At 45.9% G+C, this 115,343-nt stretch carries 113 protein-coding genes (2 of these 113 running past the window's edge); 1 reads left to right on the top strand and 112 read right to left on the bottom strand.

The features are described 5' to 3' along the window. The 92 genes from rny to ACYCSE_RS19850 form a co-directional block, all read right to left on the bottom strand. Nucleotides 1–544, bottom strand: the beginning of a protein-coding gene (rny, locus tag ACYCSE_RS20305) for a ribonuclease Y (RefSeq protein ID WP_013309958.1). It extends 1,001 nt beyond the left edge of the window; only the first 544 of its 1,545 coding nucleotides appear in the window; it begins with the start codon at nt 542–544; its stop codon lies beyond the left edge, outside the window. A gap of 374 nt (nt 545–918) precedes the next feature. Then, on the bottom strand, nt 919–1,668 hold the full coding sequence (locus tag ACYCSE_RS20300) for a regulatory protein RecX (RefSeq protein WP_459699578.1): 750 nt from the start codon (nt 1,666–1,668) through the stop codon (nt 919–921). 196 nt (nt 1,669–1,864) lie between these two features. Then, nucleotides 1,865–2,926 carry a recombinase RecA gene (gene recA / locus ACYCSE_RS20295; protein WP_023988239.1) on the bottom strand — a complete coding sequence of 354 codons (1,062 nt, stop codon included), beginning with the start codon at nt 2,924–2,926 and terminating at the stop codon, nt 1,865–1,867. A 242-nt stretch (nt 2,927–3,168) separates the two neighbouring features. Continuing rightward, nucleotides 3,169–4,437, bottom strand: coding sequence for a competence/damage-inducible protein A (locus ACYCSE_RS20290; protein WP_254349514.1), 1,269 nt, complete (start codon nt 4,435–4,437; stop codon nt 3,169–3,171). Between the two features lie 95 nt (nt 4,438–4,532). Next, nucleotides 4,533–5,120, bottom strand: a complete 588-nt coding sequence (gene pgsA, locus ACYCSE_RS20285) for a CDP-diacylglycerol--glycerol-3-phosphate 3-phosphatidyltransferase (RefSeq protein ID WP_013309954.1) — start codon at nt 5,118–5,120, stop codon at nt 4,533–4,535. A 210-nt stretch (nt 5,121–5,330) separates the two neighbouring features. Further along, nucleotides 5,331–5,822, bottom strand: a complete 492-nt coding sequence (locus tag ACYCSE_RS20280; protein WP_013309953.1) for a YajQ family cyclic di-GMP-binding protein — start codon at nt 5,820–5,822, stop codon at nt 5,331–5,333. Between the two features lie 144 nt (nt 5,823–5,966). Further along, the gene (locus tag ACYCSE_RS20275; protein ID WP_023988236.1) at nt 5,967–6,131 is read right to left on the bottom strand and encodes a hypothetical protein; all 165 of its coding nucleotides are present in this window, start codon (nt 6,129–6,131) and stop codon (nt 5,967–5,969) included. 84 nt (nt 6,132–6,215) lie between these two features. Next, nucleotides 6,216–7,280, bottom strand: coding sequence for a helix-turn-helix domain-containing protein (locus ACYCSE_RS20270; RefSeq protein ID WP_250261588.1), 1,065 nt, complete (start codon nt 7,278–7,280; stop codon nt 6,216–6,218). 30 nt (nt 7,281–7,310) lie between these two features. Further along, nucleotides 7,311–8,084: a DUF3388 domain-containing protein gene (locus ACYCSE_RS20265; protein WP_013370747.1), complete on the bottom strand. Its 774-nt coding sequence runs from the start codon at nt 8,082–8,084 to the stop codon at nt 7,311–7,313. Between the two features lie 227 nt (nt 8,085–8,311). After that, entirely contained in the window at nt 8,312–8,566 is a 255-nt protein-coding gene (locus ACYCSE_RS20260) for a DUF3243 domain-containing protein (protein ID WP_013309950.1), read from the bottom strand. Nucleotides 8,567–8,666: 100 nt separating this feature from the next. After that, nucleotides 8,667–9,434: an elongation factor P 5-aminopentanone reductase gene (gene ymfI, locus ACYCSE_RS20255; protein WP_061829423.1), complete on the bottom strand. Its 768-nt coding sequence runs from the start codon at nt 9,432–9,434 to the stop codon at nt 8,667–8,669. Nucleotides 9,435–9,454: 20 nt separating this feature from the next. Further along, a complete protein-coding gene (gene yfmH / locus ACYCSE_RS20250) occupies nt 9,455–10,735 on the bottom strand; it encodes an EF-P 5-aminopentanol modification-associated protein YfmH (protein ID WP_250261589.1) in 1,281 nt (426 codons plus the stop codon). Between the two features lie 2 nt (nt 10,736–10,737). Continuing rightward, nucleotides 10,738–12,018: an EF-P 5-aminopentanol modification-associated protein YfmF gene (gene yfmF / locus ACYCSE_RS20245; RefSeq protein ID WP_459699571.1), complete on the bottom strand. Its 1,281-nt coding sequence runs from the start codon at nt 12,016–12,018 to the stop codon at nt 10,738–10,740. Between the two features lie 160 nt (nt 12,019–12,178). Continuing rightward, nucleotides 12,179–13,030, bottom strand: coding sequence for a spore cortex-lytic enzyme (gene sleB, locus ACYCSE_RS20240; protein WP_103047848.1), 852 nt, complete (start codon nt 13,028–13,030; stop codon nt 12,179–12,181). Nucleotides 13,031–13,255: 225 nt separating this feature from the next. Beyond that, nucleotides 13,256–15,934, bottom strand: coding sequence for an FtsK/SpoIIIE family DNA translocase (locus ACYCSE_RS20235; RefSeq protein ID WP_459699568.1), 2,679 nt, complete (start codon nt 15,932–15,934; stop codon nt 13,256–13,258). A gap of 103 nt (nt 15,935–16,037) precedes the next feature. Further along, on the bottom strand, nt 16,038–16,250 hold the full coding sequence (locus ACYCSE_RS20230) for a YlzJ-like family protein (protein WP_061829428.1): 213 nt from the start codon (nt 16,248–16,250) through the stop codon (nt 16,038–16,040). After that, entirely contained in the window at nt 16,247–17,095 is an 849-nt protein-coding gene (locus ACYCSE_RS20225) for a ClpP family protease (protein ID WP_459699566.1), read from the bottom strand. The genes ACYCSE_RS20230 and ACYCSE_RS20225 overlap by 4 nt, the downstream gene beginning before the upstream one ends. A gap of 229 nt (nt 17,096–17,324) precedes the next feature. Next, nucleotides 17,325–19,004 carry a ribonuclease J gene (locus ACYCSE_RS20220; RefSeq protein ID WP_013309942.1) on the bottom strand — a complete coding sequence of 560 codons (1,680 nt, stop codon included), beginning with the start codon at nt 19,002–19,004 and terminating at the stop codon, nt 17,325–17,327. Between the two features lie 349 nt (nt 19,005–19,353). After that, a complete protein-coding gene (gene dapA / locus ACYCSE_RS20215; protein ID WP_061829430.1) occupies nt 19,354–20,235 on the bottom strand; it encodes a 4-hydroxy-tetrahydrodipicolinate synthase in 882 nt (293 codons plus the stop codon). 39 nt (nt 20,236–20,274) lie between these two features. Further along, entirely contained in the window at nt 20,275–21,492 is a 1,218-nt protein-coding gene (gene dapG, locus ACYCSE_RS20210; protein WP_013309940.1) for an aspartate kinase, read from the bottom strand. A 23-nt stretch (nt 21,493–21,515) separates the two neighbouring features. Continuing rightward, nucleotides 21,516–22,553, bottom strand: a complete 1,038-nt coding sequence (locus ACYCSE_RS20205) for an aspartate-semialdehyde dehydrogenase (RefSeq protein WP_165175626.1) — start codon at nt 22,551–22,553, stop codon at nt 21,516–21,518. Nucleotides 22,554–22,687: 134 nt separating this feature from the next. Further along, on the bottom strand, nt 22,688–23,281 hold the full coding sequence (locus tag ACYCSE_RS20200; RefSeq protein ID WP_029517031.1) for a dipicolinate synthase subunit B: 594 nt from the start codon (nt 23,279–23,281) through the stop codon (nt 22,688–22,690). After that, nucleotides 23,278–24,177, bottom strand: coding sequence for a dipicolinate synthase subunit DpsA (gene dpsA, locus ACYCSE_RS20195; protein ID WP_061829433.1), 900 nt, complete (start codon nt 24,175–24,177; stop codon nt 23,278–23,280). The genes ACYCSE_RS20200 and dpsA overlap by 4 nt, the downstream gene beginning before the upstream one ends. 184 nt (nt 24,178–24,361) lie before the next feature. Beyond that, complete coding sequence (gene dut / locus ACYCSE_RS20190) at nt 24,362–24,808, bottom strand: dUTP diphosphatase (protein ID WP_013309936.1); 447 nt, start codon at nt 24,806–24,808, stop codon at nt 24,362–24,364. Then, a complete protein-coding gene (locus ACYCSE_RS20185) occupies nt 24,786–26,051 on the bottom strand; it encodes a M16 family metallopeptidase (RefSeq protein ID WP_061829434.1) in 1,266 nt (421 codons plus the stop codon). Before ACYCSE_RS20185 ends, dut begins: the two co-directional genes overlap by 23 nt. A 66-nt stretch (nt 26,052–26,117) precedes the next feature. Then, complete coding sequence (locus ACYCSE_RS20180; protein ID WP_459699562.1) at nt 26,118–27,122, bottom strand: polysaccharide deacetylase family protein; 1,005 nt, start codon at nt 27,120–27,122, stop codon at nt 26,118–26,120. Between the two features lie 230 nt (nt 27,123–27,352). Then, a complete protein-coding gene (pnp, locus tag ACYCSE_RS20175; RefSeq protein ID WP_459699560.1) occupies nt 27,353–29,455 on the bottom strand; it encodes a polyribonucleotide nucleotidyltransferase in 2,103 nt (700 codons plus the stop codon). Nucleotides 29,456–29,669: 214 nt separating this feature from the next. Next, a complete protein-coding gene (gene rpsO, locus ACYCSE_RS20170) occupies nt 29,670–29,939 on the bottom strand; it encodes a 30S ribosomal protein S15 (RefSeq protein WP_007430074.1) in 270 nt (89 codons plus the stop codon). 132 nt (nt 29,940–30,071) lie between these two features. Further along, the gene (locus tag ACYCSE_RS20165; protein ID WP_459699557.1) at nt 30,072–31,010 is read right to left on the bottom strand and encodes a bifunctional riboflavin kinase/FAD synthetase; all 939 of its coding nucleotides are present in this window, start codon (nt 31,008–31,010) and stop codon (nt 30,072–30,074) included. A 58-nt stretch (nt 31,011–31,068) separates the two neighbouring features. Continuing rightward, complete coding sequence (gene truB, locus ACYCSE_RS20160; RefSeq protein WP_322159326.1) at nt 31,069–32,004, bottom strand: tRNA pseudouridine(55) synthase TruB; 936 nt, start codon at nt 32,002–32,004, stop codon at nt 31,069–31,071. Then, on the bottom strand, nt 32,001–32,978 hold the full coding sequence (locus ACYCSE_RS20155) for a DHH family phosphoesterase (RefSeq protein ID WP_061829438.1): 978 nt from the start codon (nt 32,976–32,978) through the stop codon (nt 32,001–32,003). Before ACYCSE_RS20155 ends, truB begins: the two co-directional genes overlap by 4 nt. Nucleotides 32,979–33,029: 51 nt before the next feature. Then, nucleotides 33,030–33,380, bottom strand: a complete 351-nt coding sequence (gene rbfA, locus ACYCSE_RS20150) for a 30S ribosome-binding factor RbfA (protein WP_010346342.1) — start codon at nt 33,378–33,380, stop codon at nt 33,030–33,032. 20 nt (nt 33,381–33,400) lie between these two features. Next, a complete protein-coding gene (infB, locus tag ACYCSE_RS20145; RefSeq protein WP_061829439.1) occupies nt 33,401–35,956 on the bottom strand; it encodes a translation initiation factor IF-2 in 2,556 nt (851 codons plus the stop codon). After that, nucleotides 35,949–36,272, bottom strand: coding sequence for a L7Ae/L30e/S12e/Gadd45 family ribosomal protein (locus ACYCSE_RS20140; protein WP_459699553.1), 324 nt, complete (start codon nt 36,270–36,272; stop codon nt 35,949–35,951). Before ACYCSE_RS20140 ends, infB begins: the two co-directional genes overlap by 8 nt. Next, nucleotides 36,265–36,573, bottom strand: a complete 309-nt coding sequence (gene rnpM, locus ACYCSE_RS20135) for an RNase P modulator RnpM (protein WP_007430067.1) — start codon at nt 36,571–36,573, stop codon at nt 36,265–36,267. The genes ACYCSE_RS20140 and rnpM overlap by 8 nt, the downstream gene beginning before the upstream one ends. Before the next feature lie 23 nt (nt 36,574–36,596). Further along, entirely contained in the window at nt 36,597–37,694 is a 1,098-nt protein-coding gene (gene nusA / locus ACYCSE_RS20130) for a transcription termination factor NusA (RefSeq protein WP_013309927.1), read from the bottom strand. A gap of 101 nt (nt 37,695–37,795) precedes the next feature. Then, entirely contained in the window at nt 37,796–38,257 is a 462-nt protein-coding gene (gene rimP / locus ACYCSE_RS20125; protein ID WP_061829440.1) for a ribosome maturation factor RimP, read from the bottom strand. A 312-nt stretch (nt 38,258–38,569) separates the two neighbouring features. Beyond that, complete coding sequence (locus tag ACYCSE_RS20120; protein ID WP_250268108.1) at nt 38,570–42,886, bottom strand: PolC-type DNA polymerase III; 4,317 nt, start codon at nt 42,884–42,886, stop codon at nt 38,570–38,572. A gap of 202 nt (nt 42,887–43,088) precedes the next feature. Continuing rightward, nucleotides 43,089–44,537 carry a proline--tRNA ligase gene (gene proS, locus ACYCSE_RS20115; RefSeq protein ID WP_069291738.1) on the bottom strand — a complete coding sequence of 483 codons (1,449 nt, stop codon included), beginning with the start codon at nt 44,535–44,537 and terminating at the stop codon, nt 43,089–43,091. Between the two features lie 51 nt (nt 44,538–44,588). Beyond that, the gene (gene rseP, locus ACYCSE_RS20110; RefSeq protein WP_061829443.1) at nt 44,589–45,860 is read right to left on the bottom strand and encodes an RIP metalloprotease RseP; all 1,272 of its coding nucleotides are present in this window, start codon (nt 45,858–45,860) and stop codon (nt 44,589–44,591) included. A gap of 106 nt (nt 45,861–45,966) precedes the next feature. Beyond that, the gene (locus ACYCSE_RS20105; RefSeq protein WP_250261622.1) at nt 45,967–47,106 is read right to left on the bottom strand and encodes a 1-deoxy-D-xylulose-5-phosphate reductoisomerase; all 1,140 of its coding nucleotides are present in this window, start codon (nt 47,104–47,106) and stop codon (nt 45,967–45,969) included. Nucleotides 47,107–47,251: 145 nt separating this feature from the next. Next, complete coding sequence (locus tag ACYCSE_RS20100) at nt 47,252–48,043, bottom strand: phosphatidate cytidylyltransferase (protein WP_029517015.1); 792 nt, start codon at nt 48,041–48,043, stop codon at nt 47,252–47,254. A gap of 17 nt (nt 48,044–48,060) precedes the next feature. Further along, on the bottom strand, nt 48,061–48,828 hold the full coding sequence (locus ACYCSE_RS20095) for an isoprenyl transferase (RefSeq protein WP_023988210.1): 768 nt from the start codon (nt 48,826–48,828) through the stop codon (nt 48,061–48,063). Nucleotides 48,829–48,912: 84 nt separating this feature from the next. Continuing rightward, entirely contained in the window at nt 48,913–49,467 is a 555-nt protein-coding gene (frr, locus tag ACYCSE_RS20090; protein WP_440723077.1) for a ribosome recycling factor, read from the bottom strand. Continuing rightward, nucleotides 49,467–50,195, bottom strand: coding sequence for a UMP kinase (gene pyrH, locus ACYCSE_RS20085; RefSeq protein ID WP_013309918.1), 729 nt, complete (start codon nt 50,193–50,195; stop codon nt 49,467–49,469). Before pyrH ends, frr begins: the two co-directional genes overlap by 1 nt. Nucleotides 50,196–50,316: 121 nt before the next feature. Continuing rightward, entirely contained in the window at nt 50,317–50,967 is a 651-nt protein-coding gene (gene tsf / locus ACYCSE_RS20080; RefSeq protein ID WP_013309917.1) for a translation elongation factor Ts, read from the bottom strand. Nucleotides 50,968–51,098: 131 nt separating this feature from the next. Continuing rightward, a complete protein-coding gene (rpsB, locus tag ACYCSE_RS20075; protein WP_013309916.1) occupies nt 51,099–51,797 on the bottom strand; it encodes a 30S ribosomal protein S2 in 699 nt (232 codons plus the stop codon). Between the two features lie 253 nt (nt 51,798–52,050). Then, on the bottom strand, nt 52,051–52,698 hold the full coding sequence (locus tag ACYCSE_RS20070; RefSeq protein ID WP_061829445.1) for an endolytic transglycosylase MltG: 648 nt from the start codon (nt 52,696–52,698) through the stop codon (nt 52,051–52,053). After that, nucleotides 52,695–53,327, bottom strand: a complete 633-nt coding sequence (locus ACYCSE_RS20065; RefSeq protein WP_459699546.1) for a hypothetical protein — start codon at nt 53,325–53,327, stop codon at nt 52,695–52,697. Before ACYCSE_RS20065 ends, ACYCSE_RS20070 begins: the two co-directional genes overlap by 4 nt. A 41-nt stretch (nt 53,328–53,368) precedes the next feature. Beyond that, the gene (locus ACYCSE_RS20060) at nt 53,369–53,689 is read right to left on the bottom strand and encodes a hypothetical protein (protein WP_459699544.1); all 321 of its coding nucleotides are present in this window, start codon (nt 53,687–53,689) and stop codon (nt 53,369–53,371) included. Nucleotides 53,690–53,768: 79 nt separating this feature from the next. Further along, nucleotides 53,769–55,178 (bottom strand): DUF342 domain-containing protein, encoded by a 1,410-nt coding sequence (locus ACYCSE_RS20055; RefSeq protein ID WP_459699542.1) that lies wholly within the window; start codon nt 55,176–55,178, stop codon nt 53,769–53,771. Nucleotides 55,179–55,222: 44 nt separating this feature from the next. Then, a complete protein-coding gene (locus tag ACYCSE_RS20050) occupies nt 55,223–56,011 on the bottom strand; it encodes a FliA/WhiG family RNA polymerase sigma factor (RefSeq protein ID WP_016820968.1) in 789 nt (262 codons plus the stop codon). Nucleotides 56,012–56,025: 14 nt separating this feature from the next. Continuing rightward, nucleotides 56,026–56,439 carry a hypothetical protein gene (locus tag ACYCSE_RS20045; RefSeq protein ID WP_025722357.1) on the bottom strand — a complete coding sequence of 138 codons (414 nt, stop codon included), beginning with the start codon at nt 56,437–56,439 and terminating at the stop codon, nt 56,026–56,028. A gap of 2 nt (nt 56,440–56,441) precedes the next feature. Continuing rightward, a complete protein-coding gene (locus tag ACYCSE_RS20040; protein ID WP_010346358.1) occupies nt 56,442–56,939 on the bottom strand; it encodes a chemotaxis protein CheD in 498 nt (165 codons plus the stop codon). Beyond that, nucleotides 56,932–57,558: a chemotaxis protein CheC gene (locus tag ACYCSE_RS20035; RefSeq protein ID WP_023988204.1), complete on the bottom strand. Its 627-nt coding sequence runs from the start codon at nt 57,556–57,558 to the stop codon at nt 56,932–56,934. Before ACYCSE_RS20035 ends, ACYCSE_RS20040 begins: the two co-directional genes overlap by 8 nt. A 3-nt stretch (nt 57,559–57,561) precedes the next feature. Next, complete coding sequence (locus tag ACYCSE_RS20030) at nt 57,562–58,023, bottom strand: chemotaxis protein CheW (RefSeq protein WP_235308130.1); 462 nt, start codon at nt 58,021–58,023, stop codon at nt 57,562–57,564. Nucleotides 58,024–58,085: 62 nt separating this feature from the next. After that, a complete protein-coding gene (locus tag ACYCSE_RS20025) occupies nt 58,086–60,182 on the bottom strand; it encodes a chemotaxis protein CheW (protein WP_459699538.1) in 2,097 nt (698 codons plus the stop codon). A 33-nt stretch (nt 60,183–60,215) separates the two neighbouring features. Continuing rightward, nucleotides 60,216–61,760, bottom strand: coding sequence for a chemotaxis protein CheB (locus ACYCSE_RS20020; RefSeq protein WP_459702549.1), 1,545 nt, complete (start codon nt 61,758–61,760; stop codon nt 60,216–60,218). 30 nt (nt 61,761–61,790) lie between these two features. Beyond that, a complete protein-coding gene (locus ACYCSE_RS20015; RefSeq protein ID WP_459699535.1) occupies nt 61,791–62,678 on the bottom strand; it encodes a MinD/ParA family protein in 888 nt (295 codons plus the stop codon). Beyond that, the gene (flhF, locus tag ACYCSE_RS20010) at nt 62,675–64,117 is read right to left on the bottom strand and encodes a flagellar biosynthesis protein FlhF (protein ID WP_459699533.1); all 1,443 of its coding nucleotides are present in this window, start codon (nt 64,115–64,117) and stop codon (nt 62,675–62,677) included. The genes ACYCSE_RS20015 and flhF overlap by 4 nt, the downstream gene beginning before the upstream one ends. After that, nucleotides 64,114–66,147 (bottom strand): flagellar biosynthesis protein FlhA, encoded by a 2,034-nt coding sequence (gene flhA / locus ACYCSE_RS20005; RefSeq protein WP_016820963.1) that lies wholly within the window; start codon nt 66,145–66,147, stop codon nt 64,114–64,116. Before flhA ends, flhF begins: the two co-directional genes overlap by 4 nt. A gap of 23 nt (nt 66,148–66,170) precedes the next feature. Then, nucleotides 66,171–67,283 carry a flagellar biosynthesis protein FlhB gene (gene flhB / locus ACYCSE_RS20000; RefSeq protein WP_039274693.1) on the bottom strand — a complete coding sequence of 371 codons (1,113 nt, stop codon included), beginning with the start codon at nt 67,281–67,283 and terminating at the stop codon, nt 66,171–66,173. Further along, nucleotides 67,283–68,068, bottom strand: a complete 786-nt coding sequence (fliR, locus tag ACYCSE_RS19995; protein WP_254325826.1) for a flagellar biosynthetic protein FliR — start codon at nt 68,066–68,068, stop codon at nt 67,283–67,285. Before fliR ends, flhB begins: the two co-directional genes overlap by 1 nt. Nucleotides 68,069–68,078: 10 nt before the next feature. Beyond that, the gene (gene fliQ / locus ACYCSE_RS19990; protein ID WP_007430038.1) at nt 68,079–68,348 is read right to left on the bottom strand and encodes a flagellar biosynthesis protein FliQ; all 270 of its coding nucleotides are present in this window, start codon (nt 68,346–68,348) and stop codon (nt 68,079–68,081) included. Between the two features lie 37 nt (nt 68,349–68,385). Next, nucleotides 68,386–69,141, bottom strand: coding sequence for a flagellar type III secretion system pore protein FliP (fliP, locus tag ACYCSE_RS19985; RefSeq protein ID WP_061829456.1), 756 nt, complete (start codon nt 69,139–69,141; stop codon nt 68,386–68,388). Next, complete coding sequence (locus tag ACYCSE_RS19980; RefSeq protein WP_023988197.1) at nt 69,138–69,671, bottom strand: flagellar biosynthetic protein FliO; 534 nt, start codon at nt 69,669–69,671, stop codon at nt 69,138–69,140. Before ACYCSE_RS19980 ends, fliP begins: the two co-directional genes overlap by 4 nt. Nucleotides 69,672–69,683: 12 nt before the next feature. Next, nucleotides 69,684–70,049: a response regulator gene (locus tag ACYCSE_RS19975; protein WP_010346372.1), complete on the bottom strand. Its 366-nt coding sequence runs from the start codon at nt 70,047–70,049 to the stop codon at nt 69,684–69,686. Nucleotides 70,050–70,078: 29 nt separating this feature from the next. Then, the gene (fliY, locus tag ACYCSE_RS19970; RefSeq protein ID WP_165147592.1) at nt 70,079–71,389 is read right to left on the bottom strand and encodes a flagellar motor switch phosphatase FliY; all 1,311 of its coding nucleotides are present in this window, start codon (nt 71,387–71,389) and stop codon (nt 70,079–70,081) included. Beyond that, on the bottom strand, nt 71,379–72,377 hold the full coding sequence (gene fliM / locus ACYCSE_RS19965) for a flagellar motor switch protein FliM (protein WP_235308125.1): 999 nt from the start codon (nt 72,375–72,377) through the stop codon (nt 71,379–71,381). Before fliM ends, fliY begins: the two co-directional genes overlap by 11 nt. Nucleotides 72,378–72,420: 43 nt before the next feature. Further along, nucleotides 72,421–72,894 (bottom strand): flagellar basal body-associated FliL family protein, encoded by a 474-nt coding sequence (locus tag ACYCSE_RS19960; RefSeq protein ID WP_023988194.1) that lies wholly within the window; start codon nt 72,892–72,894, stop codon nt 72,421–72,423. Further along, a complete protein-coding gene (locus ACYCSE_RS19955) occupies nt 72,891–73,115 on the bottom strand; it encodes a flagellar FlbD family protein (protein WP_013309896.1) in 225 nt (74 codons plus the stop codon). Before ACYCSE_RS19955 ends, ACYCSE_RS19960 begins: the two co-directional genes overlap by 4 nt. A 60-nt stretch (nt 73,116–73,175) precedes the next feature. Beyond that, entirely contained in the window at nt 73,176–73,985 is an 810-nt protein-coding gene (gene flgF / locus ACYCSE_RS19950; RefSeq protein WP_061831869.1) for a flagellar basal-body rod protein FlgF, read from the bottom strand. A 103-nt stretch (nt 73,986–74,088) separates the two neighbouring features. Then, nucleotides 74,089–74,469: a TIGR02530 family flagellar biosynthesis protein gene (locus tag ACYCSE_RS19945; protein WP_061831868.1), complete on the bottom strand. Its 381-nt coding sequence runs from the start codon at nt 74,467–74,469 to the stop codon at nt 74,089–74,091. Beyond that, complete coding sequence (locus tag ACYCSE_RS19940) at nt 74,466–74,999, bottom strand: flagellar hook capping FlgD N-terminal domain-containing protein (RefSeq protein WP_254325828.1); 534 nt, start codon at nt 74,997–74,999, stop codon at nt 74,466–74,468. The genes ACYCSE_RS19945 and ACYCSE_RS19940 overlap by 4 nt, the downstream gene beginning before the upstream one ends. 19 nt (nt 75,000–75,018) lie before the next feature. After that, nucleotides 75,019–76,479 carry a flagellar hook-length control protein FliK gene (locus tag ACYCSE_RS19935; RefSeq protein ID WP_459699526.1) on the bottom strand — a complete coding sequence of 487 codons (1,461 nt, stop codon included), beginning with the start codon at nt 76,477–76,479 and terminating at the stop codon, nt 75,019–75,021. 26 nt (nt 76,480–76,505) lie between these two features. Continuing rightward, nucleotides 76,506–77,489, bottom strand: coding sequence for a MotE family protein (locus tag ACYCSE_RS19930; protein WP_459699524.1), 984 nt, complete (start codon nt 77,487–77,489; stop codon nt 76,506–76,508). A gap of 47 nt (nt 77,490–77,536) precedes the next feature. After that, nucleotides 77,537–77,980: a flagellar export protein FliJ gene (gene fliJ, locus ACYCSE_RS19925; protein WP_029516992.1), complete on the bottom strand. Its 444-nt coding sequence runs from the start codon at nt 77,978–77,980 to the stop codon at nt 77,537–77,539. Nucleotides 77,981–77,990: 10 nt separating this feature from the next. Then, the gene (gene fliI, locus ACYCSE_RS19920) at nt 77,991–79,310 is read right to left on the bottom strand and encodes a flagellar protein export ATPase FliI (RefSeq protein WP_069291725.1); all 1,320 of its coding nucleotides are present in this window, start codon (nt 79,308–79,310) and stop codon (nt 77,991–77,993) included. Beyond that, on the bottom strand, nt 79,297–80,133 hold the full coding sequence (locus ACYCSE_RS19915; RefSeq protein ID WP_459699521.1) for a FliH/SctL family protein: 837 nt from the start codon (nt 80,131–80,133) through the stop codon (nt 79,297–79,299). Before ACYCSE_RS19915 ends, fliI begins: the two co-directional genes overlap by 14 nt. Next, nucleotides 80,126–81,079, bottom strand: a complete 954-nt coding sequence (fliG, locus tag ACYCSE_RS19910; protein WP_459702548.1) for a flagellar motor switch protein FliG — start codon at nt 81,077–81,079, stop codon at nt 80,126–80,128. Before fliG ends, ACYCSE_RS19915 begins: the two co-directional genes overlap by 8 nt. Nucleotides 81,080–81,153: 74 nt before the next feature. After that, the gene (gene fliF / locus ACYCSE_RS19905) at nt 81,154–82,737 is read right to left on the bottom strand and encodes a flagellar basal-body MS-ring/collar protein FliF (RefSeq protein WP_013309886.1); all 1,584 of its coding nucleotides are present in this window, start codon (nt 82,735–82,737) and stop codon (nt 81,154–81,156) included. Between the two features lie 35 nt (nt 82,738–82,772). After that, nucleotides 82,773–83,087 (bottom strand): flagellar hook-basal body complex protein FliE, encoded by a 315-nt coding sequence (gene fliE / locus ACYCSE_RS19900; RefSeq protein ID WP_061831861.1) that lies wholly within the window; start codon nt 83,085–83,087, stop codon nt 82,773–82,775. A 39-nt stretch (nt 83,088–83,126) separates the two neighbouring features. Next, nucleotides 83,127–83,579, bottom strand: coding sequence for a flagellar basal body rod protein FlgC (gene flgC / locus ACYCSE_RS19895; protein ID WP_013309884.1), 453 nt, complete (start codon nt 83,577–83,579; stop codon nt 83,127–83,129). Between the two features lie 6 nt (nt 83,580–83,585). Beyond that, nucleotides 83,586–83,993 (bottom strand): flagellar basal body rod protein FlgB, encoded by a 408-nt coding sequence (gene flgB / locus ACYCSE_RS19890; RefSeq protein ID WP_013309883.1) that lies wholly within the window; start codon nt 83,991–83,993, stop codon nt 83,586–83,588. A gap of 408 nt (nt 83,994–84,401) precedes the next feature. Next, nucleotides 84,402–85,802, bottom strand: coding sequence for an ATP-dependent protease ATPase subunit HslU (gene hslU, locus ACYCSE_RS19885; protein ID WP_023988186.1), 1,401 nt, complete (start codon nt 85,800–85,802; stop codon nt 84,402–84,404). 36 nt (nt 85,803–85,838) lie between these two features. Continuing rightward, the gene (gene hslV, locus ACYCSE_RS19880) at nt 85,839–86,381 is read right to left on the bottom strand and encodes an ATP-dependent protease subunit HslV (protein WP_013309881.1); all 543 of its coding nucleotides are present in this window, start codon (nt 86,379–86,381) and stop codon (nt 85,839–85,841) included. Nucleotides 86,382–86,407: 26 nt separating this feature from the next. Further along, complete coding sequence (gene trmFO / locus ACYCSE_RS19875) at nt 86,408–87,748, bottom strand: FADH(2)-oxidizing methylenetetrahydrofolate--tRNA-(uracil(54)-C(5))-methyltransferase TrmFO (protein WP_348622140.1); 1,341 nt, start codon at nt 87,746–87,748, stop codon at nt 86,408–86,410. Nucleotides 87,749–87,775: 27 nt separating this feature from the next. After that, on the bottom strand, nt 87,776–89,878 hold the full coding sequence (gene topA, locus ACYCSE_RS19870) for a type I DNA topoisomerase (protein ID WP_452566667.1): 2,103 nt from the start codon (nt 89,876–89,878) through the stop codon (nt 87,776–87,778). Between the two features lie 285 nt (nt 89,879–90,163). Then, nucleotides 90,164–91,282, bottom strand: a complete 1,119-nt coding sequence (dprA, locus tag ACYCSE_RS19865) for a DNA-processing protein DprA (protein WP_452566666.1) — start codon at nt 91,280–91,282, stop codon at nt 90,164–90,166. A 227-nt stretch (nt 91,283–91,509) separates the two neighbouring features. Further along, nucleotides 91,510–92,439 carry a succinate--CoA ligase subunit alpha gene (sucD, locus tag ACYCSE_RS19860; protein ID WP_025723280.1) on the bottom strand — a complete coding sequence of 310 codons (930 nt, stop codon included), beginning with the start codon at nt 92,437–92,439 and terminating at the stop codon, nt 91,510–91,512. 49 nt (nt 92,440–92,488) lie between these two features. Then, nucleotides 92,489–93,649: an ADP-forming succinate--CoA ligase subunit beta gene (sucC, locus tag ACYCSE_RS19855; protein WP_053325253.1), complete on the bottom strand. Its 1,161-nt coding sequence runs from the start codon at nt 93,647–93,649 to the stop codon at nt 92,489–92,491. Between the two features lie 337 nt (nt 93,650–93,986). After that, the gene (locus ACYCSE_RS19850) at nt 93,987–94,457 is read right to left on the bottom strand and encodes a MarR family winged helix-turn-helix transcriptional regulator (protein ID WP_061831856.1); all 471 of its coding nucleotides are present in this window, start codon (nt 94,455–94,457) and stop codon (nt 93,987–93,989) included. 147 nt (nt 94,458–94,604) lie between these two features. On the opposite strand from ACYCSE_RS19850, the gene ACYCSE_RS19845 reads away from it, so the two are divergent. Next, nucleotides 94,605–95,033, top strand: coding sequence for an organic hydroperoxide resistance protein (locus tag ACYCSE_RS19845; protein WP_061831855.1), 429 nt, complete (start codon nt 94,605–94,607; stop codon nt 95,031–95,033). A 373-nt stretch (nt 95,034–95,406) separates the two neighbouring features. Here ACYCSE_RS19845 and ACYCSE_RS19840 read toward each other — a convergent pair whose 3' ends face one another. From ACYCSE_RS19840 to fabF, 20 genes are all read right to left on the bottom strand, one after another. After that, a complete protein-coding gene (locus ACYCSE_RS19840) occupies nt 95,407–97,026 on the bottom strand; it encodes a YifB family Mg chelatase-like AAA ATPase (RefSeq protein WP_322159312.1) in 1,620 nt (539 codons plus the stop codon). Between the two features lie 163 nt (nt 97,027–97,189). Further along, nucleotides 97,190–97,741 carry a nitroreductase family protein gene (locus ACYCSE_RS19835; protein ID WP_250268091.1) on the bottom strand — a complete coding sequence of 184 codons (552 nt, stop codon included), beginning with the start codon at nt 97,739–97,741 and terminating at the stop codon, nt 97,190–97,192. A gap of 155 nt (nt 97,742–97,896) precedes the next feature. Beyond that, nucleotides 97,897–98,280 (bottom strand): YraN family protein, encoded by a 384-nt coding sequence (locus ACYCSE_RS19830; protein WP_061831853.1) that lies wholly within the window; start codon nt 98,278–98,280, stop codon nt 97,897–97,899. After that, nucleotides 98,280–98,579, bottom strand: coding sequence for an EscU/YscU/HrcU family type III secretion system export apparatus switch protein (locus tag ACYCSE_RS19825; RefSeq protein WP_023988176.1), 300 nt, complete (start codon nt 98,577–98,579; stop codon nt 98,280–98,282). Before ACYCSE_RS19825 ends, ACYCSE_RS19830 begins: the two co-directional genes overlap by 1 nt. Next, complete coding sequence (locus ACYCSE_RS19820; protein ID WP_459699512.1) at nt 98,576–100,696, bottom strand: DNA ligase; 2,121 nt, start codon at nt 100,694–100,696, stop codon at nt 98,576–98,578. The genes ACYCSE_RS19825 and ACYCSE_RS19820 overlap by 4 nt, the downstream gene beginning before the upstream one ends. Nucleotides 100,697–100,786: 90 nt before the next feature. Then, the gene (locus ACYCSE_RS19815; protein WP_081112524.1) at nt 100,787–101,434 is read right to left on the bottom strand and encodes a ribonuclease HII; all 648 of its coding nucleotides are present in this window, start codon (nt 101,432–101,434) and stop codon (nt 100,787–100,789) included. A gap of 209 nt (nt 101,435–101,643) precedes the next feature. Continuing rightward, a complete protein-coding gene (gene ylqF, locus ACYCSE_RS19810) occupies nt 101,644–102,504 on the bottom strand; it encodes a ribosome biogenesis GTPase YlqF (RefSeq protein WP_023988173.1) in 861 nt (286 codons plus the stop codon). Nucleotides 102,505–102,590: 86 nt separating this feature from the next. Then, nucleotides 102,591–103,217 (bottom strand): signal peptidase I, encoded by a 627-nt coding sequence (gene lepB, locus ACYCSE_RS19805; RefSeq protein WP_061832000.1) that lies wholly within the window; start codon nt 103,215–103,217, stop codon nt 102,591–102,593. 101 nt (nt 103,218–103,318) lie between these two features. After that, nucleotides 103,319–103,663, bottom strand: coding sequence for a 50S ribosomal protein L19 (gene rplS / locus ACYCSE_RS19800; RefSeq protein ID WP_010346403.1), 345 nt, complete (start codon nt 103,661–103,663; stop codon nt 103,319–103,321). A gap of 224 nt (nt 103,664–103,887) precedes the next feature. After that, the gene (gene trmD / locus ACYCSE_RS19795) at nt 103,888–104,706 is read right to left on the bottom strand and encodes a tRNA (guanosine(37)-N1)-methyltransferase TrmD (protein ID WP_061832001.1); all 819 of its coding nucleotides are present in this window, start codon (nt 104,704–104,706) and stop codon (nt 103,888–103,890) included. Further along, nucleotides 104,706–105,221: a ribosome maturation factor RimM gene (rimM, locus tag ACYCSE_RS19790; protein ID WP_069291714.1), complete on the bottom strand. Its 516-nt coding sequence runs from the start codon at nt 105,219–105,221 to the stop codon at nt 104,706–104,708. The genes trmD and rimM overlap by 1 nt, the downstream gene beginning before the upstream one ends. A gap of 97 nt (nt 105,222–105,318) precedes the next feature. Beyond that, nucleotides 105,319–105,549, bottom strand: coding sequence for a KH domain-containing protein (locus ACYCSE_RS19785; protein ID WP_013309863.1), 231 nt, complete (start codon nt 105,547–105,549; stop codon nt 105,319–105,321). Between the two features lie 23 nt (nt 105,550–105,572). After that, nucleotides 105,573–105,845 carry a 30S ribosomal protein S16 gene (gene rpsP / locus ACYCSE_RS19780; RefSeq protein WP_013309862.1) on the bottom strand — a complete coding sequence of 91 codons (273 nt, stop codon included), beginning with the start codon at nt 105,843–105,845 and terminating at the stop codon, nt 105,573–105,575. A 67-nt stretch (nt 105,846–105,912) separates the two neighbouring features. Next, complete coding sequence (gene ffh / locus ACYCSE_RS19775) at nt 105,913–107,289, bottom strand: signal recognition particle protein (protein ID WP_061832003.1); 1,377 nt, start codon at nt 107,287–107,289, stop codon at nt 105,913–105,915. Nucleotides 107,290–107,340: 51 nt separating this feature from the next. Further along, entirely contained in the window at nt 107,341–107,709 is a 369-nt protein-coding gene (locus ACYCSE_RS19770) for a putative DNA-binding protein (protein WP_459699506.1), read from the bottom strand. A 166-nt stretch (nt 107,710–107,875) separates the two neighbouring features. After that, a complete protein-coding gene (trhA, locus tag ACYCSE_RS19765; RefSeq protein WP_013309859.1) occupies nt 107,876–108,526 on the bottom strand; it encodes a PAQR family membrane homeostasis protein TrhA in 651 nt (216 codons plus the stop codon). A gap of 162 nt (nt 108,527–108,688) precedes the next feature. Then, nucleotides 108,689–109,705 (bottom strand): signal recognition particle-docking protein FtsY, encoded by a 1,017-nt coding sequence (gene ftsY / locus ACYCSE_RS19760; RefSeq protein WP_254349488.1) that lies wholly within the window; start codon nt 109,703–109,705, stop codon nt 108,689–108,691. A gap of 38 nt (nt 109,706–109,743) precedes the next feature. Further along, complete coding sequence (gene smc / locus ACYCSE_RS19755; protein WP_061832007.1) at nt 109,744–113,313, bottom strand: chromosome segregation protein SMC; 3,570 nt, start codon at nt 113,311–113,313, stop codon at nt 109,744–109,746. Nucleotides 113,314–113,569: 256 nt separating this feature from the next. Beyond that, a complete protein-coding gene (rnc, locus tag ACYCSE_RS19750; RefSeq protein WP_013309856.1) occupies nt 113,570–114,268 on the bottom strand; it encodes a ribonuclease III in 699 nt (232 codons plus the stop codon). Nucleotides 114,269–114,280: 12 nt separating this feature from the next. Next, nucleotides 114,281–115,343 carry the 3' portion of a beta-ketoacyl-ACP synthase II gene (gene fabF, locus ACYCSE_RS19745; RefSeq protein WP_061832008.1) on the bottom strand. Its footprint extends 176 nt past the window's final position, so the window shows 1,063 of its 1,239 coding nt (coding positions 177–1,239); its start codon lies beyond the right edge, outside the window; its stop codon occupies nt 114,281–114,283.

Below are 115,343 nucleotides of genomic sequence, written 5' to 3'. Positions count from 1 at the left end.
TGTCCGCTTCTTCTTTGGCCTGCTGTTCAATTTCTTTAATCATCTGAGCTGTTTCATGACGAACTTCCTGCTCTACGTTGGTCAGAATAATACTTCTTGCATCCTCCATCGTCAGATTGGAAATACGTTCCAACTCAGTTACCTGACTCTTGTAAATCAAATCAATTTGCTGCTGGGTTTCATCGATTCGTTTCTCTTTGTTGGCCACTTGTTCTTCTTTGCGTTCCAGCGATTCCAATTTTTTATCCAGCGATTCTTCTTTTTGCAGCAATCTTCGTTCCTGTCGTTGAATTTCATTGCGACGTTCACGAGTTTCTTTTTCAGCTTCGGCACGAATGCGGTGGATTTCATCTTTCGCTTCCAATACCGTTTCCTTCTTCAGCGCTTCTGCCTCTTTTTTCGCGTTCTCCACGATTTGCGCGGCAGCTTCTTCCGCACTGGAGATCTTAGCTTCTGCAATAGATTTGCGAATAAAATAACCAATCCCGAACCCAAAGAATAACGCGGCTACAGCAACGAGAACGAACCAGATCGCAGTCATCATACTGTTCACCTCCCCGTTGGTTCCTCCAAGGCATTCCTTGGGACTTTTTGCAATTGTCACATTTACTTTGATCGTCAAACTAAGACAACGACACAAGGTCGTTTCATTTCATATGCACATGCTTTCACATGTACAATTCCGCCTGGCATAGCGGCATCACTTGTTATTTGGCGATGAGAACTCACCCGTGGATTCCGCTTTTTTGGAAGGAAAAAGGGCGTTCCACAAGTATCGTTTCATATATATTTTATTATTTGACAAATGGCATTGTCAAGGGAATGCAAACATTAGTAGACTACCATGCAGCTTTCCCTGTAATAACTAGCTCATCCTATCCGTTCATACTAGTCAAAGGTTCAGCAGCCGTTTGGCAACTATTCCTCCCACTGCAACAATTCCTCGTCATCTGAAGCAACGTCATGCTCGGCCGCAGTGAGATGATTGACCACTCGGCGTGTCATATCCCCCGAATATCCGCGTCTCATGAGAAAAGGGTAGGTTTTCCTTTTTTTCTCTATTATATCACCACGTATCTGATTCCATTTCTTACGTCCGACCGTCAAAGCGCTCTCCCACTCCTCATTATCGGTGATCTCACCTAACGCTTCGCCAATAGAGGCTTTAGAGATGCCCTTCTGACGAAGTTCTTGCCTAACCCACATCTTCCCCTTACGTTGGCTAGTTATGCGCTGCCTTGCCCATTGGCGGGCGTATAAATCATCATCTACGAGTTGTTCCCTTTGCAGTCGAACCATTACTTCGTCAATAACAGACTGATCCAGTTCTTTTTGTAACAAACGTTGGGCAATTTCCTGACGTGTGCGAGGCTTTCGCCCCAAATAACGAAGCGCAAGTACATAAGCCTGTTGCTTTTCATCTGCCAGAACGATATCTTCCAGTTCTTTTTTATCAAATGACGTTCCTTTGAACATATTGTACTTGATCATTACATCTTCTAATACAGACAGCGAATACGGACCAAAATGAATGATATACCTTCCACGTTTGCGTCCCTGTCCCTGCTCTACCCTAGTAATCATCAATTCCTCATGATCCGGAAAAAGAGAAATCCCTTGTTGCTTATTTGCTTCCGAAGTGTGTTCATCTTCATCGTCCAACTGCAATACATTTCCCTCACTTTGAAATTCACGAAAGCAGCCTTTGAACACCTGCTACGCAAAGTTAGATTCCGCTGACAAAGCAGACTTTAAGTTGATGCAAAAATGCCCTGCACAACTGTGCAGGGCATCAGGATCATGCTATTCAAACGGCCGGTGCCATAACCCCGGCCCCAGTTCACAAACCAGGATTCACCAAGCTTTATTCAAGCTCCAACAATTCCTGTTCTTCCTTCGCTTGCTGTGCCAACTCTTCTTCTGTAGGCGGAGCAACCGTCGTAATCAAATTGCTGGCCACCCGAATTTTTTGTTCGATCGTACTAGCAATATTCGGATTTTCCTTCAAAAATTGTTTAGCATTCTCACGTCCCTGACCAAGGCGCTCACCTTCGTAGGAATACCAGGCTCCGCTCTTGTCGACAATGTCATGCTCCGTACCGATATCGATCAAGCTACCTTCTTTGGAAATACCCTCACCGTACATAATATCCACCTCAGCCTGACGGAAAGGAGGGGCAACTTTGTTCTTCACGACTTTAATACGTGTGCGGTTACCCACAATGTCGTTACCCATTTTCAAACTTTCAATACGACGAACATCCAAACGTACCGTAGAGTAAAACTTCAAGGCACGTCCACCTGGTGTTGTTTCAGGGTTACCGAACATAACACCTACTTTTTCACGTAGCTGGTTAATAAAAATAGCAATGGTTTTCGACTTATTAATAGCTCCAGAAAGCTTACGCAATGCCTGAGACATCAAACGTGCTTGAAGACCAACGTGGGAATCTCCCATTTCGCCTTCAATCTCTGCCTTGGGCACAAGTGCCGCTACGGAGTCAACAACTACAATGTCTACTGCTCCACTACGTACAAGGGCTTCGGCAATCTCAAGCGCCTGCTCTCCTGTATCTGGTTGCGATAGTAACAACTCATCAATATTGACACCCAGCTTGCTTGCATACGACGGATCAAGCGCATGCTCGGCGTCGATAAAGGCGGCTTGTCCGCCTGTTTTTTGCACCTCTGCGATAGCGTGAAGAGCTACTGTCGTTTTACCGGATGATTCCGGTCCGTATATTTCAATAACCCGGCCTCTTGGAAAGCCGCCCGTTCCTAACGCAATATCCAAAGCAATCGAACCACTGGGGATCGTTTCCACTTGCATATGGGTAGACTCACCCAACTTCATAATGGAACCTTTACCAAATTGCTTTTCTATTTGACGGAGCGCCATATCCAGCGCAGCACGACGATCTGACAATAAACTCACATCCTTCATTGTTTGTACTTTAATAATACCTTGTTTTGACACGCTTGCCAAGCATTTTTTCGAACATACATTCGTTTTTTTTATTCGTACAACTCTCTTCTATAATTACACCTGTCTCTTAAAACAAAAAAAGAACCGCTGGCAAAAGGCTTTGCAACGGTTCTTCCGATAAGATGATTATACCATGAATATCTATCTAAAACAACTCTACGAGTCACACTGTACATAGATGTTTAAGAGAGTTTCTCGTTCTCTACCAGCCTGCGCCACAATCTGTACAGGATTGCTTTAACTGATCGCAGTCGGATTGTTTCACGGTTGCCACTCAGTCTCAGTTCATGTACTTCCGTTTCCTTGTCGCGTTCAGCAATGCCAATATACACTAGACCGACTGGCTTCCGTTCGGAATACCCAGGCCCAGCTACACCAGTAACTGAAAGTCCAAAATCGCTATCCATGATCATTCTCGCCTGCTCTGCAAGCACAAGGGCTACTTCCTTACTCACTGCGCCTGGCGCATGGTCCCCTTCCAAATAATCATAAGGCACGTTGAGTAACTTCATCTTCATTTCATTGGAATAGCACACGATGCCACCTTGAAACATAGCAGCACTGCCAGGTATAGAAGTAATTTGTTCCATCAGCATTCCACCTGTACAGCTTTCTGCCGCACTCACAGTGAGTTCGCGTTTGGCCATTAGATCTACGATAACCTTCTCCAGCGCAACATCCTCGCTTGCATACATATACTCCGGAAGACGCTGCTGAATTTCTACTTCCGTAGCTGTCAGCTTAATTAATGCTTCACTTTCGCTGGCCGCCTTGGTGGATATACGGATCGTGACTTCCCCTTCCTTGGCATAAGGAGCAATCGTAGGATCTGTCTGGGATTGGATCAGATCTAACAAATGGGTTTCAAGAGCTGACTCACCGATCCCTGCAAATTTTAGCATTTTCGAATAAATTGGCATTTCCTCACCGCTCAATGCCTGCTGAAGCAACCAAGGTTTCGCATGGTTTGCAAACATGGGTTTGAGTTCCTTAGGCGGTCCAGGCAAAACTACATAAAATTTACCGTCCTGTGCAATCGCGTCGCCCACAGCTAGCCCTGTCTCATTTTCAAGCGGAGTAGCACCTTCAATAGAAAGCGCCTGCCGGCGGTTATTCTCGGTCATTTCTACCCCACGGTTACGGAAAAATTGATCTAGCTTGTCCATTGCAAGACGATCTATGTGCAATTTCCGCCCCAATACAGCCGCTATCGCCTCTTTCGTCAAATCATCCTGAGTCGGCCCCAGACCGCCGGAAAACAAAATAATATCCGCACGCTTCTGAGCAATTCTTATCGCTTCCTGAAGCCGATTTATGTTATCGCCAACCACAGTCTGAAAATATACATCGATTCCAATTGTAGCCAGCTCTTGTGACAAATATTGAGCATTTGTATTCACTATTTGTCCGAGCAATAACTCTGTTCCTACTGCAATTATTTCAGCTTTCATCAATTCTTCCTCCTGTACTGCGAATATTATGGGAATTATATAAAGAAACAGCAATAAGTTTAGTCCCTATTGCTGTTTCCATAAAATTTATCCTGTTAAACTTTGGAGGAGCTCAGCAAATGGATATTTTTCACGAAATAATCAATACCCGAATAAATGGTGATCAACACTGCTGCCCATATCGCTATTAAATCAAACGGTATACCAAGAAAAACAAACGGGAAATTATTAATGAGCAGCGCTACAATAGCAACGATCTGGATGATCGTCTTTAATTTGCCCCAATTGCTTGCAGCAACCACAGACCCATCCAGTAAGGCAATCTGACGCAGCCCCGTAACCGCAAACTCACGGCTAACAATCACAACGACAATCCATGAATCAATTTTCCCCATTTCTACCAAGGAAACCAAAATAGCGGTTACCAAAAGCTTATCAGCAAGGGGGTCCAACAGCTTGCCCAAATTGGTGACCATATTATTTTTACGTGCCAAATATCCGTCAAGACCATCCGTGCTGGCTGCTACAAGGAAAATGATAGCCGCAATCAGCTGATTATACGGCAGCTTGAAAGCTCCGATCTCAATCGGCGGCGGATAAAAATCAAAGTCCACCAGCAAAGCCAGCATCATCACCGGGATAAGGCAAATCCGCGTTATTGTAATTCTGTTGGGTAAATTCACAACACACTCTCCCCTGATTATCGTACTTGATTACAAATGGCAGTTTTCGGATTAAATTCAATCCTATGTAAATCGCTTTCGACGAGCGCTATACACCTGAATTGTCTGCATTTTCGTTACAAGTATAATATGGCGCAAAACGCATGTCAAAATAACCTGCCGCACATCAAGCAACGTTTTTTCCTACAAAATATATGAGGGAAAACGGCTTTATTTCATGTTTGTAAATTGAAGCTCCAATGGCAAATCAGCTTTACGTAGCAATTGAATGATCGCCTGTAAATCATCCCTGTTTTTTCCGGTCACTCGGATTTGATCACCTTGAATCTGACTTTTGACTTTTAGCTTGGAGTCCCGAATAAGAATATTAATTTTCTTGGCATTATCTTGATCAATTCCCTGCTTAAGCGAAAGACGCTGACGCACTGAACCTAGAGAAGCGGGTTCCAATTTGCCATACTCCACATTTTTAAGGGACAGACCTCGTTTGGCCATTTTAGATTGCAAAATATCAATCACCGCATTCAGCTTGTACTCGTCTTCCGATGCAATCGTAAGAGCTTCTTTCTCAAGCTTGAGGCTACTTTTGCTATCCTTGAAATCAAATCGTGTTTCAATTTCACGCTCCGTCTGATGAACCGCATTTGTTAACTCCTGCATATCCATTTTGGAGACGATATCAAATGAATTTTCTGAAGCCATCGTTTCACTTTCCTTTCCACAACAAAGTTCAATATCTAATTATAGGCTAGTCATTTACAAAAATCCAATAATCCGTTGACTAAAAAGGCGTTCTTGCCAGTTTTCCTGACAAAAACGCCTTTATTTCAATTACGGTCAAAATATCTAATTATGGCTTCGTGTTGGAGTTCGGAACATATCCAAAAGTCCAAGCACAATGTGAGCAAGACCAAAGCCCAGTATGCCATAGCCCCATGCATTCGGTGTCAGATAATAGCCCAGTAAACTGACAATGATACCGAGCCCAGTCACAATCCAGCTGACGGTCATAACGTATACACCTCACTTTGCGGAAAATGAAATGACTGCCTTTCCAGGAATTACAGTCATTAGTATTTCCTCACACCAAGGCGTTTATTCACCATCAGTAGTTGTAGAATCTGTACCACTTTGTGCTGAATCCGTACTGCTACCTGTCGTAGAATCTGCAGGTGAACCCGTCACTCCTGCACTCGTTCCGGTCGAAGAAGCTTCTCCTTGCTGGATCAGTACACGTGTAGTCGACTTATTATCTGTTATCGGTTGACCTGCTACGGAAATATCTGTGGCAGAAGACCGTCCTGATTTGATATATAAACCTTCCGGACCAATATCGAAAGACATGGCATCTCCACTTTTAGTCATACCGTAGCTCAGCTTTTCTCCACGGGAATTTTGTCCCTTGTACACTTCAAGCCAGCTTTCACCCGTAGCTTTAATATCAACCTTGGCTGTGGCTCCCGTTGCACTGGAAACTTTGAAAATCGTCGTCTTGCCTTGCTTGCCGTCCTGTGCCACAGTTACACCTTGTTGTGGTGTAGTCGTATCCGGCTGCTGTCCAGTATCTGGAGTAGTAGCATCCGTATTCCCCGTACCATCTGGCTGAGTTTGTCCGGTTTGCCCCGCATCAGGAGTCTTCCCACCAGCACCATTTGGAGCCGTCGTTTGACCATTGTTCGGCTGTGTCGTAGTGGTATCAGGAGTAGACGTGCTTGGCGTTGTACTTGGTGTTGTAATCGGCGTTGTGTTTTCTGCTGTTTTTGGAGTTGAATGGTTGTTGCTCACCCAATAAGCATAAATAACCCCAACAATGAGAACTAGAAAAAGCCACATTAACGCTGTAGGCAACCATTTAAGATTACCAATCGTGGCGGGACGGCTGGAGCGTTTCTGTGTAACAGGCTCCATGACTGCTTCCGGCTCAGGTTCAGGCACATTGCTTTGATGCCCTTCCAGAATCTCATCAGGGTTCAACCCGACCGTTTCAGCGTATGTTTTAATAAAAGCTCTGACATAAAAGCTTCCCGGCAGCACTTTGTAATCGCCCGTCTCAATGGCTTCCAGATAACGTTTGCGTATCTTCGTCATTTCCTGAACATCGTCAAGGCTCAATCCTTTTTGCAGCCGGGCCTCCTTTAATTGCTGACCCAGTTCTGACATGTCATCATCTCCTTGTATAATTACGCTTATTTAAAGATCTTCTGTATAACTGGCTGTAAAGGTATCATAAATAATTTCCTCAGCCGGATTATTGCGAAGTTCAATAATGATATTGAAATCGTCAAAGCTGTATCCTGATTCACGTACAAATACATCAGGATGCTCAATCACTTTAGTACTTGGCATGCTCATGATTTCCTGAAGCAGGTGATAATGTCTTTCATTTGACCGAATTGTACTCACAATACCATCAATAATAAACACATTGTTTGGGTTCATTTCTTCTTCAGAGAGCTGACTGCGCACCGTCTGTCGTAGTAACGTTGAAGACACAAAAGTCCAACGCTTCATTGCGCATACACTACTGGCAATAATGGATTCCGTTTTGCCCACACGCGGCATCCCGCGAAGACCGATCACCTGATTGCCGTCCCTCTTTAATACTTCACCCAAAAAATCGACCAGCAACCCAAGCTCATCGCGTGTAAAGCGAAATGTTTTACGATCATCTGAATCCCGATCGATGTAACGGCCGTGTCTTACTGCCAATATATCAACCAGTCTCGGAGCACGTAAGGCCGTGACTGTAATGTTGCTCGCTTTTTTTAACGTGTCTCCGAGAATGCGTATTTTCTCGTCATCGTCCGTTTCAAGCAACATCCCCCGTCTTTCGCCTTCAACACCGTTGATTGTCAGTATATTAACCCCCAGAATACCAAGCATGGAAGCAATGTCTCCCAGCAGTCCGGGTCGATTTTTATGTATCTTGTACTCCATGTACCACTGTTTCGTTTCTTCCGTCACGTTAGCACCTCATTCACATTCAAACCGTCAACAACTCCAAATCAAAGCATTATTGTATCATAAAATAACATCTTTCGACAAAACCAATTATTGAAATTCGATAGGCTACATTGTGTTGTAAGCCTCAATCACGTTTATGATATATAAATTACAATGGAATTACAAGAACAGCTCTGTAACCATTACAGAAAAGCCCCCATAAGGGAGCTTTTCATGTTGGTTCCTACTTATGCGTTGCTCTTAGCCAATTTAACCATTAGCCGGGCGATGGTGTGACGCTCGTCCTCATCGGCAACTCCCCACAGTTCTTTCAGTGCGCGGTTGGAGTGGTTGGCTGGATCGACCTTCTCATCCAGAAAATCACCGATTTCATAAGCAAGCTCTGAAATGGTATCTTGGCTGATTCCCAGCTTCTCCGCTTGCTCTACACGCTGACCAAGGAACTTTTTCCAAACATCAAAATTCTGAACAACTGTTGACATACTTAAATCCTCCTTAGATGATTCAGATTTAAAATCAACAGTTATAATATGCTCTTCTCAGACGCTTACTATACTGGTGGATTCCTCCAAGCGCTATCCCTTAAGTCACCCATCCTCCATTAGGACTTATGACCTGGCCATTAATATAACCTGACTCAGGAAGCGCAAGAAAATAAACCAGGGACGATATTTCATCAGGTCGAGCCAAACGTCCGGCAGGAATTTCTTCTTCCAAACTGGTAATTTCGCCTTTATCCAAATGATCCAGCATCGACGTATCCACTGCACCTGGAGCTACAGCATTCACTGTCACCCCGGAAGGTGCTACCTCTTGAGCCAGCGCTTTAGTGAAAGCGTTAATGCCTCCCTTGGTGGTGGAATACAACACCTCGCACGATGCGCCACATATCCCCCACACGGAGGAAACATTCACAATGCGGCCATAGCGTTGGGAAATCATATGTGGCATAAAAACCTGCGTGCACAGAAAGGTTCCCTTAACATTGACGGCCATCACTTCGTCCCATTCCTCTTCCGAAACATCTGTCAACAGCCCATAATGAGATAATCCGGCGTTGTTCACAAGAATATCCGGCTTCATCCCGTGATTATCCAGCTTTTCCCGCATGCGTTCGATCTGCTCCTTGCTCCGCAGATCCGCTGACACGGTCATTACCTTGCCTGAATAAGCCATGCAACGACGGGCAACTTCATTTGCTTTTTCATGGGACTTCATGTAGTGAATGACAACATTCATCCCTACAGCTGCAAAACGCTCAGCAATAGCCGCACCAATTCCGCCACTGGCTCCTGTAATCAGCACGGTTGTATCGCCAATTGCTTTTAATTCTCCGCCCTCGGTGGTCATTGTTTCCCTCTCCCTGGACATTACGGACTCACCACTAGTGATATTGCGAGTTGATCCCACTGGATATGGTCTTTTAGACGGCGATTTACATCCTCAAGCGTGATACTTTCATAAATAGGGAGCAGTTGGAAAAAATCGCTGCCCCGGAAGCGATGTCTTGTAAATTCATGTGCAATATTTTCTGGTGAATTGAGTGTACGCAGATAACCACCGATTTTCTTTTTGCGTGCCCGTTCAAAATGTTCTGCCGCAAAGCCCTGCTTCTGAATGGACTCCACCTCTTCACGTATTCTCGTCAACAGCCGATCCGGGTCTTTGGTATCCCCGCCGATTGCAGAGAATGCATATTGCTGCGTACTATTGTACTCATGACCAAAACTGTCCGAAATCAGATCCTCATCGTAGAGCTTTTGATATAGTTGTGTACTGGAACCAAACAGGAGATCAAGCATCAGCTTGGTTTCCAGATCATGACGAAGTAATTCTTCACCCGTTAGGCCTACTTCAGCCTCCTTGAATCCAAACAATAGCTTTGGCAGAGAAACGGCCAGCTTCACCTCACGACGTGGTTCTGCAACTGTAGTGGGTTCATCGTCGAAAATCCGCTCAATCTCTCCCTGCGGCTTATAGTCCTTTTTGGCCTGATTGTTACGTACCAGCTCTATTACTTCAGCTGGATCCACTCCGCCCACTACAAAAAGAATCATATTGCTTGGGTGGTAGAAAGCTTCATAGCAACTGTACAGCGTTTCTTTTGTAATCGTACTGATGGATTGAACAGTACCTGCGATATCTATATGCACCGGATGGACCTTGTACAACGCCTCGATCAGACCAAAGTAACTCCGCCAATCGGGGTTATCTTCATACATATTAATTTCCTGGCCAATAATGCCTTTTTCCTTTTCTACATTTTCATCTGTAAAGTAAGGATGCTGCACAAAATTGACCAGCGTGGTCAAATTTTCTTGAATACGCTCGGTTGCCGAAAACAGATATACTGTTTGATCAAAGCTCGTAAATGCGTTCGCCGATGCCCCATTAGAGGAGAAGGTAGCAAAAATATCGCCTTCAGGCTCTTCAAACATTTTATGCTCCAAAAAATGGGCTATGCCATCCGGCACCTTTACGGGCTGTTGACCTTCGACGCGGAAATGATTATCAACTGAGCCGTATTTAGTTGCAAATGTGGCGTATGTCTTCTGAAAACCCGGTTTGGGCAACACATAAACGTGTAAACCGTTATCCATTACTTCATAGTACAGCGTTTCCTGCAAATGCTCATAAGGTATATGCTCCACCGCTATTCCCCCTTCTGGTCTCTCAAGAAATAAATAGTGTCCAGTCGGAACGTCCGGGCGGCATCCTGAACATCCTGCACCTTGACTGCCTCCACCTGACTCAGCAGCTCATCTACTGTCCGTTCTTTACCGGAAAGCTGTCTGTTAAAATCATAGGCGATCATTTCAAAAGCGGAATCCTGCATCTCCTTTAGCAAGTTGCGAATCATCGCCTGCGTTTGGGTCATTTCCAGCTCAGTAATCGCTCCGTTTTGCGTATCTTCCAGTTGCTTGCGGATAATAGTAACCGCTTTTTCATAATTAGGAATTTCAATACCAGATTGAATCGTACCAATACCTTTATGCCCGTCATACCGTGATGAAGCGTAATACGCCAAACTTTCCTTCTCCCTCACATTAACGAACAACTTTGAATGCGGATACCCGCCCAAAATGCCATTGTACATCAGAGCGGAAGCATAGCGATCGTCTCCATACGTAATAGGGGTGCGCAACCCCATGTTGAGCTTGCCCTGGTTCACATCAAGACGCTCTACAACGGTTTGAACATCACGCTCTACCGACTTGGGCTGTTCAGGAACATATCCTGTTTCCGCTGAACGATTCAATTGAAAATAGCGATCAACAAACTTCTCAACTTCTTCTAGCGTCGTATCTCCCACAATGTATAAATCCATGCTGGCATGATTCAGCCATTCTCCATAAGCCTTATACAAGCTCTGTGCATCTATACTGTCCAGATCAGATCGTTGACCAAGAGGGTGCAGACGATAAGGCTCATCCTTGCACATTTCCTCCATACAGCGCTCACCAGCATAACGTATTTTATCGTTAACTATAGATTCCAGCTTCTTACGCACATTTTCTCGTTCCTGCTGGACGTATCCCGTTTGAAATGCACCATTTTCCAATGCAGGCTTCGTTAGCACTTCTCCGAGAAAAGAAAACGAACGATCCAGTAAACTATCTGGACTATTTACAAAGCTGTCATTAATCGTATCCATGCGAAATTGCACGATCTGATAATCTCCACGTTTATACACATCGAAACCGAAACCCGCGCCATACAATTGCTCTAACTGTTCTCTGAATTGTGTAGTCTGCGGATACGATTCTGTACCCCGTCGCAGAACGAAAGGTACCAGCCCCACTCGAGTTACGGTGTCCTCCCGTAGCGGAGTGCCTACATACAATGATATAGCAAACGTCTTAAAGCGCTTGGTCGGCAGTACATGAATCCTCAGTTGTCTGCGTGTGCCACGCTCGAAACCTGTTTTGTTCAAGTCCAAAACTCCTTTGTGACGTCAATTTGCGTCTAGCCTTTGATTAGCATTAGCTGCTGTGAATCTTCCTCCTGTAAAGAGGTAAAGTGTACCAATCTTTATTCTAACCATGCAAAAGCCAAGAAGCAACCGGAGACAAGCTCCCGGCTGCTTCGGCGTTTTACATGCAAAAAATATGTTCCCCGATGGTTTTCACCTGCGGACGGGACCAAATCCATTTGGAGGTGGCTGTTTTTGGGTTAAAATAATAGAGGCATCCTCCGCTTGGGTCCCAGCCATTCAGGGCTTGGCGTACCGCCTTTTGTGCAGTCTCATTCGGTGTGAGCCAGATTTGACCGTCTGCTACTGCTGTGAAAGCTCCTGGTTGAAAAATCACTCCAGATGGTGAGTTGGGAAAGCTAGGTGACTTGACCCTGTTCAAAATAACAGCCGCGACGGCAACTTGGCCTTCAAACGGCTCGCCGCGGGATTCACCGTAGACCGCGTTGGCCATAATTTTAAGATCGTTTTCAGATAGTCCCATGGTGTTGGCCGATCCCATCGTTTCATCATTTTGATCCGCTTTATCGTTATTGTCCGCTGTCTGTCCCTGAGCGGAACCTTGATTGTTACGATGCATAGGAGTTTCCGTTGGCTTCCAGTTAGGAGTAGCATTCACCAGCTTTAATTTCGTCTTTGCTCCGACCACTCCATCGGGACGGATGCCAAATTCCTTTTGAAAACCCTTGACAGCTTTTAGTGTACTGCTGCCAAAATGACTGTCCACTTTCCCGCCAAAAAAGCCCAGCAACTTCAAACGTGATTGCAACTCATATACATCCTGACCGTAAGATCCAAAATCAACCGCTCCTGAGCTGAATGTCGGCTGGGAAGGTTGCGCCGCTTGTACTTTCTGCTGTGTGCTCAGCGGCTCTGCTTGCTGCTGTGCAGAGTCACTTTTAAAAAGTCCTGTGTACGTAATAGCCGAGGCTGCGAGGATACCCGTGCAAATCCAGACCATTGTCTTTTTCATATGCTGCGCTCTACCTTTCTTTTGTGGGATTAACAGGATGGCTACGTTTATTATGACAAGGTCCGCTTAAAGCTATTCACCCTTTTAATCTTCTTTCAGCAGGTAGTCGCCACACCTCAAAAAACATCACAAAAAAACGCTGTTTGTGCACTCGGAGTTGTCATATTAGAACAACCACCATGCGAACAAACAGCGTTTTAATGTAGTGCTGGATAGAGATCATGCTTAGGAACTTACTTTATTTTGCTGATATTGCTCCATTGAGATAAGGACCTCACGGGGCTTGCTGCCCTCATAAGGGCCGATGACTCCGCGAGCTTCCATGGAGTCAATCAGTCGAGCAGCACGTGTATAACCGATCCGCATACGGCGCTGAAGGAGCGAAACGGAAGCTTGTTTAGCCTCTAAAATGATGTTGACCGCCTGATCGTACAGCTCATCCAGCATTTCATCTGCATCAGCCGATACCTCTTCCACCTCCGGCACTAACGTTTCATCATACTGCGCTTCACCCTGTTCACGTACGTAGCTAACAATATTTTCGACTTCTTGATCGCTCATGAATGCTCCCTGAACGCGGACTGGTTTGGAAGCACCCATTGGCATGAACAGCATATCACCACGTCCGAGTAGCTTCTCGGCTCCACCCATGTCCAATATGGTACGGGAGTCTACCTGCGAGGAAACGCCGAAGGCAATACGTGAAGGAATATTGGCTTTAATCACCCCGGTAATTACATCAACCGAAGGTCTTTGCGTTGCAATGATAAGGTGGATGCCTGCTGCACGCGCCATTTGGGCAAGTCGTGCAATCGCATCCTCCACATCTCCCGCAGCTACCATCATTAAATCTGCCAACTCGTCCACAATAACGACGATGTAAGGCAGAAATGCATCCGGGTTATCTTTCATCAGATTATTATAGCCCTCAATATTACGGGTTCCTGATTTGGAAAATAACTCATATCTTTTTTCCATTTCAACTACAATTTTCTTCAATGCAAGTGAGGCTCGCTTTGGATCAGTCACGACCGGAGCCAACAAATGCGGGATTCCGTTGTACACGTTCAACTCCACCATTTTAGGATCGACCATCAAAAATTTGACCTCATCCGGCTTTGCTTTGTACAAAATACTCGTAATGATCCCATTGATACACACTGATTTACCCGAACCTGTTGCCCCAGCTACAAGCAAATGGGGCATCTTGGCCAAATTACCGACAATCGTCTGTCCTGCGATATCACGTCCGAATGCAATAGATAAATTGGAAGCTGACTCCTGGAAAACGGTTGTCTCCATTACCTCACGCATCGTTACAATGGAAACTTCATTATTCGGAACCTCAATTCCGATAGCAGATTTTCCAGGAATCGGAGCCTCCATACGGATATCTTTGGCAGCAAGCGCAAGCGCAATGTCATCCGTCAGACTCACAATGCGGCTGACCTTTACTCCAATGTCCGGCTGAATTTCATAACGCGTTACGGCAGGGCCACGGACAACCTCCAGCACCTTCGCCCGCACACCGAAGCTTTCCAGCGTTGCCTCCAGCTTACGTGCCGTTTGCATGTAATCCTTTTGTCCCATACCTTTGCCTGCGTTTTGTGGTTTAGCAAGTAAACGAAATGATGGGAGCTTGTACGGTTTAGGCGGCGGCGGAGCCGGAATAGCTGTATGGTTACCTTCAGCCTCTTCGCCTGCCACCCCAGTTGCAATCGTCTGAGCTTGTCCCTGAGCACCTTCTAATGTCCCCTGGATCGCTGTCGAATCATCCATATCCGTATTTGCACTGGCATCCACAAAGTCATCATCCAGGGATTCGTCAATAATGGAAGTTGTCTGCTCTACCCCTGTCAGGGACTCTCCAAATTCAGCTTCCGGTCTTCTTTCCTCATGCTTTACTTGTTCGAAGAAATCCCTAATGATCGGCGACCTTTTTACCGGAGTTGCAGCTTCCTGCTCAGCGTGTTCGACTACGTCAGACATCTCTTCACTCTGGTTGCCGTTTCTCCACTGGGCCTGCGCGTCCTCAGCTTCATATGGAAGATCATGATCATCCTCATCCGTATCGACGGAATGCTCATCCTTGTCCACTTTATCTGAATTTTTGAGGCCAAACAACTGAAAGAAAATCGGCTGTTTCCGTGCAGGAGGCTGCATTTCGTCAAAGTCATCATCCATGTCTTCCTCATAGGCAGGAATGGGCTCAGACTTGATTTTTCTATTTCCACTGCCTTTGCTTGATGCTGAAAGCGGAGTAGCTTTACCAGTCCATTTTTTGCGCACGCTTCCCCCGGCTGTCAGCAGCTTGGTCTTTACAATCCGTACCAAATCCACATAGGACAGTTGGGTCATCAGCATGAAACAAATGACGAACATAACAATCATGATCAGTTTAGCTCCCGTGAGACCAAACAGCCATAACAGAACAGTAAGCTGCAATGCGCCTACGTAACCCCCGCTGATATCCTTGTTCAGCATTGAGGTATGACCCTGCTGGTCAGGCGACAGCAACTGCTCACGCATATCTATATGTATCTGGGTCATCACTCCGCCCGGCTGAAGCGCGTTGATCGGCCCCAAACGCTGCTCCATAGATGAAATAGAACTCATAAGTGTAAAGGCAAATACTAACAGGAGCAAACCCGTTTTGCGGGAGTTCCACTGGTTCGGCCACTTGCGGTGAATCATCACCATCAGACCATAATAAATGCCAATCAGAGGGATAACAAAATAGAATTTCCCCAGTACGAGCCCAAACATCTTGGATAGCGACCGACCAACCGCCGCTTCACCCGACAACGCAATGACCGCTAATGTAATCAGCACAATGCCGTAAATTTCAAATTTTAGAACTCCGCCAAATGCGGCTTTCTTTTTTCTTTTTCTTCTTCTGGACATACAAGGTCACCCCCCAGAAGAATATTATACCACGTCACCCGGTATCCGCACATATGTTCTTTTTCAACAGTAAACGACCTATTTCTATACTATTCGACACCTTCTACGACCACTCGATGACTTGACCTGGTCCATAGCGCGGATTCAGATAGGCTTCCAGAGGACAGTCCAACAACCGTACAATGATCCCCCGACGACTTTCAAGCGGCTGTACTTGCATAAGTAGACCGTCTACCCGAACCTCTGCAAACTCCTCAGCCTCTTTCCACATCCCTTGCCATACCATTTCCATCGGCATTACAGTATATAGTGTCATTGTGGTAGCTCCCCGCTAGGCTCCCCTGACAGTGTCTCTGTAGGAGTTCCTGTGGCACTAGGAGAAAAAGGAGCATACGGAGCCTGCTGTTGAATCCCAGCGATCCCGTTTTGCTGACGCCGCGTTTCAATAATGGTGTTCAGCTGTTTTAAAGCCTCTCCGATGCCTCCAACCGCGTCCATCAATCCATACTTCACTGCATCGGCTCCCCCAACCGCTGTACCAATATCGCGGTTTAACTCACCGGTTTTAAACATTAATTCCTTAAACTGCTCTTCTGTAATACGAGAATGAGAAACGACAAAGCGTACAACACGTTCCTGCATTTTTTCCATGTATTCAAAAGTTTGTGGTACTCCAATGACCAGACCGCTCATACGAATGGGATGAATGGTCATCGTCGCACTCTCCGCAATGTAGGAATAAGTGGAAGACACAGCAATCGGCACACCGATGCTATGCCCCCCACCTATGACAATGGTCACCGTTGGTTTACTCATCGATGCGATCATTTCAGCAATAGCTAGTCCTGCCTCTACATCACCACCAACTGTATTCAGCAAAATCATTAATCCTTCGATACGAGGATTTTGTTCTGCCGCTACCAACTGGGGAATAATGTGCTCATATTTTGTCGTTTTGTTTTGAGGCGGTAAAATGAGATGCCCTTCAATCTGACCGATAATCGTCATGCAAAAAATATTGGACTCGCCTCCAGGCATGGAGGTTTGACCCAGCTGCTGCAAAGCCTCCATAGCAGGCAAAGCGGGTCTTTGTCCAATTTCTGGTTGATCTGGCACTTCGGTTTCCTCATTGCCAGATGTTAGATTGCTGTATTGTTCCATATGGGTGATCTTCCTTTCGCTTTACGCATCTATATGACCCGTATTCACCCTATAGTATGGGATGGAAATGGAATATCTTATACCCGACTCCATGATTTTCCTTATCCCGGAAAATCAAAAAAGCCTCTCCTCCCGCGGAAACCGTCCAATATTTCCTGCGGGAAGAGAGGCGACTGTGTGCCTGTGACTTAAGTTTTTAATTCAGGTTTTTGAACAAATTTCAATTGAATCACACTTCCATTATAATTGGCAGGATCATCGGTCTCCGACGAGTTTGCTCATACAAGAAGCGACCTAGTGCATCCTTGACATTTGTCTTGAGGGAAGCCCATTCATTTACATTTTCACTCATGAGCTTATGCAGTGTACTTGAGACAATACGATTCGCTTCATCCAGCAAACCTTCCGATTCACGGACATATACGAAACCTCGAGAAATGATATCTGGTCCCGATTTAATCGTTCCGTCTTGCTTGCTCAGCGTAACAACAACTACCAAAATACCGTCCTGTGACAGCAATTTGCGGTCGCGCAATACGATATTTCCTACATCCCCTACGCCTAGTCCATCGATCAGTACGTTACCTGCTGTAACTTTACCAGCTCTGCGTGCTCCACCATTCTGAATTTCAATGACTTCACCGATATCCGTGATAAAGATATTTTCAGGCTCAATACCTACGCCTTCAGCAAGAAGAGCGTGACGACGTTGCATTCTGAACTCACCATGAATTGGCAAGAAGAACTTTGGTTTCATCAGATTCAGCATCAGCTTGAGTTCTTCCTGGCTTCCGTGTCCAGAAACGTGGATACCTGGATTAGCTGCGCTGTAATATACATTGGCACCCAGACGGAACAGCTCATCAATTGTGCGTCCAACGTATTTTTCATTACCTGGTACTGGAGTAGCTGCGATGATGACTGAATCCCCTGGAAGAATGTCAACCTTTCGATGTGTGGAACGAGCCATTCTTGTCAAAGCTGACATCGGTTCACCCTGACTGCCTGTGCAGAGAATAACTACACGATCCGCTGACATTTTGCCAACTTCTTCAGGCTCAATCAGCATTCCATCTGGAATTTCCAAATAGCCCAAGTCCGAAGCAATACCTACGACATTAACCATGCTTCGACCAATAACTGTTACTTTACGTCCCGTTGCTTCAGCAGCATTAATTACCTGTTGAATACGATGTACGTTAGAAGCAAAAGTGGCTACGACCACACGCTGTCTCGACTTGCGGAAAATGTCTTCCAGGACAATACCAACGCTCTTTTCCGAAGGTGTAAAGCCCGGTTTTTCGGCATTCGTACTGTCTGACAAAAGAGCCAGTACGCCACGTGTGCCAATTTCAGCCATACGCTGCAAATCTGCATATTGTCCGTTGACCGGAGTATGGTCAAATTTGAAGTCACCTGTATGAACAACAGCGCCTTCAGGAGTATCAATACATACACCTACAGAATCTGGAATACTATGGTTGGTTCTGAAGAATGTTGCTTTCAGTGTGGAACCCAGCTTGATTTCAGAATCAGCATTGATCAAAATACGTTTGGTTTCACCAAGCAGATTCGCTTCCTTCAGCTTGTTTTCCACCAATCCCAGCGTCAATTTGGTACCATATACTGGTACATTCAAATGTTTCAACACGTAAGGCAAACCGCCGATATGGTCCTCGTGACCATGAGTCAGCACAATGCCTCTTACTTTGTCGCGGTTCTCTGTAAGGTAGGAAATATCAGGAATAACGATATCAATGCCCAGCATGTCCTCTTCCGGGAATTTCAAACCGGAATCCACCACGACAATGTCATTGCCGTATTGAACGACATACATATTTTTCCCGATTTCACCGACGCCGCCCAAAGCGAAAATCATCAATTTATCGTTGTTTGTTTTTTTAGACAAATGAATCTAAACCTCCTATGGTAGTTGGACGTCGTACCTTGATTTGTTTATTTAATTTTCAAAAAAATACCGCACCCAGTCACTTGACCCCATTATACATGATTAAAATACGAAAAAACAAGTCATCCTGTTCGTTACGCTAGGTTTCCCATTGCCGTCTGAAACCATTAGTATCTGTCATTTTGTCTACATACATGGTTAAAAGCACAGCAAAAAGGGCGTCCTATAAGAACGCCCTTCACGCTGGAAACCTTGTCAGACAATAAACCCTATCGGTTTTGTACCTACCGACTGCCCTTAACAAGGATACTCCTTAGTATTAATTAACATCTTACATTCCTATTTCTCTTTAGCGGGTAAATAATTTCTTAATAAATTCCGCTTCATCCTCAGTTGGAGGAATGAGCGGCAACCGAACCGAACCTACCTTAACCCCCCGTAATTCCAATGCATATTTTACTGCCACCGGATTAGGCAGAGGATGAGGACAGCCAAACAAACCCTTGAAAATCGGGAACAACTGCTGATGCAACTTTGCTGCCTCCTGCGAGTGTCCTCCTACAAGTGAATCGATCATCTGCTTCATTTCAGCACCTACCACATGACTCGCTACGCTGATAATACCATAAGCACCTACAGCCATAGCAGGCAACCCAGAAGCATCATCCCCGGAATAAACCAGAAAACCTTCTGGCGCTGCCGCTGCAATCTGTGTGACCTGCGCAAGTGATGCACATTCTTTAGTTCCCACAATATTCGGAATTTGTGCAAGGCGCAGTGTTGTTTCAGCTGTTAGACTCGCTCCAGTACGACTTGGAACATTATACAGTATAGCTGGGAGGGATGTGGAGTTCGCAATACTTTCGAAATGCTGATACATCCCTTCCTGATTCGGTTTATTATAATATGGCACTACCAGTAGAACACCATCTGCTCCTGCCTGCTCCGCGGCACGGGTTAGATGAATGGAGTGACGCGTATTGTTGCTTCCAGTCCCGGCAATAATTTTACATCGTCCAGCTGCTTTTTCTACAACAAATGCAAACAACTTGATTTTTTCATCATCGCTCAGGGTAGGAGACTCCCCTGTTGTTCCAGATACAACAAGCGACTCTGAGTGCTGTTCTTCTATTAAGTAATCAATCAACGAGGACAATGCAGTCCAGTCAATCTCTCCTTGCTTATCAAAAGGTGTCACCATTGCGGTAATCAATCTGCCGAAGTTCACCATGCTGCCTCCTTTTTGCAAGTCCGAGCACGGACAATGCGCCTATTGATGGAGTTCAAATTTATTATGCAATGCGCGTACAGCCTGCACCATATCTTCTTTTTTAACAAGTACCCAGATCGTCGTATTGGAATCTGCGGATTGAAGGATCTGTACGTCTGATTCTGCCAATGCCTCCACAATCGTCGCCATAATGCCTGGTACCCCGTTGATACCACCGCCTATGACAGAAACTTTAGCACACCCGGCCAGTATCTTAGGTTCTAGACCCAAACCGTTCAATACTTCAACCGCTTTGCTTCCATCATGATCGAACACAGTATAAACTGCCCCCGATGGCGTTACGTTAATAAAGTCAACGCTAATTCCATGTTCAGCCATAGATTTGAATACTTGTAATTGCAAGTGCTCCAAACCCGGCTTTAATTCAACATTAATCTGAGTGACATTGCCGACATACGCAATACCGGTCACGAAACGGTCTACGATGTCTGCCTGCACGTCTTTGAAGCCTTCCGGGTGGGTAACTAACGTACCTTCTCCTTCGGAGAAGGTAGAGCGAACACGGACCGGGATATTAGCCTGCATGGCGATTTCAACAGCACGAGGATGGATAACCTTTGCTCCCTGATGAGCCATATTACAAATCTCCGTATAGCTAACATGTGTAAGTGGCTTTGCGTTTTCCACAATGCGCGGATCGGCAGTCAATATACCATTCACATCCGTATAAATATCAACCATATCCGCATGTAGAGCAGCACCCAGAGCAGTAGCTGACGTATCGCTGCCTCCCCGACCCAAGGTAGTCATATCACCGTCTGCTGTTTGTCCCTGAAAACCTGTCACTATGACAACTCTGCCTTGGTTCAACTCTTCAACAACACGGTCTGGCTTTATATCCAAAATACGAGCATTGCCGTATTGATCATCCGTAATAAAGCCCGCCTGTGCCCCAGTTAGCACCGTAGCAGGAATACCTTCCTTCTCCATCAGGCTGCATAATGTAGCAGCAGAAATGATTTCACCACAGCACAGCAGTAAATCCCGTTCGCGCTTCGGAAGACTGTCGCCGTTAGACGCCGCCCAATCCAGTAGCGTGTCGGTGGCATAAGGCTCTCCTTTTCTCCCCATGGCCGACACAACAACAACCAATTGAAGATTTTGTTCCAGCTCCCGCTTCACATGTGCCAGCACAAGTTGACGTGCTTCAGGTGTGGACAGCGAGGTTCCCCCAAATTTCTGCACCAAAATACCCATTATTCTTCCCCCATATCGGAACGTTACTCCGCGTTTGCAGCAATAATTTCTGCGATTTGCACCGCGTTCCATGCTGCTCCTTTAAGCAGGTTGTCGGATACGACCCACAAATTCAATCCACGGCTATTGCCCAAATCACGGCGTACACGCCCCACAAATACGTCAGGTTTTCCTGCAGCATCAGATGCCAGTGGATAAAGCTGAGCAGCAGGATCGTCCACCAGCGTTACTCCTGGTGCCGAAGCCAGCAGATTGCGGATTTCTTCTAAATCATAATCTTTTTTAAGTTCTACATATACAGATTCCGAGTGACCGTATACAACAGGAATACGCACACACGTTGCTGTTACGTCCACAGATTCGTCACCCAGTATTTTTTTCGTTTCACGTACCATTTTCATTTCTTCCAGTGTATAACCATTGTCCTGGAATTTATCGATTTGCGGGATAGCATTAAAAGCAATCTGATGCTTTACTGGCAACGAGCCTACTGGCAACAGATCAGGCTGGACTTCATCACCGTTCAGAATCGCTGCGCTTTGACGATTCAATTCATCAATAGCTCGGCTTCCAGCGCCGGAAACGGCCTGATATGTGGATACAATGATACGAGAGATGCCATACTGATCATATAATGGTTTCAAAGCAGCTACCATCTGAATGGTGGAGCAGTTCGGGTTCGCAATAATTCCTTGATGCTCGGCAATTTTGTCGCTGTTCACCTCAGGCACTACAAGAGGAGCTGTCGGATCCATTCGGAATGCGTTGGTGTTGTCAATGCAAACTGCCCCATGACGAACAGCATGCGGCGCCAATTCCTTACTTACGTCTCCACCTGCACTAAACAAAGCAATGTCGATTCCTTCAAAGCTGTCGGGGGTAGCAATCTCTACTGGAATTTGCTGACCTTTAAAGCTAATTAACGTGCCAGCAGAACGAGGCGAAGAAAGAAATTTGATTTTGTCCACAGGAAAATCCCGTTTTTCCAGCAGATTTACGATCTGTTCTCCTACAGCGCCTGTCGCTCCAACGACAGCTACATTAAACTTTCTATTGCTCATCTGGTGTATCTCCCCTTCTCGACTAAAAAACCATTTTTTATTCTGAAAGCATCCACCGCCAACAAGAAATTAGACCCGATACAATATCGAATCATCTTCTAGGCGAGGGATGCTCAGCAGTTAACTATAATACTTCATGGGGTCTTGCGTTCCACAATCATCGGCTGAAGCTGTTTGCCCTGCAATGCTTCATAAGCAGCCTCCGGAATCAACTCCATGTTAGCTACAAGCGAGTTCGGCTTTTTAACTGGATTGTCCTGTCCGAACGGCACAAAAAAGATATTTTTGGCTACGAGTAATTTGGCGATATTGGCAGCATTTAGACCCAGTCCATCATTAGTAGATATAGCTAAAAGAAGTGGACGACCGTTGCGCAATTGCGCCTTGGCAGCCATCAAAACTGGACTGTCTGTCATTGCATTCGCTAACTTACTCATCGAATTCCCCGTCAAAGGTGCAATCACCAGCACATCGAGTATTTGGGAGGGACCCAGTGGCTCAGCCTCCACAATTGTAGAAATGATATCATTCCCTGTTATATCTTTCAACTGTTTTTGCCAACTTTGCGAAGTACCAAAGCGAGTATCCGTTGTTAGTACTGTATTGGATATAATAGGAACGACCTTCGCACCCTCATCAACAAAGCGCTGTATAACAGGCATTACCTCTTCAAATGTGCAATGTGAGCCTGTAATTGCATAACCTACTGTTTTCCCTTGCCAACTCATTGTGCATCCCCCCGATCAGGATTATCTTCCATTAACAACTGCACCAGCGTATTCGCTATAATGGCACCAGCAGTTTTGGGAGCAACTATACCGGGAAGACCAGGGGCAAGCATAGCCTTGATTCCACGCTTTTCCGCATAACGGAAATCACATCCGCCTGGGGCGGAAGCAAGATCTATAATCACGGTGCTCAATGGCAATTTAGACAGGATTTGCGCTGTGATAATCATAGAGGGTATCGTATTAAAAATCAAGTCAACTCCCTTTGTCTCATGCGACAAATCCCTTGTCATAAAAGGCTTCCAACCCATTTCCACGGCTCTTGCTGCATCCTCTGCCCGCCGTACTCCAACCTTCACTCTGGCTCCCAACCCCTGTAGTGCCCTTGCCATGGTAAATCCAGTCCGTCCCATGCCTAGAACCATACAATCTGCACCGTGAATCGTAAAATCAGTATGCTGAATGGCCATCATCAGTGCGCCTTCGGCCGTAGGTATAGAGTTGTATATGGCCACATCATCTCTCTCCAGCAGCTCTACCAGCTTTAACTCATGTCTGGTACAAATTTCTTTTAAGTACGTCCGCGCCATCCCTGTATATACAACGCAATGCGGTGGAAGAGCAGCAGCATGTTCATTCAGAAACTGGAGCTTCTGTGCTCCGAAAAGTGCATTTACGTTGCCTTCCTCATCGCATCCCACCACCGGCAAAATCAGTGCGTCTGACGATTCCAGCAGCTTGACAGACATTGGTTCTAGTGTCACTCCTTTGAGTGGTACTTCAAGCTTGTCAAAACCGACCACACTGACGGTAGCATCCATGTCCACACATTTGCGGATTACCTCAAGCTGCCTCGCATCGCCACCCAAAACAACGACGCGTATTCCTGTTAGCATCCGGATCACTCCTTTCCGAGACACGATATGCTTTTAGTCTATGCGAGTGCCCGGAGAGGGGTGAAAAAACACAAAAAAAAGCCGCCCCTTTATGAGGCGACCTTTATTTGCATGCTTACTCTTAAGCAAGAAATTTGAAGATTTTACAAAATAGACATTCGTACATCGCAAACCAACCATAACCTCAGCGTCCTGTATGGCCAAAGCCTCCAGCACCACGCACTGTTTCAGATAATTGGTCTACTTGTTTCAGCTCTACCTCAGGTACAACCTGAAATACCATTTGTGCAATTCGCTCATTGCGCGTAATCGTGAACGATTCCTCGCCCAAATTAATAAGAAGTACCTTAATCTCCCCACGATAATCCGCATCAATCGTTCCCGGTGTATTGAGACAAGTAATACCATGCTTAAGAGCCAGTCCACTTCGCGGACGGATCTGTGCCTCCAATCCCGCTGGCATAGCTATTGCAAATCCAGTTGGAACGAGGCAACGTTTGCCGGGTTCCAGTACCAGATTTTCCTGTACTGCTGCATACAAGTCAAACCCTGATGCAAGCTCTGACATTTTGCGGGGCAGCTCAATATCTTCATTGCCCGCGAGTCTGTTAATTTCCACGTAAGTTAACAAAATAGTCCCTCCTCATATCCTTTACCGCTGAATCACTCGCTCCCACCATCGACAGGGCAAACGGCTCCGAGAACATCCGATCCAGCACTTTATTCACATCATTTGCGGTCACTTGCTCGATATGCTCGATCATTTGATCCAGCGTATAATGCTGACCGAGCATTAATTCATTTTTTCCAAGCCGATTCATCCGGCTACCTGTACTTTCAAGGCTTAAAATCAAACTTCCTTTTAATTGTTCCTTACCTTTACGAAGCTCATTAGCGTCCAAACCGTTGACAGCCACATCTCGTAAAAGCTCCAGCGTCAAATCCAGCACGTCCTTTGTTTGCTTAGGAGCCGTACCTGCATAGATCGTGAACAACCCACTGTCCGCATGGGAGCTATGATAGGAATAAACCGAATAAGCCAGTCCACGCTTTTCCCGAATTTCTTGAAACAAACGTGAACTCATGCCGCCGCCGATCGCGTTATTCAGCAAAACCATAGCATACTGGAGCTCGTCACCCGCTGCAAATCCAGGCAGGGATAAACAAATATGATTTTGCTCCGTTGCTTTCTCATGATACAACAGCTCACCGTTAAACACAGGTACTGTCAGCGGCGAAACGGTTCCATGATTATCAAAATGTCCAAAATGTCGCTCCAACAATTCTACCAAGCGATCGTCAACATTACCAGCCACACTGATAACTGTATTGTCGATTGTATAATGCTCCTTCATATAATGACTGAGGTGTGAGCTATCCATAGCAAGCAGGTGATCTTCGGTTCCGAGAATCGGATAAGCCAGTGGATGTTCACCATAGGCCGCGCGAGATACAAGATCGTGCACCATATCATCCGGTGTATCCTCGTACATGGAGATTTCCTCCAAAATCACATTCTTCTCTTTTGCCAATTCTTCCTGATCTAGTTTGGAATTAAAAAACATATCAGACAGCACATCAACTGCGATCGGTAGATGCTCATCCAATACTTTGGCATAATAGCATGTATATTCCTTCGAAGTGAAAGCATTAACATTTCCTCCGATGGCATCGAATTGCTCAGCGATTTCCTTAGCGTTAAAACGCTCTGTTCCTTTGAAAAGCATGTGTTCGATAAAATGAGAAATACCGCTATTGTCCGGCGTTTCATTCCGGGAGCCAGTTTTAACCCAGATACCGAAAGAAACTGAACGTACGGTTGGAATTTTTTCAATGACCACTCTTAGGCCGTTTTTAAGTTGAATTCTTTCCACGATTGGCCCTCCTAAACTGAATTGCATACTTAGCCATAATGTTCAATCCTAACAGAAAAAAGACGTTCACTCAACCGGAGCAGGTAGTTGCCGATCAGGGGAAAGTGTCTGACTGACAGTTCCGAGCACAAGTCCCTTACTACGAATAGCATGAATCATGCCTTTGAGAGCAGCCGATGAGGAATCTGTTGGGTGCATCAATATCAGGGAGCCTGATTCAACCTTACTGCTGATTTTGTTAATCACCGATTCCGGTGACGGATGTCTCCAATCTACAGTGTCCAATGTCCACAACACTGTTTTGAGCCCACGTTCTGCTGCTATATCCACCGTTTGCTGATTAAAATCACCCGATGGAGGGGCAAACCAGTTATTTTTGATACCCAAAGTTTCTTGAAGAAGCACTTGAGTCTTTTCAATTTCTTGTGTGGCTCTGGCCCGACTCAGACGGCTCATATTTGGATGAGAGTATGCATGGTTCGAAAGCTCATGCCCTCTTTTTTGAATCTCCTTGGCGAGATCAGGATTTTTTTTCAACCAACTTCCATCAAGAAAAAATGTAGCCTTGACCTTTTCCTGATCCAGCGTGTTCAATATCGGCAAGATAAATTCATTCCCCCATGCTACATTGATCATGAAAGATACCATCGGCTTTTCGGGATTCCCCCTGTAAATTGGAACATTACCAAGCTGATTTAAATGTATTTTAGGTGCCAATTGCCGATATACATATTGAATGGGTCGATCCGGAGATGCAATTGCTTTGCGATAGGTAGCATCCAAATCCACCTCCAGTCCGTTATAGCCTGGAATAGCCTTCCATACCCTGTCGATCTTGGCATCAACTGGTTCCCGCCGCTGACGTGCTGCTTCTGTTCTTAGTCGCTGCATAAGCGCATTGTCGGGCAAAGCTGCTATCGCCATCGTGGTTACAGCCTCTGGCTCTTTAACCCCTGTAACGTCTCCATTGCGTAATTGACTAGCATAGTCACGAACCCCACTAAACTGCCCGATTACGAGTGTGATGGCTAAACTGGCTACCACCCACACTGCTCGTTTTGCCCTACTCATAATTCCTTCATCCCCCCGCCCGTTTGTCCACATTGTATGCGGCGAGGACAAGAACTATGACGTAGCAAGCTCTAGAAGCTCACTTGGGTGCAGCTTGTGCATATGTATGAAAAAAGAGCCAGAAACGTAGCTCTGCCTCTTTCCTAAAGCTTAAACAATGCTATTCAAATCCCTTGTACTGTTAATACGAAAAGCTACTCCTGCCTTTCTAGTCTGCAACATGCAGATACCTAGGATTTTGCAGGTGCTTCTGCAGTCAGAACAGCCTTACGGGACAGATTGACACGACCTTGTTGATCAATTTCGGTTACTTTCACCGTAATTGTATCCCCAATAGCAATTACATCTTCAACTTTGGCTACACGCTCAGTAGACAGTTGAGAAATATGAACCAGACCATCTTTGCCCGGTAAAATTTCAACAAATGCACCGAATTTCTCAATCCGTTTTACTGTACCGATGTAAATCTCACCGATCACGACTTCCTTTACGATACCCTCAATAATGGAACGTGCTTTTTCATTCATCTCTTGATTTGTGGAAGCGATGAACACACGACCATCTTGTTCAATATCGATTTTCACGCCGGTTTCTTCGATGATTTTGTTGATGATTTTACCACCAGCCCCAATAACATCACGGATTTTGTCCGGGTTAATGTGCATCGTCATAATTTTTGGAGCATACGGAGACAACTGCTCACGCGGCTTCTGGATCGCTTCCATCATTTTGCTAAGAATGAACAAACGTCCTTCTTTAGCTTGCTTGAGCGCATCCTGTAAAATCTGGCGGTCAATACCGTTAATTTTAATATCCATTTGAATGGCAGTTACGCCTTCCGCGGTACCAGCAACTTTAAAGTCCATATCGCCCAGGTGGTCTTCCATACCTTGGATATCAGTCAATACGGAAACATGGTCTCCATCCTTGATCAATCCCATGGCTACACCTGCAACCGGAGCTTTAATCGGTACACCTGCATCCATCATAGCCAGTGTACTTGCACAAATACTGGCTTGTGAAGTCGAACCATTCGATTCCAGTACCTCGGAAACCAGACGGATGGTGTATGGAAATTCAGTTTCGGAAGGAATTACTTTGGAAAGCGCACGTTCACCAAGAGCACCATGTCCGATTTCACGACGACCTGGCGCACGCAAAGGACGAGCCTCACCTACGCTGAATGGCGGGAAATTGTAATGATGCATGAAGCGTTTTGTTTCTTCCAGATCAATACCGTCCAAAATTTGTACATCACCCAATGCACCAAGTGTACAAATGCTAAGTGCTTGCGTTTGACCGCGTGTAAATAAGCCCGAACCATGAGTACGCGGCAAAATGCTAGTATCGCTTTCAATCGGACGAATTTCGTCAAGCTTACGACCATCAGGACGCACTTTATCATGCGTGATCAGACGACGTACTTCTTCCTTAACGATATCATAGAGAACTTCGCTCACGTCGCTCAAAAGCTCAGGTGTCTCTATGTATTGTGCTTCAAAATGGGCAACTGTCTCTTCGTTGACTGCATCAATTGCCTCTTGACGAGCATGTTTTTCTGCAATTTTAACAGCATGCATTAAACGTTCAGCTGCATAAGCACGTACTTCACTGCTCACTTTTTCATCAACAGCATGCAGTTTAACCTGCATTTTCTCTTTACCTGCTACTTGCACCAATTGTTCAATAACTGCCACAATATTCTTAATCTCATCATGACCAAACATAATAGCTTCCAGCATAACTTCCTCTGGAATCTCATTGCCTTCGGCTTCTACCATCATGATGGCATCTTTCGTTCCGGCTACAACCAGGTACAGATCGCTTGCATTCTGCTGTGCAATATCCGGGTTAATCACAAATTGCCCGTCTACACGTCCTACAGCGACTCCACCGATTGGCCCATTAAAAGGCACATCCGAAATGCTAAGTGCTGCCGAGGTTCCGATCATTGCTGCAATTTCAGGTTCGCAATCCTGATCGACACTCATAACCAGATTCAACACCTGTACATCATTCCGGAAACCTTCCGGGAACAATGGGCGAATTGGACGGTCTGTCAAACGGCTGGACAAAATCGCTTTTTGACTCGGACGTCCTTCACGTTTAATAAATCCGCCAGGAATTTTCCCCACAGCATACAATCTTTCCTCATAGTTTACGGTCAGTGGAAAAAAGTCCAAATCTTTCGGTTCACGGGAAGCGGTCACGGTACAAAGCACAACTGTTTCTCCGTAGCTCACTTTAACTGCCGCATTGGCTTGTTTCGCAAGACGTCCTGTTTCCAACACCAGCTTTCTTCCGCCGAGCTGCATTTCTACGCGTTGCTCCATGGTATCCCTCCATTTCATTTCATTGTAAAAGTTCTATACATATCCAGTATTTCCTGCGCAGGTCTTATTCATAAGAAGCTAGCAGACAAATCAGGATATGTAATTCAAAAAAAGATTCCTCATTTCAAAAAAGAACCCGGCTGCTGTCCGCCGTCGCCTTAGCAGGGACAAGCGGTGAACAACCAGGCTTCTTTTCTCATTACATGTCTGAAAATTAACGACGCAGTCCGAGACGCTCGATCAACGCACTGTAACGTTTAACATCAGTCTTCTTCAGGTAAGCCAAAAGTTTACGACGTTGACCGACCATTTTCAACAACCCGCGGCGGGAGTGATGGTCTTTCTTGTGCGAACGAAAGTGACTTTGCAAGTTGACGATGTTTTCAGTAAGGATAGCGATTTGTACCTCTGGTGATCCTGTATCGGATTCATGAGTTTTGTACTCCTCGATCAATTGCTGTTTACGCTCTTGAGTCAATGCCATCCTGTTCACCTCCTTCATTATAATCGCCATTAGCCTCGTAGCCGCCGGTGAAAGCGGGCAACCAAGCTAAGGTTCATCGTTGTTTACACAACATAAGTCAGTATAACACAGCGCCTGTCTTATGTAAATAAATTAGCCTAACAGCTTTTTAGCCGTTTGTGCGTCATTGCCAATTTGGTTGATCAGCTCATCCACCGAAGAGAATTTGCGTTCAGGGCGGATGTAGTGGTGAAGCTCCACAAGCACAGACTCCCCATAAATTTGCTGATTAAAATCAAATAAATGTACCTCAAACGACGGATTCAGCACACCTTCATGAAAAGTAGGCTTAACCCCTACATTCATTACACCGTTTATCCAACGATCGCCTATGAGTGCCCGTACAGCGTATACACCCTTGGTCGGAATCACGTAAGTATCATCCAGTTTGAGATTAGCGGTCGGAAAACCGATCGTACGTCCGCGCTTCTCTCCATCCATTACAGTACCCTGGATACGATAAGGACGTCCCAACCAGCGAGAGGCATGTGCTAGATCCCCGGTCTGTAAAGCACGGCGAATGCCAGAGCTGCTCACCTTGTCCCCATCCAGTTCGAACGGTGGTACGGTGTGCACCGACATCAGCTCTCCTCCCAGCTTCCGAAGTGTATCCTCATGCCCGGCTCCCCGGTGGCCAAACCGAAAATCAAAGCCTACTACCGCTGTTCGAATGTGCAATGGAAGCAGCACGTCGCTCATAAACGCCTCAGGGCTGACCTTGGAAAATTCTTCGTTAAAACTCAAAATATAAAGTACGTCCACACCCATATCAGCCAGAATAGTCTGCTTGTCCGCAAGCGGTGTTAAATAACCTTCATAATCGCCTTTTTTCATGACTTCCTTCGGGTGAGGATGAAATGTCATGACAGATACCGGCACATGCTGTTCACGAGCCAGCGCAACGGCCTTACGTATCACGCTTGCGTGTCCCAGATGAAGACCATCAAACTGACCGATCGCCGTGACCTGTGGACGTCCCCATTGCTGCAAAAGCTCATCACTCAATGGATAAGATAACGATACGGTAATCATTATTAATTCACCTGCATTTCACATCATTTGACTAACTTCGTCAAAATTATAGCACAATTCAAGGTAAAAAAACTTTAATGGGAGCGATCGCGTCTGATTCATCCCGACCATATATACCTAAAAACGTTTTATCCTCTTTATACAAACGGAAGGGCTGATTGTCCGTCACAGGTGGTGAAATCATATTCAGCGACAGGCGTTGGCCTTGCAGAGCCGCAGTTACCTTGGCTTCAGCCACTATATGCTCAGGCATATAGTCAATCGCCTGATCTGTTGTAATAAGTCGCTCTCCAAGACTGCCATCCGCAACGAAACGCTCTATTTCTTCGAAAGTCAGACATCGTTCCGCAGGAATTCCCGCAGACATGGTTCGCTCCAGCTTGACCATCGTGGAAGGATATCCTAATTCACGACCAATATCAACACATAGTGTACGGATATAAGTACCTTTGGAGCATAAGGCACGAAAAGAAATATCCACATACACCCCCGTCTCCGCGAATCCCGTCATTTCCAACTCGTAAATGCTCACTTCACGACTTTTGCGCTCCACGGTTTTGCCTTCTCGAGCCAGTTCATATAGACGTTTGCCGTCCACTTTTAGCGCGGAGTACATTGGAGGTACTTGGGAAATCGTACCAACAAAACGCTTCAGGACCGCTTTGACTTCCACTTCCGTCACCTCTACGGGACGTTCACTCTCTTCCGTGATTTTCCCAGTCAGGTCTTCGGTATCCGTGGCAATTCCTAATCGCAGTGTAGCCCGATATTCCTTGGGCCGCTCCTGCATGTATTCCACCACACGGGTAGCACGTCCCAGACACAAGGGCAAAACACCGGTTACCTGCGGATCAAGTGTTCCAGTGTGTCCGATTCGCTTCATACCTAATAAACGGCGAGCCTTGGCCACCACATCATGAGAGGTAAATCCAGCAGGTTTATAGACAGGTAGAATGCCTTCCCAAGTCGCCTGTTCCTTCTTTATCGGATTCATAGCTCAGACTTCACCCGCCCTACTACTGTCTCAATGATATCTCCCAGCTTACCCTCTAGCCGGCAGCCAGCTGCACGTACATGTCCACCGCCCCCAAATGATTGAGCCAGCGCAGCTACATCAACATTCCCTGCCGATCTCAAGCTGGCCTTGACCGCTTGATCATTAATAACCTTAAAGAAAATGCCTACTTCAACTCCACGAATATTTCTTGGATAATTCACGATGCCTTCCAAGTCCTCATTTACAGCACCACAATCCGTCATGTCGTCAGGGGTTACTACGACCCAAGCGACTTTCCCATCCTCCGACATCGTGAGCGTTTGCAATGCTTTTGTTAACACCTTCATTTGTGGAAAGGTCATTTCCTCGAGCAATTTCTCGGATAAAGATGGACCATCTACACCGTAAGCAAGTAGCTGTGACACAGTAGACATCACTTTCGGTGAAGTGTTGGAGTAACGGAAACCTCCTGTATCCGTTAGCAACCCTGTATATAAAGCCGTTGCTATTTCGACATCCCAGGTTACTGCAAACTCTTTCAGTAGATCAAAAAGAATTTCTGCTGTTGCCGCAGCATCCGGCTTAATCACATTAACTGTACCGTAAGCATCATTCGTTGGATGATGATCAATATTCAGGATAATGGCATCTTCCGAAAAAAACTGCTCTGTCAAACCAACACGACGGTAATCCGCACAATCTACACAAATGATCCGGTTGTATTTCCGTTCTGGCGGTTGCTGGCTCATATCCATAATCTCATCGGCATGCCATAAAAAATCCATACGTTTGGGAATAGGCCCCTCATTCAGCATGGTAAATTTCTTCCCCAGACATGAGAGAAGCCAGCCCACCGTTACGGTGGAGCTGACTGCGTCTCCGTCCGGCTGTACATGCGATACGATCAGGTAATCATCATGCTCCAGAATAAATTCCTTCGCTTGTTGAAGCGCCTGTTCATAGGTATGCATTGCCTTCTCCTTTACATTCAGTTCATGGTTCCTTCAGACAAACTAAAAGTTTTATTTTTCATCCTTGTCGATATCACTCAGCAGTTTTTCAATTCGACTGCCGTAAGCAATAGATTCGTCAATTTTGAAAATCAACTCAGGAATATGGCGCAGCCGTATCCGTTTGCCGAGTTCAGAACGAAGATAACCGTTCGCTTTGTCCAATGCTTTCAGGGAAGAATTTTTTTGTTCTTCATCCCCGAGCACGCTCAAGTATATTTTCGCTTGGGACAAATCATTTGTAAGATCGACACCCGTTACGGTGATAAAACCGATGCGGGGGTCTTTTAATTCAGTTTGTATGAGTTGGCTTAGCTCCTTCTTGATCTGCTCGCCAACCCGACCTGTACGTATTTTAGCCATGGATGCTCACCTCTCTGCCGTTAGCGCTCCACTGTTTCCATGACGAACGCTTCAATAATGTCGAGTTCCTTAACATCATTATAGCCATCAAGGGTAATACCGCATTCGTAACCTTGGGCAACTTCTTTTGCGTCGTCCTTAAAGCGTTTCAGTGAGTCGATTTTACCTTCAAAAATGACGATGCCATCACGAATCAGGCGTGCTTCTGCTGAACGGGTAATTTTACCGGATGTCACCATACAACCAGCGATCGTACCGACTTTAGTAACTTTGAATACGTTACGTACTTCAGCATGCCCAATCACATTTTCTTTATATTCAGGATCCAGCATGCCCTTCATGGCTTGCTCTATTTCTTCAATGACATTGTAAATGACACGGTGTAGACGAATGTCCACTTTTTCAGCTTCCGCTGTAGATTTCGCCTGGTTATCCGGACGAACATTAAAACCAATGACAATAGCATTGGAAGCTGCGGCCAAAATAATATCGGATTCGGTGATTGCTCCTGCACCACTGTGAAGAATTTTAACGCGCACACCTTCGACTTCAATCTTGTTCAAGGAACCTTTCAACGCCTCGACGGAACCTTGTACGTCACCTTTAATAATGACGTTCAGATCCTTCATTTCGCCATCCTTGATGTGTTGGAACAGGTCATCCAGTGTTACACGGGTATTACTGCCCAGATCAGATTGGCGTTGCGTGATCGCACGTCTGTCAGCAATAGCACGAGCTTTGCGCTCATCCTCAAACACCATGAATGGATCGCCAGCAAGTGGAACTTCTGTCAAACCAGTAATTTCAACTGGAGTGGAAGGACCCGCTTCCTTAAGACGACGACCTTTATCGTTGACCATAGCACGCACACGTCCGAAGCAGTTACCCGCTACGAAAGCATCGCCGACTTTCAGTGTACCGTTCTGAACGAGGATACGGGCTACAGAACCGCGGCCTTTATCCAGTTCTGCCTCGATGATGGTACCACGTGCCCGTTTGTTCGGGTTCGCTTTGTACTCATTCACTTCAGCTACGAGCAGAATCATTTCGAGCAGGTCTTCCAGACCCATTCTTTGTTTCGCGGAAACGTTGACGAAAATCGTATCGCCGCCCCACTCTTCAGGTACCAATTCATATTCAGTGAGTTCTTGCTTCACTTTATCCGGGTTGGCATCCGGTTTGTCGATCTTGTTCACAGCTACGATAATTGGCAGACCTGCTGCCTTCGCATGGTTAATAGCTTCGACCGTCTGTGGCATAACACCGTCGTCAGCTGCAACCACGATAATCGTCATATCTGTCACTTGAGCACCACGTGCACGCATAGCGGTAAAGGCTTCGTGACCCGGTGTATCCAGGAAAGTGATTTTTTTGCTATTAATTTCAACTTGGTATGCACCAATATGCTGTGTAATACCGCCAGCTTCGCCACCGGTTACATTAGTCGAGCGAATGGCATCCAGCAAAGTTGTTTTACCATGATCGACGTGACCCATAATCGTTACAACTGGTGGACGTGTTCTCAGATCTGCAGGATCATCATTTTCTTCCACGGTTTCAAAACGATCTTCTTCGACCGGAATTTTCACTTCTACCTCGACGCCAAAGTCTCCGGCAAGCAAGAGGATGGTATCCATATCCAGTTCCTGGTTAATGGTGGCCATCGTTCCGAGCATAATCAGCTTTTTGATGACTTCTGACGCATCCTTATGAAGAAGCTTGGCTGTTTCGCCTACGGTCATCTCACCACGCACAATAATTTTCTTAGGCGTGTTGTCGATTTTCTCGCGACGTTCCTGTTGTTGACCTTTACCACGATTGTTAAATTTCCCGCCACGATTACTGCCACCGCGATTATTGCCTCCGCGACCACCGTTACCACCGCGTCCGCCGCCTTGACGGTTATCGTCAAAACGTCCTTGACCGGAACGGTTACCACCGTTGTTGGAGTTACTGCCTGTACGGTTGCCACCACTACGGTTCGCATTGTTGCTACCTGTGGAGGATGATGTTCTTACAGCCGTACCACCCTGACTACTCCCCTGAGGGCGTGAGTTAGTGCTTTGGTTACCTTGAGGACGCGAACCTGTGTTGCCACTAGGACGCTGTTGTCCTCCCTGTTGTTGACCATTACTGCGGTTTTGTGTACTTTGCTGACCAGTGGGTCTGCTAGTACTTTGTTGACTGCGGTTTTGACCGCCCTGCTGACTGCTTTGCGCTTTTGGAGCGCTACTTCGGTTACTGTTTTGGTTGTTGTTTGTCCTATTCATACTTACCTGCTTTTCCTGTTGATTTTTGGTTTGCTCAGTTGAATGATTACTATTCTGGCTTGAACCGGCCTGATTCGAGCTTACTTGCGCCGTACCTGCTCCACCTTGCTTGGCCGCAGCATTGGATTTAATATTCTTAAAAAAACTTTCCACTTTACCTACGGCATCATGTTCCATGACGCTCATATGGTTGTTCACGGGAATATCCAGCCGTTTAAGAATGGTGATAATTTCTTTGCTGCTCATGTTCAACGATTTGGCGTATTCGTATACCCGCACTTTGTCTTTGCTTTCTTGTTTACTCAATATACTCCACCTCCGACATTATCCCCGCATATTTCTTGATCAATTTCGCGAATCCTTGATCCGTCACAGCCAGCACAACCCGTTCAGGTTTGCCGATACTGCTTCCCAAGCTTTCCCGGTCAAATCCTATCAATAAGGGGATTTTGTACGTCCCGCATTTGTCGCGGAATTTCTTTTGAGTATTCATTGAAGCATCTTTCGCAAGAATGACCAGCTTGGCTTCTGAAGACCTGATCGCTTTAAAAACGATCTCATCACCTGTTAGCAGCTTGCCAGCTCTCATGGCAAGACCCAATCCAGACAGCGCCTTATTCATCCTGCACGCTGCCTTGTGCCGCCAGGAATTCTTCCTCGACGGCAGCAAAATCACGACTTAGCTGCTCATAAATATCAGGATGAACCGAGTGCTTCAATGCTCGATCCAGTGCCTTGCTCTTTTGAGCCAGCTTGAAGCAGGCGGCTTTGCCGCACAAGTAAGCGCCGCGTCCCGACTTTTTGCCAGTCAAGTCAATCAACACTTCGTCTTCAGGGGTTTTGACGACACGGATCAACTGCTTCTTTGGCATCATTTCATGACAGGCCACACATTTGCGCAAAGGTATCTTTCTCTGTTTCATGCATTAACCCCCCTACACTCCGCTTAATCTACAGAAACGGAATCCTGATGCATTTCATCGGTGGATGTTCTCGGTCTGCCGAGTTCTTCCTCCGCCTGTGTTTCACTCTTAATATCAATTTTCCAGCCCGTAAGCTTAGCAGCAAGACGAGCATTTTGCCCTTTGATACCAATAGCAAGAGAAAGCTGATAATCAGGCACAATAACACGCGCCATTTTCTCTTCTTCAAATACTTGCACTTCGAGCACCTTGGATGGGCTCAGCGCATTAGCCACGTATTCATCAACATTATCGGAATAACGTACAATGTCGATTTTTTCGCCACGCAGCTCATTTACAATAGTCTGTACACGTGTTCCTCTAGGACCCACACAAGAGCCAACCGGGTCAACCTCGGCGTTACGGGAATGAACCGCAATTTTAGAACGGAAGCCTGCTTCACGCGCTACGGAACGAATCTCTACAACACCATCAAAAATTTCAGGCACTTCGAGTTCGAACAAACGCTTAAGCAGACCCGGATGTGATCGGGACAGCATAATTTGCGGTCCTTTGGTTGTGTTTTCTACTTTGGTAATATAAGCCTTGATTCGATCCAGATGGCTAAATTTCTCATTAGGCATCAATTCACCTAACGGGAGAACCGCTTCCACCTTACCAAGATCAATATAAATGTTACGCGGGTCTTGGCGCTGTACAGTTCCTGTTACAATATCTTCTTCCTTGTCCACAAACTTGTTGTAGATCAGTCCCCGTTCCGCTTCGCGGATACGCTGGGTCACGACTTGCTTCGCAGTTTGTGCAGCAATCCGTCCAAAATCACGTGGTGTGACTTCGATTTCAGCGATATCTTCCAACTGAAAATGCGGGTTAATCTCACGGGCCGCAGGCAACGAAATCTCGGTGCGAGGATCCAATACCTCCTCAACGATCAGCTTGCGGGCATATACCTTAATGACTCCCGAGTTGCGGTTCATATCAACACGCACGTTTTGTGCGGTGTTGAAATTCCGTTTGTAACTGGAAATCAAGGCTGCTTCAATGGCCTCAAACAGCACATCCTTGCTGATCCCCTTTTCTCTTTCCAACTCGTTCATTGCTTCAATAAAATCCATACTCATGGATTACTGCTCCCCCTTTCAAATGATGCACCTGCGTACTGGTCGGCACACGAGGCAAAAAAACATGTAGTACATGTCAAACAGCAACAGTCAAATCTGAATTAAAATATGATCGCGAGCCTTGCACCAGCTACCTTGTCATAAGGTATGGCATGCTTCTTTTGTCCGCTTTGAACGGTGAGTTCCCCGTCTTCAAAAGAAAGCAAACGACCTTCGAATTCCTTCAGGCCGTTGATCGGCTCGTATGTAGTAACGAATACGTTTTTGCCTACCGCTTTAGTAACATCCTCCGCTTTTTTCAGCGGTCTTTCGGCGCCTGGTGAAGACACTTCCAGAAAATATGCTGTAGAAACAGGGTCATTTTCATCCAACTTTTGACCCAGATATTCACTGATCATACTGCAGTCGTCCAGATCAATTCCTCCGTCTTTGTCCACAAAAACGCGAAGAAACCAATTGCTACCCTCTTTGACATACTCGACATCGACCAGTTCAAAACCATGCTCATCGAGGAAAGGTTGGGCCATTTCTTCTACTACTGATTTGATCTTTGGTGTGCTCAAAGATTATAACCTCCAAAAGTGAACTTTCCTGTGGTGAAAAAAAGACGCCCTATTACCATGGACAATGCTTCTCCATCACCGGCTTTTTCATTTTCATTTGATGTAATGTTCATTTCGGGCTCACTGCAAATAAACCGGCGTACCGGTTTCGTGCCCAAAAATAACCTTTTCACGTTGTAACTGTATATCAAACAGTAAAGAGTGGGTTTCCCCACTCTTTTAGCAACGGTTTTATCTCCATGATTACCAAAAAAATTATAACATAACCATAGTTATGTGACAAGTGCCAGAGCTTGACTACTGTGGTTCGGATTAAAACAGAGACAGCTGATTACTCTCTGGCAGACCTCGAAAGCAACCCATCTGGGACAGCATTTCGACAATGGTTTTACTAGCTTTCGATTTTTGTTGAAAATCCTCGACAGACAAAAATTCACCATGTTCACGGGAGGCTGCGATGTTACGTGCTGCATTGTCCCCAATTCCCTGAAGAGCTCCGAATGGCGGAATGAGTGAATCTCCATCCACCTTGAAGCGTGTAGCTTCAGAACGGTACAAATCAATGGATTTAAAACTAAACCCGCGAGCCGTCATTTCCAGGGCCATTTCCAGGATCGGAAGCATCCCTTTTTCTTTGGGCGGTGCCTGAAAGCCGAGTTGCTCGATTTCGACAATCTTCCGTGCGATTGCATCATATCCCTGACAGCACAGTTCAATATCAAAATCGGCTGCACGTACTGAAAAGTAAGTCGCATAATATTCAATCGGATGATACAGCTTAAAGTACGCTGTGCGCACTGCTGAAATAACGTAGGCTGCAGCATGCGCCTTCGGAAACATGTACTGGATTTTCAGACAGGAATCAATGTACCACTGTGGCACCTTGCATTTTTTCATTTCCTCAATCCATTCAGCACTAAGCCCCTTACCTTTACGTACGCTCTCCGTAATTTTAAAGGCCAGACCTGCGTCCATCCCTGCCTTGTAAATCAAAAATAGCATGATGTCATCACGGCAACCAATTACAGTCTTGATGTTACAGGTATTATTCTTAATCAGTTCCTGTGCGTTCCCCAACCATACGCCCGTGCCGTGAGACAGTCCGGATATTTGCAGTAAGTCAGCAAAAGAACTTGGCTGCGACTCTACTAGCATTTGGCGTACAAACTTCGTCCCCATTTCTGGTACACCATAGGTAGCTACAGGTGTGCGGATTTGCTGGGGTGTTACACCGAGCGCCTCCGTGGAGTTGAACATGCTCATCACCTTTGGATCATTCATTGGAATGGTCGTAGGATCGACACCAGTCAAATCCTGAAGCATCCTCATCATGGTCGGATCATCATGACCCAGAATATCGAGTTTGAGTAGATTCGCATCAAAAGCGTGATAATCAAAATGCGTTGTTTTCCATTCCGAGCTTGTATCATCGGCGGGGTACTGTACCGGCGTAATATCCTCGACCTCAATATAATCGGGAACAACGACAATTCCGCCTGGATGTTGCCCGGTACTGCGTTTGACCCCTGTACAGCCCGAAGCCAGCCTGTTCAGCTCAGCCCCACGCCATTTTTTATGATGCGCCTCTTCATATTTCTTTGCAAAGCCAAAGGCTGTTTTCTCGGCAACTGTACCGATGGTTCCAGCACGGAATACACTTTTCTCACCAAATAATACTTTCGTATAGTTATGTGCGACAGGCTGATATTCGCCAGAAAAGTTCAAGTCAATATCGGGAACTTTATCTCCCTTAAACCCAAGAAACGTTTCAAACGGAATATCCTGTCCCTCACCCTTCAGTTTGCCACCGCATTTGGGACAGTTTTTGTCCGGCAAGTCAAATCCGCTCGGCACACTACCGTCCAAAATCCATTCGCTATGTCTGCATTCAGGATTACCGCAAATATAATGTGCAGGCAGTGGATTAACCTCGGAAATACCGAGAAAGGTAGCGACTACAGAAGATCCAACAGAACCCCGTGAACCTACCAGATATCCATCCTTATTAGACTTTTTAACCAAACGCTCGGAAATGAGATAGTTGGCAGAGAAACCGTATTTAATAATCGGCTCTAGTTCTTTTTCAAGACGGGCTACAACCACTTCGGGCAATTCCTCACCATAGATGGATTTAGCTGTCTCGTAGCAAGTGTTGCGGATTTCCTCGTCCGCCCCATCCAGCAAAGGTGTGAACAGCTTGTCAGGGAACAGCTCCAGCTCCTCAAATCGATCCGCCAACTCACTGGTATTCTTCACAACGACTTCATAGGCTTTCTCCTCGCCCAAAAACTCGAATTCTGCCAGCATTTCGTCTGTAGTGCGTAAATGCGCATCTGGCTTACGAATATCTTTTAGCGGGCTAAATCCCGTAATGCCGTGTATCGTAATATCACGGTACAACTTATCGCGAGTTTCCAAATAGTGAACATTGCCTGTGGCAATTACGGGCTTATCAAGTCGCCGTCCAATTTCGCATACTTTGCGTATTGCCGTTTTCAGAGCATCGGGCCCGCTTACCAGTTGTTTTTCTACTAAATGCATATACATCGTCAAAGGTTGAATCTCCAGCACATCATAAAACTGTGCAATTTCCTCGGCCTCTTCCTCGGACTTGTTTAACACAGCCTCAAAGAACTCTCCTTTTTCGCAACCAGAAATAATAAGCAATCCGTCTCTCATTTCTGACAATTTGGATTTAGGAATACAAGGCACACGCTTGAAATATTCGGTATGAGACATCGAAACCAGCTTGTACAGATTTTTTTTACCAATCGGATTGAGGGCATAAATACAGCAGTGAAAAGGACGAACGGTCGATAAATCCTTACCCACATAATCATTCAGACGATCGAGCATTTTTAAACCCTTAATTTGTTCCGCATCATTCAACAAGCCATTCAGCACTTCAGTCAGTGCGACTGTATCGTCAATGGCTCGGTGATGACTTTCTAGCGCCACTTTATATTTGGTCGTCAGCGTATTCAGACGGTGGTTTTTCATTGTTGGAAACAGTAAACGAGCCAGTTCTAGCGTATCCAGTACCGGATTGGTCATTTCAGGCAAACCCATATTTCGAAGGGTCGCCTGGATAAAGCCGACATCAAATCGCGCATTATGGGCAACCAATACAGCATCGCCAGCAAAAGCTACAAACTCCTTCATAACAGGTTCTACATCCGGCGCGTCCTTGACCATTTCATCGTTAATGTTGGTCAGTTGCTGGATATTGTATGGTATGCGCTCATGCGGATTAACAAAGGTAGCATAACGATCAACTTCTTTGCCATCATGCATTTTTACAGCCGCAATCTCAATGATTTTATTCTGTGTAACCGATAAACCGGTGGTTTCAATATCAAAAACGACATAAGTCGCTGTTTTCAAATTTAATGGTTGTGCCTGCATTACAACCTCAACGGCATCATTAACCACGTTGGCCTCAACACCGTAGATCATTTTAATGCCGTTTTTCTTTGCAGCCTTAGCTGCATCAGGGTAGCACTGCACACCGCCATGATCAGTGACCGCAATCGCCTTGTGCCCCCATTTGGCAGCTGTTTTGACGTATTGATCAATCGAGGCAACAGCATCCATAGCACTCATCTTTGTGTGGAGATGGAACTCAACCCGTTTTTCCTCTGCATTATCCTTACGTGTGGGTGGAGCCTGTACTTCAACTAGATCGGAAGGAATCATAACCAGCTCGGGAATTTGCATAAAACGATCATATTCAACTCGCCCCCGCACTTTGACCCATTTCCCGTTAGCCAACAAACTGAGGATCTTTAGATCTTCTTTAGTTTTAGCAAACATTTTCATTTGCAGGGAATCACTAAAGTCGGTCAAATAATACGTAAACAACGTACTGCCATTGCGCAATTCTTTACTATCCAAACCGAAGATTGTTCCTTGTAAGGTGACTTTTTTCTCTTCGTCCTGAATATCTTGCATCGGAACAGCTGGTTCTTTGATGTCATAACCAAATTGAAGCCGTACGTCTCCTTCTTCTTCATCCAAAGGCGGCATTTCGGATTCCATACTTTCCATCATCTGCTGAATAACTTCGCGTTCTTCCTGCATCTTCTTTTCTTGGAATTGCTGTAATGCCTCCTGGTTACTTTCACCCACTTGGACTTTAATGCGCATAGAGAGTCCGAAATATTTATCGTAAAATTTGATGATAGCTTGATCTATCTGTTTTTTACGCGCCAGTTCCAATGACATACTGTCGCTCATCGTCAGCAATAATAGACCGTCTTCCCACTCATGCACAGCCCGATTCATCCAACCGTTAACAGATGGGATCTCACGATGCACCCACTCTAGAAAAAGTTTCCAGTATTCACTAATGATATCACCAGGCTGAATCTGCTCACTATACTGAAAACGGAACGTAATTTTTGCGATGTGACTCATTTTTTCCTGTACTTGAATACAGAACGTACGATACACCTGAGCGGGGACCAGTGTCTCCTTGGCAATGGTGATATTCCAATCCTTATTGGTACGGCTAATCTCCACTTGATCAATCCAACCGTCCAAAAAATAAGGTTCAACCACTCCAGCCGGCATCCCAACTTGCTTCATCAGCAGTTCCAGCCGCTTTCTCTTTTCTTCAGCTCCGCCCATGGCTCTCCCCCCAATTTTAAATCTACCATTCTGAAAACATGAAAAGCTTCTGCGTCAAAAACATCTCCGACCGCAAAAGCTTTTCGTAGCCCTCTTCAATCCTTCTCACAACGACATAGATCCTTCGGAACATTGTCCCGTAACAGCTACCATGTCAGCAAGAAGAATGAAGTGAGTATAGTGATATTGCCCTACATCTATATTAATACGCCCGTGCAAACACTACTGTATGCTTGGCAGGTTTGCCACAACACAAACATGTGGACTTTTGCTCGGTTGTTTTAAACGGTATGTTACGGCTTGTAGCACCTGTTACTTCTTTAACTTTGTCTTCACATTCTTCAGCTCCGCACCAGCCTGCCAAAGTAAAGCCGCGTTTTTCTTCCATGAGAGTCTTCATTTCATCCAGCGTATCGACGGAATAGAAGTTTTCTTCCATGAAATTTTTTGCACGATCAAACATCTCCTGCTGTACCTGTGCGAGCATCGCGTGTACTTCCTCAACCAGGTTATCCTGCTGCACGATTTTTTTCTCACCGCTGATGCGGGACACGAGCACACAGACACCGTTTTCCATATCACGAGGTCCGATTTCCAGACGAACCGGCACACCGCGCATTTCATATTCATTAAATTTCCAACCTGGACTTACATCGCTGCGGTCGTCCATTTTAACACGCACTCCCGCTTGTTTCAACTCAGCAAATAGTTCATCTGCACGAGCGATAACGGCATCACGCTTCTTAGGTGGTCCAATTGGAACCATAATAACCTGCGTAGGCGCAACTTTAGGAGGCAATGCCAGACCACGGTCATCTCCATGTACCATAATCAGTGCACCGATCAAACGTGTACTTGTTCCCCATGAAGTCGTATGCGCGAATTCCAAGTTGTTTTCACGACTCAAATATTTAATGTCAAATGCAACGGCAAAATTAGTTCCCATATAGTGGGAGGTCCCAGCTTGTACCGCCCGTCCATCCTTCATCATCGCTTCCAGTGAAAATGTATCCTTCGCACCTGCAAACTTTTCAGAAGGTGTTTTCTGTCCAGTAATGACCGGAATAGCTAGAACTTCCTCAATAACCTCACGGTATACTTCCAGCATTTTCATCGTTTCTTCGCGTGCTTCTTCTTCTGTTTCATGGGCCGTGTGACCTTCTTGCCACAAAAATTCACTTGTGCGCAAGAAAGGCAGCGTGCGTTTTTCCCAACGCACTACATTAGCCCATTGGTTAATAAGCACAGGCAGATCACGATAGGATTGAATCCATTTGGAGTACATATGACCAATCATGGTTTCCGAAGTCGGACGAATTGCAAGACGCTCTTCCAGCTTTTCCCCACCAGCCTCGGTTACCCAAGGCAGTTCAGGATTAAACCCTTCAACATGCTCTTTTTCCTTTTGAAAAAAGCTTTCTGGAATGAACATTGGAAAATAGGCATTACGGTGCCCTGTTTCTCTGAAGCGCACGTCCATGGCTTCCTTGATATGCTCCCAGATTTCAAAACCATCGGGGCGGAATACAATACATCCGCGAACAGGGGAATAATCCATCAGTTCTGCTTTTTTAATAACATCAATATACCATCGGGAAAAATCTTCGCTCTGCGGCGTAATTTCCTCGACAAACTGTTTATCGTTCGACATAGAAATGCATGTCCTCCCATACAGACCGTTTTTATATAAGTCCGTCTCTAATTAACCATTAATTAAGCGTAAAATATCGTTATACGTGACCGCAATCATAAGCAGGAATAGCATAGCAAAACCAACGAAATGGACCATTCCTTCCCTGCTCGGATCGACGGGACGCCCTCTTACCGCCTCCACACCAAGGAAAACAAGTCTGCTTCCATCCAGCGCCGGAATAGGCAATAAATTAAATATCCCCAGATAAAGACTCATTATAGCAGTCCAATACGTCAACTGCTCAATCCCCTGCTTGGCAATTTGCCCCGTCACTTCAAAAGTACGTACCGGTCCTCCCAGGTCATTGATAGAAAAACGTTGAATAAGCTGGCTAAATCCTTGAAAAATAATATCGGTCGTTCTGACCATGGATTGCCCGGCAAATTTGAACGTTTCACCCACACCTGCTTGGCGTTTTGGAAGTTCAGGCACAATGCCCACCTTGCCACCCTTTTGTCCTTCCATTGCACGAGGTGTAATAGTAAGATCAAAGGTCTTATTATCACGGCGAACCGTCCACTTCATCGGCTTGTCTTGAGAATCCGCAATCAGTTTGATCATGTTTTCAACATTCGCACCAATGGCTATTCCATTCACCGATTCGATGATATCTCCCTTATGCAAATCAGCTTCAGCAGCAGGCATACCTGCTGTAATTTCACTAATTTGGACATACGTCGGGTTGTCCACTTGTATGCCGACCATCTGAATATGCAGACCAAACAAAATAAAGGCAAGAATAAAATTCATCAGTGGTCCAGCAAAAATAGCCATCGCACGCTGTCCTACTGTTTTACTCCCATACTGCCGATCCTTGGGTGCAATCTGAATGGATTGACCTTTGGTTACCATCATCGCTTGCGGGTGTACAGTGTATTGCTGATCTTCGCCATCTACATCCAATTTTAAAGTTAACGACTGTTCCAGATCAATATCCAACACTTCGCCGCGCACCACATTCTTACGATTATCCAGTTGATCCAGATAGATGGTCTTCACGACGTCATCCGTTACGCGTACAGCAATCGTTTGTCCGGTCTCAATTTCATTGACCTCCGGATCCTCTCCCGCCATGCGGGCAAAGCCACCGAACGGCAACAAACGCAACGTAAATCGCGTCTCGTTTCTTTTATAAGAAAACAGTTTCGGACCGAAACCGATCGCAAACTCCCGTACCAGAATCCCGGCGCGCTTGGCAAAATAATAATGCCCCCATTCATGCACTGTCACTATGACGAAAAACATGAGCACCGTCATCAACACTATTTGAATCGTTTCCAATCGTTTCCGTTCCCCTTTCAATGAGATCGAGTTTGTCTTCCTAGATTATCATTATTCTCCGATCCCGCACAAGAGAATCACATTTCGTTTCTAACCCAACATTAGCCTACAATTCTGCAGCTATGCTACGAGTCTCTCCGTCACATGCTTCAATCGCAGACAGATCAGGATTAGCCACATTGACATGCCGCTCCAGCACACGTTCAATAATAGCTTCAATATGCAGAAAAGAAATTTCTCCACGCAGGAAACGGGCAACAGCAATCTCATTAGCTGCATTAAATGCGGTCGGTGCTGTACCACCCATTTTACCACATTCGAAGGCAAGCCTTAAACAAGGAAAACGATTATAATCCATTTCCTTAAAATGGAGTCTGCCCACTTCAGCCAGTGACAACGGCTTCGCCGGGGACTTCATACGCTCAGGATAAGTCAATGCATATTGAATGGGTACTCTCATGTCCGGATTCCCAAGTTGAGCAACAATGCTTGTATCCTGAAACTCAACATAGGAATGAATAATGCTTTCCGGATGAAGCAACACATGAATCTGCTCATAATCAAGTCCGAATAGCCAATGCGCCTCAATGACTTCCAGCCCCTTGTTTACCATCGTTGCTGAATCAATTGTAATTTTGGCCCCCATTGACCAATTGGGATGCTTGAGTGCATCTTCCACTGTAACTTCACGCAACTGTTCTCTTGTCAAATCTCGAAAAGAACCCCCTGATGCTGTGAGAGTAATATGTGCCACATCTTTCATACGCTCACCATTCAAGCATTGGAAAATAGCTGAATGCTCACTGTCAATCGGCAGCAACGGCACTCCTTTCGCCCGAGCCCGCGCTGTGACCAGATGACCAGCAGTAACCAGTGTTTCCTTATTGGCCAAACCGATCTGTTTTCCAGCCTCAATTGCGGCCAGCGTGGAGTGCAATCCGACACTGCCCATTACAGCCGTCACAACCATATCCGCCTCTGTGTTCGCAGCAAGCTCAACGAGTCCTTCATTTCCCCAATACAGTTCCGTTCCAGAAGGCAGTAAAGGACGAATTTCATCCGCCAACTGCCGAGTACCCACAGACACTTTTTTGGGTTTATAAAGATGAGCCTGCTCAGCAAGTAACTTTATATTAGAACCACCTGCTAAAGCCTCAACAGTAAACTGATCCGGGTGCATGGACACTACATCCAGCGTTTGAGTTCCAATAGATCCGGTTGAACCAAGTACCGTAATTCTTTTCATGATGCACCTTCCTATCCTGAAAATCACTTTTATCCAGGAGCTCATTGATTGTTATTCAGGCAGCTATGCTACTGGTTCCAACCTTCTAGTAGCGCAGAGTGAGCAGCATAGAGATTAGCCTGAGCATAAACTGTAATCAATAGACTCATGGAAGCAGCATCAGCATATGTACAAATGGAAAAACGACAATCCAGCTGTCGCAGCGGTCTAGTATACCACCGTGCCCTGGCAGCAGATTACCGGAATCTTTAATGCCGTACACTCGTTTGTATGCAGATTGTACCAAATCGCCCAGTTGTCCCACAACTGCACATGACAAACCGATACCGATGGCTTTGCCCCATGGCAGCAGTCCACCCGATAATCCAGCGAATACAAGAGCTATAACCAACGCTAAAACGATGCCGCCAATGGATCCTTCAACCGTTTTGTTAGGACTGATCGCAGGCCATAATTTCGTCTTTCCTGCCATTTTGCCTACAAAATATGCCCCTGCATCACTTGCCCAAATACAAGCCAATAATAAAAATGTCCATAACAGTCCATGTTCCATATGACGTGATTCCGCAATATACGAAAATCCAAACCCTATATAAACGGTACCAAGAAATAATATAGCTACCGTTTGAATCGGGATTTTATTTTTTGTTCCTACCGTGATGATCATAAAAGCTATCATTACCAGCCAAAGCATACTGGCAAAGGGTAAGGGTGAGTGCAAACCAAAAGGTTCATACGGGAATACAAAAGCTAATATGCTTACGTATCCAAGTATTGCTGTACCTCCAAAAGGAGATACCTGCGTCATTCGTGCGAACTCATAAAATCCGATTAGGGCCATCGCCAATATAAGCAAATGGTAGGCCAAGCCGCCCCACAGGACCATCGCCAAAAAGAATATGCCTGCCAGAATACCGGTAATTAATCTCTGTCTCAACGGCTTTCATCCTCCATTTACTTCAGTCCGCCATACCGCCGTGTTCTTTGCTGATATTCGATCACTGCTTCGTATAAGTGTTCTTTCTTAAACTCAGGCCAATAAATATCAGTAAACCACAACTCACTGTAGGCAAGCTGCCAGAGCATAAAATTACTAAGTCTAAGCTCACCGCTTGTTCGAATCAGTAAATCAGGGTCTGGCATACCACTAGAAAGTAACGTATTACCGATCAGCTCAGATGTTATATCTTCTGTTTTAAGCTTCCCATCCGCAATTTGACGGCCCAATGTTTGCATGCATTCTGTGATTTCCAACCGACTTCCATAATTTAATGCAAAATTAAGAACAAGTCCGGTATTATTTTCAGTTCGTCGAGTCGCTTCAGTCAGCGCCTCAACGGTATGGGAAGGTAAATGTTCCTTATTGCCCATCATACGCACTTGCACATTTTTTTCAATCAGCTCATCTAGCTCAATAGCCAGAAATTCCTGCGGTAAGCGCATTAGAAAATCAACTTCGTCCTTTGGACGCGTCCAATTTTCAGTTGAAAATGCAAACAAAGTTAAATACTTAATACCCAGTTCATCCGCTGCAATTGCTGTGCGTTTCACTGCCTTCATTCCATTTTGGTGCCCTACAATCCGCGGCATTCCAATCCGTTTGGCCCATCTGCCGTTCCCATCCATGATGACAGCAACATGCTGCGGAATATTGTCTTTTGAAATGGCCGGTGTTTGCTGTTTTTGTTCCCCGTTCCACCAAGACCGAACCCGTTTGATCATTCCAGTTCCTCCAGCATTCTCTGAAAATGTGCCTCAGGCTTGAAAAGAGACAAACCCCACCGTAAGGGAGGGGCTGCCAATCTTTTAAACTTCCATAATTTCTTTTTCTTTTGCAGCTAAAACTCTATCCACTTCAGCGATAAACTTATCAGTTGTTTTCTGGATATCTTCCTGATGTTTACGAGATTCGTCCTCGGAAATATCACTTTTCTCCAATTTTTTGATGTCATCATTGGCATCACGACGAATGTTACGAATAGCGATCTTCGCTTCTTCACCGTTCTTCTTCGTCAACTTCACCAAGTCAGTTCTGCGTTCCTCCGTCAAAGCAGGAATGCTCAGACGAATGGTGTTACCATCATTCGAAGGTGTCAAACCTAAATCGGATTTTTGTATAGCGCGCTCGATATCGGCCAAGGAAGATTTGTCCCAAGGCTGAATCATCAAGGTCCGGCTGTCAGGTGTATTGATATTCGCCAGCTGGTTGACTGGAGTCATTGCACCATAATACTCTACCTGTACACGGTCCAGTAAAGCTGGTGTCGCCCGTCCTGCACGCAAAGATGCAAGATCACGTTGCAATGCTTGGATTGCTTTTTGCATGCGTTCCTCAGCACTCTTTTTCACAGATTGTGGCATTAATTTACACTCCCTTTGACGATCGTACCAATTTTCTCACCCAGCACGACACGTTTAATGTTACCTTGCTCTGTAATAGCAAAGACAATCAACGGAATATTGTTATCCATGCACAACGAGGAAGCGGTAGAATCCATGACACCGAGATTTTTGTTGAGCACATCCAAATACGTAAGCTGCTCATATTTCTCGGCTGTGCTATCTTTAAACGGATCAGCAGAATATACGCCATCCACTTTATTTTTAGCCATCAGAATTACTTCCGCTTCAATTTCAGCAGCACGTAATGCAGCAGTAGTATCAGTCGAGAAGAACGGATTACCTGTACCTGCTGCAAAAATAACAACCCGACCTTTTTCCAAATGACGGATAGCTCTACGGCGGATATAAGGTTCAGCAATCTGTTGCATCGCAATGGATGTTTGTACACGAGTAGGTACTTCAATCTGTTCCAAAGCATCCTGTAAGGCCAGTGAGTTCATCACTGTTGCCAGCATACCCATGTAATCTGCCGTGGCCCGGTCAATTCCGTTGGCACTTCCAGCAATACCACGCCAGATGTTACCGCCACCACACACGATAGCAACTTCTACTCCCAGTTCCACCACGTCTTTGACTTGTTCGGCAATGGACGCAATCGTATCCGCATCAATACCGTAACCGTTAGGACCTGACAGCGATTCACCACTAACTTTCAGGACAACACGCTTAAACACAGGTTTTTCCAAATGATCACCCTCCAATATCATTTATACTTTATGTAACAGGATAGGTGTCCTGTTGCAAGAAAAGGAACACTGATGTGTTCCATTTCCGTTTTTTCCATATGCAATTACCGTTCGTTGGTAATTATTGTTTCACTTGAGACATAACTTCTTCGTAGAAGTTATCTTCTTTTTTCTCCAGACCTTCACCCAGTTCAAAACGAACAAAGCGACGCAGGGAGATGTTTTCGCCAATTGTACTGATTTTTTCGTTGATAAGCGTGGAGATTGTTTTGTCTGGATCTTTGATGAAAGATTGCTCCAACAAGCAGAACTCCTCATAGAACTTACCAATGCGGCCTTCAACCATTTTTTCAACGATTTTCTCTGGTTTACCTTCGTTCAGAGCTTGTGCTTTCAGGATTTCTTTTTCTTTTTCGATTTCTTCCTGTGGCACTTCTTCACGACGAACATAACGAGGGTTCGATGCAGCGATATGCATTGCAATGTCGCGTACAAAATCTCTGAACTGGTCTGTTTTAGCTACGAAGTCTGTTTCGCAGTTTACTTCTACCAGTACGCCGATACGGCCGCCAGCATGAATGTAGGATTCAACAACACCTTCAGTAGCAATACGACCTGCTTTGTTGGCTGCAGCTGCAAGTCCTTTTTCGCGCAGAACTTCAACCGCTTTTGTCAAATCACCGTTTGCTTCTTCAAGCGCTTTTTTACAATCCAGCATTCCTGCGCCTGTTTTTTCACGAAGCTCTTTTACTGCGCTAGCATTAACTGCCATATTATTTCCCTCCAAATTTGATTTTCAGTGGTATACCGTGCTTTATTCCTTAAAAAAAGGGTAGTGAGAGGTTATACACCTGCCAACCACCCTTTTCATTTAATTCATATAGGTATTTCCTAATGGAAATATTATGCTGTAGTTTCTTCGCCTTGGTTTGCTTCCATAACTGCATCAGCCATTTTACCTGTCAGCAATTTAACAGCGCGGATTGCGTCGTCATTACCTGGGATAACATAGTCGATTTCGTCTGGATCGCAGTTTGTATCAACGATACCTACGATTGGGATACCTAATTTGCGAGCTTCAGCAACCGCGATACGTTCTTTGCGTGGATCAATGATGAACAGAGCACTCGGAAGGCCCTTCATGTTTTTGATACCGCCCAAGAATTTTTCAAGACGATCTTTTTCTTTGCGAAGAATGATAACTTCTTTTTTAGGAAGAACTGCGAATGTACCGTCTTCTTCCCAAGCTTCCAGTTGTTTCAAACGGTCAATACGTTTTTGAATCGTTTGGAAGTTAGTCAGCGTACCACCCAACCAACGTTGGTTAATGTAGAATTGACCAGCGCGTGCTGCTTCTTCTTTAACGGAATCTTGTGCTTGTTTCTTCGTGCCTACGAACAGAATTGTACCATTCTCAGCTGCAATGCTTTTTACGAAGTTGTAAGCTTCCTCAACCTTTTTCACTGTCTTTTGCAAGTCAATGATGTAAATACCGTTTCTTTCAGTGAAGATATAACGATCCATTTTCGGGTTCCAGCGACGTGTTTGGTGACCAAAGTGAACCCCAGCTTCCAAAAGCTGTTTCATGGAGATTACTGCCATCTTCACGCACCTCCTAAGTTTGGTTTTTTGTGTGTCCTCCGCCGACATCATTTTTCATAAAGACTTTCCATTGGAAAGCACCCTCTATAAAATTAACCGACGTGCGTTTTTAACACCGTCAATTAATATACCATAACATTTGCATCGTTGCAACCAACTTTTCGACAATAGTTGGAACAACGCAAAATGTGACGTTTTACGCCTCTTATCGAACTTGTCAGCATGAATAAAAGCCGTCCACTTCCCGGTCTGGTCAGTTGGACGGCTTTTTCGTAATTTTAGTAATAATAGAACTGAAATCCTCACCTTTAGCAAACTGATAGGTGCCGGTACGAATTTTGGTATTGATTTTTTGGGCCTTAGCTGCTGCCTCAAATGCACTAGCATCCGACACAACCCCTGCCCGTTGCAATCCTGATGCCACACTTCTCAAATTGCTTCCCGATGCAATGCTATACTGCACTTGTGGGGTGGCAGGCTGCTTGGGGATGTTGGGAGTCGTTGTAGTGCCAGACCTTTGAGTTTGCGGCTTATTCGGACTTTGTGGAACCGATGCGCTGGTCGAAGGTTTAGAAGCCGCCGAGGATGTGCTATTTGCAGGTACCTTTGGTGTTGACGGCGTTTGAGCTGGTTTAGCCTTTTGGGGTGCAACCGGAGTTTTGTTGCCTTCCTTGATCACCTTATTACGCCATTCCTCTTCTGTCATTTTCGGATCAGAACTGTCACTGATCTGAAGATTTAATTCGGCAGCTGCCTTTTCTAATTGCTCTCGCGTCATGTTTTTTGGGTCTGTTGAAGATTGCTGCGATTGTCCCTGACCGATCATTGCCAGTTGCAACAGCAATGCCCCCGTTATAAGGCCCGTACCCATGCCTAGCATAAATGAACGGTTTTTGATCACGTTACATCCTCCCGCTCCGCGAGTTGCAATATAAGCTGTACTTCCCCCCGCTGGATGCCTGATTGCTTGGCTATATAATCCAACGACTTGCCTTGCTCATGCAGCGCAAACAACTCTTGATAACGATCACGGATGGACTCTACTTCCTGCTCAGTTTCAGGGTCTTGCAATACTGTCTGCTCCTCCATAGTTACGAGAGGAGCTTCTGAATCAGAATAGCCTTCCTGTGCAGACACTCCAGGTTGCGGACTTTGAAATTGACCGTAAGCAACCGCTACCTGATGAGAAGTTACTGTATGTTGTATTTCCTTAGATACAGGCTCGGTTTGCATAGAAACAGTAGCAAACATAGCCTGGCGCTCAAGCTCCACGATACGGTTCCGAAGCTCAGCTACTTGTTCCTGTAATGCCGCCTGTTTAACTGTATGCTCCTGCTTCATACCAGATACGAGCTCAATCAGCTCGTCATTGTCGTTTTCAATATCGGCCATATACTGCTCCAATGTGGCCTCGACCTTTTGAACGACGGCCTCTTCTGTTCCCCGGCCTGGCTGACGCTTAGGCAGAAGCCAGGCGTAGACAACAGCTGCAGCGCCCAGCAGAACAATATAAATCCATGGTTGATCCACTGCCCATCGTCTCCTTTAATAACGCTTCTCCACCTGTCGGATCAGAGCGAAAAATCAATATGGTGTCCCTTGTACGGATGCTCTGCCGGATGCTCCTTAGGCACCTCAGTCTCATCTGATTGGGAACGGCTCTGCTGGGAAGAATCTCTGTTCTGTCCTCCCGTTTGCCGCTCACCGACGAATGTTTCTGCAGACTGATCTATGGCACTGGTTCGCTGACGCATGTTCTCTGTCTCCAGCGCGGCCTTTTGTCCAAGCAATGCTTGATCATTCATCGGCCGCTGCTGGGACTCACTTTGGTATTTTCCTGCTTCACTGGTGCGAGGTACGGCAATTTGCAATTCAACAGCCTTCAAGCTCATTGGACCACACCCTTTCCGATTGGGCATCCGTATCTGTCTTTCAAGGAATACAATGTTGAATGATTAACAGTGTGCTGAATTACACGTAGGAGGACATGCTGATGTCTCCCTCATGATAATAAAACGCCATTCTTTCCACTGAATCTTTAATAAATTTTGTATATCTGCCGATAACTATTTTAGAGCCACCGTAAATCACATTTTTCACTTCTACCCGTGCCCGGCTCGTATCCTCTAATGTTCGTTCAATTTCAAGCATTCTGGACTTGGTTTCCAAAAGCTCCTGTTCATTAGATTTTTTAGTAGATGTCAGCTTGATTCGCATAGCCATTCTTTCAGGTGCAAGCTGTCCGGCGGCGGCAAGTTGATCCAATATGGTAAGGGCCTTATTCGTTTTATCCTGGCTGTCTGTCTGCTGCTTCAAACGTGCGCGGAGTTCTGTCAGTTCATCGCGCAGTTCAGGAAGCACACCCACTTCGATAACAGTAGCTGTGGACATCGTATTACCGATGGTACGAGCTACTACCTTTTTACCAGCTTGTACACTGCCACCTACGATAAGCCCTTTGGTCCCCTCGCAGAGTACATTTACACTCGCTTTAATCTGGGAATGCATGATGCTCTGGGATACAAGTATATCGCCTCCCGCAATCACGTTACCATCTTGTATGAATGAGCATTTGACATTTTGTGCAGCTTTCACGAACCCCTTATGGTATCCGATAATACCGCCACTGATTTCCACTGAACCTTCCGCCTCAATTTCAGCGCCTTCCACACCACCGATGACACGAATGTCGCCAGCCGCCCGAACGCGAAACCCTGTCAAGACATTCCCACGAATGACGACGGTTCCAACAAAATCAATGTTACCGACACTATAATCGACGTCCCCGTTCACTTCATATACGGGGAACACATTAAGCTTGCCCTTTTCAGTCGTAGTCACCAGTCCGTCAATAGCCGCATACATGGCAACACCTTCCGGATGGATCACTACATTTTTTCCAACTTTAAAACGCGCCTCTCTTCCTGGAAGAAAAGGAATTTCCTCTCCGGTTACAGCAATCCCCGGTACACCCGGCACAGGATCAACTCGTTCGGCAATCAGTTGTCCACGTTTTACATTTCTTAAACGAGTTAGTTCTTTATAATCCACCCGACCATCTACGGTTTCAAGTGGCTTATGTGCATCTTCGCCAGTCACAATATCAGCCAGATTAATTTTTCCGTCTTTGCCATGGATCGGCTGCTTTCCCTGAGCAATCAGTAATTTTCCGAAGAAATGATCTTCCGGATTTGCCGCAAATACGCGAATCGCATCGGTCATTAAACCGTAGGATATTTTTTGGTTGCTTAGAAAACGCTCTAATTCTTCCACAGAACAGGCAAAACCTTCTTCACGTTTGGCAAACTCCAAGTAGGCTGTTTGTTTGTCAGGTGAGACAACCACTTTTAAATACTGGTCCAAAGCATATTGCTTCTCCACAAGGGTGCTCCTTCCGTCTAACTGTTACTGTAACCTCCCGTACGTTAATCTTTACGCATTAGCAAATCCCGTTGTTTGTCCAATGTCGCTCTTAGACGTAATATTGCTTTGGAATGCAACTGTGAAATTCGCGATGGAGATAGCGACATGACCTCAGCGATTTCGCTGAGTGACAAATCCTCGTAATACAATAAAGAAACAACGATACGTTCTTTTTCAGTCAATTTATCAATGCCTTGTGCAAGGGCATCACGAAGTGTAAATTCATTGACCTTATGATCCGGATTTTTCGCCTTCTCGTCCACCAAAAGGGAAAGCCGTGTTTCCGATTCCTCTTCGCGGATCGGGTCCTCCAGTGAGACAATCGACATAACAGCGACTTCCTGGATCATACTTTGAAACTCTTTTTCAGAAACGTCCAAATAATGGCTCATCTCTTCGTCGCTTACCGTACGTAAATATCTTTGTTCCAAATGCTGGTAGGCATCCTCGATTTTTTTTGCTTTTTCCCTAACTGAACGAGGAACCCAATCCCCTTGACGAAGACCATCCAAAATCGCTCCGCGAACACGCCAAGAAGCATAAGTCTCAAACTGCAAACCACGCTCATAGTCAAATTTCTCTAAAGCGTCAATCAAACCCATAACGCCGTTACTCGCCAGATCATCCTTGGATACATTTTTGGGCAAGCCTACTGCAAGGCGGCCCGAAACATATTCCACAATATGGAGATACTTTTCAATTAACTGTTTCTTTGCTTCCTTGTCACCGTGTTCTTTCCATTGCTCCCATAGTTCGGAATGGTTTAAATGAGCGGCTTTACGCTCGTTCATCGGCTTCACCCTCCTTATTTGTCTGTCAGGTGACGAACGGCCTTGGCCAATTCTTCAGGGTCCTTGTTGGAAACCAGCTTAGGTGGGTTTAAAGGCGCGAAACCATTGTTCCCTTCGTCCGTCTGCTCTGGTTTCGGTTTCAGCAATTCATTCAGGTTTTCATTCTCGTCTGGTGTCGTCAGGTCCAGATTCCCCCCTACGCCATCTACCTGAGAGCTTGCCCGGCTTTGGGCATTCCCCAGATCTGGCCGCGCTACAACACCTAGTGTCCAGCGCAGCACAAATGCAAGTAGGAACCAAAAAACGAAGGCGATCAAGCCACGAATTAAGCTCGTGGTCAGCAGATTGCTGCCAACGGACAACACAAAAGTCAGAATAAATCCGACTACTCCAGACCAAAGATTAATGCGTAAGCTGCCAAATAACATGTTTATAATTCCTTTACACCTTTTTGTACGCTTCGAATATTCAAAACGCCAGTTTCAGAGTCCAACTCAATCGTTCGTCCATAATTGCCGCCTGTGTCCTCCGCAATCAAGGGAATACCGAGATCTACGAGCATCTCTTTGCATGATTCTACATTGCGTGGACCAATGCGCATGGTATCTCCACTACCGGCAAAGGCGAACATCTGCGCTCCCCCTGCCATTTTGGCAATCAGTCTGCGTCGTTCAGCACCCAATTTCAGCATCCGCTCAAATAACTCGGGCAGCGCCGTATCGGCGTATTTAGCAATATTCAGTTGCCCTTCACGTGCAATATCCGAGGATGGTAGCATCACATGTGCCATACCTGCCAGTTTCAAGTGAGGATCGTAGAGAGTCAATCCGACGCAAGAACCGAGTCCTGTCGTGCGAATCGAGTTCGGGTTACTGGTAACATTTAAGTCAGCCATACCGACTTTAATGATGCTTTTATCCTCAATCATCGTTCATCGGGACTCCTAACGACCTAAAGATTTTCCCGAACGATTCTGGATCAGGAATCAGGAAAAATTGACCCTCTATCTGATTCTGCCCTTCCAGAAACGATGTGTCAATCAATAATGCAGCATCCCCCATCTGCCCAAACTGCAGCAGTCCATAGCTGAGAATTGCTCCTGCCATGTCCAACGCCAGCGCAGGGACTGTTGGATACATAGATAAACGCGTAAAGTCTGCCAGCGAAGACAAATATGAGCCTGCTAAAATGTTTCCGATCTCCGACAGGGCTGAGTGCTCCATTTCGTTAAAACTGTCCTCATCATCTGAAGGAATATTCGCCAAACGGGAAAGTAAGCTTTTTGCCGCCTGAGGCTGCAATATGAAGAATAGATTCCCGGGGGCTTCCCCTTCTACCCTAAAAAATATGGCAACAACAAGTTGCTCATAGCCGCCGACTTTCTCGGCAATTTCCTCAAAGGGCAGCATTTGTACTTTGGGCACACCCATATCGACCGGCTTATTGAGAAGCCGGGAGAGCGCTGTAGCAGCGTTCCCCGAGCCAATGTTGCCGACTTCTTTCAACACATCCAACTTGAAGTCTTCAAGATTTCCAAGATTTTCCATATATTAATCCTCTAAGCCTTCCAGTTGGTTCATCTCGCTACGATTCAGGACTTCGGACAAGTTCAGCATAATCAACAAGCGCTCTTCACCAATCTTAGCAACTCCGCGAAGGTATTTAGCCTTAACTCCACCAATCACTTCCGGTGGTGTCTCGATATTGTCAGAATTCAGGTCAATAACATCATTCGCTGAGTCAACAATAAAGCCGACTTGCATTTCACCCACTGCAACGATAATGATGCGAGTTTGATCGGTATATTCAGCTTCAGGTAATCCAAACCGGCCACGAAGATCAATAACCGGAATGACTACGCCTCTCATGTTGAATACGCCTTTAACAAAATCGTAGGTTCTTGGAACCCGTGTAATCGGCACCATGCGTTCAATAGATTGGACTTTTTCTACTTCAACACCGTATTCCTCTTCACCAAGCTTAAATACGATAACTTTAATTTCTTCTCCCATGTCTAAAAACCCTCCTTATTGATGTCAGCAACTTCACATTTCTTTCATTTTTGATGAAGACATTATTTAATGAAAACATTCGGGTCGATGATCAAAGCAACCTGACCGTCACCCAGAATCGTGGCGCCTGAAATTCCTTGGATGTTTGGAAGGTATTTGCCCAGATTTTTAAGGACAATTTCACTTTGTCCCAAAAAGTCCTGTACGGAAAGAGCTGCCAGACGGTCTCCCTTGCGGATGACCACGACCTCTGTCTCTTCTTCTTCATCTTCATTGAAGTCCGGTACCTCGAACAGCTGACTCAAGGAGATGAGCGGGATATGAGAATCGCGGAAAGCAATCATTTTATTGCCATGTACTGAACGAATTTGTGTTCGCTTGACGATCGCAGTCTCCACAATGGAGGACAATGGAATCGCATATTTTTCAGAACCGATCTGTATCATCATGGCTGCAATAATGGATAGGGTCAGCGGCAATTGCACAGAGAAATTAGTGCCTTGGCCCAGTGTAGAGTGAACCGTAACATTACCACCCAAAGCGGTGATTTTGGATTTAACAACGTCCAAACCGACACCACGTCCTGATACGTCTGAAATGACTGCAGCTGTACTGAAGCCCGGAGCAAACAATACCTGATAGGCTTCCTCGTCGGTCATGACCGCTGCTTGCTCTGCCGTCAAAATCCCTTTAGAAATAGCACTGTTTAGTACCTTATCGCGATTAATGCCATTTCCGTCATCTTCAATCTCGATGAATACGTTATTTCCGCTATGGAAAGCACGCAAGTGAACCGTTCCTGTCTCAGGTTTACCAGCTGCAATCCGGTCGGCTACCGACTCAATGCCATGATCCACGGAGTTCCGAAGCAAATGCACCAGAGGATCGCCAATTTCGTCGATAACAGTGCGGTCCATTTCAGTCTCTGCTCCAGTAATAACCAAATCAAGTTTTTTATCCAGCGATTTGGCCAGATCGCGCACCATACGCGGGAAACGATTGAAAACAGTATCTACTGGTACCATCCGCAATTTAAGAACGACGTTTTGCAAATCGCTGCTCACACGACTCATGTGCTCTACTGTTTCTGTCAGTGCTGGATTGGAAGCTTCACTTGCCAACTGCTCTAACCGCACACGGTCAATGAGCAACTCGCTAAATAAGTTCATAAGTACATCCAGGCGTTCAATATCTACGCGAATCGTACGGTTATGCGTAGGCGCAGCTGCCTTAGCTGCTGGTGCTTTTCCTGCTGCTGGCTTAGCCACAGAGGCCGCAGCTGGAGACTGCGGCTGGGATGGAGCAGGTGGTTGCACGGCAACAGGTGCTTCCTGCACCGCAGCAGCCTCAGCCAGTCCAGCAGTAACTTCGCTCATTTGTTTAAGCGATTCCTGATCTAGTTGTACCACTGAGACAGTGTCAATTTCAGAGATACCCGCGATTTCCTTTTCCAGCTCCCCAACTTCTTTCTGCGTTATGTAATATAACGAGAAGCTTTGCTCGAATTTCTCCTGCTCAATATCCTGTACCGACGGATAGGCCTTGACGATTTCACCAGAGTTTTCCAGCGTGTTGAACACCATAAAGGCACGTGCCGCTTTCAACTGGCTCTCTGAGCTGATTGTTACCTGTATATAGTGAACACGATGTCCTTCAGAAATAGATTGCTCCAGTACAGAATACTGGAACTGATCCAAGACAAGCCCAGCACGATCATTTTTGTCCACTTTTTTAGATGGAGACTCCTCAGTGGCAGCTTTTGTGCCGGACTTTTGGAAATCCCCACTCACGATGGATTGTAGTGAAGATACAATAGAGGAGACATCCGCTTTTCCGTCGCCCCCCTCTGTAATGTGCTGCACCATGGACTCCAAAGCATCCAATCCTTTAAATAAGGTATCGAATATAAATTCATGCATCGCCAGCTTGTTGTTACGTACCAGATCAAGAACGTTTTCCATTTGGTGAGTTAGCGATGCTAGGTCTTCAAATCCCATCGTAGCAGCCATTCCTTTGAGGGTATGGGCAGAACGGAAAATCACCTGAACGATGCCTAGATCGGTTGGATTGCTTTCCAGTTGAAGCATTTTTTCGTTAAGAGATTGCAGATGATCATTCGACTCATCAATAAACATGTTTAAATATTGGTTCATGTCCATTGTGAGACACCTCCTCCATGAGTTACACTCCGATTATTTCACAACTTGTACAAGCTTGGGGGCGATCTCCTGCATTGGCAGAAGGTGACGCACACATTTTAACTCTACTGCTGAGCGGGGCATTCCGTACACTACACAAGTTTCCTCATTTTCAGCAAATGTGGATTGTACCCCAGCATCATAAAGCTTTTTCATCATTTTGGCCCCATCGCTCCCCATTCCAGTGAGCAATACTAGATGCCGCTCCAACGAGGTTAACGAGAGCAACGATTCAAACATCGTATCTACGGAAGGACGGTGACCATTGCGAGCTTCCTCCATCTTCAGTGACACAGTGTATTTACCACCGGCTCCTGGCACAATTCTTAGTTGATATCCCCCTGGGGCAATGTAGGCCGTTCCAGTCTCCAGCGTCATTCCCTGCTCAGCCTCCACAACTCGGAGTGGACTTAACGTGTTCAAACGTTGTGCCAGCGAACGAGTGAAGTTTGGCGGCATATGCTGAACGATAACGATTGGAGCAGGAAAATCACCAGGAATGCGTTCCAACAGCGTCTTAAGCGCCCGCGGACCGCCCGTAGAACATCCCACCGCCACCAGTTTGCGAAAGCTGGACGTATGCACACCTTTTTTAAGAGAAAATCCTTTAGATGCGGCAGGAACTGTAGGTGCCGTTACTAGAGGCGTAGCAGCCGCTGGAATAGGAGTAGCTGATGAACTCACCGTCTTACGGGGCTCTGGCTTAACCAGCCCTGCTTTATCCTTACCATGCAGCGATTTGTCAGCGGCCGTATTAGAACTGTTTAGTTTCCCTGGTGTTCGTCCCATCCCCTTGGACAAGTCTTCCTTCTTCTGAACAGTAGATGCTTGGACTGACTTGCTTGGCTGAGCAGCTGGCTGTTCTATGCGCCCCGCCGTAACAGATGTTCCAGACTGTTGTCGTTTCGTTTCCTGCTTGGCTGCTGCCGGGACGGACTTGCCAGCATCACGCTTCGGCTGAGTTGATACAGCAGGTGAAGGAGCAAGCGGAACAACAGGAGGCTTGTCTGTCGAAGTTTGACTGCCTGCTCGTTTCTCAGTCACCGCCTGTCCTGTAGTCTTTTCCTGTGGCGTTTTTTTCGCTTGTTCCAATGCAGCTTTGCGCTCATTAGCTTCCTTGCGCTCCAGGCGGCTCCGCACTGCTTGCATAGCAGTGCGCATCTGTTCCAGCAACGCCTTGCTCACTTGTTCGATATCTTGCGCATGAGCAATGGAAGGCTTTCTTATAAAATCGAAAGCTCCTGCCTCCAGAGCCATGATGGTCTCCTTCATGCCTTGTTCATTAATGCCTGACAGCATAATAACAGGTAGCGGATGGGCTGCCATAATCAATGGCAATGCTTCAAGACCATTCATTTCAGGCATCTCGACATCCATGGTGACCAAATCGGGCTGCAATTCCTTCACTTTCTCTACAGCCTCTTTGCCATTGGCGGCTGTACCTACGATGTTGAACGACTCATCCCTTACAATTAAATCTGTAATAATTTTGCGCATAAAGGCCGAATCATCTACAACCAGCACCCGGTAAGCACACATGTTAAACACCTCTGTTTCCTCTCATCAAAATCAATGTACAGAACGTCGCAACCATTTTTGCATAAACCCTTTAATTCCATTCAATGCACCTGATTGCGGAATCTGTGGCATTGCTGCAAAATGGTGTGCCAGATTCAATATATCTCTTGAAGCCGCACATCCCGGAAAAGCAACCATAAAAGGTATTTGCCTTTTGACTGCTTGCATGACATGAGTATCATCACTGATATGCCCAAGCAACGGGATTTCGATCTCCAAAAAGCGTCTCGCAACCAGTGCGATCTTATCGGCAACTTGACGGGCCTCATTATCGTTATCGGCACGATTGACTATAATTTTGAATACCGTATTCTTTTGCAACCCGCTGACGACTTTAATTAGCGCATACGCATCTGTTAAGGACGTCGGTTCCGGTGTGGTTACGACCAGGCATTCGTCAGCTGAAGTGATGAATTTAAGGTTTTCTTTAGATAAACCTGCACCTGTATCAAATAGAATGTAATCCATATCTGCCGCCATTTTTTCTACTTCTTCGGCAAAATAATTCAGATCGTCATCCGATAACGTAAACAATTCGCTCAAGCCCGATCCTCCAGCAATATAAGGCAAACCACCTATACCCGTTTGAATAATTTCATCAATTGATTTCTCACGTTTTAACAGGTGAAGAAGATTGTATTGTGAATTGGTCCCCATTAATACATCAATATTGGCCATACCGATATCAGCATCAAACACAAGTACCTTTCGACCAAGGGATTGCAGAGCCAGAGCAAAATTCAGCGTAAAATTGGATTTGCCCACCCCGCCTTTACCACTGGTGATCGTTATAATTTTGGCTTGACGATTACGTGGGGGCAATCGATATTTATCCAAGGAAGAAGCCATTTGTCTAAGTGATTGGGCTTGGTCACTCATATGGAATCTCCGTTAGCTCCTGATGATGCTTTGGGTCCAAGCAGCATGCTTGTCACCATTTCTGTATCGGGATGAAGCAGGTCGTCAGGAACATTTTGTCCATTGGTAATATAGGCCAGTTGCATCGGAAACTGATGCAAAAGATTAAACATTCCACCGCAGCTACCTGTCTCGTCCATCTTAGTAAATACAACCTTACCAAGACCAAACTTACTGAAATGTCCAGTTATATTGAGCATATCTTTGCTTTTGGATGTCAGGCTGAGTACCAGATACGTCTCACTTTCATTAATAGGCGAAAGCAGACTTTGCAGTTCCGAAACAAGTAATTCATTACGATAATTTCGTCCTGCGGTATCCATGAGGATCAGGTCACAATGTTCCAGACGTTGAATGGCTCTGTGGACGTCACCGGGAGACTGCACAACTTCAAGCGGTACATTCAAAATCGTAGCATATGTACGCAGTTGCTCGACGGCTGAAATCCGGTACGTGTCAGAAGTAATAAATCCAACTTTGCGATGATGCTTAAACAACTGCTCTGCCGCTAACTTGGCAATGGTTGTCGTTTTCCCTACTCCGGTAGGACCTGCCACATACACAATTTTGGTATCTTTGGAGATCCCTTTGTCCAGTCTTGTCTGAATAAAACTGGCCACTTCCTCACGAAAGGCTTGTTCCCAATCAAAAGTTTCAGGCGCAAAAGGATGCTCACTCCGGCGCACATATACCTGTTCGAGCCAATATTCCAGTAAATCGCGTTCTACTTCCTGCTCCAGCACACGCTCACAAATCTCTTGCAGCGGCTCCGGCCAAGTACTTTCCAATGAAGAATTTCGGGAAAACCGAGTCATCATAGCCTTCATTTCCCGCAATTCATTAAGCAGAGCCTGATTTCCCTCTGCTCCGCTCTTCTCTGGAACACTTACTTCAATGGGCTGTTTAAACAGTTCACTGGATGATTTCATGTTCGAAAGCAATGCTTCATGATCAAGTACTTGAGACATAGTCTCCAGATTATTAGCAGGCCTAGATAACAAATGCTCAGTTGCTGAAGCAGCCTGTTCTGCATCATTCGTTAATTCAGCTTGTTCTTCTTTGGAACCACCCGTCATCTGCGTTACCCGCCGATAAGCTTCTGGAGCAGCTTGTCTGGGAACCACAGGCATAAATGATTTTTCTGGCTGTTCAGGAGCATTCATTGAAGATGAAGTCGCCTGGGTAGGCTCTTGTGAGGATGGTCCAAACCGTCGTGGCTTTTGAGGTTGCTTTTCCTCTACCGCAGCTACCACTTCGATTTTCTTTTTACTGAACATTCCCATGAAACCGCCGACCTTCATTTCCTTTGTACTTAAAATGACGGCGTCTGTTCCTAAGTCACCCCTGATTTGCAGCATAGCTTCTGGCATGGTATCCACTACATATCGTTTCACTCTCATAAGTTCACCACCCCGACACTTTGAATTTCAACGTTCGGCTCCAGCTCACTGTACGACAGCACCGGGACATCCTGCATAGTCCGCTCCATCACTTGCCGCAAATACATCCGAATTGTCGGTGACGTTAACACAATAGGCTGCTGTCCAGATTGAATGAGACGGTTGATTTGCTCCATCATCCTTTGATACACCGTTTGCGTAGACACCGGATCAAGAGCCAAATAGCTACCTTGCTCCGACTGTTGCACGCTTTCAGCAATTTTCTTCTCCAATCCTGGTCCCACTGTGATAACGCGTAACGTCTCCCCTTGTTGGGCAAATTGCTGCGTAATCTGGCGGGACAACGCCTGACGGACATATTCAGTCAGCACGTCAGGATCTTTTGTATAAGTACCGTAGTCAGCTAGCGTTTCGAAAATAGTCACCATATCGCGAATGGAGATTTTTTCTTTCAACAGCTTGGCTAATACTTTTTGTACATCCCCAATCGCAAGCACAGAAGGAATAAGGTCGTCCACCAGCACTGGATAATTCTCTTTGAGATTGTCGACCAGCGACCGTGTTTCCTGTCTGCCAAGCAACTCATGAGCATGTTTCTTGATCGTCTCCGTAAGATGAGTAGCTACAACTGAAGGTGGATCAACTACGGTATAACCCGATAGTTCCGCAACATCCTTAGTGTTTTCATCAATCCAGAGCGCGGGTAATCCGAAGGCCGGTTCTGTCGTTTCAATCCCTGTAATAGAATCGTCGTCGTATCCCGGACTCATAGCCAGGTAATGATTTAACAGAAGCTCCCCGCCGCCCACGGTATTACCTTTAATTTTAATGACATATTCGTTAGGCTTGAGCTGAATGTTATCCCGAATACGAATGACCGGCACAACCAAACCCAGCTCCAAAGCACATTGACGACGGATCATAATAATCCGATCCAATAAATCCCCGCCCTGCTGTGTATCCGCCAGCGGAATTAACCCGTATCCAAATTCAAATTCAATTGGATCTACCTGAAGCAGATTAATGACACTTTCTGGACTACGGACTTCTTCAATTTGTTGCTCCTCTTCCAGCTGTTCATCGGCTATCTGCTTGCGTTCCATATTGCCCTGCATTCTTCGAGCCGCGAAAAACAGCAGAATCGCCAGTGGAAGAGTTGTAATGATATGAATAGGCGTGAAGAGACCCAATAATGCAATTGTGGCAGCCACAATATAGATCAATTTTGGATAAGAAAAGAGCTGTCCAGTTAAATCCTCTGCCAAGTTGCCATCCGACGTAGCCCGTGTAACAATTAAGCCTGACGCCGTGGATATGAGCAGTGCAGGAATCTGGCTGACCAGTCCGTCACCAATGGTGAGTACAGAATAAGTCGACAGCGCCTCTTGAAATCCTTTTCCCTGAACGGCCATACCGATAATAAAGCCGCCGACCAAGTTAATGATCAAAATGATAATACTAGCAATGGCATCACCTTTAACGAATTTACTCGCACCATCCATCGCTCCGTAAAAATCAGCTTCCCGTTCGATTTTACTGCGTCGTTCACGGGCTTGCTGCTCATTGATCAAACCTGCATTCAGATCAGCATCAATACTCATTTGTTTACCCGGCATCGCATCCAATGTAAACCGTGCGCCTACCTCAGCAACCCGCTCAGATCCCTTGGTGATAACAATGAACTGTACGACCACGAGAATGAGAAAGACAACAAAACCGACGGCAATTTGCCCTCCTGCAATCCAACTACCAAACGTAGCAACTACTTCCCCTGCATGTCCCTCACCTAAAATAAGTTTGGTTGTAGAGATATTAAGTGCCAAACGAAACAACGTTGTAATGAGCAGCAATGAAGGGAAAATAGAAAACTGTAAAGCTTCCTTCGTATTCATAGAAACGAGTAGAATCATCAAAGCAATAGAAATATTAATGACGAGTAGGATATCCAGCAGCCATGATGGGATCGGGAGAATCATCATAAGAACGATACCGATGACGCCTGCAAGGACAGTTATTTCTTTTATTTTCACGGGTCTCTAGCCCTCCGATCCCTTTATTTCACTTTACCTTTTAATTTATATACATACGCCAGCACTTCGGCAACGGCCTGGAACAGATCAGCTGGTATCGCATCCCCGATTTCGGCTCTTTGAAACAGCGCCCGCGCCAGCGGCTTGTTTTCCATCGTTATTACGCCGTTTTGCTTGGCAATTTCTTTAATTCGGAGCGCAACGTAATCTTGCCCTTTCGCAATAATCTGCGGCGCTTCCATCTCCGAACCGTCATATTTCAAAGCCACAGCAAAGTGCGTAGGGTTGGTGATGATGACATCTGCATTAGGAACCTCCTGCATCATACGCTGCATAGCCATACGGCGTTGACGCTCGCGAATTTTCCCTTTGATCAGCGGGTCACCCTCCATTTTCTTGTATTCATCCTTGATGTCTTGTTTGGACATTTTCAGGTTTTTCTCATGCTCATAACGTTGATACATATAATCCAACACCGCTAAAACGAACAGCACCACACCAATTTTGAGCCCCAGTTCCATCGTTAATGAAGCTGTAAAGCTCAACATCTGATCACCGGACATTTCAGCCAGTTTGGGTAGGTCAGCCTTTGTTTTCCAGAGTACGCTGTACACCAGATAACCAATCACGGTCATCTTTAAAACAGATTTTAGGAATTCAACCAATGACCTCATGGAAAAAATATTTTTGAATCCTTTAATCGGATCAATCTTGCTAAACTTGGGCGTAATGCCCTCTCCGGTTAATAAAAAGCCGATCTGCATGTAATTGGCTGCTATCCCGATGACAATAGCCCCAATAAAAATAGGTGCCAGCATAATCAAGATTTGCACGCCATACTCGCCCATCATCAGCAGCGTTGTGTTCGGCGTTACCTCCATAGAGAGCCGATTCACAAAAATATCTCGAAATAGTCGAACTGCATGGTCCTTAAAATACCCGCCGAAAATCATGAGGCAAAAAAACGTAACCAGCAAGACACCAGCGGCGGGCAACTCCATGCTTTTGGCAACCTGCCCTTTTTGTCTTGCATCCTGTTTCTTTTTGGGTGTAGCTTTTTCCGTTTTTTCCCCTGAGAACAACTGCAGGTTCATAGCATATTTAAATGACAAACTACGTTCCTCCAGACCAGACATTAAGGACGATTACCCATAATATCCAACAAGTTGCGCATGGATTCGAACATCACCGAAAACAATCTTTCGAATATAAAAGCAAAACTTGGCATGAGAAGCAGTAACATGAACAGTCCCACAATAATTTTAAGAGGTACACCAATAACAAAAATGTTGAATTGTGGCGCTGTTTTAGCTAAAAAACCAAGTCCCACATCTGTTAAAAAGGTAGCCACTACAATGGGAGCAGCAATTTGAAAAGCAAGCATAAATGATTCCGCAAAAGAACGTACCAGGAATTCAGTTACACTGCCACCATACAGCTTTACAAAAAAATCATTTGTCAACGGTACCCAATCATAGCTGTATAAGATAGCATTTAGCAGATGATGGTGCCCATTTATACTTAAAAAGAACAATACCGCTATGGCAAACTTAAAATTACCTGTTAAAGGCGTTGAAGCCCCTGTCATGGGATCAAACACACTCGCCATTCCGAAGCCCACCTGTAGATCTATAAATGAACCTGCAGTTTGGATCGCTGTCATGAACAGATATGCAGTAAACCCCAATAACAACCCAATCAGCACTTCACGCCCCACTAACAGCACGTACGATACATCGGTCGGTACCTGTTGATGCGTACCATATGTAAGATACACGACCAAAGCTAGAAATCCTGAAATTCCGACCTTAAAGATATTAGGTACCCCTCGGGTTGAAAAAATAGGCGCTACTACAAAAAATGAGGTAATCCGACAAAAAATCAGCAAAAAAACAGGAAAACTCTGTAACAATATGTTCATAACATTCAGCCTAACCTATATATTTGTACAAATTGTCTAGAATGTTATACGTAAAGTCCACTAATGTGGTCAATATCCAGGGCCCGAACAAAAGCAATGCCAGCAATACGGCGACAATCTTCGGAACAAAGGCCAGTGTTTGCTCCTGAATTTGGGTTGTCGCCTGAAAAATACTGATAATCAAACCCACGACTAGCCCCAAAATCAGCATCGGAGCGCTCACCTTGAGTACAATGTACACCGCTTGCCCAGCCAGGGAAATAATAAACTCCGAAGTCATTGCCGTCCTCCTTGATTGCTGTCCTTGCATGAAGTATTCATGTGTTAAAACTCAGAAGCAATGATTTGACAACCAAATACCAACCATCTACAAGTACAAAGAGTAGTATTTTAAAAGGAAGTGAAATCATTACCGGTGGTAGCATCATCATCCCCATAGCCATGAGTGTACTCGCTACTACAATGTCAATAACTAAAAACGGTATAAAAACCATAAAGCCCATCTGAAATGCCGTTTTCAATTCACTGATTGCATAAGCCGGAACCATCACCGTTAGTGGAATATCCTGATAATTCTTTGGTTTTTCCATCTTGGTGTATTTCATAAAGAGTAGCAGATCCTTCTCACGTGTATGAGAGAACATAAAGGTCTTGATCGGTACCGATGCCTTATCCAGCGCCTGAGACTGTGTTATATCCCCCTTGAGATAAGGCTGAAGTGCAGTTTCATTCATAGCTGAGAACGTCGGTGCCATAATGAATAAAGTGAGAAACAAAGCCAATCCGACAAGCACCTGATTAGGCGGCATCTGCTGGGTTCCCAGCGAAGTTCGCACAAAGCCAAGCACAATCACAATTCGCGTAAAGCTTGTCATAAGTACAAGCAACGCGGGCGCTACACTAATGACAGTAATAAGTAAAATAATAGACAGCGAGGTGGCACCGGGCTGTCCTTTGTCCGAATTGCCGACTTGAATATCAATGTTCGGAATCGGTTCCGCAGAGGCCGCCGTCACCGAAATGAAGCTGAACAAGACAAGCAGCAAACATGCAAGTATAATCTTTTTTCTCATGAATCTCCCGACCGATCTGTAGTATTCTCCTCATTGCGCAGCTTTTCAAGTTTATCCTTGCGATTCGGCATTTGCCGAAGCTTGGATTCAAACATCTCATGAAAAGATGTCTCCTCTTCAGGCTGCTGCTGTGCCGCGTTGTTCCGGCGAAGCTTATCCGCAATTTTAGCGAATAGCGGGGCAATCGGGCCGCGCTGCAGAGAAGCTTCCTGCTCCAGTGCGGCCAAAATTTGCTCCACTTCTTCAGGATCGGATACTTTGTCAACAAGCCGGATATCTTCTCCCACACCAATGAGGTACACACTGCTACCAACTTCAACAAGCTGAAGGGATTTATTGGGACCAAGTCCCACGCCTCCCAGTATGCGAACGGAGCGGTTGCTAAACCAGCTCTGATTTCTTTTACTCAAAAACCGTATCAAGTACACGATCAGTACGATGATAAAGATTAGCACGAAAAGGACCCAGGCAATGTTGCCTATATTGCTGGATGTACTCAATGCGTCAGAGGCACCCTGTTGTGTATCCATACTGGGTGCGCCTTACACACCCAGTGTTTTGTTGATGGCTTCGATAACCCGATCCGATTGGAAAGGCTTAACGATAAAATCTTTTGCGCCAGCTTGAATGGCATCAATAACCATTGCTTGCTGACCCATCGCGGAACACATGATAACCTTTGCGTTCGCGTCAATTTGTTTGATTTCCTTCAGAGCGGCAATGCCGTCCATTTCAGGCATCGTGATATCCATCGTAATCAGGTCCGGACGAAGCTCCTTGAATTTTTCAATGGCCTGTGATCCGTCCTGGGCCTCTCCTACTACTTCAAATCCATTTTTGGACAGGATGTCCCGAATCATCATTCTCATAAATGCAGCATCGTCCACGATCAAAATACGGTTTGCCATCTGAAATAAATCCTCCCTAAATTATGCTTTTATTGTAATTTTTGAATACGGTCCCATTGGCTTACAATATCTGTTACACGCACGCCAAAGTTCTCGTCGATTACGACAACCTCGCCCTTGGCAATCAGTTTGTTGTTAACCAAAATGTCCACCGGCTCCCCGGCAAGCTTGTCCAGTTCAATAATTGAACCTTGTGAGAGCTCCAGAATATCTTTAATTTGCTTTTGGGTCCTTCCTAATTCTACGGTGACTCTAAGGGGAATGTCCATCAATAAATTTAAATTGTTTTCATCCACTTGCGCAAATGCACCGGACTGCAAGTTAGAAAATTGTACAGGTTGTACATTTACATTACGTCCCGGTACTGCGCCGTAGTGATGAGGCGTTCCATAAGGAGCTTGCGGCGGTACACCAGCTGGCATTCCATAACCCGGTGTTCCATAGCCTGGAGCGCCCTGCTGCCCATATCCCGGGTCTTGAGGATACATTGGCGGTTGTTGCCCATATCCTGCGTCTTGCGGCGCCTGCGCGGCTGCAGGTGGCTGCTGATAGGCTGGTGCAGGTGGTTGCTGCGGAACGCTAGCTTGTTGCGGCGCTTCGGGAGCAGCTGTTGCAGCTACCTGTTGTGCGGACGCTTGCGGTTGTTCTTCATCCTCTCCGCCATTCATTAGGATGCTCACCATTTTTTTAGCAAAATTAACAGGCAATAGTTGCATCAGCGTTGAGTCAATAAGATCCCCGATCAATAACCGGAAGGATACTGTAATGAGCGTCTCTTCATCCGGCAGACTGGATACTCCATCACCGTGCATAGGATCCAAAATATCAATCCCCGGTGGAGAGATATTAACAAAACGATTAAACATGGTAGACATAGAGGTCGCCGACGATCCCATCATCTGGTTCATCGCTTCCTGCACGGCACTGATGTGAATTTCATTCAATTCTTCATCCGCTGGATTACCTTCACCACCAAGCATTAAGTCCGCTATCACTTGTGCATCACGCTTTTTGATTACGAGTGAGTTAATTCCCTCGAATCCATCGACATAATTTACATGTACGGCTACGTGTGGCTTTGGAAATGCAGTTTCAAATTCAGAACGGGTAATAATTGAAACTTTAGGTGTCGTAATATCCACCTTTTGACCGAGCAGTGTGGAAAGAGCCGTAGCTGCGCTGCCGAACGTTATATTACCGATTTCCCCGAGAGCATCCTGCTCCAGAGGAGTCAGAAAATCGTCAACGGTCTTGCCTGCGGGAGTAGAATCCGTCCCCGCTTCAGACTGTTTCAGCAAGGCATCGATTTCCTCCTGGGACAAATAGTCTTTACTCGTCAATTTCTTCAACTCCTTCGTTGACAATTTCATCAATTTGTACGGCAACACGATCTCTTACCATGCCGGGACTTCCCATAAACTTCAATTTATCGCCCACCCGGATGGATAGTCCTTCTTTGACAGGTTTGTTCAATGAAATGACATCCCCGACCGAAAGACCCAGAAACTCGGCTACATTTATCCGGGATTCACCCAACTCCGCAATAATAGGGAGCTCTGCTTTGGTGACCCGTAATCTCAAGGCGTCGATCTCTTCGGGCGCCCTTGATTTCTTTTCGGATGTAAACCACTGGTGCGTGGACAGTCTGGCCATAATGGGTTCCAATACCACGTGCGGGATACAGAGGTTAATCATCCCTGTGGTATCACCAATTTTGGTACTAAGCGAAATCAGAGCAATCGTTTCATTGGGCGAAACAATCTGCATAAACTGCGGATTCGTTTCCATCGCCTCTAGGCGCGGTTCAATGTCCAGTACCGTTTTCCAAGCCTCTTGCAGGCTATCAAAGGTACGGCTGAAAATTCGCTCCATGATCGTCGTCTCGATTTCGGTCAACGCAGTAACCTTTGACGGTGCCGAACCTGTTCCTCCGAGAAGCCTGTCCAACATGGCATAAGCAACGTTCGGGTGAACCTCAAGCACCATACGGCCTTCCAGCGGTTCAGCTTCAAAAATGTTTAGAATGGTCATTTTCGGAATGGAGCGAATGAATTCATCATAAGGAAGCTGCTCCACCTGAACGACATTAATTTGGACAAAAGTACGAAGCTGCGCTGAAAAATATGTGGTCAGATACCGTGCAAAGTTCTCGTGTATCCGCGTCAAACTCCGTATATGATCCTTGGAAAACCTAAGCGCTCTTTTAAAATCATAAGCGCGAACTTTCTTTTGGGTATCTTCCTTTTTAAGTTCTTCCGCATCCATTTCACCGGACGAAAGAGCTGCTAAAAGGGCATCAATTTCCCCTTGTGACAGTACATCCACCAATGTTATTCACCCCCTTACGTGTTCCTGACAAGTTCACCTGGAATCAAATGGCTGCCAGCAAAAAGTCTGTAATTTTGGCGTTCCCCAGGTGACCTTCAGGGAGCGACTTGTTGATGAGATCCGTCAGCTTGTCACTGAACTGGTCCCGGCCTTTAGCCGTTCTGAGCTCATCAGGTTTGGTGTCTGCAAGCAATTGAATAACGATGGGCTTAATACTGATGTCTTTAATTTTTTCAAAAGATTCTTTTGCTTTGGCATCGTTCAATTGAAAAGATAGGTTCATCTGGACAATGTAATCTGCGTCTGCCAAATTCGTTTTGATACCGGTAATTTCAGAGCTCACTTCCACCAATTCATCTGCTGACAATCTTGGAAGTTGTTCTGCTTGAGCAGCTTGCGCATTCGGTATGACTTCCGACTTCTTCCCGCTAAGCGCTGGTATAAGTACAAAGGCCGCGCCTGCAATCAAAGTAATCGCGAGTAAAATTGTAATGAGCCATGGCAGCATCTTCTTCATTCGTCTTCCTCCATTTGTTGCACTTTTATCGTGGCGGCATGCATGCCGATTTCACGGCTGTAACCCTTGATCAAGGAGACGACATCTGCCGCTTTTTCCAATACAATCAACCGTTTACCCGTCACCAAAGTGACGTATGTATCCGGTGTTTCCTCCACAGTCTCAATGAGCAGCGCATTAAGCCACATAGGCGAGCCGTTCAGCCGCGTTAACGGGATCATCGTAACACCAACCTCCTGATAGGTGCGGAGGAGCCTCTACTCCTCCGCGTTTAAATGAGATTATCGTTTCAAGTTTACAACTTCCTGAAGAACTTCATCCGAGGTCGTAATGATACGCGAGTTCGCTTGGAATCCGCGCTGAGCTACGATCATTTCGGTAAATTCGCCTGTCAGATCAACGTTGGACATTTCCAGCTGACCCGCGATGATAGCTCCACGCCCCTCTGAGTTGGCTGGTCCAGGCTCAAGTTCATCAATGTTGGAGTTGACCGTTGTACGATACAGGCTGCCTCCAATTTTCTCCAAACCTTCCGGGTTAGTAACTCTGGCTATACCAATTTGCGTGCCATTATTCACTGTACCATCTTCTAATTGCTGTACAATCGTGCCATCCTGTGAGATAGAGACTGCCGTAACATTGTCTTCAAGTGTGATTGGATCTCCATCCAAATTTCCCACAAAAAATCCATCGGAAGTAACCAGATTCCGGTTTGCATCTATGTGGAAATCACCCGCACGAGTCAGATAAGGAACTTCCTGTGCATCATTCATTTTGACCAAGAAAAATCCGTCACCATTAATCCGCAAATCCGTTGGGTTGTTCGTAGTCATCGCACTACCTGGAAGATGCAGTGTATCAATTGAGCTAACCGAGACCCCCAAACCTACCTGCTTGGCATTCTGCCCGGCGGTTGTTGTTCCGTCTGGTGCACTTGCGCCCGAGCTCGTTTGGCTCAAAATATCCTTGAACATTACTCGGCTGGATTTGAAGCCTGTAGTATTTACGTTTGCAATGTTGTTACCGATAACGTCCAGCTTTGTTTGAAAGCCCTTCATGCCCGATACACCTGAATACATTGATCTCAACATTGAGTATAAATCCTCCTCTGATTGGTTGCTTAGTTGACCGCATCAGTCGATCCGCGGCTTTTTCATGGCTTTCCTATTCGGGCCAGCCACTTCGTATACATGTTTATGAAATAATTACAGCACTATCTATCTGCGTAAATACGTTATCCTCCATGGATTTCTTATCCATCGCGGTAACAACTGTTCGATTAGGTACACTTACAATCAAAGCCATATCCTGCATTAAAATCAGTGATTCTTTGGCGCCTTTGGCAGCTGCTTTATCCACAGCAGAGTTAATTTTCGCCATTTGGTCACTTCTCAACTCTATTCCCCGTTGCTCCAAACGCTTGGCTGCATGGTTGCTCAGCTTGAGCACCTGATCCTGCAACACCTGACCGAACGGTCTGGCATCCTTCGATACCGAATTTACTCGGTTTTTTGAGATTGCTGCCGGGGGCACGTTGGCGGGAAAAAGGCGTCCGACCGTTATCCTGTCATTCATGAGTTCTCACCGCTTCCAGTAGAGGAAGAAGATGAAGTATCTGATGTATCTGTAGCGGGAGTCGTTGTGTTAGCCTGGCTCACTGATGTTACATCTTTTAATGCCACCTCAGCCGCTCCCATTTTGGCATACTGCACTCCGTCACGAATAACGATGGAATCCACGATTCCAGTTTTCACTGTACCCGCACCTGTTTCACCTGTAATGGAGTCTTTTTTACCTGCCTCAATCCAGCTGACTTCTTTTCCTATCAAACCGGAAGCCGTACCTAAAGACTGTCCCAATGCATTCAACTGCGTAGAAATGTTCATCAGTTGTTCCACCGAGGAAAACTGGGCCATTTGAGCGATAAATTCTTTATCCTCCAGAGGCTGCATCGGATCCTGATTTTGTAGCTGGGTGATCAAAATTTTCAAAAACTGATCTTTACCCATCGTTTTAGTATCCTTGGCACTCGCCGTTTTGACATTGTTCACATTGTAATTCGGCCAGACGTTACTGGTGGATACATTGTTGTCTGTCGTCGTCATTGTGTTCTCACCTCCATCATTACGCTTGTGCTGTAAAGGAGCCTGTCCGATTCATATCATCTGCACGTTGTTCTGCTGTCCAGTTACGGAGTTCCTCTGCCATTTCAGCTACCTTCATAGCATCTTCGCTCTCTTCTCTACCACGAGCTTTGGAACGTTGATTGGATTGCTGCTGCTGCTGATTAGCTCCAGATCCGCGTCCATCCTGATACATATGGGAGGAAAGCGACTCATTGTGCGTTACTTCTACCTTATCTACCTGGATACCTTGGCTCTGGAGACTCGAACGCAGCTGCGACATTTGCTGTTCCAGCAAATCCTTCGCTCCGCTATGCTCAGTCATGAACTGGGCAACCAGATGACCATTTTGCATTGTCAGCTTAACTTCCAGCTGGCCCAGATGATCTGGACGAAGCATGATAGTCGCTTCCGTCAAACCAGTGTGTTTTACAATGTCAAGTTTCTGCACTACAAATTCGGTCATCTCCTTGGCAAATTGCCGTACATGTACGACTGGTTGAGCCGGAGCCGAAGGTGTTGTTCCTTGCGTTTGTACCGAAAGCTGTCCCGCAGTCGTGATCACTGGAGTCTGATTGTCAGTTGCTGTCGAATCCGCTTGCTCAGTTGCATCTACGAATGCACTCGCTTCATCCGTTACAGTCGTCTTAACTGCAGACTGAACGAGAATATTAGTTGATGAACGTTGCCCTTCTGAACCTTGTTGATTAGTTTCGCCCTGACTTGCTTGCTGCTGAGAAGCAACAACCTGTTTGTCTGTAGTCGCTGTAGCTACGGTCTGAGTACCATTTGCTCGATTTGCAGAAGGCTGAACTGCTTGTGAATCCCCACCATCAGCAAGTTCCACAGCTTTCATTACACCATTCCACTGCTCATCAGAAATAGTTCCCGTACCTGCCGTTGCACTTTGGAGCGATTGTAGTAACTGTGCCACCTGGGACTTTTGGTCTCCAGAAGCCTGCTCTGCTACATTGGCAAGTTGTGACAAAGCGTCCTGTAATGCAAATCGAAGAGTAGCCGGGTTGGCTGCCAAAGCTGTTAAGGCTGTCGCCTCTGTCGTTTCTCCACCGTTTAACTGTTGATTTGTTCCGTCGCCTTGTAAAAACTGTTGTACTTGCTGAATCCACGCTTGCAGAGTTGCAAGCAGAGCAGGATCAGCAGCTACTTGATCATCCAGCTTTTCAAGATTTTGCAGCAAAGGAGCCAGTGTTTCGGCCAGCGGCTCGGTTGGAGCTTCCGTGGATTCTCCAGTTGCAATAAGCGGAAGTACCATAACTAATGGAGAACCGTTCGCATCTGTGCCTGCTGAGCCCGTTTGCCCGCCTGTCATCATTTGCGTAAGTGTTTGATTAAAAGCACCCGTGGTTGCTCCAGCAGCTGTCGCTGTAGTCGTTGTTGAGGCCGTTGTACTGCTAGCTGCCTGACTGGAGCCGAGCGATACACTTTGAGAAATAAGGGTCATTTATTTTTCACCTCCCTTCATTTAAATTACTTACTGCCCATCAGTTTATTCAAAATTTTTGCGGTCTGAGCCGCATCCTTGGCAGACATATTTTGTAGTAATGAACCACGTGTCGAATCATCTACTGTATTTAATATGTTTAATGCCTTGTCTGGACTGATTTTGTAAGTTTGTAAAATAAGTTCGGCACCGCTCTTCTTGTCCATGGAAGCAAATGTGCTACTGATTTGAGTGCTTTGCAAACTCTTACTCGTTGTTCCAGCTGTGGTACCTTGATCCTTTTTCAGACGAGACTGCAACGCAGCAACTGACAAATCCGTAGATGGCGTTACGTTTTTCAGAGCCATAGTAATATCGGCTGCTTTTTTAGCGTCCATCTTTTGCAAAATCTTCGCACTGTTGGCAGGGTCCATGTAGCTTAGCAGCTGCACAGTCTCTTCCGTAGTCAGATTCTCCATAATCGGTGCCGCTTTACTAGCTGTCATTCCTTCATACATGCTAGCAAGATCTCTGGCCTGTTTTACATAAGGATCTTCATTTGTTGTTCCACCTGTAGTTTGCGTACCAGCCTGTCCCTGCTGACTGGCCTGTGGCTGCTGTTCCTGTTGCGTTTGGAGGGTATTGACCTGATTCTGCAGTTCAGTAACCTTTTTATCTTGTGTCGTCTTAGCAGCGGTAGCCTTTTTAAGCTCCTCCGTCTGCTTGGCTAGATCTGCCTTTAACTGCTGAATGGTTGCTTCAGAACTTTCGGACTGAGCCTTTTGATCTGCCTCTTTCGTCTGTGTAGCCTTATCTTTCGGTTCAGGTACCCAATTTTTAACAACTGGTATTTTGTTCCCTAATGAAATCATTTGGCTTCTGAAGTCCATATTAAACAATGTAAGCAGGACCCCGACCAGAACGATTGTGAACACAATCGGAATCAGGAAAAACATAAACCGTTCAAATCCCCCGCCTGATTCTTTTCCTAAATCCATATCCAGTTCATTTTCTGCTAACTTCTGTGCCATCGTCTTCCTCCTCAGGCAGCTGATATGCGTATCCTATGACTTTCCGCTTACCGGGCTTTCATGGCAAATCGCACGGAAGCCATTTCATCCAGCTCGTTCTGCTCGCGCAGGAGCACTTCCTGTTGGAATTTCACGTTGGCCTTCTCTCTCGCTTTCAGCCAAACTTGTTCATCCAGCATTTTATCGGTCAAAACGGTTTGTTTGCTTTGCACATTTTGCTGCGCATATTGAACATCCCTATGCTTGCGTGTAATACATTGGTCCAGATGATTAACATAAGCCTGTAATTCCTGAATGGTAGAGAGTGGTGCGCAATCCTCGGCAGCCTTTTGAATGGCTGATATGACTCGATTCCTTTCGCCTACAAGCTGTGTTAATGTCTGCTCCTCAGCCTGCAATTGTCCAACAGCACTGGAAAGCAACCATTCGGCCTGTGACTTTTCGTTGGTTTTCAAGTCTACAACTTTCTGAAAGGAATACTGAAATCTCATCGTTCAACCTTCATCTCCTCGTAAATTCAGAAATCAAACGCTCTCTTACCTCGTCCAGCTCAGCCTTTTCATCTGTTCTTTGTCTTGTAAAATCCCATATGTCCCGTATGCGCTCCATGGATTCGTCAATTTCTGCATTTGAACCCTGCTGATAGGCCCCAATATTAATCAGGTCCTCCGAATCTTTGTAAATGGCCATCAAGCGCTTAATGTTCTCGGCAGCGTCTATCTGATCTCGTGGTGCGATATCCTTCATAACCCGGCTAATACTCGCTAACACATCAATTGCGGGAAAATGTCCTTTGTTCGCAATCCCACGATTCAAGACAATATGTCCATCCAAAATCCCGCGCACCGCATCCGCGATGGGCTCATTCATGTCGTCCCCATCGACCAGCACCGTATAAAAGGCGGTTATGGAGCCAGTAGGACCTGTCCCTGCACGTTCCAGAAGCTTAGGTAGACTAGCAAACACGGAAGGAGTATACCCTCTCATTGCCGGTGGTTCCCCTACGGCTAGGCCGACTTCACGTTGGGCCATCGCATACCGGGTAACTGAATCCATCATCAGCATGACATTCAATCCGCGATCCCGAAAATATTCCGCGATGGTCGTTGCAATAAGTGCACCCTTAATACGGATTAACGCAGGTTGGTCGGAAGTTGCCACAATGACCACGGAACGTTCTAGTCCCTCCGGACCTAAATCGCGTTCAATAAAGTCCAGCACTTCACGTCCACGTTCCCCGATCAAGGCAATTACATTCACATCGGCTTCCGTATTACGAGCAATCATTCCCATCAAGGTACTTTTACCTACACCCGAACCTGCAAAAATACCAACCCGTTGTCCTTTACCGATAGTAAGCAACCCGTCGATAGCGCGCACCCCGATACTAATTGGTTCCTGCACACGCGGACGATTCAGCGGATTGGACGGAATATTGAAGGTTGAATATCTCGCCATTCGCGAGGGAATCAATGAACCATCCAGAGGCTGACCCAAGCCGTCCAGCACTTTGCCTAACAGCTCCGACCCGACCTGCACATTCAACGGCTTCCCTGTTCCTACAACATCACAACCGGGACCAATGGATTGTAGTTCTCCAAGTGGCATCAGAAGCACTTTATTGTCCCTGAAGCCTACAACCTCCGCTTGCAACGGCTTGGCCGTTTTGCCCGGATAAATGTAACAAACATCCCCGATACTGGCGTCTGGACCTTCCGATTCAACCATCAGGCCGATAACCTGCGTAACCTTGCCATTTACCCGGACCGGGTCCAACTGGCGCAAATGATCCATGTAGCGCTGCGCATTAAGCCCCTTCATGTCTTCGCTCCTCATTCTCATGTGCCAGACGCAGTAGTTCCTTTTTGATCTCAGCTAATTGCGTATCAATCCGCGCATCCACGCTTCCAAAGGAAGAACGGATAACACAGCCGCGATCTTTGACGGTACCATCAGGAATAATTTGCAGTTCTGCCTGCGAATCGACAGTTAATGACAATTCTTCTCGTGCACCTTGCACAAATGCGAAATGCTGAGGCGACACACACAATGTAATGGTTCCTTTTTCCCGCTTACGAGCCAAATTTTTACGAATTAATTCAATCGTGTATTCTGGCTCAAGGCTAAGCTGTTTCTCAATGACCTTCTCAGCAATAGCACTACTCAGTTCGACCAGGAAAGGCTCCGCTTCCTGAATCAGTTGTTCCTTAATCTCATAGGCCTGACGCAGAATATCCTGTGCTTCTTCCATCATCTGCTCCGATTTCGTTTGGAGCTCGGCCTCAGCCAGCTTCTGACCTTCTTCATATCCTTGCTGAAACCCATCAGCTTTTAACGACTGAGTCAACTGATCGTCATGCTCGCGTCGTTCCTGCCACCAGGCTTCAATCTGCTGCTGTGCCTCCTGAAGCATCCGTTCCGCTTCTTCAGCTGCCTCGCGAACCTGACGTTCGGCAAAATCCTTGGCATCCTTCAGCATTTCATCCCGCAGCCGTTCAGCCTCGTGATCTCGCTGAGGCTCCGGCTCCGTATATTCAGTTGTGATTTCTTCATCCGTCGTTTCTGGCGCATACGTATGTGCCACATCAATTGTTTTCAAAGCCTCTACAGGAACATATTGGAAAGATTTAATCAAGTTAGACAATGATGTCATCTCCTCCGCCGCGTGCGATTATAATCTCACCGGCCTCTTCCAATCTGCGGATCGTCGATACGATACGTGTCTGTGCTTCTTCCACATCACGCAACCGCACCGGTCCCATGTACTCCATTTCCTCTTTGAAGGTTTCTGCCATACGTTTCGACATATTTCGGAAAATCACATCACGTACTTCTTCACTGGATACTTTAAGCGCCAATTGCAAATCTGCATTGTCGATATCGCGGACAATGCGCTGAATGGAACGGTTGTCCACATTGACGATATCCTCGAACACGAACATTCTTTTCTTGATTTCCTCAGCTAGTTCTGGATCTTGAATTTCAAGCGAGTCGAGAATCGTACGTTCGGTTCCGCGGTCTACGCCATTCAAAATCTGAACAATGGACTCGATACCACCTGCATTCGTATAATCCTGCGTCGCGGTTGCAGACAGCTTTTGCTCCAACACTCGTTCCACCTGGGAAATAACTTCTGGAGATGTACTGTCCATGACAGCGACACGCCGGGCCACATCTGCCTGCTTTTCCTGTGGCAGAGACGACAGAATTGCAGCCGCCTGCTCGAATTGCAAGTACGAAAGCACGAGAGCAATCGTTTGCGGATTCTCATTTTGTATAAAATTCAATATCTGGTTTGGATCAGCCTTGCGGGCAAAATCGAAGGGTCTTACCTGTAACGTCGCTGTTAGACGGTTAATGACCTCAACTGCTTTTTGCGATCCGAGTGCTTTCTCCAATATTTCTTTAGCGTAATTAATACCGCCTTGGGAAATGTACTCCTGAGCCAAACAAATTTGATGAAACTCGGCCATGATGGAGTCCTTCTCAACGGCATCGACCTTCCGCACATTGGCAATTTCCAATGTAAGTTGCTCGATCTCCTCATCACGCAAATGCTTGAATATTTGAGCAGATACCTCTGGTCCCATTGTGATCAGAAGTATAGCTGCTTTCTGTCTTCCCGTTAAACCTTGACTGCTTGCCTTTGCCAATGAACTCACCTCTATTCGTCAGCCAGCCATGTACGAAGCAGATTGACGAATTCGTCGGGTTTCTTTTTCGCCAGACTTTCAAGCTGTTTACGCACTTGACTTTCATTTGTCACACTTTCCATGGTAATAGACGGGAACTCCGTCGGCGTTGGCATAAGTTGCAATTCTTCATCCAACTCTTCTTCCTGCTTACGACGACCGCGTACGATGAGGAAGATTACCCCCGCCAGCAGTGCCAGAACAGCAGCTCCGATGCCCCATAGCCAAGGGTTGGAAGCTGAGAAGAATGTATTCGTGCTCGCAGGCGCTGGAACAGCTTGTGAGAACACTGAAACCTTCTTAGCCAAATCAGCGTCTGTAATAGTAGTACCAGAATTCGCCAACGATGCTCTTACAATATTAACCAAAATATTTTGAATTGCTGTCTGAGTTGCAGTATCCAACGTTTGCTGACCTGTTGGTGGTTCAACTGCAACATTAATGGTTAAATCTTTTACAGTGTACGGACTTTGGATAATATCCCTTGCAATTCGGTTAACTTCGTAGTTAATCGTACTTGAGCTCTTATCTGAGCTGGTATTGCCGGAATTAGCTCCTCCCGGGTAGCCTGGAACATCCTGTGTTCCTGTTCCTGCAACTCCTCCGGTTTGTCCACTACTGCCCGTATAGCTTTCCTGAATTTGTTGGGCGCTAATTTCAATACCCTTCATTTTCGTTTGATCAACAGGTGTGACCATTTGTTCTTTTGATGTGACTTTGTCGAAATTTAGCTGGGACATAACCAGCACGTTTACCTTGTCGTCTCCAACAATTTTCGACAAAAATTGTTGGACATTATTCCTTACATCGCTCTCAAACTTCTTCTGTAGAGCCATGTTTTCCTGAACACCACTAGTGAGCCCACCTTGGCCGCCCTTGGCCGTTGGAATCAACTCATATTCCTTATTGGTGATCGTAATGTTTTCCACAGGCAGATTCGGCACGGCCGTTTTTACCAGATTAAAGTACCCGTCGATCGCTTGCTGATTTGGAGTAAAGCCAGGCTCGAATTCCATTTGAATCGAAGCGGAGGCTTTGTCCTTTTCTTCAAGTCCGGCAAAAATGTTTTCCTTTGGCATATTAATGACAGCTTTGGAGCTTTGGACACCATCCATCCGTTCCAACAGTTGCTGTATTTCGCCGTTCAATGCATTATTGTACTTCACATTGAACTCGTTCTCCGTCATACCAATCGCAGAGGAGGACTGGTCAAAAGCGCTCATGCCGATTGAACCCTTCTGAATCAGGCCTTGAGACCCAACATCTACCTTCGCCTTATCCGCATTAGCAGTTGGGACTGAGATTTGTGTCCCACCAGCATTAAGTTGGTACGGTATACCCGCAGAATCGAGATATTTAATGACTCCGGCAGCATCGTTAGCATTTAAATCTCGGAAAGCCACTTCATACTCGGTTTTGGTAAACTGCATCGTTAGCACTACAACGGCGATAATGATGAATGCTAATGTCGAAACAAGTAATATCTTCTGTTTTTTGCTAAAATTATTCCAATACCCGGAAATCTTATCCCGATATTGGGCGATTCTCTCGTTCACTCCGTCACCCCATCCGAAACTTTGCTAAACCCTCTTTACATCTGTGTACGCATGATCTCCTGATAGGCTTCGATCGCTTTGTTTCGGACCTGTGTAGTAAGCTGCAGGGAAAGCAGCGCTTGTTGGGAAGTGATCATGACCTGATCTACATCAACTTTGCCTGCCATGAATTGGTCGGACATCTGGTGCGTAGCGGCTTCCTGCTGCCCTACTTCATTGAGAGCATCCTTTAGGAAGGAACCAAAATCCTTCAAGGATTCGGAAGGCGTCGCTTTCGTCAACTCATTGTTAGGCGATTGAATTTGCTGTATTGCCGGTGTCTGTACATTAAACATGGCGTTCTGAATCATGTTTTACTCTCCCTATTAAGTAGTTAGTAGTCCTAGAACTTAGCGACCGATTTCAAGCGCTTTGGAAACCATAGCTTTTGATGCATTCAGAGCTGTTACATTGGCTTCGTATGAGCGTGTTGCGGAAATCATGTCGACCATTTCTTTCATAATGTCTACATTAGGCATATATACATAGCCATCTTTATCAGCGTCCGGGTGACCCGGATTGTACACAGGCTTTAAAGGTGACTGATCTTCCTGAATTTGCGAAACCTTAACGCCAGCAGCGCTTGTGCTACTTCCTTCCATTTGAGCCTTCAAAACATCGGCAAAGCCAGATTGGTTCGGCTCCAAAACAACCGTTTTTCTCCGATATGGAACTGCTTGTCCATTCTCTACTTTCGCCCGAGTTGTCTCTGCGTTGGCAATGTTGCTAGATATAACGTCCATCCGCAACCGTTGGGCCGTAAGAGCAGATGCACTAATATCAAAGCCGTTGTTAATCTTCACCTAGTCCTATCTCCCTTCTACCGCTGTTCTCATCATCTTGATGCGCTCATTAATTTCTTGGATGTAGGTATTATATCTTAGTTGATTTTCAGCCATAAGACTCATTTCTCTGTCGATATCTACGTTGTTCATATTGTTATTCATGACTGAGTACCCATCTTTGGTGACCGTAGCATCTGGAATGGAGTTCACAGGTCCTATTTGAAAATGTCTTGAATTGGTTACTTTTCCACGTAGTGGTGTGACATCACCGTCCATTTGCTGCTGAAGCAATTCTTCAAATGAAACCTCCGAACGCTTAAAATACGGGGTATCCGCATTGGATATATTGTCGGCCATCACACGTTGTCTCGTATTTGCCGCTTGTACACCTGCCTGAAGCTTTTGAAAGCTCATATCACCCAGCAGATTCATTTAGCTCCTCCCTCCCAGCGTCTACTCTAAAGTAAGATTCAATAAAACAAGATTTTTCACTTTTTTTCGACAATAAAATTTCATAATTATACATTTCTTTTAGGTCTTAAGTAGAAAATAATAACTTTCTGTCATATATTCTAAGTTTCGTAGAGTTGGGACCTAATTACAATAAGAAAAAAGCCCTATCTTTTTTAAAAAAGAGGGCTTTAGATGCATAAAATGTTAAATTTTTCAGGTTTATTTCAAGAAAATGAATGTTTTCTTAGCACTTTACACCTGTAAAAGATTATACGTCCTACTTTTGGAATAGACAGAAAAATCATCAACTTGACCATTATCTAGGTCTAAACGACGGTGCAAGATAGTGTTATTCTGGACCTCACACCCTATTTTTAGAAACCCTATTCATAAAATATACTGACTAAGGTCCCTGTTTTGGGCAATATCTCCCAGCTTCTCACGTACATATTCCGGGGTAATGATCATACGATCCAATGTAAGCTCTGGTGCTTCAAACGACAGATCCTCCAGCAGCTTTTCTAGAATGGTATGCAAACGACGTGCACCAATATTTTCGGTGTTGCGATTTACAGACTCGGCAATGCTGGCAATCTCACGGATCGCTTCCGCAGAAAATTCGACTTCAATCTCCTCAGTACGGAGTAGATCAGTGTATTGCTTGGTCAGCGCATTTTTAGGCTCCGTCAGTATCGACACAAACTCATCCAAAGTCAGGCTACTTAATTCCACACGGATTGGAAAACGGCCCTGCAGCTCAGGGATCAGGTCAGATGGTTTTGCAACATGAAAAGCTCCTGCAGCAATAAACAGAATGTAATCTGTTCTTACCGGACCGTATTTGGTCATGATGGTAGATCCCTCGACAATAGGTAAAATATCGCGCTGGACGCCTTCTCTCGACACATCGGGGCCGCTACCCTTACCCTGGCTGGCAATCTTATCTATTTCATCAATAAAAATAATACCGGATTGCTCAGCACGCTTCACAGACTCCTGAATCACATCATCCATATCGATCAATTTGGCGGCCTCATCTTGAATCAACACCTTGCGAGCTTCCTTGACTGGTAGCTTGCGCTTTTTCGTCCGCTTGGGCAGAAAACTTCCGAACATCTCCTGCATATTCATACCCATTTGTTCATTACCTTGCCCAGCAAACATATCGAGCATATTGGGGGCAGTATCCTCCACATCAATCTCTATGACATCATCCTCAAGCTTACCAGACAATAGATCGAATTTAACCTTACGGCGCTTTTCTGCCAAAGATCCATCCTGTTGTGGTGGTTCTTCTTCTACTGAAGTTCCCGTGTTATTGCCAAACAGCATTTCAAAGGGATTACGTTGCGATTTGTTTGACTTTTCTGCAGGTACAAGAATGCTGACAATCCGTTCATTTGCCATGTCTTCCGCTTTGTCCTTCACATTCTCTGTTCGTTCCGTCTTAACGATGCGAATAGAGGTTTCCATCAGATCACGCACCATGGATTCCACATCACGACCGACGTAACCCACTTCTGTAAATTTGGTCGCCTCTACCTTGACAAAAGGAGCTCCCACGAGCCGTGCAAGTCTACGTGCAATTTCAGTTTTACCCACACCTGTCGGTCCGATCATCAAAATATTTTTAGGCACAATTTCATCCCGGATATCATCCGGCAGCTTACTACGCCGATAACGGTTGCGCAAGGCAACAGCAACAGATTTTTTAGCTTCCTTTTGTCCGACAATATACTTATCCAGCTCGGATACCACTTGTCTGGGCGTCAACGATTGATTATTCATTTTGCACTCCTCCACCCTTGAATACTCAGAGCCGATTTACAGTTCTTCCACGATAATCTGATTGTTCGTATACACACATATTTCCGAAGCAACCTCTAGCGCTTCCCGTGCCATGTCCTTTGCTTCCATGCCAGAGCCATGGCGTTTGAAAGCACGGGCAGCCGCCAATGCAAAATTACCACCTGAGCCAATCGCAAGCACATCATCATCCGGCTCTATAATTTCGCCGCCTCCAGAAATGAGCAACATTCCGGATGAGTCCATCACAATCATGAGCGCTTCCAGCTTGCGCAGGATACGATCCTGACGCCAGTCCTTGGCAAGTTCCACGGCTGCTCTTTGAAGATTTCCGTGGTGTTCCTCCAGCTTATTTTCAAACTTTTCAAATAACGTGATAGCATCGGCCACTGAACCCGCAAATCCTGCAACGACCTGGCCTCGATACAATCTGCGCACTTTTTTAGCCGTCTGCTTCATGACAACACTGTTGCCGAACGTTACCTGTCCATCACCCGCAATAGCTCCTTTGCCATTGTGGCGTACAGCGCAGATGGTGGTAGCATGAAAGGACATATCCATAACGCGCTCCTCCTTTTCCTTCATCCTTATGCCTGTACTTCAGCTGACATAACTCCCGTTTCGTTGATATAACCACGCAAACTTTCCAACGCGCGATTAGCGAGAGCTTCATTTTTTTCCTTTTTGTTACGAATCCGTTTCTCCAACTTTGGAAGCAAACCAAAGTTTGCATTCATCGGTTGAAAATGCTTAAAATCAGCGGTCGTAATATACCGTGCCATGCTACCTAATGTCGTTTCCGCAGGAAATACAAACATTTCCTGTCCACGCGCTGCTCGTGCCGCATTCATCCCAGCCAGCAGACCAGAAGCCGCTGACTCCACATATCCCTCTACACCGGTCATTTGTCCGGCGAAGAATAGATTACTTCTTCCCTTAAACTGATAAGTTGGATGAAGTTGCTGCGGAGAATTAATAAAGGTATTGCGATGCATCACACCGTAACGTACAAACTCTGCCTCTTCAAGACCTGGAATCATTGAAAATACACGCTTTTGCTCCCCCCATTTGAGGTGAGTCTGGAAACCAACCAGATTATACAGTGTTCCTGCGGCGTTGTCCTGGCGAAGCTGAACAACTGCGTGGGGCAGTTCACCTGTATGTGGATTTACGAGACCCACGGGTTTCATCGGTCCGAACAATGCCGTTTGTTTCCCACGTTGCATCATCACTTCGATGGGCATACAGCCTTCAAAATAAATTTCTTTTTCGAATTCCTTGACTTGCGCTACCTCAGCCGCAATCAGAGCCTCATAAAAAGCATCAAATTCCGCTTCGTTCATCGGACAATTCAAGTACGCTGCTTCTCCCTTATCATAACGGGAAGCCAGATAAACCTTGCTCATGTCGATAGAGTCCTTTTCTACAATCGGAGCTGCCGCATCGTAAAAATAGAAATATTCCTCTCCCATCAGTGATTTAATCTGTTCCGACAAAGCCGGAGAAGTTAAAGGCCCCGTCGCAATGACCACAATACCGTCCTGTGGGATTTCCTGAAGCTCTTCATTAACAACCTCGATCAAAGGATGTTGATGAAGCGTCTCAGTAATATGACCGGAAAATCCGTCACGATCCACTGCCAATGCACCGCCAGCCGGAACAGCATGACGATCTGCTGCACTAAGAATCAAGGAGTTTAGTATTCTCATCTCTTCCTTCAGTACACCTACTGCATTCGTTAGGCCGTTTGCTCGCAAGGAATTACTGCATACCAATTCGGCAAATTTATCTGTATGATGTGCTGGTGTTTTTACGACCGGCCGCATTTCATATAACTTGACTGGCACTCCACGGCTTGCAATTTGCCAGGCAGCTTCGCTGCCCGCCAAACCTGCTCCAATGACCGTTACCTTTTGTAGTTCACTCACGTTTAAATCCCCCTGCTATTGTTGTTCTTAAGAAGTCTCTACGCCCTCATCGCTCTCTTCCAGCATTTCGCTGTGATCGCAGACCGTACAGTTGAGCTTCGTTCCTTGTTTTGTACGTTTTTCGACCATTAGGCTATTGCAACTTGGGCAAGGCTTAATGGACGGTTTATCCCAGGAAACAAAATCACATTCCGGGTAGCGGTCACATCCATAGAAGATACGTCCCTTTTTACTCCGTCGTTCGACGACATGGCCCTCACCGCATGTAGGACAATTAATCCCGATATCCTTAACAATTGGCTTTGTGTTACGACAATCTGGAAAAGCAGAACAGGCCAGGAATTTACCAAATCGGCCAAGCTTATACACCATTTGGCTGCCACACTTATCACAAATGACATCGGATACTTCATCTTTTATTTCAATTTCTTTCATTTCTTCTTCAGCCACTTCAAGTCGCTTCTCGAATGACTCGTAAAAGTCACTCAACACCTTGACCCAATTACCTTCGCCTTCTTCGACGTGGTCAAGATCACCTTCCATATTAGCTGTAAACTCCACATTCAGTATCTCTGGAAAGAACTCCTCCATCTGTTCGATGACCAATTCGCCCAGCTCTGTAGGGAAAAATTTCTTTTCTTCAATAGCAACGTACCCACGTTTCTGAATGGTTTCCAGCGTTGGTGCATACGTACTTGGACGTCCTATACCCAGTTCTTCCAGCGTCTTCACAAGTCGCGCTTCCGTATAACGGGGAGGCGGTTGTGTAAAATGCTGCTTCGGCTCAACTGCTTCTTTTTTTAATTTATCGCCTGGTTGAAGTGGTGGCAGCAGTTTATCTTCTTCGGTTTTACCATCGTCATTTCCCTCTACATACACTTTCATGAAACCTGGAAAACGAACCTTAGAACCTGCTGCCCGGAATATCGTCTCACCCGCTTCAATATCTACGGACAAAGTATCCATAATAGCAGATGCCATCTGGCTGGCCATGAAACGTTCCCATACCAATTTGTACAAACGGAACTGATCCCGACTCATAAACGGCTTAACTGTTTCCGGATCGCGTAACGCAGAGGTTGGGCGAATCGCTTCATGCGCATCCTGGGCGTTGGCCGCTTTTTTTGAATATTGACGAGGAGTTTCAGGTACAAAAGCTTCGCCATATTTTTGAATAATTAATTCTTTCGCTTCCTCTTGAGCTGAAGCGGCGATCCGTGTGGAATCCGTACGCATATACGTAATCAGACCCACGGTCCCTTCTTTTCCTAAATCCACACCCTCATATAGCTGCTGAGCTACAGACATCGTTTTAGATGCACGGAAGTTGAGCTTCCGAGCCGCCTCCTGCTGCAAGGAACTTGTTGTGAATGGAGGAGAAGGATTGCGTAAGCGCTCTTTCTCTTTCACATCGAGCACCTTGTAAGACGATTTTCCGATAGCTTCCAACACTTCTTTTACATCCGCTTCGCTGGAGAGCTCTTTCTTTTCACCGCGCAGCTTATGAAATTTCGCTTCAAAGGTACTGTCTTTAATAGCTAGTTTAGCTGTAATCGTCCAGTATTCTTCCGGTACAAACTCATTAATCTCGTTTTCCCGGTCCAAAATAATTTTCACCGCAACCGACTGCACCCGCCCAGCGGATAGACCCTTTTTTACCTTTTTCCAGAGCAACGGGCTGATTTTATAGCCAACAAGTCGATCCAGTATCCGTCGTGCCTGCTGAGCATTAACCAAATCCATATTGATTTTACGGGGTGTTTTAAAAGCATCTTTGACAGCCTGCTTCGTAATTTCATTAAATACAACACGGCAATCTGCTGTATCGTCCAATTCCAGCGCATGTGCCAGATGCCAGGCAATAGCCTCACCTTCGCGATCCGGGTCAGCCGCCAGATATACTTTTTTTACTTTTTTTCGGGCATCCTTTAATTCTTTTAGAATTGAGCCTTTACCTCGAATGGTAATGTATTTGGGATTAAAATCATTTTCGACCTCTACGCCGATCTGACTCTTTGGTAAATCCCTGATATGACCCATGGAAGCCTTGACGATATATTTGCTGCCTAAGTATTTGCCGATCGTCTTCGCCTTGGAAGGCGATTCCACGATGACGAGTGAATCCGCCATAGGCTCTTCCTCCTCTCAATTACACACATGAATATGATAGACTTCCTGAAATGTGGTGAGTTATGACGCGGAGAGCGCTTCACAGATTGGTCATTTTTCCAGATGGCTGTGCTTGTTCAGAAAGATTCCATCTGCTCCGCTACTGCGAGTCATAATGTCAACACATTTCAGGAAGTGGGGAAGGAGTAGGAATCCGCGACGCGGATGAATGCCATACTGCCCTCCACCTGATGTTTAAAATTGAATTTGTGCATTTACTAACTAAGGACTTTGCAAAAACAACTACTAAATAAGCTTGTATTTTGTGCCCGCTAGCTGGGCGATCCTTTTTTTTATGATTAACGATAACAGAACTGCGTGTAAAAGTCCAAAATCCCATGCCGTAGCATCAAGCAGTTCATCCAGTGTCATGGTTCCCTGTTCGAGCAACAGTATGACACGGTTTTCCTCAGAAGTCTCACTTTCTGGCACTTTGGAGGCCTCCTTCAGATTAAGACTCTGCTCTCTATTGTATGAAGAAACCTCCCTTGTACGCAAATCTGCTTCATACTCCTCAATAATATCCGAAGCTTCAGTGACTGTTTTGGCTCCTTGCTTAATCAAGCTCAGCGTGCCTCTACTCTTCGGTGACGTAATGGGTCCGGGAACAGCAAACACATCTCGATTTGCCTCTAGCGCAGCATCAGCTGTAATCAAGGAGCCGCTTCTTGCATCTGCTTCGACGACGAGCGTTCCCTTCGTTAGACCAGCTATAATCCGATTACGTTGTGGAAACATTCCTGGATGTGACCTCGTGCCTGGAGGATATTCCGATACGATCAAGCCTTTGCTAGCCATCTCTGCAAATAAAGACGCATTTTGGGGAGGATAAATTTGATCAATCGCTGTTCCCAGTACACCAATCGTGTTTCCTCCCCGGCGCAGGGCTGTTTCGTGACAAATACTGTCAATTCCTCTCGCCAATCCGCTAACGATTGTAATCCCTGCATTACATAATCCCTCTGTTAGTATCTCCGCTGCTCTACGTCCATAAGCGGTAGGAACGCGAGTTCCTACCATGGCTACAGAACATGTATGCAAAAGTGATTTATCCCCTTTTGTATACATTACCCATGGTGGGTCAACTGTTTCCTTCATTAATAGGGGATAATCCTCGTCCACATAAGTTACCGTTCCAATATCACCGGATAGAACTCGCTGATATCGTTCATGCACCCATTCTTCATCGTAACACTGAGCCGCAATTCGTGCCTGAGCAGGGCTTAACCCTATCTCAATCCACTTTTGTTCGCTAAAATGCAGTAGCTCATGCAATCGATAGTCACTCGACCAAATACGCTGAATTGTTTTTCTTCCGATTCCCTCTAACTCATGCAAGCCTAACAAAAGCCATCTTTCTTCCAAACTATGGTTCCCCCATTCACGGAAGAGTGAACCCTCCCTTATTTTGTGGCACAATGAATCATTTTGCAAGCGTTTCCCTGACAAGCCTGTCTTAACGCAAAAAAAGCAACCTTTTCATCCCCTGTTTCAGAAGATAAAAAGGTTGCTTACCTTTCTTTCATTATACACTAGCCTGCGGCAAATTTCGATGCAGTTTTATGGCTTGTATATTAATGAAGAAACACGATTTAATGTGTCGTACACAAATTCAAAATACCACGTGCTTCCAGCACACTTACCAGTGTCGAGCCCATTTCGGAAGGAGTCGGTGCCACCTTGATCCCGCAGGCTTCAAGCGTGGCAATTTTCTCTTTGGCCGTTCCTTTTCCACCAGAAATAATGGCGCCTGCATGCCCCATCCGTTTGCCCGGAGGCGCGGTCACACCGCCGATAAAACCAACTACTGGCTTCGTCATATTGTCCCTGATCCACTCAGCAGCCTCTTCCTCGGCTGTACCCCCAATTTCTCCGATCATAATGACAGCGTGAGTGTTGGGGTCCTCATTGAAACGTTGCAAAATGTCAATGAATTCTGAACCTTTAACGGGGTCACCGCCAATACCAACCGCGGAAGATTGTCCTATACCTCGGGTCGTTAACTGATGCACTGCTTCATAGGTCAAAGTACCACTACGTGACACAACACCTACATGACCTGGTAGATGAATGTAACCTGGCATAATACCGATTTTACATTCTCCTGGCGTAATAACGCCTGGGCAGTTAGGGCCAATCAGAACGGTCTTTTTACCTTCCATAAAACGTTTGACTCTGATCATATCAAGCACCGGAATGCCCTCCGTGATACAAATCACGAGATCTAGTTCCGCATCTACAGCCTCCAAAATGGAATCTGCTGCAAAAGCCGGTGGCACGTAAATCACGCTCGCTGTTGCGCCAGTAGCTTCCTTGGCTTCGCTTACGGTGTTAAACACTGGCAATTTGACCTGTTGTCCGTTCTCCAGTGTAATTTCTACCTCGGTGCCCCCCTTACCTGGAGAGGTGCCACCTACCATTTGTGTACCGTAATCAAGTGCACCCTTGGCATGAAACAACGCCGTTTTTCCCGTAATCCCCTGTGTAATCACCTTTGTATGCTTATCGACCAAAATACTCACGATCTTCACATCCCCTATCGTTTATTCGGCATATCGGAATGCAAACAGGCTATTGAACAAGTTCGACGATTTTTTGGGCGCCATCCGCCATGGAATCCGCTGCTACGATATTCAAACCGGATTCCGCTAAAATCTGTTTGCCGAGCTCAACATTTGTCCCTTCAAGACGGACAACAAGCGGACGAGTCAGCCCCAACTGTTTGGCAGCCTCCACGACGCCGTTCGCAATGATGTCACACTGCATAATTCCGCCGAAAATGTTCACGAAAATACCTTCTACCTTCGGATCGGACAAAATGATTTTGAACGCTTCGGTTACCTTTTCCGTCGTCGCACCGCCCCCTACGTCCAGGAAGTTGGCCGGATCGCCACCGTAATATTTGATAATATCCATGGTTGCCATCGCCAAGCCCGCACCATTGACCATACAGCCAATATTTCCGTCCAGAGCGATATAGCTTAGATCGTATTTAGATGCCTCAATTTCCTTCTCGTCCTCTTCATCCAAATCACGCAATTCCAAAATATCCTTGTGACGGAACAACGCATTAGAATCAAAATTCAGTTTGGCATCCAACGCCAGTACATTCCCATCACCCGTAACGACTAAGGGATTGATTTCTGCAATCGAACAGTCCTTGTCCACAAAAGCTTCGTATAGTGCCAGCATAAACTTGACCGCTTTGTTTACCAGTTCATTTGGGATATTAATGTCATACGCCAACTTACGTGCCTGATACACCTGAAGCCCAATCGCTGGATCAACAACCGCTTTAAAAATCTTCTCCGGAGTGGCTGCAGCCACCTCTTCGATTTCCGTACCGCCTTCTTCTGAGGCCATCATTACGATACGTCCAGTCGCACGATCTACGACAACGCCGACGTAATATTCTTTACGAATATCGCAGCCTTCCTCAACCAAAAGGCGTTTAACCTCTTTACCTTCAGGTCCGGTCTGATGCGTCACCAGCACCTTACCCAAAATTTCAGAAGCAAAAGTCCGCACCTCATCCAGACCTTTGGCAACTTTCACGCCACCCGCTTTACCGCGTCCACCAGCATGAATTTGTGCCTTTACCACCGTAACAGCGCTTCCAAGCGATTCTGCCGCAGCAACGGCTTCCTCCACCGTATAGGCAACCTTACCGTTCGGTACAGCCACTCCGTACTGCTTCAATACTTCTTTACCCTGATATTCATGGATATTCATTCTGGAATCCTCCTATCAACATGACTGCAACAAGGGCGGTTCACAAGGAAATCTATACTAAACCTACATCATTGTAACATGTTTTTAAAACGCTTTCCTTATAATTTAACCTCATGAATTACAGTATTTTGATATCAGTATCATTCCCAAAATCGAATGTTTGGATATTATTGGATATTTCTCTTAATACAAATTCACACAAAAAAAGCACCTCTACAACATGGGATTACCTAATCCACATTAAGAGGCACTTTAATTCTTCAAGCATGATTAGGTATTTTTCTTTCAGCTGAGAACAACTCATGCCATAAGATTCGCAAGAGCAACTGAAAACACCTTATGATTTTTCAATTTGTACATTAGCTTGATGAACACGATCGAGCAGATCATTGAACTGGAGCAGAAGCGACCCAAATTGATCATGAGTCATACTTGTTTTTTCCTGGATGCATCCTGGTACGGACAGAGCTTTTTCCCGTAATGCGCTTCCTTCTGTCGTCAAAGAAATCAGCACCTTACGCTCATCCTGAGTGGAACGCTTTCGATCGATAAGCCCGGCGTTCTGCAATCTCTTCAATAGCGGAGTTAGTGTGCCGGAGTCCAAATATAGTGCCTCACCCAATTCCTTCACTGTACACTCTTCACGCTCCCAGAGCACGATAAGTACCAAATATTGCGAGTACGTCACACCGAGCTTTTCCAGATAAGGCTGGTATAGCTTCGTAATCTCTCTGGAGCATGCATATATGGCAAAGCATAACTGATTATCAAGTTTCAACGCTGTACCTTCATTAGGATTGTCTTTCATGCTGTCTGATCACCTACTTTCGTCATTATTTTAGCACATTATATAATAAAATACATGCTAATTGCACAAAATACTTTACAAACAATAATTATTTTGATAAATTAAATTGTGTAAAATATAAATTGAGCGAGAGGCAGTGATTGGATTATGATGACCATTCAACAAAAAATGTATGAAACAACAGTAAAAGCGGTTGGTGGACGTAACGGTTATATCGAGTCTTCTTCCCCTGAACTCCGTTTAGATATTGATACCCCAAAAGAAATGGGCGGCGCAGGCGGTGCAGGTACGAATCCAGAGCAATTGTTCGCAGCAGGCTATTCCGCTTGCTTTGACAGTGCCTTAAATATGGTTGCTCGCATGCAACGTATTAAGCATGAAGGTACTGAAGTAACAGCTACGGTCCATTTCGGCAAAGTGGAAGACGGCGGCTTCGGAATCGGAGTAAATCTCGACGTACTGGTAAAAGGCGTCGATCATGAAACTGCAGTAAAACTGGTGGAAGGCGCACATGAACAATGTCCATACTCTCGCGCTACCCGCGGTAATATTGAAGTGAAACTGAACGTTTTGTAACTTAGATTTTCTTTAGCATATGTAGGGGGCCCATCTCCATCTCTCTTCATGAATTCAATAGTATTCGTTAGAATGAATCTTACAACAAGTCCCTCAACCGTTTTTTGTCGAGGGGCTTATTATCCTTTCAGCTATTCCTTCGTTAAAGAATGTTTGTTTTTTTCCATCAAGTAACATGGGAGATGATGTATAATCGTATATACAAAATTGATATACTCATAGTATAATCACTATTGTCATAATCTTTTTTTCTTCTCCAGATCTTTATTGTCTGGAGCTTTTTTTGTCCTTTTTTCCATTTTCTATTGTACATACGCTTTGGAAAACTCTTTCATAAAAATGATCGTGTTATAGCTACTAATTTATCGCCTTTTTAACTTTCGTGAAAACTGGCATTTGCTCTATCCATATGGCGGTATTGAATAGCTTCAGCCACATGTGAAGTCGAAATTTTTTCTGAGTCATGTAAGTCTGCAATGGTACGCGAAAGCTTGAGAATTCGATCATACGCGCGCATGCTTAAACCGAGTGCGTCCATTGTCTGGTCAAGCAACTCTGCTGCATTTTTTTCTAATACGGCATATTTACGAAGCATCTGACCAGACAGCTCACTATTCCATGAAAAGGGAAGCTTGCTGTATCTGTGGATTTGTATCGCTTGAGCAGCAAGCACCTGCCTTCGCATTTCAGCGGACGACAATGATTCTTTTTCCTCCCGCCAATCCTTTGGCTGCGATACTTCAAGCTGAAGATCGATCCGATCCAGCAGTGGACCAGAAATACGTGAACGGTAGCGGGCTACTGCTGCAGGTGAACAGGTACAGCGCTGATGTTCCGTGTCATTTCCGAAAAAGCCACAGTGACACGGATTTAAAGAGGCAGCAAGTAAAAAATGCGCCGGATACTTAAAAACAGCACGTGAACGACTGATCGTAACATTGTGGTCTTCCAAAGGTTGACGCAGCACTTCTAGTACATGACGGCTAAACTCAGGCAACTCATCCAGAAATAAAATCCCCCGGTGTGCAAGACTGATTTCTCCTGGTTTGGGTATACCTCCCCCACCCACCAAACCAGCAGCAGAGATCGTATGATGAGGCGAACGGAAGGGACGAATATTCATCAGATGAGGCGATGACTCCTTCCACTTCCCGGCAGCGCTGTATACTTTGGTGACTTCAAGCGCCTCCTTTTCAGTCAAAGGCGGAAGGATAGATGGCAATCTGCGGATGAGCATTGTTTTCCCAGCCCCCGGCGGTCCCATAAGCAGGATATTATGCATTCCGGCTGCAGCGATGACTAACGCACGCTTGGCGTGCAGCTGACCCAACACATCGCTGTAATCCTCCATGTTGCTAGTTATCCCTTCTTTTTCACACAACGGTATATGCTCTGCCTGAGGTAAATGGTCATAGGAACAGATCATGACTTGTTTACTGGCAGTACAACTCTGATTTGTCGCTGGGCTATCAACAGTGCCTTGTGCACGATCTTCAATCGGAATAAGATCTGCTAGATGCCGTATAGCGTAAATACGTATACCCGTAATCAGACGAGCCTCGCTTGCGTTTTCCTGGGGAAGTAGCACGGAGTTGAATCCTTCTCGCTTGGCCAGATCAACCATGGACAGTACCCCATTCACAGGGCGAATACTGCCATCCAGCGCCAGCTCGCCAATAAACAGCGTCCGTTCTCCCACCGGTAAAACGACCTGTTCACTGGTTGTCAGCAACCCTAAAGCGATAGCAAGGTCAAAAGATGAACCTTCCTTACGCAAATCAGCAGGAGCTAAATTAATCGTGACACGCTGGGACGGATATTTAAAGCCACAGTTTTTGATTGCTGCTCTGACACGCTCCACTGCCTCTCGAATCGCCGAATCCGGCAATCCTATAATCGCTGTCTGAGGCAAGCCATTGGACAAATCAGTCTCAACTTCAATCAGAACGCCATCTATTCCATACAAACAAGCTCCGTGTAATTTTCCATACATATCAAAAAGCACCTCTCCTCATATTGGAATGCTCCCTCTCGGGAATCATTGCATATATGAAAAAAGGTGCTTCCAAATTTTCATTCTTTGCAAATGTGACGTTCGAAATTTTAGCTCCGAACCATGCTTTCAAAATTCTTGACTAAGTTTATCTGACGACAGATTATTTGTCAAACAAGGTCAGCTTATCGGCTGCCGGAGTACGTGGTCTTGATTCTGGGATAACGTCAGGATAGCCTGCATATATCATTCCTATTACCTTCTCACCCGGTTGAATTCCCAAGTGCTCACGGAACTTAGGCGAATACAAAAATGGCTTTGTCACCCAAAACGTTCCGATTCCTTTGCTCCATGCGGCAAGCATAAAGTTTTGTACAAGCGCGCTGACCGCTGCAAAATCCTCATCCCAAACCGCTTGACGCGGGTCTTCTTCCAATACTACTAAAAGCTGGATCGGGTTGTGCAAAATGCCGCTCTCAAACTTGTTGTCCTTACCAATATCGGCTGCAATTGCTTTTGCAAGCTTTTTCCGTCCTTCACCAGCAAACAACAGAAAACGCCACGGTTCACGCATTTTATGATTAGGAGCCCACACAGCGACGTCCAGCAGTTCTATGATCGTATCTACCGGAATGGAGTCGGATTTAAATCGTTTAATCGTCCGGCGTTCTTGAATTACATCTATGACATGTTCACTAAAGGTATGCTTTGTCACGTAAATCCTCCTTCACAGGTACAACTTCTAGATATTCATTTTAAGATGAAAATGATAACTATTCTCAATAAAATATACCTGTAGCTTTCCTTCCTGTCAACCTGCACATATGAATTCAGTCCCGCACTCTTACCTTTGAATAAGCTCTTACTCGTTTAAAATGCACCTATTAAATGGTCCGTAACAACTGCCTTTTCGTCAGTTAATTGTACAGAAATCATGTCAAAGCGGATTGGAGCTTCTCCAATCCCGTTCATGTGCAAATATACAGCGGCTGTTTGGCGAACTTGGGCTATTTTACGCGCAGTAACTGATTCTGCTGGCGTTCCATACTTGGAGCTACTTCGACTACGTACCTCAATAAACACGAGTGTATGCTCCTGCTTGGCAATCAGATCTATTTCACCACTGCGGCATCGCCAATTACGCTCTATGATACGGTAACCCAAGTTTTCTAAAAACAAAGCCGCTGCCTCTTCGCCCATCGCTCCTTTGGCTTTCCGTTGATCCTTGCCTCCAGCCTTCATTTCATTCGACATCACCAGTCATCCCTTGATGCAAGCCTATCCATTTGATATATATAGGTAAGCACCTCTGCCACCAACTGATAGAGCTCAGCAGGAATTTGTTCGTCCAAATCGAGTTTGGATAGTACTTCAACCAGCGCAGCATCCTCCTGTACTGGAACACCATGTTCTTTAGCTTTTTCTAAAATGCTATCCGCAATACGGCCGCTCCCTTTGGCAACAACAATCGGTGCTTCGCTCTCACCAGGCGTATATTTAAGGGCGACCGCCTTCTTTATGGAAGGAGAAGGAGGTTCCAACGGCTCTTTCATATTTTAAGATCGACTCCTTTATACGGCTGAGGCACATAGCTTTGTACTTCAGAAGAGGCGAGACTGTTCTGTTCAGTCCTTATGGGCATAGGCTCGGTACGAAGCGATAGAAGTTGGTATCCTAGTGACTCCAACGCTGTGTGAATGGACTCACGCCCACTGGTTAACAACGAAGCCGCCCATTCATGATCATTATGGAGCTTAACACTTACAATCCGATCTACAACCTGGACATCTACCAGGGTCGCTCCAAGTCCCTTCATGTCCAAATCAAACCAAAGACGACAGTTGGAGGGGTCCAGCTCTCCACGTTTGCCGCGGCGGGACTGAATCTGGATCGTAGCTGTTTCACGACCGTCCGGTCCAACGAACGGTATAAACATGTGTACTTGTGCAAAAGGCGCCGTTCGGTCTGTGTTGAGCAGCAACTGCTGACCTGTCAGGTGCTGTACAACCTGCTGAGCCGCCTCTTTCAAAACGGGCGGCAGGTCGTCACTGCTCATCAGCTGGAGCAGCGCCCCTTTTACGGTGTCTGCATCTGCTGACACCGTGTCCCCAGACGCAGCCGCTAATCCCGGCAGCGGCTGCGGCATTCCCTCTGGCGGCTCCATACGTGCCGCCGCCCCTTGCGCGACCTGTGTAGTCGCGCGGTGTACTTGCTGCTCGTGCTCTGCACCAAGCAGCTTCAGTACGCGGCCCACCCACGGGTCCTCCGTGGGGGTGAGCTGCGGGCTGGACGCCGCAGGCTGCGATTCAGCCGCGTCTGCGGCCCGCGAGGCGCCAGCCATTGGCTGCGCCACTTCCGTTGCGGGCTGCTCCGGCACAGCTGTGCTCAGTGCGGGCGGCACCGCCGCGCGTAGCTCTTGCAGCAGCGTGCGCAGCCGCTGAAGCGGCACCTCTGACGCGGCAGTGTTGCCTGCCGTGGATTGCTGCGGCATAGAGCTACCAGCCTGCTGTGCGGTGGGACGGTCAGCCGTGGCCGCGGTTAAGGCTGTCTTTGCCCCCGCAGGCTCTGCCGTGGCAGTTGCTGGAGCGCCATCCGCATCCTTAAGCTGTGTGCTTGCCGCAGTAGCTTGCTGTGACTGTGACTGCTCCACTCTGGTGCGAGGACCGTTTAATGCATCAGCACCCGATTCTGGAGCATTCACGCTAGCTTCCGATGCCACTGTCGCTCCGCGTCCATTGACTGTCTCCGCTTCTCCTGGAGCAGTCCCTTTGGCTGCAGATGTAGCCCCCGTCGCAGTATCTGAATCTGTTGCCAAAGCACTCGCTTCACTCACTGCAGCAGCAAGGTTGACTGCTTGAGTCCCTTTTAACAATTCTTTGCCGCCTGTGGTTTGTCCAGCTTCTGCCTGCTTTACAGCGGTAGAAGCATCCTTGAACAATATAGGAGCTTGGCCTTCCTGTCCATCTACAACCACCACGGAAGAAGCACCTGTTGGACTAGCAGACATTCGATCAGCGCTCTTTATAGCTGTTGATTCCCCCACTGAGCGTTCAGTGGATATTCCCTGTCCTGGCTGTTTTAATACCGTTTCAAGCTCTTGCTCCAGCGAAGACAACAGATCATTTAAAGGAGGCCCAAACATCGCTTGACGCAATCCGTTTATGCTTTCTGCCGTCAATGGAAGTCCCCGCTGAAAGGCAACTGCCGCCGCCTGCACAAACGTTCCCAATTGTACATTGCCGTTTTGCTTTGCCATAGCTTCTCGCAAAGAAGCCGCATTTTCAGATGTCAACGGCACACCATTCTTTTGCATTGCCTGTATAAGCTCCCTGTTCTGAGCTGTATCCGGCAGTCCTACCGATTCCAATACATCTGTCAGCGCTACGGTTTGCTGTGGTGTATTGGCCACATCGTTCAGAGGCTTAAGCACCGTCATTCCGCTGGGGGAAGCCGGTTGAACCTGAAACGTTGTAGTCTGTCCAGGTTGAAGAGGGGTCTCCAGCTTTGCCCTGACCTGAGAACCTTGTATTTGCAACACAGCTTCGCTGCCGTCCTCAGACACCTTTAGCACGACTCCTCGTACAACCTGACCTGGCTGCATATCAAGTTTTTTAGCCTCTCCAGCCTTCACATCTCCAAGTAATCCACGAAATACAGATCCGATGTTCATATCGCCCCTCCTCTCACTCTCCCCCATTCAAAGGGGCTTATGGTATTAGTTATGCTTTATATCGGCATTATCCCGATTCATAATAAGTAACTACAGATCAAACAGCGTCGGTTGCTCCGTCAACAAATTGCCCAGAAAGCTGCGTCTATGCATCTTTGTAGGTCCTAGCGCCAAAATTTGTTCCCTGTGTAACTTGGTAGCGTAACCTTTATGTATACCGATCCCATATTCCGGATACTTCGCATCCCATTCACCTTTGCACAGCCGATCACGGGTTACCTTGGCGATGATAGAGGCCGCCGCAATAGACTGACTGTTGGCATCTCCTTTAATAATTGAGAGTTGAGGAATAGGCACATCTACCTTTTCTGCATCCACCAGTAAATAATCAGGAGACACATGTAAAGCCTCAATAGCCTGCTTCATAGCCAAACGAGCTGCTTGCTTAATATTGATATCATCAATCGTCTGCGCGTCTACATAGCCAACTCCTACTGCAATGGCCTTTTCCATAATTAGCTCGTAGTATGCTTCTCTCTTCTTGTCCGTCAATTTTTTGGAATCATCCACACCTTCCAGTAACTCACCCACTGGTAAAATGACTGCTGCGGCCACAACATCACCAAACAGGCATCCACGACCTACCTCGTCAATACCTGCAATCCGCTCACAAGACTGCTCCCAGCATTTTTTTTCATAATGTAGCATGTCCTTCACTACAATCTCTTTATCTTCCATATTCGATACCTGCCCATCTATATGTAGTTTAACGCGTCATTCATGCCGTAGCTCTAGCGATTGAATTCAGCTTACCACAGACCTTCATCGTCCAAAACCCTTTTTTAACTGCCTTCAAATACCAAAAAAACCTTCCTCCTCTCCGGAGAGATGGGGAAGGTTCTTCCTTGCCACAAAATGCTATGTTCTCTATCGGTGTACCAGTAGAATCAGTAAGGAGCTTCCAAACTGAACCGTCCCAGCTTCCCTGCACGCAACTCACGCAAAATGATTTTTGACGCCTTTTCGAGATCCACACGTCCGCCGCTAACAATACAGCCACGTTTACGTCCGATCGCTTCCATGACGTTGACAATTTCATCAGGATTTTCTGTATCTTCAGGACGTTCGGTGAGCTCAAAGCGCTCTGCCAGTGCGTCCCAATAGTACTGAACCAAATATTTAGTCGCAAAAAAGGCAATATCCTCGACATTCAGAATTTCTTCCTTGATCGCACCTGTAACTGCCAGACGATAGCCTACATTCTGATCCTCAAATTTAGGCCATAGAATCCCTGGTGTATCCAGCAATTCAATTTCTCCAATCTTGATCCACTGCTGTGCCTTCGTTACCCCTGGACGGTCACCCGTAGCTGCAATATTACGTCCCGCCATTCGGTTGATCAGTGTCGATTTGCCGACATTCGGAATACCAACAATCAACCCACGCATAGGACGCGGGTTCATTCCCTTCCTAATCTGCCGATCTATCTTTTCCTTAAGCAGCAGCTTGGCCTGAATCGGAATTTCTTTTAGTCCCGTCCCAGTTGTGGCATCCACCGGAAGGGCCACATGCCCCTGCTCCTTAAAATAGGCAATCCATTGCTGTGATACTACCGGGTCCGCCAAATCTGCTTTATTCAAAATAATCATTCGCGGCTTGCCTTGCAAAATATCATCAATCATTGGATTTCGGCTAGAGAGCGGCAATCGAGCATCAATCAGCTCAATGACCAAATCAATTAACTTTAATTTTGCTTCAATTTGGCGGCGCGCTCTGGTCATATGACCAGGAAACCATTGAATCGTCACCGTCATCACCCCATTGATCGTAACTCCTACTTTTACCCTTAGGCTCTTAGTTAGGATTACGGCAGCTATGCTGCTTATTAGTTATTCTAGTGGTTAATCCACTGCATATCTTTTGCCGGCCAGAAAATAACGTCAGCCCGACCTACAACTTCCTTCAAATCAATATATCCAATCATCCGACTGTCTGTACTATTGGAACGGTTATCTCCCATTACAAAAATATGCCCCGCCGGAACTTTTCCATCCTTAAATTTCTCATTTGGAAAATTTGTAAACTTGTTGTAAAGCTCACCATTTTGATGCGCTTCTTCTAAAGGAGCTTTCAAGTAAGATTCCTGAATCGGCTTACCATTTACTGTAATCGTGTCACCTTCTACCTTGACCGTATCTCCTTCAACGGCAATGACGCGTTTGATAAAGTCTCTTCCTTCCTCCGGCACATGAAACACGATCACTTCCCCTGGTTTAGGGGCACGGAAATCATACAAAATCTCATTTACAATGACGCGTTCTCCGGTATGAAAGTTAGGCTGCATCGACGGGCCATCCACAATAAACGGCTTAAAGAGAAGCCAGCGGATTAAAAAGACAAGCACTAACGCAATAATGATGGCCTTGAGCCACTCAAAAATCTCATTTTTTGGTTTACGCTTGGGCGTACCATCCTGTTCAGTTGGCTGCTGTACAGCTCCTTGTCCTACTTCTTGCTCCATAGCTCACTGTCCTCTCTTTACGGTCAATAATCCACAGTTCCCTATGTACGTAGAAAAAACGAAAGGAGCTTGTAACCAAGCCCCTTTCGTTATTCGTTGTATTAACGACGAATTTCTTTAATTCTCGCTGCTTTACCGCGCAGTTCACGAAGATAATAAAGCTTCGCACGACGCACTTTACCACGGCGAGCCACGTCGATTTTATCGATTTTTGGGGAATGAAGCGGGAAAGTTCTTTCCACACCTACACCGTAAGAAATTTTACGAACTGTAAAAGTCTCACTGATTCCACCACCACGGCGTTTAATTACAACACCTTCAAACAACTGGATACGCTCACGAGTTCCCTCAATAACTTTCACGTGCACTTTCAAAGTGTCACCAGGACGAAAGTTAGGCAAATCTTTACGCAGTTGTTCTTCAGTGATCGCTTGGACGATATTCATCTATGACTCCCTCCTTCCGTACAGGTGTTCATGCTTCTTCTGGAAACACAACCGTTTCCTTCATCATCCACAGAGGACCACCGTATTACACACAACAGATGTATTGTATCATGGAGGATACCGCATTGCAACAACAAAAAGGGATTTGACCAAACATTATTTAATTGACTCCATTATAAAACAGGTCACTGCCTGCTTTCAAATCCACTCATGCCTAAGACGCTTTATTGTTTATCCCCCAAACAGTCAGATTTGCGCTGCTCCTCAACCCACACGCGCTCCTTGCCTGTCAGTTCAACCTGTTCCAACAGGTCTGGTCGGCGTTCCATCGTGCGACGTAACGCCTCTTGGCGTCTCCAAGAATCAATATTGACGTGATGCCCTGACAGGAGTACATCAGGGACTTTCCAGCCCCGAAACTCCGCAGGCCGGGTATAATGGGGGTACTCCAGCAGCCCGGTACTAAACGAGTCCGTTACCGCACTCGTTTCGTTCCCCAGCACTCCTGGTAGCAACCGTGTCACACTGTCAATGACGGCCATGGCTGGAAGCTCACCACCAGTCAACACATAGTCTCCGATAGAAAGCTCATCCGTCACCAAATGCTCTCGAATACGCTCATCATAACCCTCATAATGCCCACATATAAAAATAAGATGGTCCTCTTTGGCCAGCTCTTCCGCTTTCTTTTGCGTAAAAGTCTCGCCTTGTGGACACATCAAAATGATACGCGGAGATTTTATGTCTGTGTTACGTTCTATCCCTTCATGTTGAATAACTTCATCGGCAGTTTCTAATGTTGATTCCTCTGATTTATCCAACAGCGCTTCCACGGCAGCAAAAATAGGGTCAGGCTTTAAAACCATGCCGCCCCCACCGCCATAAGGCGTATCATCCACTTGTCCATGCTTGTTGCCGGCATACTGACGAAAATTAACTGCTTGCAGTGATACAATTCCCTTATCCCTTGCTTTTCCCAGAATGCTTGCATTAAATACTCCATCAAACATCTCTGGAAACAGGGTCAGCACATCCACCCGCATTACAGCAGACCTTCCATCAACCGTACCGTAACCCGTTTTTCGCGTACGTTTACATCCAAAATAACATCCTCTATATACGGCAATAGCAGTTCCTTGCCTTTAGGCATTTTGACTACCCATACATCATTGGCTCCCGGAGTCAAAATTTCTTTGACCACGCCGAGCTCATTTCCGTCTTCGGTCACCACTTCCATGCCGACTACTTCATGAAAATAGAATTCATTTTCTTCCAATTCGCCTAACCGCTCAGCAGATACTTTCAACAAAGTACCTTTATATTTTTCAACTTCATTGATATTGTGATATTCCTTAAATTTAGCGACAACCATATTTTTTTGAAAACGCGCTGTTTCAATAGTTACGGGAATCGGGGCTTTACCTTCAGCCGGAACAATCAAAAGCTCACTACCTTTAGCAAAGCGATCCTCTGGGAAATCTGTCGTCGTTAATATTTTAAGCTCCCCACGGATTCCATGGGTGTTCACAATTTTTCCGACATTAAACAATTGTTGCATCATGTTCCTCCTGCTTGTAATCGGTCCCGCTCCATATCATCTTCATCATGTACGAAAAAGGGTTAGGACATACATCCTAACCCACTTTCGTATATCTTTAAGATATGATGTCTACGGTAACCCGTTTATCCATCTTAACGGCTGCTGATGCAACCACAGTGCGAAGCGCCTTGGCGATACGACCCTGCTTACCAATGATTTTGCCTACATCCTCAGGATGCACACTAAGCTCATATACAACAAGCCGATCCTTCTCCAAGGTCTTCACGGTTACATCTTCCGGATGATCGACTAAAGCCTTAGCAATGATTATCACTAATTCTTCCATGGTTGACCCTCCGTATCAGCACCTTATTTCTGTAGTTTAGACTCATGAAACTTTTTCATTACGCCCGCTTTGCTAAGCAAGTTACGGACTGTGTCGGATGCTTGTGCACCATCTTGCAACCATTTCAGCGCTTTATCTTCATCAATTTTTACAACCGCTGGTACTGTGATTGGGTTGTAGTAACCGATTTCTTCGATAAAACGACCGTCACGCGGGGAACGAGAATCAGATACCACGACGCGATAGAAAGGAGCTTTATGTGCACCCATACGTTTCAGACGAATACGAACTGCCACGAAAATTCACCTCCTTCAAAAAGTAGACTGTATATTGTTATCCCATAATTCCAAGGGCCTATTGGCCTTAGCGGAAAGGAAACTTCATACCTTTACCCATACTCTTCAACTGCTTCATAGCCTTGTTTTTTCCACCCTTAGGTCCCATCATATCTGAGAACTGCTTCATCATACGACGCATTTCGTCAAATTGCTTTATCAGACGATTTACCTCAGCCAGTGATGTTCCACTGCCTACAGAAATACGTTTGCGACGGCTATGATTAATCATGTCTGGGTTTTGCTTTTCCTGTGTGGTCATAGAATGAACGATAGCCTCAATCCGGCCCATCTGTTTGTCATCCACTTTGATATCTTTCATTTGCTTCATGTTGCCCATACCGGGAATCATATCAAGAATCTGGTCGATTGGGCCAAGCTTCTTAACTTGATCCATTTGCTCCAGAAAATCTTCAAAAGTAAACTCGGCATTACGCATTTTCCGTTCCATTTCCTTCGCCTTATCGGCGTCGATATTGGACTGCGCTTTTTCAATCAGGGACAACATATCACCCATGCCTAAAATCCGTGAAGCCATCCGTTCAGGATGAAACGGCTCCATCGCATCCAGCTTTTCACCCAATGTAGCAAACTTGATTGGGCATCCCGTCACAGCCTTGACCGATAAAGCCGCACCACCACGAGTGTCACCATCCAGCTTCGTCAGTACAACTCCCGTTAACTCCAAGCTATTATTAAAGTGCTCCGCAACGTTAACCGCGTCTTGCCCCGTCATGCTATCTACAACCAGTAGAACTTCATCCGGGTTGACATTGGTATGAATCTGGCGCAACTCTTCCATGAGCTCTTCATCAACATGAAGACGACCAGCAGTATCTATAATAACGTAGTCATTACCATTATCCTTAGCATGCTGCAAACCCTGTTTTGCAATTTCTACCGGGCTTGTCTGATCTCCCAGTGTAAATACAGGAGTATTAATCTGCTCCCCAAGAACCTGAAGCTGCTTGATCGCGGCTGGTCTATAAATATCACCAGCTACAAGCAATGGACGATGATTTTGCTTTTGCAGCAATTTCGCCAGTTTACCAGACGTTGTCGTCTTACCTGCGCCCTGGAGACCCACCATCATAATGACCGTAGGCGGTTTGTTTGCTTTGGCAAGCTTGGCCTGACTGCCACCCATCAACTCGGTCAGTTCTTTGTTCACGATGTCGATGATGACCATGCCTGGCGTAAAGCTGTCCATCACTTCCTTACCAACGGATTTCTCCTTTACCTTGGCAATAAAGTCCTTTACAACCTTGAAGTTAACGTCCGCCTCAAGCAAAGCTAATCGTACTTCACGCATCGCCTGAGCTACATCATCCTCAGACACTTTTCCTTTACCGCGCAGTTTACTGAATACATTTTGCAAGCGAGTCGATAATCCTTCAAATGCCATACTTTCGCACCTCCTTGTCTACCAGGGTTGTTTATTCTTAATCTATATGTCCTACAGTTCCTGCAGGCGATTTACAATTTGATGAACATGTTGCAGAATGCCTTCATCGGGCTCACCGATTTTACCGAATGCCTCATACAACGTCTTATTTAATTCTTCGAGATCTTGGATTCTACGCTCATACTTGCTTAGCAAACCAAGCTTTTCCTCATACATTTCCAATACCTGTTCAGCACGTTTAATATGTTCATATACTGCCTGACGGCTAATTTGAAATTCCGATGCGATTTCCCCTAAAGAAAAATCATCATGGAAGTAATATTTTAAAAACATTTGTTGCTTCTCTGTAAGCAGAGGTTCATAGAAGTCAAACAGTCGGTTAATCCGGTTTGTCTTTTCCAGCCGATTCTCCTGACTCATCTTGTATACCTCCATCGTCAAGGAAAAACACTTTACAGTTCTTTTCAACGTTCCTTATGATACATAAAAGAAAAGAAGATGTCAAGCATTATCCCTTGTCATACAAAAAAAAGCCGATCCACTGCCCTCAAACGGAAGTACGGATCGGCTTTTTGCCCACTGTTACTTAAACTCTTACTGGAGTAAGATACAGCAGAACAGCCAGAAAATGAAGTATGCTGCCTGCTAAAACAAACAGATGCCAGATCGCATGGTGATATGGAAATGCCCGCCACACATAGAAAATCGTGCCCAACGTATACATAAGACCACCTACGAACAATAACGTCATCCCTCCGGCGGGAACAGTCGCAACCAGAGGATTCCAGGCAATGGTGATGAGCCAGCCCATCACAATGTAAAACACGGTAGACATAAACAGGAAGCGCTTGGTGAAGAACGCCTTGAACAACACACCAAACAGTGCAATCCCCCAAATCACTCCAAACAGTGTCCATCCCAGAGTACCTCGCAGTGCAACGAGCATAAACGGGGTGTAGCTACCTGCAATGAACAGGTAAATGCAAGAATGATCGAATATTTCGAACAAATCCTTCATTTTCCCTTCACGCAGGCTATGAAGCAACGTTGAATTGGTGTACAACAGCAACATCGTAATCCCGTAAATCGTAAAGCTGACGACATGCCAAGTGGTTCCTTTCAAGCTAGCAAAAACAATGAGTAACACAAGCGCTGCCACGCTTAAAACGGCTCCAATTCCATGTGTAATGGCGTTGGCTACTTCTTCCCGTCGGGAGTAGGTGTAGGTGTTTGCCATCGGTTTTTCACCCGGCTTCCTTATTTATATTTTACATACAACATACATTACATATACGGCATCGACAGACCTCTTGCTTTCATTATACATCTGGACGAGCTTGAGCAGCAACAGGATGGCTACTTAGTCCCAAACGTAGCATAAAAGCCTACTTTAAACGTATCAGTTCTGTTCTTCCTCGTCTGCAGCAGTTGCTTCGACGGTCTCTTCCTGAATCAACCCCGCAAACAACGCATGAACGAATTGCTCGGAATCAAACGGTTGAAGATCATTCACTTTTTCACCTAAGCCCACCAGCTTAACAGGCAAATTCAGCTCCTGACGGATGGCCACAACAATCCCGCCCTTCGCTGTACCATCCAACTTCGTTAGTACCAGCCCGGTTACACCGCTTTTCTCACCAAACAGCTTGGCTTGGTTAAGTGCATTTTGTCCAGTCGTCGCATCAAGTACCAACAACACTTCATGAGGAGCATCTGGAATTTCGCGTTGGATCACGCGGAAAATTTTGTTCAGTTCCTCCATCAGATTGCTTTTATTCTGAAGACGTCCAGCGGTATCACACAACAAAACATCCACTTGACGCTGCTTGGCAGCCTGTACGGCATCAAACATAACCGCAGCCGGATCGGAACCGGATTGCTGCTTAATAACCTCTACACCTGCCCGTTCGCCCCATACCTCCAACTGTTCAATCGCACCCGCCCGGAACGTATCTCCGGCAGCCAACAATACTTTTTTGCCCTCTTGTTTAAAACGGTGAGCTAACTTGCCAATGGTTGTCGTTTTGCCGACGCCATTGACTCCCACGAATAGAATGACTGTAATCCCTTCAGCGCTCATTTTGAGCTGACTATTGTCATTCCCCCGCAGCAACTCGGAAAGCTTTTCCGACAATACAGGCTGTAATTCCGATGCGTCCTCAATTTTGCGCTTTTTCACTTCTTCTCGCAGGTCTTCAATGAGGTTCATAACCGTGTTGACGCCTACGTCCGCTCCGATCAGAATTTCTTCCAGTTCCTCATAAAATTCCTCATCAATCTTTTTACGGCGAATCATCAAGTCCGTTACTTTTTCAACAAAACCTTTACGTGTTTTTTCCAATCCATCTTTGAACTGTTTTGTGACAGATTCAGTTTTGTTTGCAATGCTTTCCTTCAATTTCCTAAAGAAACTCATGGATTCCCTCCGTTGGTCTGAAAGTATGTTATTTAATGTCAGGCAATCTCAGCTTCATCGTTGTCTAGCTTGACAGATACGAGTTTGGAAACCCCGCCTTCCTCCATCGTAACCCCGTAAAGCACATCAGATTCTTCCATTGTGCCCTTACGGTGTGTGACTACAATGAACTGTGTCTGCTCCGAGAATTCTCGTAAATACTGGGCAAAACGCACCACGTTTGCTTCGTCCAATGCAGCCTCTACTTCATCGAGTACACAGAATGGGACAGGTTTAACGTGTAAAATGGCAAATAATAACGCCATCGCTGTTAACGCACGCTCACCGCCCGACAGCAGCTGCAAGTTTTGCAATTTTTTGCCTGGTGGCTGAGCTACGATGTCGATCCCCGTCTCCAGCAAGCGTTCCGGGTCAAGCAGCACGAGATCAGCACGTCCGCCTCCGAACAGCTTGGAGAATACCGTTCCAAATTCGCGCCGAATAGCATCGAACGTAGTCTTAAAGCGCTTGGACATTTCTTCATCCATTTCACGAATAACCTGATAAAGTGTTGTCTTGGCCTCCACCAAATCAGACTTTTGCTCATCAAGAAACGTATAACGCTCATGCACACGCTGGTATTCTTCAATGGCGCCCAGATTCACCTCACCCAACGCGGAAATACCCCGTTTGAGCCTCTCTACCTCGCTCTGCGTACCTTCAATATCTTCCGGTATAGGGTAACGCTGCTTGGCTAACTCATAGCTGAGTTCATAATCATCACTTAATTTTTTCAGAACGTTTTCCAGTTCCACATCAAGCCGATTTACTCCAATTTCCGTTTGACGAAGCAACTCCTCCACTGACTTGAGCTGAATTCGCTGTTCTTTCGTGTCGTTCTCAGCCACTTCAAGCTTTTTGGACAAGCTGCTGCGTGCAGCCCGTTTGAATTCCAATTGCTGTGCGGCTTCTTCCTTTTTCAAACGGTATTGATTGAGATTTTCAATCTGTTTCACGGTCTCCTGCTCATTGGTCAGCAAATCTGCTTCGATGGAAGCAAGCAAGGTTTTGTTTTGTCTCGAATCCTTACCAAGAGTATCATAATCCCCACGCAATCTGCGCAGCTGCTCTTCCAAAGAAAAGCGCTCTTGGTCCAGCTTTCCTTCCCTTACCTTAAGATTCGTGAGCTCTCCCTGCAGCTGCTCTTTGGCAGATTCGTTGGCTTTACGGGCAAATTCAGCAGCGTGAATGGCCTGATGCGTTTTCTTTTCTTCTTCCTCCAACGCAGCCAACTTTACCAACGCTTCTTCACGGGAAGTTTCCAGCTCCTTGATTTCCTGATCAAAGCCCTTTTTCTCCTGACCAGACGCAGCGACCTGCTCTAGAACATGACGAAGTTCATGCTCCAGTTGCTTGAGTTCCATTGCCATCTGCTGCTCTTCACCGCGCTTCACATCGCCGCCCTGGCGCAACTCGTCCAGACGGGTCTGCGTCTCCTCCAACTGGCGTTTGGTATCTATTGCACTCTGGCGCAACCTTGCAATTTGCTGCTCCGTATCTACAATGTCTTGATCCAACTGATCCAGCTGACGTTTGCGTCCAAGCAGATTAGCATTTTTCTTGAACTGGCTTCCCCCAGTCATGGAACCCCCTGCATTGACAACATCGCCTTCCAAAGTGACAACGCGGTATCTATATTGGCAACGGGCCGCAATACGGTTTGCATCTTCCAACGTACGGGCAATGACCACATTCCCCAAGAGACTGCCTACAATTCCGGCATATCGATCATCATACTGAACAAGATCTGCACCGATTCCGACAAAGCCTTCGGCTCCTTCTGCAATTTGGCGTTCTCCTGCACCGATTTGACGCGGACGAATAACATCCATAGGCAAAAATGTCGCTCTGCCCAGTTGACGTTGCTTTAGAAAACTGATCGCCTGTCTGGATACGGATTCATTTTCCATCACGATATGCTGAACTGAAGCACCCAAAGCGGTTTCCATCGCCTGCTCTAAATGCTCGGGCACCCGAATCAGTTCCGCTACCGCTCCATGCACACCATGCAAAGTTTCTTTTCGTGCAGCCTTCAATACCTCTTTAACTCCAAGCATGAAGCCGTCAAAGTCATCCTGCATTTCCTTCATTGTATCTCGCCGTGAAATTTGAGCCTCACGTTTTTGTTCCCATTTACGAACCGTACCCTGGTTTTCTTCCAGTAGTTTTTGCAGGGCCTGGTACTTTTCACTTCCCTGAATATAGCCACTACGCAAACTACTGATTTCCTGCCCCAGCTTCTGAACCGCAGCTTCCAATCCCTTTTTGCGCTGTTCAAGTTGTACTTTCTGGGCTTCCCATTTGCCGGATTCGTCACTTACGCGAGTCACACGCCGTTCCAATGCTTCCTTCTGTTGGTCTGTATAACGAATTTCGTTACGCGCCTGCGCCATCTGATTCATCAGCTCCAGCAGACCACCCTTTAGGCTTTCTTCCTGCTCCTGGCTGATTCCGCCTGTAACACCAATCAGTTTGGCCTCTTCGTCAGACAGCCGCGCACGCAACTCGTCAAGCTCTACATTCAGTGCAGACAGTTTTTCGTTCAGCTGATCCAGTTCACTCCTGCGCTCGGAATGCCGTGATTCGCTTGTGCTAAGTGATAAGATCAATTGTTCCCGATTAGCCTCCAGATTGCGTGTGCGCTCTTTGAGCAATTCGCCGTAGCCTTCACTTTTCTCCGTCGCTTCACTGTATTGCAACAAATCCCTTTGCAACTGCTCTACCTGCTCTTCCAGCTGGCGCAATTCGTTGCGGTCGCTTTCCAGCATCGCATCATGGCGGGACACCACCGTAGACAACTGAAGCTGCTCCTGCTGCAACAGAGCTAGTTTGGAAGTCGCATCGCTCCACGAAGTATGAATTTGTTCAATTTGATGGACGTACATTGAAATTTCTTTTGATTTCAATTCACCGCGCAGCTCTTTAAAATGAATCGCCTTTTCAGACTGCTCCTTAAGCGGTCCAATCTGATCCTCCAGTTCACTAACCAAATCGTGAATACGCAGCAAATTTTGCTCCGTTTCATCCAGCTTGCGAACCGCATCTTTTTTACGCGATTTATATTTTACGATACCCGAAGCTTCCTCAAAAATACCTCGACGATCCTCAGATCGGGTACTCAGAATTTCTTCAATGCGTCCCTGCCCAATAATTGAATAAGCTTCTTTACCAATGCCTGTATCCATAAACAGCTCTGTAATATCTCGGAGTCTGCATGATTGCCGATTAATGAAATATTCACTATCCCCACTTCGATGTACACGTCGCGTTACCGTGACCTCACCAAAATCCAGAGGCAACGCTTGATCTTCATTATCCAACGTAAGCGATACTTCACCGTAATTAACAGCCTTACGAGCATCACTACCCGCAAAAATAATGTCCTCCATTTTGCCGCCACGCAGTGATTTGGCACTCTGTTCGCCCAGCACCCAACGAATTCCGTCGGAAATATTACTTTTTCCACTTCCGTTGGGTCCGACGACTGCCGTAATGCCGCGGACAAATTCCATTTCCGTTTTATCTGCAAACGATTTGAAGCCCGCCAGCTCAATGCGCTTTAAAAACATGCTCAATCTCACCTCTAACATTTCAAATATGCTTGTACAACACCGTATACCTGATTGATATGAATTATCCCTATTGTAGCATAAACTAGCTTGTATAAAGCACAGTACCGACACTCACATTACACCAGCAAAGCCACGAAAAAAGAGCAAAACGCAGTCCATTCGCCATTACGGGCCGGGACTCCCCGCGGACTGCCCTTTGCTCTTACTTTGTGCCCCCTGCTTGCGTAACCCGTCCGGGCTGCTCAGGTACCGATTACGATTCTGCCAGCTTCAAACGGTTTAAAGCTACTGCCGCTGCTTGCTGCTCAGCTTCTTTTTTGGAGCGTCCCGTACCTGCCCCTAGCCGTTCGCTGTCCATATATACCTCAGCTACAAACTCGCGCTCATGGGCTGGTCCGCGCTCCTCTACAATCTTGTATTCAAGCATCCCCATGTTATGATGCTGCGTCAGTTCCTGAAGCTCTGTTTTGAAATCACTCATCTGAAGCTTACCGTTTAATACAATTTGAGGAAAAATATAACGTTCCAGAAACGAACGGACGGCCTCCAGACCCTGATCCAAATAAAGCGCACCTACGAACGCTTCGAATACATCAGCCAACAGAGCCGGACGAGTACGTCCACCTGTCAACTCTTCACCTTTTCCAAGCAGTACATATTGCCCGAACTCAAGCCCGACAGCAAATTTCACCAGAGAAGGCTCACAGACAATAGCTGCACGCAACTTGGTGAGTTCGCCTTCGGGTCGGTTAGGGTACTGATTGTACAATTGCTCGGACACCGTCAGTTCCAGAACAGCGTCACCTAAAAATTCAAGACGCTCATTGTCTGCATGCTGACTGAACCGATGTTCGTTTACGTAGGAAGCGTGCGTAAAGGCCTGCTTCAGAAGCTGCCGATTGTTGAATTGAATATGAAGTTTCTGCTGTAATTGCTTCAAGTCTCCACTCAACGAACTGACCCCTTATGCTTCATATTTTTTTAGAATAACCGTAGCATTGTGACCGCCAAAACCAAAGGAATTGGACATAACCACATTCAGTTCCGCTTTTCTCGGCTTATTAGGTACATAATCAAGATCGCATGCCGGGTCTTGATTATCCAAATTAATCGTTGGCGGAATCGTCTGATGCTGAAGGGCGAGACCACAGATCACGGCTTCAACGCCGCCCGCTGCACCCAATAAATGCCCTGTCATCGACTTGGTTGAGCTGATCGCTACCTTATAGGCATGCTCTCCAAGCGTTTTCTTAACTGCTTCCGTTTCGGATTTATCACCGACTGGTGTAGATGTACCATGTGCATTGATATAATCAATCTCTTCAGGATTCAATCCAGCATCACGGATCGCCATTCTAATGCAGCGTGCCGCTCCCTCTGGATCAGGCTCCGTCATATGATGGGCATCGCCAGAAAGACCGTAGCCAATCACTTCACCGTAAATACGCGCACCACGCTTCAAAGCATGATCCAACGATTCCAGAATAAGAACACCAGAGCCTTCGCCCATAACAAACCCGTCTCTTTCGGTATCAAAAGGACGACTTGCCTTTTGAGGCTCGTCATTACGCGTGGACATCGCTCGCATGGAACAAAATCCAGCCATACCAATCGGACGAATAGTGGCCTCAGCTCCTCCGCAAATCATGGCGTCTGCGTCACCGCGCTGAATCATGCGGAAGGAATCGCCAATAGCATGACTGCCCGTGGCACATGCCGTAACTGGTGATGTATTAGGGCCTTTAGCACCGAGTGAAATCGATACTTGACCGGAACCCATATTAGCAATCATCATCGGGATGAAGAAAGGGCTTACGCGTTTAGGTCCTTTTTCAATCAGTGCGTTGTGCTGATCTTCCCAAGTTCCCAATCCGCCAATACCGGAACCGACAGATACACCAACACGCTCAGCGTCCGCATTTTCTCCGATTACAAGTCCGCTGTCCTCAAGCGCCAACTTACTAGCAGCAACCGCAAACTGCACAAAGCGGTCCATTTTACGCGCATCCTTACGTTCAATATAATCC

The organism is Paenibacillus sp. SEL1 (assembly GCF_054602535.1).
The sequence above is the reverse complement of the archived record's forward strand: the minus strand, read 5'-3'. Positions and strand labels throughout refer to the sequence as shown.

Bases quoted from the DNA above. Each gene is read 5' to 3' on its own strand.
- ACYCSE_RS20290 (WP_254349514.1), bottom strand. From the start codon at position 4,437: ATGAAAGCTGAAATAATTGCAGTAGGAACAGAGTTATTGCTCGGACAA.
- ACYCSE_RS20280 (WP_013309953.1), bottom strand. From the start codon at position 5,822: ATGGCTTCAGAAAATTCATTTGATATCGTCTCCAAAATGGATATGCAG.
- ACYCSE_RS20275 (WP_023988236.1), bottom strand. From the start codon at position 6,131: ATGACCGTCAGCTGGATTGTGACTGGGCTCGGTATCATTGTCAGTTTA.
- ACYCSE_RS20270 (WP_250261588.1), bottom strand. From the start codon at position 7,280: ATGTCAGAACTGGGTCAGCAATTAAAGGAGGCCCGGCTGCAAAAAGGA.
- ACYCSE_RS20260 (WP_013309950.1), bottom strand. From the start codon at position 8,566: ATGTCAACAGTTGTTCAGAATTTTGATGTTTGGAAAAAGTTCCTTGGT.
- ymfI (WP_061829423.1), bottom strand. From the start codon at position 9,434: ATGACCACCGAGGGCGGAGAATTAAAAGCAATTGGCGATACAACCGTG.
- sleB (WP_103047848.1), bottom strand. From the start codon at position 13,030: ATGAAAAAGACAATGGTCTGGATTTGCACGGGTATCCTCGCAGCCTCG.
- ACYCSE_RS20235 (WP_459699568.1), bottom strand. From the start codon at position 15,934: ATGTCCAGAAGAAGAAAAAGAAAAAAGAAAGCCGCATTTGGCGGAGTT.
- ACYCSE_RS20230 (WP_061829428.1), bottom strand. From the start codon at position 16,250: ATGACACTATATACTGTAATGCCGATGGAAATGGTATGGCAAGGGATG.
- ACYCSE_RS20225 (WP_459699566.1), bottom strand. From the start codon at position 17,095: ATGGAACAATACAGCAATCTAACATCTGGCAATGAGGAAACCGAAGTG.
- dapA (WP_061829430.1), bottom strand. From the start codon at position 20,235: ATGGTGAACTTCGGCAGATTGATTACCGCAATGGTGACACCTTTTGAT.
- dapG (WP_013309940.1), bottom strand. From the start codon at position 21,492: ATGGGTATTTTGGTGCAGAAATTTGGGGGAACCTCGCTGTCCACACCT.
- ACYCSE_RS20205 (WP_165175626.1), bottom strand. From the start codon at position 22,553: ATGAGCAATAGAAAGTTTAATGTAGCTGTCGTTGGAGCGACAGGCGCT.
- ACYCSE_RS20200 (WP_029517031.1), bottom strand. From the start codon at position 23,281: ATGAGTTGGCAAGGGAAAACAGTAGGTTATGCAATTACAGGCTCACAT.
- dpsA (WP_061829433.1), bottom strand. From the start codon at position 24,177: ATGCTAACAGGAATACGCGTCGTTGTTTTGGGTGGCGATGCGAGGCAG.
- ACYCSE_RS20180 (WP_459699562.1), bottom strand. From the start codon at position 27,122: ATGAGTAGGGCAAAACGAGCAGTGTGGGTGGTAGCCAGTTTAGCCATC.
- pnp (WP_459699560.1), bottom strand. From the start codon at position 29,455: ATGGAGCAACGCGTAGAAATGCAGCTCGGCGGAAGAAAGCTGGTGTTG.
- rpsO (WP_007430074.1), bottom strand. From the start codon at position 29,939: ATGGCATTGACTCAAGAGCGTAAACAGCAATTGATCGAGGAGTACAAA.
- ACYCSE_RS20165 (WP_459699557.1), bottom strand. From the start codon at position 31,010: ATGATTACCGTATCGTTATCTTATCCATTGAGTGATGAGCTTTTGCAG.
- truB (WP_322159326.1), bottom strand. From the start codon at position 32,004: ATGAATCCGATAAAGAAGGAACAGGCGACTTGGGAAGGCATTCTACCT.
- ACYCSE_RS20155 (WP_061829438.1), bottom strand. From the start codon at position 32,978: ATGCATACCTATGAACAGGCGCTTCAACAAGCGAAGGAATTTATTCTG.
- rbfA (WP_010346342.1), bottom strand. From the start codon at position 33,380: ATGGCTAAAATACGTACAGGTCGGGTTGGCGAGCAGATCAAGAAGGAG.
- ACYCSE_RS20140 (WP_459699553.1), bottom strand. From the start codon at position 36,272: ATGAATAAGGCGCTGTCTGGATTGGGTCTTGCCATGAGAGCTGGCAAG.
- rnpM (WP_007430067.1), bottom strand. From the start codon at position 36,573: ATGAAACAGAGAAAGATACCTTTGCGCAAATGTGTGGCCTGTCATGAA.
- nusA (WP_013309927.1), bottom strand. From the start codon at position 37,694: ATGAGTATGGATTTTATTGAAGCAATGAACGAGTTGGAAAGAGAAAAG.
- ACYCSE_RS20120 (WP_250268108.1), bottom strand. From the start codon at position 42,886: ATGGGCGGAGCTGAAGAAAAGAGAAAGCGGCTGGAACTGCTGATGAAG.
- proS (WP_069291738.1), bottom strand. From the start codon at position 44,537: ATGTCGAACGATAAACAGTTTGTCGAGGAAATTACGCCGCAGAGCGAA.
- ACYCSE_RS20105 (WP_250261622.1), bottom strand. From the start codon at position 47,106: ATGAAAAGAATTACGGTACTTGGTTCAACCGGATCTATTGGAACTCAA.
- ACYCSE_RS20095 (WP_023988210.1), bottom strand. From the start codon at position 48,828: ATGATCAAACGGGTTCGGTCTTGGTGGAACGGGGAACAAAAACAGCAA.
- frr (WP_440723077.1), bottom strand. From the start codon at position 49,467: ATGCCACAATCTGTGAAAAAGAGTGCTGAGGAACGCATGCAAAAAGCA.
- tsf (WP_013309917.1), bottom strand. From the start codon at position 50,967: ATGGCAGTTAATGCTAGCGCAGTAAAAGAGCTTCGTGAAAAAACAGGC.
- rpsB (WP_013309916.1), bottom strand. From the start codon at position 51,797: ATGGCAGTAATCTCCATGAAACAGCTTTTGGAAGCTGGGGTTCACTTT.
- ACYCSE_RS20060 (WP_459699544.1), bottom strand. From the start codon at position 53,689: ATGAGCTTGAAGGCTGTTGAATTGCAAATTGCCGTACCTCGCACCAGT.
- ACYCSE_RS20050 (WP_016820968.1), bottom strand. From the start codon at position 56,011: ATGAACGAGCGTAAAGCCGCTCATTTAAACCATTCCGAACTATGGGAG.
- ACYCSE_RS20045 (WP_025722357.1), bottom strand. From the start codon at position 56,439: ATGTTATTTGGCAGCTTACGCATTAATCTTTGGTCTGGAGTAGTCGGA.
- ACYCSE_RS20040 (WP_010346358.1), bottom strand. From the start codon at position 56,939: ATGATTGAGGATAAAAGCATCATTAAAGTCGGTATGGCTGACTTAAAT.
- ACYCSE_RS20035 (WP_023988204.1), bottom strand. From the start codon at position 57,558: ATGGAAAATCTTGGAAATCTTGAAGACTTCAAGTTGGATGTGTTGAAA.
- ACYCSE_RS20030 (WP_235308130.1), bottom strand. From the start codon at position 58,023: ATGGGAGAAGAAATTAAAGTTATCGTATTTAAGCTTGGTGAAGAGGAA.
- ACYCSE_RS20025 (WP_459699538.1), bottom strand. From the start codon at position 60,182: ATGGACATGAACCAATATTTAAACATGTTTATTGATGAGTCGAATGAT.
- ACYCSE_RS20020 (WP_459702549.1), bottom strand. From the start codon at position 61,760: ATGTGTGCTTACCGGGTGCTGGTTGTAGATGATTCGGCCTTTATGCGC.
- ACYCSE_RS20015 (WP_459699535.1), bottom strand. From the start codon at position 62,678: ATGAGTGACCAAGCCCAATCACTTAGACAAATGGCTTCTTCCTTGGAT.
- flhF (WP_459699533.1), bottom strand. From the start codon at position 64,117: ATGAGAGTGAAACGATATGTAGTGGATACCATGCCAGAAGCTATGCTG.
- flhB (WP_039274693.1), bottom strand. From the start codon at position 67,283: ATGTCTGGTCTGGAGGAACGTAGTTTGTCATTTAAATATGCTATGAAC.
- fliR (WP_254325826.1), bottom strand. From the start codon at position 68,068: ATGAACATATTGTTACAGAGTTTTCCTGTTTTTTTGCTGATTTTTTGT.
- fliQ (WP_007430038.1), bottom strand. From the start codon at position 68,348: ATGACTTCGGAGTTTATTATTTCCCTGGCTGGGCAAGCGGTGTACATT.
- fliP (WP_061829456.1), bottom strand. From the start codon at position 69,141: ATGAGAAAAAAGATTATACTTGCATGTTTGCTGCTTGTCTTGTTCAGC.
- ACYCSE_RS19980 (WP_023988197.1), bottom strand. From the start codon at position 69,671: ATGGATACACAACAGGGTGCCTCTGACGCATTGAGTACATCCAGCAAT.
- ACYCSE_RS19975 (WP_010346372.1), bottom strand. From the start codon at position 70,049: ATGGCAAACCGTATTTTGATCGTGGACGATGCTGCATTTATGAGAATG.
- ACYCSE_RS19960 (WP_023988194.1), bottom strand. From the start codon at position 72,894: ATGAAGAAGATGCTGCCATGGCTCATTACAATTTTACTCGCGATTACT.
- ACYCSE_RS19955 (WP_013309896.1), bottom strand. From the start codon at position 73,115: ATGATCCCGTTAACGCGGCTGAACGGCTCGCCTATGTGGCTTAATGCG.
- flgF (WP_061831869.1), bottom strand. From the start codon at position 73,985: ATGTTGAGATCAATGTATTCAGGTGTATCGGGCATGAAGGGCTTTCAA.
- ACYCSE_RS19945 (WP_061831868.1), bottom strand. From the start codon at position 74,469: ATGAATGACAGGATAACGGTCGGACGCCTTTTTCCCGCCAACGTGCCC.
- ACYCSE_RS19940 (WP_254325828.1), bottom strand. From the start codon at position 74,999: ATGACGACGACAGACAACAATGTATCCACCAGTAACGTCTGGCCGAAT.
- ACYCSE_RS19935 (WP_459699526.1), bottom strand. From the start codon at position 76,479: ATGACCCTTATTTCTCAAAGTGTATCGCTCGGCTCCAGTCAGGCAGCT.
- ACYCSE_RS19930 (WP_459699524.1), bottom strand. From the start codon at position 77,489: ATGGCACAGAAGTTAGCAGAAAATGAACTGGATATGGATTTAGGAAAA.
- fliJ (WP_029516992.1), bottom strand. From the start codon at position 77,980: ATGAGATTTCAGTATTCCTTTCAGAAAGTTGTAGACTTGAAAACCAAC.
- fliI (WP_069291725.1), bottom strand. From the start codon at position 79,310: ATGAAGGGGCTTAATGCGCAGCGCTACATGGATCATTTGCGCCAGTTG.
- fliG (WP_459702548.1), bottom strand. From the start codon at position 81,079: ATGGGACCAGAGGTATCTGCTCAAATATTCAAGCATTTGCGTGATGAG.
- fliE (WP_061831861.1), bottom strand. From the start codon at position 83,087: ATGATTCAGAACGCCATGTTTAATGTACAGACACCGGCAATACAGCAA.
- flgB (WP_013309883.1), bottom strand. From the start codon at position 83,993: ATGAATCTGCTGGGTGATATGAGCTTTCAAAAGCTTCAGGCAGGTGTA.
- hslU (WP_023988186.1), bottom strand. From the start codon at position 85,802: ATGAATAATCAATCGTTGACGCCCAGACAAGTGGTATCCGAGCTGGAT.
- hslV (WP_013309881.1), bottom strand. From the start codon at position 86,381: ATGGATATGTCCTTTCATGCTACCACCATCTGCGCTGTACGCCACAAT.
- topA (WP_452566667.1), bottom strand. From the start codon at position 89,878: ATGGCGGATTCACTCGTCATCGTGGAATCGCCTTCCAAGGCGAAGACG.
- sucC (WP_053325253.1), bottom strand. From the start codon at position 93,649: ATGAATATCCATGAATATCAGGGTAAAGAAGTATTGAAGCAGTACGGA.
- ACYCSE_RS19850 (WP_061831856.1), bottom strand. From the start codon at position 94,457: ATGAAAGACAATCCTAATGAAGGTACAGCGTTGAAACTTGATAATCAG.
- ACYCSE_RS19845 (WP_061831855.1), top strand. From the start codon at position 94,605: ATGATGACCATTCAACAAAAAATGTATGAAACAACAGTAAAAGCGGTT.
- ACYCSE_RS19840 (WP_322159312.1), bottom strand. From the start codon at position 97,026: ATGTATGGAAAATTACACGGAGCTTGTTTGTATGGAATAGATGGCGTT.
- ACYCSE_RS19830 (WP_061831853.1), bottom strand. From the start codon at position 98,280: ATGTCGAATGAAATGAAGGCTGGAGGCAAGGATCAACGGAAAGCCAAA.
- ACYCSE_RS19825 (WP_023988176.1), bottom strand. From the start codon at position 98,579: ATGAAAGAGCCGTTGGAACCTCCTTCTCCTTCCATAAAGAAGGCGGTC.
- ACYCSE_RS19820 (WP_459699512.1), bottom strand. From the start codon at position 100,696: ATGAACATCGGATCTGTATTTCGTGGATTACTTGGAGATGTGAAGGCT.
- ACYCSE_RS19815 (WP_081112524.1), bottom strand. From the start codon at position 101,434: ATGGAAGATAAAGAGATTGTAGTGAAGGACATGCTACATTATGAAAAA.
- lepB (WP_061832000.1), bottom strand. From the start codon at position 103,217: ATGGAGCAAGAAGTAGGACAAGGAGCTGTACAGCAGCCAACTGAACAG.
- rplS (WP_010346403.1), bottom strand. From the start codon at position 103,663: ATGAATATCGTCCAAGCGATCACTGAAGAACAACTGCGTAAAGATTTG.
- trmD (WP_061832001.1), bottom strand. From the start codon at position 104,706: ATGCGGGTGGATGTGCTGACCCTGTTTCCAGAGATGTTTGATGGAGTA.
- rimM (WP_069291714.1), bottom strand. From the start codon at position 105,221: ATGCAACAATTGTTTAATGTCGGAAAAATTGTGAACACCCATGGAATC.
- ACYCSE_RS19785 (WP_013309863.1), bottom strand. From the start codon at position 105,549: ATGGAAGAATTAGTGATAATCATTGCTAAGGCTTTAGTCGATCATCCG.
- ffh (WP_061832003.1), bottom strand. From the start codon at position 107,289: ATGGCATTTGAAGGATTATCGACTCGCTTGCAAAATGTATTCAGTAAA.
- ACYCSE_RS19770 (WP_459699506.1), bottom strand. From the start codon at position 107,709: ATGAGTCAGGAGAATCGGCTGGAAAAGACAAACCGGATTAACCGACTG.
- trhA (WP_013309859.1), bottom strand. From the start codon at position 108,526: ATGGCAAACACCTACACCTACTCCCGACGGGAAGAAGTAGCCAACGCC.
- ftsY (WP_254349488.1), bottom strand. From the start codon at position 109,705: ATGAGTTTCTTTAGGAAATTGAAGGAAAGCATTGCAAACAAAACTGAA.
- smc (WP_061832007.1), bottom strand. From the start codon at position 113,313: ATGTTTTTAAAGCGCATTGAGCTGGCGGGCTTCAAATCGTTTGCAGAT.